We start from the raw sequence: 83,814 nt of genomic DNA on the forward strand, positions 1-83,814 counted from the left end.
GCGAGCCCTTCGGCGCCATCGTCGGCGACTACCACTTCGACCAGAGCCCGCCCGACGTGGAACTGCTCGGCGAGATGGCCAAGATCGCAGCCGCCGCGCATGCGCCCTTCATCACCGGCGCGAGCCCGCACCTGATGCAGATGGAATCGTGGCAGGAACTGGCCAACCCGCGCGACCTCACGAAGATCTTCCTCACGCCCGAATACGCCGGCTGGCGCTCGCTGCGCGAATCGGACGACTCGCGCTACCTCGGCATGTGCATGCCGCGCTTCCTGGCGCGCACGCCGTACGGCGCCAAGACCAATCCGGTGGAGGACTTCGACTTCGAGGAAGACGTGGCTGGCGCCGACCACAGCCATTACGCCTGGGCCAACGCGGCCTATGCGATGGCCACCAACATCAACCGCTCGTACAAGATGTACGGCTGGGGCTCGCGCATCCGCGGCATCGAGTCGGGCGGCGCGGTGGAAGGCCTGCCGCTGCACACCTTCCCGAGCGACGATGGCGGTGTCGACCAGAAGTGCCCGACCGAGATCGCCATCAGCGACCGGCGCGAGGCCGAGCTGTCGAAGGCCGGCCTGCTCTCGCTGATCCATCGCAAGAACTCGGACTTCGCGGCCTTCATCGGCGCGCAGTCGCTGCAGAAGCCCTTCGAGTACGACGACCCCGATGCCACCGCCAACGCCAACCTGGCCGCGCGCCTGCCCTACCTGTTCGCCTGCAACCGTTTCGCGCACTACCTCAAGTGCATCGTGCGCGACAAGATCGGCAGCTTCAAGGAACGCAGCGACATGGAGAAGTGGCTCAACAAGTGGATCACCAACTATGTCGACGGCGACCCGTCGACCTCGTCCGAAGAGACCAAGGCGCGCAAGCCCCTGGCCGCGGCCGAAGTGATCGTGGAGGAGGTGGAAGGCAATCCGGGCTACTACAGCTCGAAGTTCTTCCTGCGCCCGCACTACCAGCTGGAGGGGCTCACCGTGTCCCTGCGACTGGTGTCGAAACTGCCCTCCGCGAAAGGTGCGTGACAACGCTGCAAGGTGTTTGAGAACAGGGAGGCGAACTCGTTCTCTCAGCAGCTACTGGCAACTATCGAATCGATTGCCGATGGCGACGAAAGCAAGCAAGCCCGTTATCTATCCACTCTCAACTGAAAGGTGAGCATCATGGCCGTAGACATGTTTATCAAGATAGGCGCGATCGAAGGCGAATCCGTCGATGCCAAGCACAAGAAGGAAATCGACGTCCTGGCCTGGAACTGGGGCCTCTCGCAAAGCGGCACCACGCACGTGGGCACCGGCGGCGGCGCCGGCAAGGTGAACATCCAGGACCTGTCCTTCACGAAGTACACCGACTCCGCCTCGCATGCGCTGATCCTTGCCTGCTGCAAGGGCACGCACTACGACGAAGCCGTCCTGGTCGTGCGCAAGGCCGGCGACAACCCGCTGGAATACATCACCATCACCATGAGCGACCTGATCGTGACCAGCGTCAGCACCGGCGGCAGCGGCGGCGAGGACCGGCTGACGGAGAACATCACGCTCAACTTCGCCAAGGTGAAATACGAATACGACCCGCAGGCCAAGGAAGGCGCGGGCAAGGGCAAGAAGACGGCGGCGTGGAATATCGCGGAGAACACGCCGTTCGGTTGATGGGTTGCGGGCTGGTCCGCTCTCGGCAGCCTTCGGGCGCAGGAGCGGACAGCGGAAGACAAGAAGCAGAAGTCGCGAAAGGGCTTCTGCTTTTTTTTATTGCGGCGCGCCGATGACTTCTGCGACGCCGCCTACGGCAGCATCTGCGTCACGTCGTCATCCGCATGCGCCCACAGCGCCAGCGCGGTGTAGTTGTCATAGCCGGGCTTGGCGCGGCTCCTGACCTGCGCATCGAGTTGCTCGATCCATTGGCTTGGATTGCGCGAAGCTTGCAGCGTCTCGTTCAGGCACGCATCGCCCAGCGGTTCCCAGATGCCGTCAGAGCACAGCAGGATCACGTCGCCCACAGCCAGCGGCACGGGGCGCGAGATGCCAATCTCGGGCGCCGGTTCGATGGCGCCGAGGGCCGACAGCAACATGTTGCGTTGCGGATGCAGCCGCGCGCCTTCGTCGTCGAGCATGCCGCCGGCCACCATCTGCTGGACCAGGCTGTGATCGAGGGAACGGGTCAGCACCGCGCCGCCGCGGAACAGGTAGGCGCGGCTGTCGCCGCAGTGGGCCATGGCCACCGTGTTCTCGTGCAGGTCGATGGCCGCGAGGACCACGGTGGAGCGCATCGCCGACAGCTTGCCGCCCTCGGCCTGGCGCGCCACCACGTCGAGGTTGGCGCGCTCGATGACGTTGCGCAGCAGGTCGGCGTCGAGGCCCGGGCGCTCGGCGAAGGTGGCCAGCACGCTGCTGCGCACGACGGTGGCGGCCACGTCGCCGCCACCGTGGCCACCGGCGCCATCGGCGACGACGCAGACCACGTAGCGGTCGTCGTTCCAGTGGCCGTAGGTGTCCTCGTTGTACGAACGCCCGCCCTGCTTGGACAAGGTCACGATTTCTATCTCCACCCGGCTCTCCTCTTTGTCGTTGTCGCCTCGTGGCTGTCGTGGATGCTCGCCTTCGATCTATTGGCGGCCCGCTTTCAGGCGCGCCATCTGCTCGTCGTAGGCCTGCACGAAGGCCTTGCCGAACAGGCTGTGGAAGTCGTCCTCGGCCTCGGCCGCGATGCCGCCGTACAGCGCGACGAATTCATCCCAAAGCCTGGCCTTGCGATTGCTGAAGAAGGCGTCGAAGGCGGACTTGGAGACGATCTTGCTTTCCAGCTCCGCCGGCGTGAAGCGCGCGAGCACATGCGCGAGCGCGGCACGCATGCCGACCATCACGCCGAACTCGTGGGCACGCAGGTCGTCGTAGGCGTCGCGCATCGCTTCCTCGGGGCTCATGAAGCCGCGCACGCCCTTGCCCAGCAAGTGGGCCAGCGCAACCTCTGCCGTGGGCGAGAACTTGAGCGGATTGTTGGCCTGCGCCGCGATCATCGTGACCTCGGCCTGCACGCCGCGCTTGACCTCCTGGCGGGCATGCAACAGTTGCAAGGTGCCTTCGGCGGCCGTCCGCAGCAGCGCGCCGATGCGCTCCATGAGCTCGGGCGTGAGCGCGGTGGGCATCTGGTGGTTGCTGTTGACGCCGCGCAGGAAGGCGGCGAAGAGGAGGTCGTCGGAAGCGGGTGCGGCGGCGGGCCCTGCTGCGGCAACCGGCGCAGTGGGTGCGGGCGCTGCGCGCGGAGTCGCTGCGAGCGGTGGTGCGACGGGCGGGGTGCGCGGTGGCGCGACTGGCTGGGCCGCCGGCGCTGCGGGTGGCGGACCCGGCATCAGGTTGGCGAAGGGATCGTCGTCGGCATCGGCCGGAAGCTTCCGCCCCGACGGACTCGTGGCAGGCTCGTCGATCAGGTCGCCGAACAGGGGTGTCGGCACCGTGGGATTTGCGCCGAGGTCGTCCATCAGTGAGCCGCCACCGCTGGCTCCGCCGGGAGGGACGACACCCTTGGGCGGCGTATAGCCGAACTGGCCGATGGGCACGTGGTCGCTGCGCGGCGCGGCGACCGGCTTGGGCGTGGCTTGCAGGGCGGCGAGCGGGTCGGCGTTCGACGTCATGCCTGGCTGCAGCAGCGGCGCGCCAAGCGGGCTCTCTCCGAACGGGTCGCTGCCGGGGCCGTTGCCGCCGAGGCCGCCGAACAGGTCATCGATGTTGCTGGCCGGGCCGGGCATCAGGCCGAGGTCGGAGAGGTCCTGGTTCGCGCTGCCGGCGGGGGGTGGCGAAGCGCCCGAACCGAGCAGGTCGGCGAAGGGATCGTCGATCGACGAGGCTGCCGCGGCCTTGCCGGCGGGGTGCGCCATCGGGTCCGGGAACAGGAATGGGTCGGCGGGTGCGCGGGGAGACGGCCCCGCTGCCTTGGACGCCGGCGCGGCAACCGGCGGCGGCGCGGGGGAGCCGAGCCCGGCAAGCAGGTCCGCGAACGGGTCGTCGTCGGGAGACCGCGGGCTGCCGGCGGCTGCCGGAACGGGCGCGGGTGCTGCCACACCGCTCCCCACGCCCTGCACCGAGAGTTCGAAGCCGCCCACGACCAGCCGGTCCCCCGCCGCCAGCGCCGCCTCGCGCCCGGCGCCGAGCGGGTGGCCGTTGTGCTGCAGCGGATTGCTGCCGCGATCGAGGATGAAGAACTGGCCGCCGCGGCACTCCACCTGCGCATGCACGCGGGACACCGTGCGGTCGGGGTCGTCGAGCACCAGCGTGTTGGTCGGCGCGCGCCCGATGGTGCCGCCGGCCGGCCCGAACTGCGCCGACAGGGGCTGCCCCGCCGGCGCACCGCGATGACTGACGACCACCACATTGATCACGGCTTGTGCCTCCTAGTTGACGTCATGTTCACTACTGCAAGCCCGGCTTTGCGCCGGACCACCACAACCATGCGGACACCGCGCCGAAGATCAGCGCGATGAGGAACCAGGTGCGGCTCGCCGGACCGAGTTTGAAGCCCTCGCGGGAGAAGCGCCAGAGGGCGGCCAGCAAAAAGACGGCGCCCAGCAGGGGGAGGATGTAGTGGGTGGCCATGCAGGTCAGGCACCCATGGCGTTCAACCAGCGCTCCTGGCGCCACGCGGGGGCTGCGGTGTTGAAAAGCGGGGTGCCGGGTTGAAGGAGGCAGAGATATTGCGCGGCCGCAATGCGCTGGCGCTGGAAGCCGGTTTTCAGGATCGAGAGGCAATGCGCGGGCGATGGCGGCCGGCCCATGAAGTAGCGCGTACCGGCTGCGAAGCGATGCGCGTTGGCTTGCCACCATGCGCCGATTTTTTCCGGATCGGGCGACGGCAGGCCGAAGTCTTCGTCCATGGCGACATCGTCGTTGGCGGGGTCGTCATCTGGGCCTGCGCCGGCGTCTTCCACCGTCTTGCGCTCCAGGTCGGACAGCGCAAGATCGAGTCCCGTGACGAGGCTGAACGACTCGCCCGCCAGGCGCGAGAGTTTCGCGTCGCTCATCTGATTGATCAACCAAGGCACATAGTGATGGTCGCCGCTCACACCCATGCTGCGGACGAGCAGGCGAATGTTCTCCGGGTCTTGCGACAGCACCTTGAGAAGGGCATGCGACTCGGGCAACGCGCCGAACTTGAGTGCGAGGTTCAGTGCGCGTCCGCGCAAGGGCCCGGGTTCCTCAGCGAAGCGGCGAAGACGGGCCAAAGCCGCACCTCGATCGCCCAGCAAGACTGCCGCACGCGCTGCCTCGAAAGCGCAACGGGGATCCTCGTCATTCAGCGCGGTCGTGCAAGCCGGCAGGCCATCGACCAAGCCCCGATCGGCGATCAAGCGCAGCGCTCGGACGCGCAGGTCGGCATCGGCGTCATTCAGCGCATCCATGGCGATGCGCCCCGGATCGACCTGGTGCATCGAACAGGCGGCGAGCCCCACCTGTCGGCGGAATGCATGCGGCGATTCGAGCAACGCCTTGGTGATGCCGCGCAGACTGGAGGCGGAAACCCAACCGAAGGCGGAGAGCAGGCCGCCGTGATGACCTCCCTCCGCGGCTTCGACAAGTGCAAGCAATCGCTCTACACCGACTGCATCCCGGTCTTCGATAGCACGAACCGCGGCGGTAAAGATCTCTCCAAGGCCCGGACTCGCGAGCGCGGCGGTAGCCAACGTCGATCCGTATTGGCCACCGACTGCGACCCCATCAAGGTGTGCCGCCAGACGATCGTCCAGTCGGCGCAGTTGGAGCAGCTTGACGTGCGGGGCTGATACTAGGAAAGACCGGGTGTTGCGAAGCGTCGCTGCCTGTTCGACATGCTGCTGCACGACAACGGGAACTGGCGGGCGAATGGCAAGCATGTCAAGCCAGCGGATCGGGCCTGTTGACGGGTGTGCGCATCGGCATGCTTGCCATCAGACTATCTGGTTCCAGACGCCATCGCGAAGCACGAAGACATCCTTTGGGCCCAGCGAGTAAAGCCCCGTGGGCGTTCGGACCAAGTGCAAGCATGTCGCTGGCCGCCGATCATCCACGAATGCGTCATCAGGCACGAGTTGGTTATTTCGCAGCGTGAGGATCTCGAAGTCGGTCACGCAGTAGATCCGACCTCCGGATTCAGCGACATCCTGCAAGGTGTCCCGCCGATTCGTTTCGATCAGGCTCCATTGATCTTCTCGGCCCACCATGAAGACGCCCTTGTCACCCGCTATATAGACAATGCCGTTCGATGCGCAGCACACTGCATTGAGATTTGTGGACGTTGGCGAGTCGATGACACGCCAGTCCCACCCAGTCCTTCGCCAGACTTCGCCGCGCCATCCGACGGCGTAGAGGTCCTCCCCCCCGAAGCCATCCATATCCTCGAAACCAACAATCATCTTCGGCGCCCCGCTTTCAATGACCGGGCCGATATGGGTCCACTGGCCCGGTCCCTCACGCTCAAGCACCTTGCGCCCCATGCCGACTGCAAATGTGCGTCGCTCGATCGTCCGCAGCGCTCTCAACGATGCGCCCGGCTTGGGAATCTTGCCCTTCAGGGGTATCGCAGTTCCCGCGTCCAATTCCCAGTAGTCGCCTGCGGGAGATATCGCGATTACAACTGTGGAACCGTCATCAACGCGCGTCGTTGCCATCGCAATCGCAGTCCACGGATACGCGCCCTTGTACCTGTCCCATTGCTTCTCCGCGGCAGGCTGATAGGTGATGAAAGTCGAATTCGAACGATCCTCTTGCGCAAGGCGGTCCCCCTCCTTCGCGCAATACAGTGTGCTCAGATCCTGGGCGGCGCCAGAAAGAAACGTCGAACCTTCGTGATTCATGTCGCGGCCTTAAATTGCGGGTGGTGGGCTGGCATGGTCTAGCCAAAGAGGTCGTCCAACTCACCTTCCATGTCCTCATCGCCGCCCTGGGCGCTTGACGAATGCTTATGCGTAACCTTGGTCTTTTTCGGATCGACAGGGCTCTTGAACGAATTGTTGAGTTGATGCTCGATACAGTCCTTGTCGCACTCTGTTGTGGCCTCGATGGACATCGCGCAGATGGCGTTGTATTCGCCGAGGTTGCATTTATCCAAATGCTTCAAGTCGTGCAGTTCCGCCGCGTAGTCGAGTGCGGCGTGTGCCTTGCCATGCGTGCCGACATGTTGGCTGGGGCCCTCCAGACATGCGCATAGCGCTGTGTTGTGGTCGTATCCCTTCATGTAGTTCCCGCTCGCGTTCTTGAAATTCGCTTTCGGCGGAATGTGGTGCGGTGTCTGGCCGGGACAGCATCCCCCTTTTCCATCCTTCTCCGCGTTGTAGGGGCGCAAGAAGCAACGCATCGCTTCCACGCAGGGAGAGCTCGAGGCTTCGGCAACTGCGACCGCCGTCATTTTGTCCGTCGGCTTGCCGGGCGTAGCCTTGATCAGTGCATCATGCTTGGCCACGCTCGCATCCCGCTTGGCCGGGTTCTTCTTCACCTCCTTGCGCAGCTCGCCCACCGTTTTGTTCAACGCGCCGGGACATGCGTCCTTTTCATCAACGTCCTTGCAAGCCTCCTTGGCATTCTTCACAGCCGGACCACAGGCGTGATCGCTGTCCTTTGCGAATGCGGCCTTGTCAATGTAGGGCCAGGTGGGTGAATTACCTGGCAATGATGCATGGTTATGAGTTGTGATGTCTCCCATCCGGACCACGTTCTCCCCCTCGACCTGCACGTCCATGGACCAGGCGTTGAAGTAAACCTTGCCCATATTCTTGCTGGTCACCACACCCTTTTTCGGCGCACTGCCAGCCTCGTCGCCCATGCTCTTCGAGAAGTAGCTCTTGTTCTTGAGCATCACCTCCTTGCCTGAGATCTGTACCGACGTCGAGCCCGACGTGGTGTCCGACGCCATGCCGGTGTTCGGGTACGGGATGGGCACGCCCGGCGGTGTCGCTGGCGTCAGCGGCGGGGTGAAGCAGACATCCGGAAAAGCGCAGATCGACTTACCATCGGCGGCCTTGCATGACACCTCCATGTTGTTGGCATAGACCTCGTTGCTCATACGTTCCCTCGAAGCTGCAACGCAACCGCTGCGCGCTGGCCGCCGTCATTGGCCCAATGCGCCAGCACGTTCGGCCCCAAGGTGTACCCCTTGCTGCACGCGGCTTGCGCTGTCGCGACGACGGCCACGCCGGAGGCGGCGCCTGCCTCCCCGGTGCATTCGGCGGGGTGCCAGATGTCGAATTCTTCCTTGCGCTGTCGCATCGTCCGGGACAGGGCCAGGGCCGCCTCCTTGAAGTAGTAGTGCTCGCCGGAGAGGTCGGCAATACGAAAGTCCATGTCGTGCACCTGGCAGCCGGCCTCCTTCAGGGAGGCCTTGATTGCCTGGGCCAGCCCGTCCGCGCGCAGGGGCTCGCCGCTGTCGATGTGAGCGGCTTCGCGGCCGAAGCCGATACCCGTGCAGACCAACTCTCCGGCGCGCAGGTGAGGTCGCCCGACCAGCAAGGCGCCCGCCGCCTCGCCGGGCATGAAGCCGTTGGAGTTGCGCGGGGACAGCAGCCGATCTTCCTTTTGATAGTGGCTCAAGGTAGGCCACGACAGCAGACTATCCGTTGCGGCCACGAGCACACGAGTGACCTGGACTTCGGCCATCAGCGCCCGCGCCAGCGCCAGCGCGACCGCCACGCCCACGCGCCCGTGCGCGACGACGGCCGACTGCGCCGAGAACACGACGCCCAGCTCCGTCTGGATCTGCAGGAAGAGCCGATCATCCAGGCCCGCCGCGCGGCCGGGCCGCTCCTGCTCGGCAACGCAGAGCAGCAGGGGCAGCTTGCCCCATTCGTCCCTCGGCACATCCTGCAGCGCCTCTTCGATCGACATCGCCGCCATCTTCGCGAGCTTGGTCAACCCGCGCCACGGTTGCTCCAACTGGACCTGATGCGCCATGATCCATTCGCCCCCGATGTCGATGAAGCGGGTTTCGGTCGGATTGGTGACCTTCGCGCGAAACGCTGCGCAACTGGCGTCCGCCGTCAATCCGACAGAGGTAACGAGTCCTGTGCTCCGTATCGCGATGTGGTGAGCGGTGTTCATGCTTCCACCGCCTTCGGCTCAGGCTTGTCCATCGGCACCATGACCACCGGGATCGGAAAGTTCACCCGGTCACGCTGCTGCCACCACTCCTTGCCCTTTTTCCCCACCAGGATCTGCGCGATCTCGAACATGTTCTTCTTCAAAGGCCTTGCAATACGCCACGTGAGGCTGAAGCGCTGCTCGTCGGGTTCGATCACGACGGTGTCCAGCATGGCCGTGTAGTCTTCTCGCTCGCCGTGCTTCGGGAACACCGTCACGGGCGCCACCAGGTGCGGGATGGTGAATCGCGTCAGGCCCTCCGGCGTCAGGTTGGCCAGCAGCACATCGACCGGCCCGTTCTTGAAATGTTCGAGCGGCACCTGCTGGTCCTCAGGCGCGGCCTGGTAATAGCGTTCGTCGAAGTCGGGCGGCAGGAAGGGAAAGTGCTTCTCCAGCCATTCGTCGTCGTACGTGCCTGCAAAGGCTGAACGCGGCTGCCAGCCGCGGCCTACGGGGCCGAAGGCCATCGGCTTGTAGTTGCCGCCCGGGTCGCGCACGCCCTGGCCGATCTCTTCGGTCGCTGGCAAAGGTCGCCCCTCGACCCAATCGACCTTGATGTGCTTGTGGAAGCCCCGGCCGGCCGGGTTGGCCATGAAGGCAGCATGCTCGCACGGGTCCTCATGCAGCAGGTCGGTGCCACCGAACGCCACGTCGTACGAGATGGGTTGCTTCAGGAAGACGCCCGGTGGCGATGCGGTCGCGTTCGCCACACCGCACTCCCAATGCCGTGGGCCGACCACCGCGAGCGCCTTGCTCCAGTTGCCCACGCGCAGGCCGGCTTCCACCCGCGTCGTGGGGCGGCCGTTCGGCGCATAGGCGCTGCCCAGCAACAGGATGTCGCAGCGCGGCTTGCGCGGCGCGAAGTCCACTTCGTAGACCGGCGCCGACAGGCCGGGCTCGCCGGTGAAGGTGTCGGCCATGACCAGCGGGAGTTGCGCTTCATGCAGCGCGAAGTGGCCGGCCGGTTCGTCGGCCAACGGAAAGCGGAAGGTCCCCTTGATGACCACCACCAGCAACTCGCGCCCGCTCGGCTCCAGGCCCATGTTGTAGGCGGCGACCATGCGAGTGGCATTGATGAGTTCCATGTTGCTGCTTCGCTCCGATGCCCGCTCAGTTCAGTTGCACCGATCCACCCTTGACCCGGTTGACCCCCGTGGAGTGGCTGGCCACGTAGCTCCCCTGGATCAGCACCTTGCCCGCCTTGGTCAGCGTCACGCTGGCCTTGCCGCAGCGCAGCACCAGTTGCTCCTTGGCGCTGACGATCATGCGTTCGCCGTTCACATCCACCTCGACCTGCGCGGGCGCTTCGGCGAGCGGCCAGCCTTCGGATTGGCGCAGCACGCCCATCACGATGGGCCGGCTGGCATCGCCGCCTTCGAACATCAGCGCCACCTGCTGGCCGATGTGCGCACCATGCAGGTCCACCACCGTCCGTGCGCGCACGGCGGCGCTGCCGGGCTGGCCGGCGAAGAGGACCAGCGGCGTGCCGCCCTCGTCGGCGATGGCGATCAGCTCGCCGGTGACGACCGATGGCAGGCTTTCGCTGGCGCGCTGCAAAGCGGATCGCCCGGCCAGCAGTTGCTGCAGTTCCGGCTCCGGCGGCGCCAGCAGCGCCTCGGTGTCCTTGGCCAGCATCGCGTCGATCGACTGTCGTTTGCTCATGGTGTTCCTCGTCGCTTGGCTTCAGTTCTGGAGAATCTTCGAGCCCTTCACTATCACGTCGCTGCTGGCCTTGATGTTGATCTTTCCGGACCCGTCGATCGTGATGTCCTTGCCCTTGATGGTGATGGTGCCGTCCTTCTTCATCGTGATGCTGGCGCTCCCCGTGGTGATGGAGATGGAGTCGCCAGCCGTGATGGTGAGGTTCTTGCCGACCGACAGCGCATCGTCCTTGCCGACGCTGGTGGTGCGGCCGTCGGCGACGCTGCGCGACTCGTCCTTGCCCACCGTGGTCGACATGGCGCCGCCGACGCTGGTGCTCTGGTCCGCTCCCACGTTGACGGTCTGCGCGGCGCCGATGGTCACGGCCTGCGCGGCGCCGATGGTGATCTCCTGCGCGGCGCCCACAGTGATGGTCTCGTTGGCGCCCACGGTGTGCGTGCGCTGCACCGCGACCGTCGCCGTCTCGCTCGCCCCCACGGTGATGCTGCGGTTCGCGCCGATCGTGATCGTCTCGTTCGCGCCCACCTTCTCCGTGCGGTTCACGCCGATCGTGATGTCCTCGTTGAGGTCCACCTGCTCCTTGCGGTTCTGGTGGATCGTGATGGTCTCGTTCTTGTCCACCGTCTCCGTCCGCATGCCGTGCACGGTGATGGTCTCGTTGTTGTCCACCGTCTCGGTGCGGTCGTGCTTGATGTGCGAGGCCTCGTCGTGGTCGATGGTCTTGGTGCGGTCGTGGCCGACCCAGTGCGTCTCGTCGTTCTCGACCTCGATGTCCTGGTTCTTCTCGGCATGCAGGTAGACCTGCTCGCTGCCCTTCTTGTCATCGAAGCGGAACTCGTTGCAGTTGGCCGCGCTGCCCTTGGGGGTGGAGCGGGTTCTGAAGCCGCTCTGAGTGTGGGAATCGAAGGGCTTGGGCTGGTCGTCGTTGTAGACGCGGCCGATGATGATGGGGCGATCCGGGTCGCCGTTCAGGAAGTCGACGATCACCTCCTGCCCGATGCGCGGGATGAAGTAGCCACCCCAGCCCTTGCCGGCCCAGGGCTGCGACACGCGCACCCAGCAGGTGGATTTCTCGTTGCTCTCGTCGTAGCGGTCCCAGTGGAAGTGCACTTTCACGCGGCCGAAGTCGTCGGCATGGATCTCGTCGCCGGTGGGGCCGACCACGATGGCACTTTGCGGGCCGGGCATCACCACGCGCGGCGTGAGGCGCGGGGGACGAAACGGCGTGTCGGCCGGCAGCGCGGTGAGCAGGAAGGCGCTGTTGCCGCGCATCGGCGCGATCAGGTCGGGGTGGCCTCGAATCAGGTCGTGCAGCGCTGCTTCCCACCTGGCATTGATGGGGTCGTCGTCCAGCAGTTCGAACACCACGTGGCCCAGGCGTTGCACGTTGCCGTCGTTCTCGCGCATGCCTTCGTAGCCCGGATGCGTGACGACGAAGGTGCAGGCGGCGCACAGGTAGTCGGTGTCCGGGTCGCCCATCGGGTGGCCGTGGAAGGTGAAGTTCATGCCGGCGGCGATGTCGGGCCAGCGCGTGAAGGCCCAGTTCACGCGGCGGCGCGCGGCCAGCTCTTCCATGCGCACCTTGCCTGCATCGTCGGTGTCGTCGTTGCGGAAGAAGCCGCCGGGAAATTCGAAGGCCTCGAGGTCGGCCAGCTCGTGCGTGTCGGGGTCGCCCTTGGTGGCCTTGAGCTGCTTCTTGACGGCCTTGAAGTCGCTGTCGCGCGCGTCGTACTTGCCGGTGTCGAGCCGGCGTGAATCGACCCAGTGGCTGACCTCGTTGAAGCGCACCTCGCTGGCGCCGAAGGGGATGTAGTTGAGCGTGTCGATCACCGGCAGCTTCTTGTGCGCGACGTCGCTGGCGTCGGCCAGGTACATGGTGCCGGGCGCATCGTGCGCATCGAACCAGTAGTAGATGCCTTCGTCCTCCAGCAGGCGCGACAGGTAGTCGTAGTCGCTCTCCTGGTGCTGCACGCTGTAGCGCAGCGGATTGTGCGTGCCGATGACCTTGTCCGACTTGACCTTCTTGAAGCGCTTGATGGGGCTGTCCTCGAAGGTTGCGTCGAGGATGTCCAGCACCGCCTTGTCCTGGATGATGCGCGAATTGAGGCGCTTGGTCAGCAGCCAGAACCAGGAGCGCAGCGTGAAGCGGTATTCGAAGTAGCGGCCCACGCTGCCCTTGCGCATGAAGCGCACCGCATGGCCCTGGCAATGCCGCTCGTGCTTGCCGCCGTCCTTGTCGAGGAACTCGATCACCACGTCGAAGGCATGGCCCAGGATGTCCTTGGCGTCGATCTTCTCGTTGGTCGACAGCACGGTGAGTTCGTAGTGCGAGGGCCGCGACAGCGACTCCTGGCCGACGATGGTCCAGAACATCAGGTCGGCGTTGGCCGGCGAATCGCTCTTGATGAGGAACTGGAGGTCAGTCGCCATGGCGTTGCTTTCCATGCTGGAGTGCCATCAGGACGAATGAGCCGGCGCGGTTTCGCATGATGTGTGTGCTGCTCAGTTGGGGGCGGCTGCGGGCGCCTTGCGCGCCGAGACCACGAAGCCCTCGACGGGCTGGTCCGCCTCGATGCGCAGGTGCGCCGGCTCCACACCGCCGACGACGAGTCCGGCTGCGATCAGCACCTCGTGCAGGTAGCCGGCACGATGGCTGTAGCGGCCGTGCGGGTTGAGGCGGAAGTCCTGTGCTTCCGCTGCGGGGATCGATTCGACCGTGAAGACCAGCCAGCCGTCCGGCCGCAGCGCACGCGCGGCAGCACGCGTCACGGCGCCCAGGTCACCGAAGTAGCAGAGCGTGTCGGCGGACGCGATGAGGTCCAGGGACCCGGCGGCCTCGCCCTCGATGAAGGCGGTGAGTTCGGCCTTGTGAAGCGCGTCGTAGACCTGTCGCGGCTCGGCCCGTGCCAGCATGCGGGCCGAGAGGTCGACGCCGACCAGGCGCCGCGCATAGGGCGCGAGCAGCGGACCGCACAGGCCGGTGCCGCAACCGGCATCGAGCACGTCCAGCGCGCCCCGGGGCTCGCCGAGCAAGGGCGACAGGGCCTGCGCGATGAGTTGCGGCGCGCGGTAACTGAGCTTGGCCAGCTTGGCATCGAAGCTGTCGGCGAAGCCGTCGAACACGAGTTCCACATACGAGTCGGTGGCGCGCTCCGGCACGGCCTGGCCGGAGCAGCCTGCCAGGTGATGAACGGCCTCCGGGTTGCCGGGCTCGTCCTTGAGCCAGTCGCGGTACACCTGCGCCGCATCGTCGAATCTGCCGAGCATATAGTAGGCCATTCCAAGCGCCTGCCGCGTCCTGCCGTAGAGCGGCTTCATCTCCAGCGCCTTGCTCAGCGCTTGCAGCGCCTCCTGGCTGCGCAGCAGGTTCTGCAGCAGGACGCCCAGGTTGGTGTGCGCGTCGATGTACTTCGGGTCGAGTTCGATGGCGCGCCGGTAGGCGGCCTCGGAGTCTTCCACTCGGCCCTGCGCGCGCCGCAGCACGCCGAGGTTGTTGTGGATGTCGGCACGGTCCGGGCCGAGCCGCACGGCCTCCTCGTAGGCTGCCGCTGCCTCGTCGAGGTGGCCGGTCTCGAGCAGTACGTTGCCGAGGTTGTTGTGCCAGTCGGGTACGCCTGCGTTCAACGCGAGCGAGCGGCGGATCAAGGCCAGCGCCTGTTCGCTGCGGCCGCGCTGGTGCAGCAGGACGCCCATGAAGTGCAAGGCATCCGCATTGTCGGGCGCCACCGCGAGGATGCGGCCGTAGACCTTCTCCGCATCGTCGAGCCCGTTGGCGCGGTGCATGGCGACGGCCAGCTTCAGGGCATCGTCCAGGCTCACCTGCTTCGCGGGCTGGTAGCCCAGCGGGAGCCGCGGGGCCTCCCGGACCGGGTTGCGACCGATGTGCTTCTGCCGGGTCTTCATGGCTTGCTGCACGCCGCCCAATCGTTGCCGTAGTCGGCGACGGCGCCCATCTTGACCGAGCCGCAATAGAGCGACACGGCCGCCCACGCGTAGCTGTCGGCGTTGTTCAGCGTCTGCGACAGGTTCAGGCCTGCATAGGTGCCCTCGTGCGCGTAGGCTTCGTCGTCGGTATTGAAGTACTTGTGGGTGGCCTCGTGGATGATGATCCGGGCATAGCTGATCGGCGTGTAGTTCTTGAGCCTGTCCAGCGAGACATGGATCTCGCCGTGGCGGTAGCCGCCGATCGTGTTGTCGTGCCACTTGTAGCTGGTCGCGCGCCAGGTGGTGTCGTCGATCGTTGCCTTCTGCGCGCTGACGGAGGCCTCCGTGCTTTGGTCGGCATTGGCCGGGTTGAAGACCCTTCCGGCCTTGATGTCGCGCCGGCTGGAGTCGATGTCGACCAGGTAGATGCCGGTGTTGAGATGGAAGCTCAGGCTCAGCATCTTCTGCCGGATCTTCTCCAGCACCCAGCGCCGGTCCTTCTCGACGATGGCCTTCAGCCCGATGCCCTTGTTGACCACGTTGCTCTTGAGGTTCAGGTCTGTGGCCTCGCCCGCACGCAGGTGGAAATGCGTGGCCAGCACCTGCTGCATCAGGGTGGACTCCTTGCTTCGCAGCATCAGGATGCCGGCGAATTCGTCGTTCACCTTGCGCATGATGGTGGCCGCCTTGGCTGCCCCCGCCGTGGCCGCGTTCTTCATCGCATCGGTCGGGTAGTTGGTGGCCGTCGGGTACTTCTTGTAGCCGAGCACCAGTTTCGAGGACATCACTTCCATATGGTCGGTGAAGCCGCGCCGCGAGTCTGCCGGGACGTGCGCGCCGACGAGATTGCGCACGCCGACTTCGGCGTTGCGCAGCAGGGTGGTGGGCTTGGTGAATCCAGCAGTCATTGCGAATTCCTTTCTTTCAAGTCTGGTCAAGCCAGCAAGGCGGGATCGACGAACACGGCGGCCCCAGTTGGACCGGCCCGCACGTTGCCTGTCCACTTGCCTGTCTTCACGCTGGGCCCTCCGCGCAGCGGGGACGGAAATTCCGGGCAATGGACGCAATAGGCCGTGTGCAGGCGCCAGTCGCCCGGGCCAAAGCGTCGCAGGACCACGTTGACGTGCTTCATCCACACGGCCGTCACCGACAGGTACGCGAGCAGGTCGGACATGGTCGGAAAACGCAGCTTGTAGTCCTGGCGGTAGCTGCTGCGCGTGTAGGGCGCGGCATGGTCCGACTCTTCCATGATCTCGAGGATGCGCTTCTTGTCACCCCATGTATCGGTGCTGCCGGGCGGGCCCACGCGCCGCTGGCCGATGAAGTCCTCGATCGCTTGCACCGCATCGGCCTGAACCAGCGGCACCGCGTTCTTGGCGCGGTTGAAACTGACGCCGGTCAGCTTGTGCGGGCCTGCAACGACCATGTCGATGTAGTCGTAAGGGGTCCACGTCAGCCCGCTCTTCGAACTGGTCTCGGCTTGCGTATAGGCCAGCAGCGGCGCAGCCTTGGCACGCGCCAGGCTGATGGCTGCGTGCTCGACCTCGGGCGACAGGAACGCACCCACCGAATCGGCCGGCGCATAGGTGATCTTGCCCTGCTCCTTTTTCGACAACGCCTCCTTGGTGCGAAACTTCTGCACCGCATCGCGCACGCCGTCTTCGTCGTCGGGCTGGTCGGGCGTGCGCCCCGTGACCAGTCGCATCAACTGGCTCTCCCAGCCTGTCTGGTAGCCATGCCGGGTGATCGAATGGGTGGGATTGCCCTTCGCTGTCTCCAGCTTCACCTGCGCCTTGTGGTGCGGCAGGGCCGCAGCCTTGTCGCGAAACAGATTGCTGATCGCGAGACGCTCGGATGTGGACAAGCGGTCGAGTACGTCACCCATGATCGATCACCTCGTATTTCATTTGAGGACCCTTGTCGCGAATTTCAGCCGAAGGCATAGCTGAAATTGCCGTCGGCCACGCCCACGTGCACGCGCTCGATGGCCTTGCCTTCCATCATCCGGTTCAGGAACTCGCGGCTGATATCGGGCAGCATGGTGTTGGTGAGGATGGCGTCGATCATCCGGCCGCCCGATTCGCTTTCGGTGCAGCGGCTCACCACCAGCTTCACCACGTCGTCGCCGTATTCGAAGGGGATCTGGTAGCGCGCTTCCACGCGCTTCTTGATGCGCTTGAGTTGCAGCTCGACGATCTTGCCGAGCATCTCGTCGCTGAGCGGGTAATACGGGATGGTCACCAGCCGTCCCAGCAGCGCAGGCGGGAAGATCTTCAGCAGCGGATCGCGCAGCGCCTTCGCCATGCCCTCGGGATCGGGCATCAGCTCAGGGTCCTTGCACATGCTGGCGATCAGGTCGGTGCCGGCGTTGGTGGTGAGGATGATGAGCGTGTTCTTGAAGTCGATGCTGCGGCCTTCGCCATCTTCCATGAAGCCCTTGTCGAAGACCTGGAAGAAGAGCTCGTGCACGTCGGAGTGCGCCTTCTCCACTTCGTCGAGCAGCACCACGCTGTAGGGGCGGCGCCGCACCGCCTCGGTCAGCACGCCGCCTTCGCCGTAGCCGACGTAGCCGGGCGGCGCGCCCTTGAGCGAGCTGACGGTGTGCGCCTCCTGGTACTCGCTCATGTTGATGACGATCATGTTCTGCTCGCCGCCGTAGAGCGACTCGGCCAGCGCGATGGCGGTCTCGGTCTTGCCGACGCCGGAGGTGCCCGCGAGCATGAACACGCCGATGGGCTTGCTGGGGTTGTCGAGGCCGGCACGCGAGGTCTGGATGCGCTTGGAGATCATCTCCATCGCATGATCCTGGCCGATCACGCGCTGGGCCAGCAACTGGGGCAGCTTGAGCACGGTCTCGAGTTCGTTGCGCTGCATGCGGCCGACGGGGATGCCGGTCCAGTCGGCGACCACGGATGACACTGCCTGCGCGTCGACAGAGGGCAGGATCAGCGGCGTCTCGCCCTGCACTGCCGCGATCTTTCCCTGCAGCTCGTGCAGTTCCTTCAACAGCGCCTCGCGGTCTTCACTCCCTCTCCCGCTCGCGGGAGAGGGTTGGGGTGAGGGTGCGGCGGTGGATGGCGTGCTGGCAGTCGATGCGCCGCCGCCCTCACCCCCGCCCTCTCCCGCCTGCGGGAGAGGGAGTGAAGAGGAAGAATCCACCGGCTTGTTCCCGGCGCGCAGCTTGCCGCGCAGGTCGAGCAGCTTGTCGACCAGGCCCTTCTCTTCCTTCCAGCGCGCGTTGAGTTTTTCCAGTTCGCCCTTGGCCTCGGTCAACAGGCCTTGCGCCGTCGCCGAACGCTTGGTCACGTCGATGCCGATGGCGGCTTCGCGTTCGATGATCTCGCTCTCCACCGTCAGCGCCTCGATGCGCCGCGTGCAGTCTTCCACCTCGGGCGGCATCGCATGCTGCGACACCGCCACGCGCGCACACGCCGTATCCAGCAGGCTGACCGCCTTGTCCGGCAATTGGCGCGCAGGGATGTAGCGATGCGACAGCTTCACTGCCGCCTCGATGGCTTCATCGAGCAACTGCACGCGATGGTGCTTCTCCAGCACACTGGCCACGCCGCGCAGCATCAGGATGGCCTTGATCTCATCGGGCTCCGGCACCTGCACCACCTGGAAGCGCCGCGTCAGCGCCGGGTCCTTCTCGATGTACTTCTTGTACTCGGCCCAGGTCGTCGCGCCGATGGTGCGCAGGTTGCCGCGCGCCAGTGCCGGCTTCAGCAGGTTGGCCGCGTCGCCCGTGCCCGCCGCGCCGCCCGCGCCGACCAGCGTGTGGATCTCGTCGATGAACAGGATGATCGGCGTCGGCGATGCCTGCACCTCGTCGATCACCTGGCGCAGGCGTTGCTCGAACTCGCCCTTCATGCTCGCACCGGCCTGCAGCAGGCCGATGTCCAGCGTCAGCAGCTTCACGTCCTTCAACTGCGGCGGCACGTCGCCGCGGGCCAGCCGCTGCGCGAAGCCTTCCACCACCGCCGTCTTGCCGACGCCCGCCTCACCCGTCAGGAGCGGGTTGTTCTGGCGGCGTCGCATCAGGATGTCGACGATCTGGCGGATTTCCTCGTCCCGCCCGGTCACCGGATCCATCTCTCCCTTCTTCGCTTTCTCCGTGAGGTCGACAGCAAACTTCTTCAGCGCATCGCCCTTGCCCATCGCGGCAGGGGCCATCGCGCCGGAATCCTCACCGGGGGCGCCGCTGCCCATGCCGGTGCCATCCTGCGCGCGCATCTTCGATTCGGGCGAGGGGTCGCAGATCTTGACGAAGTTGTCGGCCAGATCCTCGACCTTGATCTTCTCGAACTGCTTCGACAAGCCGAACAAGGGGTTGCGCAGGCTCTGCGTCTTGAGCATGCCGACCAGCAGGTAGCCGGTGCGCACCTGCGCCTCGCCGAATTGCAGCGTGGCATAGGTCCAGGCGCGCTCGATGGCGTTCTCGATGTGCGGGGAGAAGTCGCTGATGGCGGTGGCGCCGCGCGGCAAACGGTCGAGTGCGGCTGTCATGTCCTTGGAGATGGCCGAGATGTCCAGCGCGTAATGCTGGATCACGCGGTGCAGGTCGGAGTCCTGGGCTTGCAACAGTTGCGCGAACCAATGCTCCAGCTCGACGTACGGATTCCCGCGCATCTTGCAGAACACCGTCGCGCCCTCGATGGCCTTGTAGCAAAGCGTGTTGAGCTTGCCGAACAAGGCGGTGCGGCTGATTTCACTCATGGTGTGCTCCGTATCGAGTCATGACGAATGGCGCCATGGGTTATTGAAGAACGACCGCGCGGGCCGTCTGTGCATCGCCGTCGATTCGCACGTCCGCCGCATCGCGCTCGCGCGGCAAGCGGCCGAGCCAGGAGACCCAGCCCAGCCGCGGTGCATTGCCCTTGTGCCGCCCGAGTCGCGTGGCGGGCACCTCTTCCTTGCGCAGGATCAACTGCGCGTCCCAGTAAAGCTCGTTGCCCAGCAACTGTTGCATCCAGCGCAGCAACTCGGGCCGCGCCGCCCCACCTGGCAGGAAGCCGAGATAGCGGTTCAGCGACAGTGGCCCCACATGCAGGCGCACGCGGTGCTGCCGGTCCCACGCGCGCTGGCCGAGCATCGCGCCCATGCCCATCGTGCGCGAGGCGCCGCCGCGGCCGAGCCGCGTCAGTTCCTCCGTGGGCAGGCGCATCCAGTGGCCCACCCACGGCTCCAGCCGGATCGGCACGCCGAAGTAGCTGCACAACACGCGCTCCACGCCCTCGGCGCTGTGCACCTTGCGCGTGAGCCAGCCCGAGAAATGCAGGCGCGCGTCGTCATTGATCTCGTCGCGTTGCTGGCGCGTGGCGGTGCCGATGCCGACCAACGCGCCCACGCGCTGGCGAAACTTGTCCTCGCCCGGCCGGTCCAGCCAGACCGCCGGGCGGGACTCCGCCCAAGCCCGATAGAAGTACAGCGAGAAGCGATGCAGGAAGGTGTCGAGGAAGGCCAGCCAGGTCGGGTCGGCATGGTTGTTGGTGCGTTCGCGGATGAAGTCGCTCAGGTGCACCGGCAACGGCCCGTTGGGACCGAGGTAGCCGAAGAACTGCTGGCGCACGCGCGGGGGGTAATGCGCCGTGGCGGGCTCGAAGCGGCTCAGGCTGGCGGGCGCGAAGGACAGCGAGGGCTCCTGCCCGACGCGCACCGCTTCGGCGCTGGGCAGCAACGCATGGCCCCAGCGCGGCTTGGGCGCGGCCAGCGCCTCCAGTCGCCGCATCACCGCGAAAAAGTCGTAGGCCCACGGTTGGCCCGACATCGCATGCAGCCGCTCGCCGACCGTTTCGCGATGCGCCGACGCCGCCGGCAGCGCTGCTAGAGGATCTGGCGTGTCCCGCACATCGGCCTCCATCGCATGGTCTCGCCGCGCCCCTGCACGCTCAGCACCGTCTCGACGAAATGGTTGACCTCCACATGCCGCGCGAGGAAGTGCGACAGCACCGCGCCGAACAGGAAGGCGCTGTGGCCGTGAAAGGCCGTGCGGTCCACTTCGAGCGTGACCTCCAGCCCGCGTCCGAAGGCGATAGGCCCCGCCAGCGGCAGGCGTCGCGCCACCGGTTTGGAGCGCACGGACAACAGCCCGCGCACCTGGCCCTGCCGCACGTCGTCGGCATGCACCGCGTAGAGCATCAGCATCTCGCGCAGGGCTGCTGCGCCTTGCTGCGGCGTGCTGTCGGACAGCGACAGGTAGTTGAGCGCGAGGTGGTCGACCACGCGCCAGCCCAGTCCCTGGCTCACCACCGGCGACACCGGCCGCGACGGCCCGCGCACGATGCGCACGCGCTGCACCGGGAACGAGTCGATGCAGTCGAAGTCGTTGTCGCGGCCAAGCGGCATCAGGAGCGGCAGGTCGCGGTTGGTCACCAGCGCCGTCACCGCCAGTTGCCGCATCGTGCCGGCGAACGGCGCCTGCTGCGGGTCGACGATCTGCATGTAGACCTCGGAGCCGATGTGGCTGCTGCGATGGCCCTCGGTGCGTTGGCGCACCGACTGCATGCGCGGCTCGCGCGTCGTCGTGTAGTAGGCCGGATGCGCCTGGCGCGCGCCATGGAAGGCGGCGTAGAAGGGCTTGAAGGGCTGCTCCGGCGCCTCGTCCGCGCCGGGCGTGCCGTGGCCGACCACATCGGTCACGGTGTGCACCTCGAAGTCCTGCGGCCGCGTGCGATCGGGCAGCAGGTGGAACTGGCTCACGCCCTCGTTCACCGCCACGCGGTCGAGCCGCTTGCTGAACAGGTTGACCACGGGCACGCAGTTCAGTTGCACGTTGTCCGCGCTCACCAGGCGCTCCAGCGCCGCATCGCCGCGCGTGAACAGCACCACGATCTCCACGTCGGGCACCGTGATCGTCGCCAGCGCCTCGCGCAGGCCGGTGAAGCGCACGAACTGGAAGCGCTGTGGAAACGCGAAGTACTCCTGCACCAGCCGATGGCCGGAGAAGCCGGTGGCGGTGACCGGCAGCAGCGCCTCGTCGTCACCGAAGCCGACCGGCTCCACCACGCTGCCCGGCAGCCTGCGGATGGCGCTGGCCGCCGCGCCGGTGGGCAGGCCGTTGGCACCCAGTGGCTGCACCAGCACGCCCGCCGGCTTGCCGAGCAGGCACTCGTGCAGTTGCCAGGCCACGTCATCGGCGCCGCCCAGGTGAATCAGCAGTTCGTCGAGCGGAATCTGGTTGAAGTTGAGGCTGGCCGTCGCATGCAGCGCGATGCGCAGGCCGCCGCGGATGTCGCGCGCTTGCGGATGCTGGGCCAGCGGCAGGTCGGGCGCATAGGTGAAGTACTGGGCGCGCTTCACCTCGATGGGCCACACGCGCAACGCGCGTGCGGTGCGGAATTCGCAATGCGTGTTCTGCCCTGCCGCCTGCCGTGCGCGCAGGCCGCTGCCGCGAGGCAAGGTGGGGCCGACGGCCAGGGCCGCGTCGTCCGGGTCGACCGCCATCTGCACCACCGCCATCGAGGGCGTCGGCGCCATGAACTGCGGATACACGATGTCGAGCAGATGCCCGGTGAAGCGGGGGTACTCGGCATCGAGCTTGAGGCCCACGCGGGCGGAAAGAAAGGCAGTGGCCTCGATGAGCCGCTCGACGTAGGGGTCGGCCACTTCCTGCCCGTCGAAGCCGAGCCGGCGCGCGATCTTGGGAAAGGCCTGTGCGAACTCGGCGGAGCTTTCGCGGAAGTACCGAAGCTCCTGCTCGTACAAGCTCAACAGCCGCGGGTCCATTGCTTACCGCCTGAACGTCATGGTGCCGAGATGTCCTCGATCTCGAAGCGCCCTTCTTCCAGGTCGATCCGGCTTCGCATCAGGAACTCCAGCGGCACGGGCTGCGCCCAGAGCATGCCCCTGATCTTGAGGCCGATGCGGTTGTGGGATTCAAGGACCGAGCCTTCCATGACGAGTTCCACTTCGAGTGTGCGGGGCAGGATGCGCGGCTCGAATTGCAGGATCGCGTTCTTCAAAGCCTGTTCCATGCTGACACGCTGCACAGAGGACGTGAACTGGCCGGACAGCATAGGCAATCCGTAATTCAGCACCGAGCGTGCCGCGTTGGGATAGCGCTTGTCGTCGTATGCGAGGCCGAGCGCGGTGGCATTGAACAGCCACGACAGGTCGCGCAGCACCGCCTGGCGCAATGCCTGCCGCGTGAGGGTGCGCTTGTCGTCGCTCTCGCGCTTCTCGGTCGGTGCGTCGTCGATGAGGCGGTCGAGCAGCGAGGGCTGCAGGCGTTCCTGGGCGATCTGCTGCTCAGTCGCCACCGCCATCCCCCGGGGCTTGCGCCGCTTCGGTGCCGGACGCGATCGTCGCGGACGCCTCGCCGAAGACGATCTCGCGCACGTCCATCAACGCATGGTCGCCCGCATCGCTGCTCAGCATGCGCTGCCCGAGCCCGGCCCACACTTCGGGCTGCAGTTCGCTCCACTCGGTCTTGCGCGCGAGCAGCAGTTCGCCATCGGTGCTTTTCTCGGTGCCCTGGTAGCGCGTGGGTATCAGCGCGAGCGATTCGCCGCCGTTCTCGAACAGCAGGTTGGCCGGCAGCCACACGCAATCGCGCAGGTCCACCGGCTCTTCGATACGCACCGCGGCGAGCCGTGCGAAAGGCACCCAGTAGTACTTGCCGTTGACGAAGGCTTCGAGCACCGGGCCGATGCGCATGTCCGCATCGGCCAGCCATTCGAAGGGCGCGCCGTCGATGGTTCCGCCGACCGCGGGCGCGGCATCGAAGGCTCGCTCGCGCAACTGCCCGGCAAGCTCCATCTCGCCGGCGCCTCGCCGCAACAGCGACTCGATCAGCAGCGCCAGCCACTCGTCCGGCTGGCCGAACACCATCGGCGTCTTCGTGCCGGCAAAGACGTTCGCGCGCAGGCCTTCGCATCGGATGGCGTCGCCGTAGACCTGCTTCATCGGTATTGCAAGGGCGTCGAGTTCGGCGGCCACGGTGAGCTGGTTCAACGCACGCTCCCACTTGCCGAGCACGCACAGCAACTGGGCCATGAACACACGCAGCTTGCTGTCGGCCGGCTTGGCCTTGATCTCGTCGGTGAGGGCCTTGAGCGCACCGGCCGGGTCGTTGGCCAGGAGGAGTTCCGCGGAGCGAGTCATGTCTTTCCTTTCGATGGAATTCAGGAGTTGGTGAGCACGCAGGTGCGGACTGCGCCGCGCAGGCCGGTCTTGGTCTGCGATGCGGAGCGGATCTCCAGCTTGCGGTAGTTGAAGTAGATGATTTCTCTGGGCAGCCGGGGGCTGCCGCCGGTGACGAAGGCCTGGGTGTCGATGCGCGCCTCGCTGAGCACGAACTCCAGCATCGGCTGCAGTTCCACCGAGCCGTCGCCGCTGGCCTTGAACACCGAGATGGTCGCGGTGATGTCGGTGGCCTGGTTCTTCAGCAGGCTGGCGATGGAGGCCGTGGCCGCATCGCAGTCGCGCGCCACGATGAACATGCTGGCGCGCACCTGGCCCTTGCTCGAACCCGGCGGCGTGACGACGTGGGCATACGAGTAATAGCCGCCGATGGGCAGTCGATTCTTGCCGTCCTCGAACTTGCGCAGGCCGTCGCCCTCGATCACGGCGCCCTTGCTTTCGAGCAGCATGTGGTAGTCGATGGTGGTGTCGCCGGCCATGGTGTCGAGCAGCCGCAGCGCCTCGTCGGGGTCGAGTTTTCCGTCCATGTTGAAGCTCATCGCGTTCTCCTCGTGTCGTGTGTCGTGTGTCGTGTTACCTGGACGCCGGGGCTTCGCCTGGCCATCGAACCATCGCGGCATACACCTGCCGCTCCTTGAGTGATTGCGGCAGGCCGCGCACGCGCACTTCGGGCAGCGCGGCTTCTGCCTCCTGGCCGCGCAGGCCGAACATGCGCGGCACGCTCCATGGCGCGGCGGGGCTGGCCAGCACCAGCAGGCGCGCGCCGCCGTCGAGCGGCGGCAGCTCGAAGCGCTTGGCGGCCGGGGCCTGCGGGGTGCCGCGTTCGAAGCGGTTGGTCTCGCTGCTTTCCTCGGGGAAGACGGCTTGCGTGGCGCCGCGACCATCGAGCGCCACGATCACCAGGTCGAGCGACTGGCCGCTGGTGTTGCGCACGGCCAGCGACGCGCGCTCGGCGCCGGCCGGGGGCGGCAGCTTGGCCTCGGCCTCGCGTGCAGGGGCGCTGCGTACGAGGCGTTCGCCATCGCGGATCTCGACCAGCGCATCGAAGCCATCGAGTTGTCCGTCGCCGGCCAGCGCGTTCAGTTGCAGCAGCCACTTGAGCTGCGCCAGGCCTTGCAGGCGTTGCCGCAGCGCAGCCGCATCGGGCAGCGTGGCATCGGGCATGGTGGCGGTCGTGCCGAGCGCGGGCGACAGCAACTCCAGGCGATGGCCTCCTGCGCCGAGGTCGGTCCAGCGCACGTCGGCATCGCCATCGCGCACGGTGCGCAACGCGGTCGGCCATTGCAGGCTCATGCCGGCCGGCAGGGGCTTGTCGGCACGCACGCGCAAGGCGACGGACTCGGGCGCGTCCACCGGCGTGACGGCCCAGAAGGTTGCGCCGGCCAATCCGGCCAGCACGGGCGGCACGTCGAGGCGGGCACTGCCCAAGGCGATCTCCGAGAGTTCCGATGGCGCGACGCGCACGGTGCCGTCCGCCAGCGTGGCCAGCACGCGCACCGGCTGGCGGGGGTCCAGCCCGTCGAGCCGCCCGACCGCCAGCGTCAGCTTGTCGCCCACGCGCTGCGCGTTCCACACCGGCCGCGTCGACAAGGGCTGCAGGCTGTTGGCGAACAGGGGCAGGTCGAGGTTGCCCTCGGCCACGGGGGACGGCAGTTCGCGCTCCGGAAAGCGCGCCTCCAGTTCCTCGATGACGGGCGGATAAAGGGCCAGCACGCCGTTGTAGAGCTCGCGCCAGGTCGCGGGCTTGCGCTGCAAGGCCTCCGCCACGGCCCAGGTCAGCAGGCCTTGCGGACGGCCGTTGCGGTCCTTGCGCGGCAGCCGGAGTTCCGGCGTGACCTGGTGGCTTTCCGAGGCGAAGAAAGCGACGTAGCGGGCGCGGGCGACGTGGTTCACGGGCGGAGCGCCGGACGGGGCTACAGCACTTGCCGCATCGCCACGGACCAGCCGGTCGACCTGGATGCCACGGAAGCGCACCTGGTCGTCGGCCGGTTGCGCTGCGTCCGCCACCGTCTTCGCGCTGCGCGTGAGCGAGGCCGCCGAGCAGGTGTCGAACACCGACCACACGAACACGTTGCGCGCGAGGAAGGCGCCGATCCAGGCGTCGAACTCCACGTCCCGCACGCCCCCGGGCAAGGCCCTGTCGACGCCGACCTGGCCGCGCACGTCGCGCGCGAGGAAGTTCTCGGCCAGGCCGTCGGGCTCCTGGTAGGCCTTGGTCGCATCGCGCAGGCGCGTGCCGTGACCGGAGAAGTAGAGCAGCACGAAATCGCCGCTCCTCGAGCGCTCCAGCAGGCGGCCCAGCGCCTCGTGGATGCGCTGCGCATCGGGCAGGCCCGCGCCCTCGACGCCGTCGGCCAGCACGGTGATGTCGGGCGCGGCAAAGCCCTGCTTCAGCAGCACCTCGCGCATCAGCGCCACGTCATTGCGCGGCGCCTGCAGCCACAAGGCCTGCGGCTGGTTGACCAGTTCCGACACGCCCACCAGCAAGGCCCGTTGCGCACTCCACACCGGCAGGGCCGCGGCGACCAGCAACGCGCCCAGGAGCCAGCGTGACAGGCGCGACGTCATCAGCGCACCTCCTGCCCTTCGGCCACGCGCACGGACTGCACCAGCGGAGAGCCCTGCAGGGCGGCGAGCGCGCCGAGCGGGTCCGCGGCATGCAACTGCCATGCGCCCGTCACGTCCGGCCCGCCCACCACTTCGACGGCGGCGGCGCGCATCGCACGCCCGGCCTCGTCCAGCGTGACGCCGGCCTTCCACAGCACGACCAGGTTGGCCGCGGCAGGCTCGGCGGGCGCCGTCGCCACCGAGCGGAAGCGCACCTCCTCGTCTGCCACCGGCGGGTTGAACAGGCCCATGTTCTGCACCACGAAGGCCAGCGCGAGCAAGGCAAAGGCCGGGCGCACCCAGCGGTCGGCGCCGAACCATTGGCGCAACCGCGCCCATCCGGTCTCGTCGGCCTGCGGCGTCGAGGGCGACGCCGATCGGGCGGGCGTAGCCAGGGCCTGCGCCGGGTTGTCCTGCCCGGTCGCGCCCAGCTTCCCGGCCGCATCGCGGTAAAGCGCCTGGTAGTCGGCGCGCGGATCGTCGTCGCCGAGCGGCGTGCCCGAGAGCACAGAGAACACGCCTGCCACGGTGCGCAAGGCGATGCGGCCGGGCGCGGCGTCGATGGCCGGCGCCTGCTGTGTGGCCCATTCGTCATGCACTGCGCGGATCGCGGCCAGCCGCGTGGCCGACAACTCGCCTTGCACGCGGGCGCAGAGTTGCGGCGCCGAAGTGAGCATGACCGGGTTCCAGGCCTGCACCATGCCGAACAGCGGCTCGAAGGGCTCGTCCCCGGGCTCCAGCAGCACGTCGAAGGCAGACGCCCAGTCGGCCTCGCCGGCCGCCATCCAGCCCTGCCAGCGATCGCCGCCGACGCACTTGTCGAGCAGCACGCCGAGCAGCCGCCCTTCGTGCACGATGCTGAGCAGGCGTCCCGGCGCCCAGCGCGCCGGGAAGGCGCGTTGGGCCACGGCTTCGCGGCGGCGCGCCAGTTCGGTGAGGGGCAGCAGCAGGTCTTCGGCGAGACGTGGCGGCGGCGCGGGTGGCGTGGCCGCCTTGGCACCGTTCGGCGGCGCGATGGCCTGCGCATCGGCGGTGCCGGCCTGCGGCAGATCGCGCTCGAAGGCGCCGCGAATGAGGCTGAGCGGGGGCCAGAGTTCGGTATGCGTCACGGGGAGGTGTCCTGAATTGGGTATGTCTTCAGGCATAAGACGCTTCAGCACCGAGGATTTCGAAGACCTTGAGGATCACGCCCATGTTGTCCGGCTCGACGGCGATGCCCAGGGTCTGCGTGAGCCATCGGCCCAGCGTGGTCTTCGCATAGTCGGCCGGCAGCGCCTCGCGCTTGTGCACGAGCCCCAGCCGGCCCGCGCGGTAGTGGTAGGAGGCGATCGAATGGCGCGACGCCACGCCAGACAGTGGGTTCTCGCGGCCGAAGCCCTCGCACAGCAGGATGCGCTCCGGCGCCGGCAGCGAAGCGATGAAGGCGCGCGCCGCCGCCTGCACGGCCGGGCCACTCAGCCCGTGCTCGGCGAGCACGTCGAAGCCGCTCGCGTCGCTGCTGCTGCTGCCGAGCTGGTCTTCGAGCTGTGCCTCCGACACCTGGTCGCCGATCGACCGCCTGCGCCGAAAGCTGCTGGCGCGCGTGCAGTCGATGAGGTAGCGGCGGAAGTAGGCGCACAGCGCGAACGCGCTCGACGGGGCGCTGTGGTTGTCATCGCCGCTGCGGCCACTGCGGCCGCTCTCGCCGGTCTCCTCGGCCTCGTCCGGGTCGGCATCGAGCCGCAGCACCTTCACGTAGATGAACTGCGCCACCAGTTCCTGCCGACCTTCGCCGAGCACATGCAGCTCCGGCGGATTGCAGCCCGCCAGCGCCCCGCCGACGATGCCGTACATGCAGGCCATCTCCTTCGGCCCGAGCGCATGCCGGCGACGCCACAGGCGCACCAGTTCGACGCTTTGCTCGGAGGAGAGGGTTTCCTGCATGAGGAGGCGGTCAACGACACGCGACTTCAGTCATCGACGCACTGGCCTTCGACGGGCACCAGGCATTGCGGCAGGTCCGCGCCAGCCGCACCGCCGCGCGTGCGGATCGTCGAACTCGAGGCCGCCGCCACGGCCTGGCCGCGCGGCAGCAGGATCCAGAGCTGGCCGCGCTCCTTCATGCGGCGCGCGTTCGTTGCGGCCTGCGTGCCGTTGCCGAAGAAATAGTCGGCCCGTACCGCGCCGCGGATCGCGCCGCCGGTGTCCTGCGCGATCGTCAGCCGCTGCATCGGTTCGCCGGTGCCGGGCGTGCGCGTCGACACGAACACCGGGTAGCCCAGCGGCGTGCTGCGCGGATCGACCGCGATGGACCGGCCGGCTTGCAAGGGCACGCCGAAGGCTCCCACCGGGCCGCTCGCGCCGCCGGCCGATTCCTTGAAGAACACGTAGCTCGGGTCCTTGATGCCGGAGCCGATGACCGGCCCCGACGCAGTGCGCCCCGGCACGATGACCGCGCCGCTCTGCTCCGGCCGCGCCAGCGTGAAGCCGCGCACGCGGATGCCGGCGGTGTTGTCGCCGACGTCGTCATCGTCGTTGTCGAGTTCCAGCTCGACCGCGCCGCCGCGCGTGCGCACCTTGCTCGCGGGCTGGCCGTTCTTGTTCTGCGCCAGCGTGGGGCGGAAGGGCTGGCCGTTCTGCTCCGCATAGGCCACGCGGACGATCTCGCCATTGGGCAGGCGGATGCGGCCGGAACCCTGGATCTGCATCTCGTACAAGGCGGTGGCGCTGCTGACGAAGGCCAGCACCTTGGCGTTGGGCGCGCCGCGCGTCTCGATCTCCTCGCGCGTGAAGTACGGCAGCAGGGCCCTACCCTGCGCGCGCAGGCGCACCTTGCGGTCGAGCGTGTCGCGGGTGATCGTCGACAGGTCGAGCGAATAGAGGCCCGGCGAGCCAAGGTCGCGCGTGTTGAATGCGCCCGTCTGGATCGTCACGTCGCGGCCCTGCACCCGCGCCGCGACGGTGGCGTTGCCGGGCGGCAGCTTGCGCGCATCGAGGAACAGCATGTCCTCCGGCGTGCCGTACACCGGGTAGATGTTGGGCGGCGAATAGTTGCGGCTGCCGGTGATCTCGGGCTCGAAGTAGCCGGTCACCACGCCGTCGGGGCGGCGGTCGTCGTCGCGGATCTGGTAGACGGTGAACTCGCGCTCGTAGAAACCGCGGATGGCCGCACTGTTCTTCGGGTCGATGGAGCGGGTGCGATCGCAGATGTCCTTCCACTGCGCGCCGCGACCGGTCAGAACCTTGCAGCTGCCCAGGAAGGCTGGCCAGCCCTCGGAGAAATCGTCGCGGCCCCAGCCCGGCAGCGCGTCGTAGCCGACCGCGGTGTAGGTGGCGAGCTGGGTGGAGAAGGTGCGCGCCTGCCCGGCCACGCTCGCGCCCGAGGCGGCGCCGGAAATGGTCGGGCGCGTGCCCGCGTCGGTCGCAACGGTGGAGGTCGGCGCAGGACCGATGTTGAAGGTGCTGCCTGTGGCCGGCGTGGTGCTGGCCGGTGCGGCGGGCGCGGGGGCAGTCGATGCCGCGCCGGTGCCGGTCGCCGGCGGCGGGGAGGCGCAACCCGCGAGCCAGGTCACAGCGAAGGCAACGGCGCCGAAGGCCATGCGGCGCAGGACGATGGGCCGGGTCGGCGGTGACAGGTTTTTCATTGGAACCTCCTTGCTGCAGATGGAGCGGCGGCCCGGGCTTCGGTGCTGCGCGGGCCGACGCTCTGCAGACGATTACTTCTCGGTGATTTGGAAAAGCCCGACGCCATAGACGTCGTTGCAGGTGGTGTTCGGCGGCGGACAGATCGGATGGCCGAGCAAGGGTGGCGGTCCATTGCCGCGCGCCGCTTCCAGCGCGGCGAGCACCGTCAGCGGGAACTTGGGAAAAACACCGTCGTTCTGGATGCCGGTGCCGCTGAAGTCGCGCTCGTGCTGGCTCACCAGCACCGCGAAATGATCGATGCCGGCCGGCCCGCCCGCATCCATGGGCCACGACGCACGCGGCAGCGTGATGGGGCTGCCGGCCGAGACCTTGTTGTACTTGTCGAGCAGGTTCGGGAACAGCTGGTACATGCCGCCGTCGGTCGACAGCAGGAAGACGTAGGCGTAGCCGTCGCGCCTGCTGCGCACGTCGAAGGACAGCTTGTCCTTGCCGATGAGGACATCGGCCTTCTTCGGCGTGGCCGTCACCTCGAAGCCGGGCGCGGCGCCGCCGGCCAGCGATTGCAGGGACTCCAGCGGCGTGGTCGGTGGAGGGGGCGGGGGCGGTGGTGGCGGTGGGGGCGGCGGGGGTTCCGGCGTCACGCTCGCGGTGCCACCCGGCGGGGGTGCGGCGGCGATCTTGCCGGCCTCGCCGGCGTTGTCGCCCGCGCCTTGCTGCGACCACCACCAACCGCCCGCACCGAGCGCCGCCAACCCGATCACCGATGCGGCGGCGATCGCCTTGCCCCTGCCGCTCGAAGGCGCGGCCGTTGCAGACGCGGGCATCGGCGCGGGCGTGGTGCCCAGCGGCACCGGCCGGCTCACGGGCGCCGGCGGCGTCGACGGCGCCCCCGACTGCCAGCCCGCCGACGGCATGACCGTCTGCGCGCCGTCCAGTCCCAGCATCGCGCGCAACTCGGCCATCGACTGCGGCCGGTGTTCCGGCCGAACGGCCAGTCCGGCGTCGATGCTCGACAGCAACTGCACGCTGTAGCGCTGGCGCAGCGTCTCGTTGTTGACCAGCGGCACATAGCTGTCGGACAGCAGTCGAGCCACTGAGGGCGGCGGCGCGCGGCCGGTCACCGCGACGTGCATCACGCCGGCCAGCGCGTACACGTCGGTCCATGCGCCCTGCGTCATGTCGGGCACCTCGGCGTACTGCTCGATCGGCGCATAGCCGGGCTTCAGGATCACGGTGATGGCATGCGTCATGTCGGAGATGACGCGGCGCGCGGCGCCGAAGTCCAGCACCACCGGCTGGCCCGAGCCTTCTAGCAGCATGATGTTGTCGGGCGCGATGTCGCGGTGGAAGCAGTGGGCGTTGTGCATCACGGCCAGCGCCTGCGTCACGCCGTCGACGATCCGCAGCAGCCAGGCCTCGTCGACGCCGCCGGGCGAGTCGCGCAGCGCCTGGCGCAGCGTGTCGCCGCGATAGAGCGGCATCACCATGTAGGCGGTGCCGCGGTCGCGCAGGTAGTCGATGACCTTGAGCAGCGACGGATGGTCGAACTTGGCCAGCAGCCGGGCTTCTTCCAGGAACTTGCTCATGCCTTCGTCGAAGGTCTCGCGCTGCCGCTCCGACTGCGGCGCCACGCTTCCGTCGAGCTGTCGCGTGGACAGTTGCATCGGCAGGTATTCCTTGATCGCAGCCACGCGTTCGAGCTTGTGGTCCCACACCTCGTAGACCGCGCCGAAGCCACCCTGGCCGATGAGGCGCTTGATCTCGAAGTCGGCGATGCGCGCGCCGGCCGGGAGCACGCCGGCGTCTTGCGCAGCGGGTGGGGCGTGTGCGCGATCGACAGGAGGAACGGTGGTCACGTTCTTGTCGATCGGCGGCGCCGCGGCGGGCGGCGCGACGACGGTCACATCCTGCGGGGTGCTGGTGCTCAACTGCGGGCCGGTCACGACCTGCGTGCGGTCGTCCGCATCGTCGTTGGGGCGCAGCGTCTCGTCGCTCATGGCGCTTGTTCCGTTGCGCTGCTGGCTACGCGTGTCGCATTCAGCGCGGGCCGAGGTGCATGCAGCGCGGATCGGGGTGCATGTCGGGGCGCGGGCCGAGGCCATCGGGTATCTCCCTCCGCGAATGTCCCCCGGCCTTCGGCCTCCTCCTTTATTTCGCTGCGGGAGACACCCGATGCCCTCGGCCCAGGACACGCCACGTCGTGCCGGCCGAACAACCGCGGCGCGTCTGGGTCACGTCGATGGCGTGCTCTGCGCAGCGAAACAAAGGAGGAGCTGCGGGAGCCGGCAGCCGCACGCTGACGGCGGGGGACATTCGCGGAGCAGAGTACGCCGTCGGCGTGATCTCGCCGCAGCCCGACGCTCTTGATTGGCAATCGAAGACGCAAGCAGATGCACCGGCTCATCAGGCTGCCTCCGCTTCAAAACCGAACAGCGCATCGAAGCGCTCCCCCACCGGCAGCCCGCTCACGACCATCGGCAGCACCTCATAGGCATCCGGGTCGCTGCACCAGCTCGACTGCCCGGAGCGCGGCACGTGCACCGGCTGCGCCGATTCCGACACGGGCACCTCGGTGCCGAACAGGCGCGTCAGCGCGGCATCGAAGCCGGCCGCATCGAGGTCCTTTTCAAGACCCTCGAGCGCAGCCTGCGCCGCCAGGGTCCACCACTTGCGCATCCGCGCGCTGGCCTCGTCCTCGGAGAGGCCGGCCAGGGCGTCGAGTTCCGTCGCGATCGTGAAGGGGAAGTACCTGCCGACGCTGTCCACGGACGGCATCAGCACCCCGATCCACGCGCGCTCGCTGGCGATGTCCTGGCCCAGCAGGAAGAACCACAGCGGCCCTTCGAGATAGCGCTCGACCCAGTCGGCCTCATGCCGTTCGCGCAGCTTCATCAGGCCTTGCTGCAGCCAGTCGTCCCAGCGCGCGCGAAAGGCATCGGGCCAGCGCCGATGCGCGAAGTCGCCGATGCCCGGCAGCTTGCCGAACCAGCCGGGCACGGCGACATCGGCAACGTCGGTCACAGGCCCTCCGGGCATTGGAACTCGCGCAGCTCCTTCAGGCGGATCGGATGCTGCACGCTGTTGGTCGTCACCTCGAAGCGCGCGGTGCGCGCGCCGATCTGGAAGGTGATGAAGAATTTCTCCGGCGCATCGCCCGCCGAGAGCTGCCCGTCATCGAGCGCGCGGAACAGCGCCCACGGCCCGTCCACCGCCATGCCCGAGGGGCCGCTGGCCGAGGGCGGGCTGATCTCGATGCGCACCGTGTTGCTGCCCTTCGGACCCGGCCACTGGATCGCCATCGGCACCACCGGGCCATGCGCGTACTTGACCAGCTGGCCGTCCACGTCGAGCGTGAACTGCGTGATGCTGGCGTCCATTTCCACCGGCTTGAAGTCCAGCCGCATCGACGGTCCCTTGCCGCCGGCGCGGAAGAAGATGTCGCGGATGCGCGCCGCCCGCTCGAACTGCGCCAGCGACGCCGCGCTCACCGCCGGACGCTCGGCCACCGGCTTGTAGCGCCAGGGCTTGGTGCTGGTGTCGACGATGGCCAGGAGCCGCTTCTGGAAGAAGTCGTCCATCAGCCCGCCGGGCCCGAAGAACGTGCCGAAGTCGTCGGGCAGCACGTCGCGCTTGCTGGCCTGCACGAAGGGGTAGCGCCCCGCGATGGCGCGCACGCAGAAGTCGGTGACAGGCTTCAGGTCCTGCGCGAGGTTGCCGATCTCGGCGGCGCGCGCCTGCACCGCGCCCGACTGGCTCAGGTTCTCGACCATCGATCGCACTGGCTCCGGCAGGCGCGCGGCCGGCGCCTTGATGGCAGCCACCGCGTCGCCGGGCGGCGGCGCGGTGCGGTTCTTGACCGCCGCGTCCACGCTGGTGAGGTAGGTGTAGACGTCGCCGAACATCTTCACCGCATCGTCGATGGGTGCGGGCCCGCCGGGGGTCGCAGGCAGCACGAACTTGCGCAGCGTGTCGAAGTGGTCATCGACGATGCTCTCGATGCGCTTGCCCGGCGCCACCTGCTGCTGCTTGGGATCGCCGCCGAACAGGTCTTCCAGGCCCTTGCGCGTGTTGCGCACGGTCTCGGTGGCCTTGCTCACCACGTCCTTGCCGGCGTCGGGCGGGATCAGCGTGGTTTCCTTCACCACCGCGCCCAGGAACAGCGCCAGCGGCGAGGGCTTGTTCGACAGGATGCGTGCCGTCTCGATGTTCTTGTCGAGCCCGCTGCCGCGCACCACGCGCACGTCGGCCAGCAGCGCGTCCCACACCTTGTTGTATTCCTCCAGGTAGAGGCGGCGCACGCGGTCGGTCAGGGCGCCCAGCCCGGCCACGTCGCGCGCCAGGTCCGCGCTGCTGCGGTCCAGGCCCAGGACCCAGGGGTCTTCCTTCGCGAGCAGCGCGGTCTGCACCGTCACCTCCTGCTGGAAGCGCTTGTGATAGCCGTCGTAGGTGAACATGCCCGGCACGCCTTCGGTCAGCGGCTTGCCGCTGATGCGCTCCAGCACCAGTGGACCCGAGGGGCCGGCGGCGTTGGCCGGGCTGAAGTCCGGGATGTCCTTGGTGATGCGCTGCCGCTTGAGCCGGCTGAACACGCGCTGCTCCAGCGGATAGCTCGCGAGCAGGGCGCGCACGTTGCGCACCAGGTTGTCGTCCATCTTCAGCGGCGAGCGCGGCGGGCCTTGCGCGATGAGCACGTCGAGCTGGTCCTCCAGGAGCTTCCGCTGGTCCTCGGGCACGCCGCGGTCGATGTTGCGGCTCCAGTCGAGCGTGATCCAGGCCTTGAGCGCATCGGGATCGAAGCGATCGGCCTGGTGCAGCATCAGGTAGGTCTTGAGCGCCTCGTAGGTGTATTCGAGGTTGTCCTTCTGCGCGGTGCGAAGCTGGTCCTCGATGCGCTTGGCCAGTTGCGGCAGGAACACCTCGTTGAGCGCGCGCTGGTGCGCCAGCATGGCCGCCGCATCGAGCTTGTCGCCCTGGTAGAGGCCCAGGCCCATCGACAGCGGCGCATTGCCATTGCCGTTGTCCGGCGTCTCCCAGATGTTGCGCAGGCCCTGCAGCACGGGCGCCACCTCGATCAGGTTCTGCACGCGCGAGGGCACGGCGGCCAGCGTCTTCTTCGCAGGGTCGATTCGCGCGTCGACCGACTTCAGGTACTCCAGGTTGCGCCAGCTGCTGTAGCCCCATGCCGCCAGCAGCGCCAGCGTGACCAGCGTCATGGCCGACACGGCCGCCAGCCGGACCGTGTTGCGGCGGCGCTCCAGCTTCACGTCGGCGCCGGCCAGGCGCTGCTCGGGGAACACGACCTGCTTCAGCAGCGCGGTGAGGAAGTAGCTACGGCCACTGCTCTTCTGCGGCGGCAGCATCGCGCGCTCGATCCCGAAGCTGCGGGCCAGGCTGCCCATCACGCGGTCGATCGGGCTGCCCTCCTGCGTGCCGCTGGTGAAGTACACGCCACGCACCCAGGGCGGCTGCGCAAAGCGCGAGCCGGTGAAGACCTGGTCCAGCAAATCCTGCAGCAGCGGGCCGACCGATGCGAACTGCGCCGGGAAGCCGAAGATCGCGGCGCGCTTGGTGCCATCGGTCTCCTGCTGCATGCGGTCGATGAGGCCGTTGTTGACCCGGTCGTGCAGCAGGCCGAACTCGCGCTGGAAATACGCGCCGACACCGTGCTCGGCCAACTGCGCCCCTTCGTCCGGCGGCAGCGTGAAGCCGAACACCTGCGCACGCTGCTCCTTGCCCAGGTCGGCGAAGTATTCGGTGAAGCCGTACAGCAGGTCGCTCTTGGTCACCAGCACATACACCGGCAGCCGCGTGGTGAGCTTGCCGTCGAGCTCCAGCAGGCGCGCACGGATCGATGCAGCCAGCGTGCTGCGGGCCTCGGTGTCCTGGCTCAGCAGGTCCTGCACGCTCACGGTGAGGAACACGCCGTTCAGCGGCCGGCGCGGGCGCACCTTCTTCAGCAGGCCGAGGAAGCCTTCCCATGCGCTCTTGTCCTCGGTCTGGTGGCTGTCCTGCGTGGTGTAGCGCCCGGCCGTGTCGATGAGCACGGCCTCGTCGGTGAACCACCAGTCGCAATTGCGCGTGCCGCCCACGCCCTTGATCGCGCCCGGCCCGAACTTGTCGGCCAGCGGAAACGACAGCCCCGAGTTGACCAGCGCCGTCGTCTTGCCCGCGCCCGGCGCGCCGATGAACACGTACCAGGGCAGGTCGTAGAGATAGCTGCCGCCCGAGAGCGAGAGCCAGTCGCGCAGGCCCGGCTTCCTGCCGGCCGCGTGCAGGCGCATCTGCTTGAGCGTGGCCACCGCATCGCTGAAGCGGGTGTCGAGGATCTTCTGCTCGGCGCTGCCGGGCGCGGCCGTGGCGGCGACGGGCGCCTGCATCAGGCCTTCGGTGAGCACCTTGCTCGCACTGCGCGCGCGCCAGCGCCGCAGCAGCGCGCGCAGCAGCACGATGAACACGATGACGCCGATGGTCACCCAGCGCCACAGCTCGCTCTCCAGCGGCGCCAGCGCACCGATGCGCACCAGCGGCCCCACCCACCAGATCAGCACCCCGACGATGACCAGCGCCAGGACCGTGAGCAGCAAAGGATGAAAGATCCAGCCGAAGATCTTCTTCATGGCTTCACCTCCGCCTTCACTGCGCTCGGGTTCGGGGTGAGCAGCACGATCTCCACGCGCCGGTTGCGGGCGCGATTGGCGGGCGAGTCATTGGGTGCGACGGGTTCCGCATCGGCCTTGCCGTCGGAGCGCATGCGGGCCGGATCGACCTGCGCCTCCAGTGCGGCCTTGACCGCATCGGCACGCGCGGCCGACAGGTGCCAGTTGCTCGGAAAGCGCAGCGAGCGGATCGGCTGGTTGTCGGAGTGGCCGGTGATGAGCACGTCGCCCTTGACCTCCGCCAGCGCATCGCCGATGCGCTTCAGCACCGGCAGCGACTGCGGCATCGGATCGGCGCTGCCGGAGCCGAAGAAGGAATCGCCGCGCAGGCGCACGGTGCTGCGGTCGGCCTCGTCGGTCACGGTGACCAGCCCCTGCTTGACCTCCGGCTCCAGGAACTTCGCCAGCCGCGGCGCCTTCGCCAGGATGGCCGGCGGCGCGATCTGCACGTTGGGCACGCGCAGCGAGGACACGGCCGCATAGGTGCTGTCCGAGCGGTTGTTCAGCGAGATGCGCAGGCCGAACCACACCAGCGCCAGCAGCAGCGCGAACGCCGCCCCGAACACCCACAGCGGCAATGCATGGCGCAGCTTGGTCGTGCCCGCGCCCTGCCCGCGCCAGTGCGGCGACAGGTCCGCTTCCAGCGGCGGCCGGTCTTTCCGGATGAGTTCCGCGAGGCGCTGCCGCACCGTGTCGAGTTGCGCGCGGCCGTTCTCGATGACGCGGTAGCGGCCCTCGAAGCCGAGGCCCAGCGTGCAGTAGATGAGTTCCAGCAACTGGCGATGCTTGGGCACGTCCTGTGCGAGCTTGGCCAGCAGCTGGAACACCTTCTCGCCGCCGACCGCCTCGTTGTGGAACTGGATCAGCAGGCCCTGCTTGTTCCACCCGGCCTGCGCGCCCCACGGCGTGTTGGCCACGGCTTCGTCGAGCGACGTGCACAGGACGTAGCGCGCGGCCAGCACCGCTTCGTTGGACACGCCCGCGCGCCGCGCCGTCGCGTCGAACTGGTTCACCGCCTCGGCCGTCGAGGCCCGCAGCGCCGGCACGTTGGGCGCATGCACCAGCGTGCGCAGCCGCGCCATCAGCGCCAGCAGCTTGCCGGCCGCGGAGACCAGCGGATTGAGCAGCGCGAGTTCGCCGATGTCGACCGCCGGCGCATCCCCGCCCCCGCCGCCCGGCGGTGGTGGCGGCGACTGCCCCGGCATGCGCGGCTTCGGCTTGATGACCGTGCGCTCGGACTCAAACGCGGCAAACGGATCCGGGGTGCTCATGGAATGGTCTCCCGCTAGCTGCGTATCGCCCAGAACGCCATGTCCAGGCCGGGAAAGTCGCCGGCGATGTGCATCGCGACACCCCCCGACTTTTCCAGCTGCCGCCACAGGTCGCTGTTGCGCGTTTCCAGCTCGAAATAGTTGGCGCCCGTGTGGAACGGAATCTGCCTTGGCGCCACCGGCATCGGCAGCAGCGCCACGCCCGGCAGCGCCAGCGTGACCAGGTCGCGGATGCGCTCGACCGGGCCTATCTTCACCTGCTGCGGGAAGCGCGCGCGCAAGGCTTCGCTCGGCATGTTCGACAGCACCGCCAGCACGAAGGTCGCGTTGCGCTGCAGTTCCACGTCCGGGATCATCGCCACCTGCACGCCCCGCCCGCGGTCGTGCAGGTCGATGCGGATGGCCGACTGCTCCAGCACCATCGACAGGCTGCGCCGCAGGTCGTCCATCACCGGCCGGAAGCTGGTCGCCAAGTCGTCATGGATGTACGGCCCGAAGCGCGCCACGCGGCGCGAGTCCCTGAACGTGGCCAGGTCGCCGGCCAGCGCGAGCGCCTGCTCGAAGAAGTGCTGCGGATGCAGCATCGCGCTGCGGGCCAGGTGCGCGAACAGCGGCTCGTTGCGATTCACGGTCTGCAGCAGCAGGAAGTCCGCGATCTCCGACACGCCGCCGGAGCCGCCCTGCGTCATGCGGCCGGCCAGCGCCTCGCCGCGCTGGCGCAGCAGGCCCAGCAACTCGTCGAGCCACGAGCGCACCACCGCATGACCGGCCACGTCGAGCAGCGGCGGGACCAGCGCGCGGTCGATCTGGACCTGGTTGTCGACGCGGCGCTCGACCACGCGCGCGACGTTGATCGTGGTCCAGGCATCGGTGGTGTCGCTCGCGCGCATGAGGCGCGTGTGCAGCGCGCCGAGCTGCACGGTGGCCGTGCGGTCGCCGGAGGTATTGGAGTCGGGCACGTCGACCTCCAGCACGCGATGCCGCACCAGGTCCTCGTAGCCTTCCGCATCGGCCTCGCGCGCGCCCGAGCGGCGCAATGGCAAGGCCAGCACCACCGCCTCCTCGCGCATCGTCGGCGCGATGTCGATGGGTTCGGGCAGCGGGTCGATGGCCGGCATGTCGAACACGGTGCCGTCGCCGAAGACACCCACCGCGCGCACGAGCGCGAGCTTGCCGAGCGTCAGCGCGGCCGCGTCGATCTCCAGTTCCGCGAACCCCCAGGCGTAGGGCGTGGTGGTGCGCAGCAGCAGGTGCCGGGCATGGTCTGCGTGGCGCTCGCTCTGCTGAAGGTGCTGGGGCTGCAACAGCATCCCCTCGCTCCAAACCACTTTTGTTCGCCAGCTCATCCGCGCTCCGTCACCGGCAGGGGTTGCCAGAAGTTGGCAGTGTCGGATGCTTGGGCGGGGCGGAAAATCTGGCTAACGGCTTAGCGGGTCGGGGTCGGTCTAGTGCGAAGGCACTAGCGGGAAAGCCCGCTTTTCGCGGGCGCGGACGGCGGGCTCGGGCCTTGGTGTGCGGGTCGACCGGCGCGAACGCGCAAACAGAAAGGGCCTTGCGCGAATGGGGCGAAGAGAACGGGCTTGCCATCGCAGGCGACCAAGGCAAGGATGTGGGCTGACCAGGAACGCAGCGCACGGCATCGACTCTCATCACGATGAACGCCACACATCACCCCAGAGGCCTGCCACGGCGCGCCCTGTCCGCCGCGATCGTCGCCCTGCCCGCCCTGTGGCTCGGCGCCCGCGCGCAGGCGCCGGCCGCCCGGCGCGCGACGCCCGCGCAGACCGAAGGCCCGTTCTACCCGGTGGCCCTGCCGGCCGATTCGGACAACGACCTGCTGCACAACGGCACGCTGACCTATGCCGCCGCCAAACCGACCTGGGTCGATGGCAGCGTTACCGACCTCGACGGCCGGCCGCTTGCAGGCGCGCTGGTGGAGATCTGGCAGTGCGACGAACACGGCCACTACCACCATCCCGGCGACGGCGACCGCGCCGACCGTGCGTTCCAGGGCTTCGGCAAGGTCGCCGTAGATGCACAGGGCCGCTATCGCTTCCGCACGATCCGCCCGGTGGCCTATTCCGGCCGCACGCCGCACATCCATGTGAAGGTCAAGCTCGGCGCGCGCGAGTTGCTGACCACGCAGCTCTACGTCGCGGGCGCGCCGGGCAACGCGCGGGACTTCCTGTGGAGCCGCTTGTCAGAAGACGCTCGCGCGGCAGTTACCGTGCCTTTCGAGCGTGCGGCCGATGGCTGGAAGGCAAGCTTTCCGATCTACGTCGCGGCCTGATACGCCTTCGCAATCAAACGCATAACTGCGTTGGACCGCCTTGCCGTGCTACGGCACTGTCTGCGGCGCTCCGCCTTGTTCTGCGCTTGATTGCAAAGCCGTATGACGTCGCCTGTCCGCACCAAGTCGTTTGCATCGCCGCGAGCAACAGGGTCGACGCCGCCGAGTGCGGTTGTACCTTGCGCGCGGCGGTTGAATGGCGCACGCTCCCGCCATGAAACGACGCTTGGGCCCTCATGGATGAGACGCCGGAAACCCGCTACGCCAAGAGCGGGGACTTTCACATCGCCTACCAGGTCGTCGGCAACGGCCCGTTCGACCTGGTCTTCATCCCGGGCTTCATCTCCAGCGTCGAATACTGCTGGGAAGACCCGCGCATCGCGCACTTCTACCGGCGACTCGCTTCGTTCGCGCGCCTCATCCTGTTCGACAAGCGCGGCACGGGCATGTCGGACCCGGTGCCCGTCGAGCAGTTGCCTTCCCTGGAGCAACGCATGGACGACGTGCGGGCCGTGATGGACGCCGCCGGGTCGAAGCGCGCCGCACTGGTCGGCGTGTCGGAGGGCGGGCCGCTGAGCCTGCTGTTCGGCGCCACCCACCCCGACCGCGTGTCCGCCATGGTCATCATCGGCACCTTCGCGCGCGTGGCCTGGGCGCCCGACTACCCCTTCGGCGTGCAGGCCGATCTATGGCACGGCCTGCTCAAGCGGATGGCGGAAGGATGGGGCAAGGGCGTCCTGCTGTCCGCCTTCGCACCCTCGCTCAAGAACGATGCCGGGGCGCGCCACTCATGGGCACGCCTGCAGCGCAGGGCCTCCAGCCCCGGTGCGGCGGTGGCGGTGATGCGCATGGCCTACGAGATCGACACCCGTTCGATCCTGTCCGCTGTGCGCTTGCCGACATTGATCCTGCATCGGCGCGAGGACCTGCTGGTGTCGGTCGAGCATGCACGCTACCTTGCGCGCGAGATACCGGGCGCCAAGTACGTGGAGCTCCCCGGCACCGATCATTTCTTCTGGACCGGCGACGCCGATGCCTACCTCGACGAGGTCGAGGAGTTCCTCACCGGTGAGCGGCACGCGGGCGAGACCGACCGCGTGCTCGCGACCATCCTCTTCGCCGACATCGTCGGCTCGACCGAGCGCGCCGCCGAACTGGGAGACGCGCGCTGGCACGCATTGCTCGACAGCTACTACAGCGTGGCCCGCCGACAACTGGTGCGCTTCCGGGGTCGCGAGATCGACACCGCGGGCGATGGCCTGTTCGCCGCGTTCGACGGACCGGCGCGTGCGATCCGCTGCGCGGCGGCCATCGGCAGCGGCGCGCGGCTGCTGGGGCTCGACATTCGCGTGGGCGCCCACACGGGCGAATGCGAAGTGATGGGCGACAAGATCGGCGGCATCGCGGTGCACATCGGCGCGCGCGTGGCCGCGCAGGCGGGGCCGGGCGAAGTGATGGTGTCGAGCACGGTGAAGGACCTGGTGGCCGGCTCCGGCATGGCATTCCAGGACCGCGGCAGCCACGCGTTGAAGGGCGTGCCGGGGGAGTGGCACCTTTACTGCTTCATGCCGACGCAGGCGTAGCTGCTACGCCGTGCAGGCGCGTCATCCGCTACGGACAAAGGCCATCAGGCGGGTGAGGTCGCCCGCATCGGCCGTTCGCAAGGCGTTCAGGTAGGCGTGACGGACCTCTCCGTCAGCCACGAGGTTGGCGCCATGGCTCCAGGAAAAGCGATGACCGCCTGCTTCGCTCAACAGGCTGTCTGTCGTCAACGCTAGCCCATAGGGTCACAACAATCCAAATATTGTTAGCCTGAATAGAAACGGTTTCGCCTCAATTGATCCCTCATGGGCGAACACAGCCTCAGGAAGAAGGCCCAGGCAACCGATAGCCCAACTACCGCTCGTGCCGCAACGAAAGCAGCACGACATCCTGATCGGAGTGGGCATAGAGCATCACGTGGCGATCCAGCACCAATTCGCGCAGACTTGGCATGCCCAGTTCGCGGGCAAGTTGCCTTGCCTGCCCGGCTTGAAACTGCCCCCAGCCCGATCGGGCGTCGAGGAATCGGGCCGGCCGCCCACTGTTGGGGGCGAATGAAATCAGGCTGCGCGCCTTCACGATCCCCGCTTGCAACTTGCGAAAACGCGCCGACGCCGAATCGACATCCTGCTGCTCCATGAAGTCCTTGGCGACGCGCAGGCATTCCACGAAGTTCGGGACCGCCCGAACCCTTGCGTTGACGGGAATGCTCACGGGGCGGGGCGAATACCGAGCGCCTGGTCCAGTTCCGCGTCGGGAACGAACTCCCCGGCCAGCGCCTGTCGCAATCCAGCGACGGCATCTTCGGCCAATACGAGACTGGCGTGCTCCGCTTCGAGAGCGTGGTAGTAGTCCAGTCGGCGCGCATCGATCAGGGCGACGTAGCTCGCCCCGTTCTTGGTCAGCACCTTCTCCGAGCCTCCGCCCACCACGTCTTCGGCCAACTCGGTGAGACGGGCCCGGGCCTCGCTGATGGGGACAATGTCCGATGCTCGCAAAGTCATTTGCCAGAACTCATTAAGGTTTACGTTAATGAACGTCTAGCAACTGCGTCCGTCGCACGCAATCGCAATCCAACGCAGCGATGCGTTTGCAGGCGATGTCGTATCAGCCGCCGGCGCGATGAACGTAGTCCTGGTACGCCGGCAGCGCGATCGCCGCCAGGATGCCGATGCCCGCGGCGCCAAGGACCAGCACCACGCCCCAGAAGGACCAGCGCTTCTGCACGCGATTGAAATGTTCGAGGCTGTCCCAGCGCTTGTTTCGCCACGCCATCTCCCGGCCCTTGAAGCCGAGATAGAAGCCCATGATGAAACCGACGTACGGCACCAGCGCCAGCAGGCCGATCCACGTCTTGTTGGAGATCGCCCAGATCCAGTTGAGCAGGAATGCGCCCCAACTCCAGCCCTTGACGCCTTCCGGCACCACGATCTGGCTGCCGCCGCCCGAGTTGTTCTCGAAGTCCGGCGCGAGGTCCAGATCTGCGCGTGGCGCTGCGTAGGGGTTGTCCATGGGTCACCTTGTCATGAAGGATCTGAAATTGTCATGTGAAAGTATCCGGAAAACCGTGACAAGCCTCCCTTCGGGAAGGCTCCCGCGTTGCGCAACCGCTACGTGGAGGCCAGCCAGAGCATGCCGACGCCCAGGCCGATGAAGCATGCGGACACCAGCAGGAACCACCACCAGAGCAAGGTGGGCCGGGCCAGGGTGGCCGGCCTGGTTCTCTCGCGAACCACCGCCAGCGCGCCGAGCAACAGTGCGACGAGCACGCCCAGCAGGAAGGCCCAGGGGAGCCATTCCTGCGGCATCAACCGTGCGGCGAGAACGCCGAGCATGACGCATCCGGCAAATGCGTAGCCTCGGTAACGGTTGGCCGTCACTTCGAGGCTCCAGGGACGAGCGATACCGCGATTGACACTGCCGACTTTCCTTCCTGCGCCTTGATGGGGGGTGAGCCCAGCAATGTACCCGCCGCGAACGGGCTCGACCCAGCCCGCGGCGCGGAACTTTCCACGATCGGTGTGCCCGTGATGGCATAAGGACTAGAAGGCGGCGTCGACCCCGGCTCAACGCTCCATCAAGACCTGCAACATGCGCTGCGGGTTGGACAGGAAGTCGCGCGTCACCTGGAAGTGCTCCGCGTCTTCGTACGCGATCCTTGATATCCCTTCATTGCTGCATTGGTAGATGCACGCGTCCGGATAGGCCATCAGGATCGGCGAGTGGGTGGCGATGATGAACTGGGAGTTGTCCAGGACCAGGTCATGCATGCGGGACAGCACGGCCAGTTGCCTTTGCGGCGACAACGCTGCTTCGGGCTCGTCGAGGATGTACAGGCCCTGGCCGCCAAATCGTTGCGTCATGAGCGCCAGGAAGGATTCGCCATGCGACTGTTCGTGCAATGAACGGCCTCCATAGGAATCGACGATGGGCGGACCGGCCATGGGGTCTTCGTCGAGCCTCTCGATCTCCGTGGCCACGTTGAAAAAGCTCTCCGCGCGCAGGAAGTAGCCGTCCCGCGGCCGACGAATCCCCTTGGCGAGCCGCAGGTATTCATGCAGCACCGAATGCGACCGGCGCGTGCCGAAGTTGAAGTTGCGCGTGCCGCCTTCGGCATTGAAGCCCAGCGAGACCGCGATCGCCTCCAGCAGCGTCGACTTCCCGGAACCGTTCTCACCGATGAAGTACGTCATCCGCGGATGCAGGTCGATCTGCTCCAGCGAGCGTATGGCCGGCAGCGAGAACGGATAGCGGTCGAACGAATCGACCTTGTCCCGCCTGAGCGTGATACGGCCGACGTACTGGGAGGAAATCAAGTCAGTCTTCAACCAGGCTTGCAGGCGCCGTCGAATGCCAGGGATACCGCGGAACCGGCTTTGCCGGGCCGCTGGTATCGCCCCCTCGAGGGGGTAGCGCCGCAGGCGCTTCGGGGATGGGCCTTTCTTTACGCAAACACATCCGACACATACCGCCCATGCTCGTGCTCCATGCGATCGGCCCAGGCGTTGGCCGTGGCGTCGTCGCACTTGGTCGCGCGCTGGTACATCTTCAGGAAGGTCTCCCGCACCGCCGGCGCCATGCGCTTGCCGTCGCCGCAGACGTAGAACTGCGCGCCCTCGGTGAACAGGTTGCCGATCTCGATGCGGTCTTGCCACACGCGGTGCTGCACGAACATCACCTCGCCTTCGGGCTTGGCGGAGAACGCCGGCCGCATCTCCACCACGCCCGCACCCTCCCACTTGGCGAACTGGTCGCGGTAGAGATAGTCGACATCCGGGTCGTCGACGCCGAAGAACAGCAGCGCCCGGCCCACCTCGCGGCCGGCGGCCTTCTGCGCAGCGCGCTCCTGCAGGAAACCACGGAATGGCGCGACGCCGGTGCCGGCGCAGACCATCACGACGGGGGTGCGCGGGTCCGTCGGCGGATGGAAGCCCGACTGCGATGGCCGCACCGCCACCGAGAGCCGGTCGCCCGCCTGCAGCCGCGCAAGGTATGAAGAAGCGACGCCTTCGAAGCGGCCATGCCCCGACATCGCCGGCACGTCCAGCACGGCGATGGTCAGGCTGGCCTCCGCCTCGTTGGCCAGCGGCGACGAGGAGATCGAATACTGGCGCGGCCGCAGCGTCGGCAGCATGCCCAGGAAGCGCGCAAAGCCGATGTCGCAGGACTGGGCGCGTTCCAGCAGTTCCAGCAGGCTCACGCGCTTTTCCAGCACCTCTGTTTCATAGACATCCTCGGCCGCGAGCCGCTCCAGCTCCTTGCGCTCCGGCGGGCACGGCGTGGCTTCCGCAAGCTGTGCAACCTGCGCGCGGGTGACCGGCTGGGCCAGCTCCACGTAACCCGACAGCACTTCGTAAGCAGCCACCGGGTAGTCGCCCGGCAGCGACGCGGCTGCGCCTGCCTGCCGGTGGATGACGATCTGCGTGTCGCTGGCCAGGCCGAAGCGCTTGAGCGCGCGCGCGACGATGGCCTCGGGGTTGCGCGGCAGCACGGACAGGTAGTCGCCGGCCTTGTAGCGCATGCCCTCGGGCAGCGCGATCTGCAGGTGGCGCTTGGAGCGCGCGCCCGCATGGGCGATGTTCACCAGTTCGCGGTTCTCGACGATCACGCCCTGCTCGAGTTCGTGCAGTTGCAGCGCGCGCTCGCGTCCGGACGTAAGCACCTCCACGTCGAAGGTGGGCGTCGAGGCCTTCTCGGCGACGGCGCGGCCCAGGGCCTTGCCGACGTCGGCCCAGAGGGTCTCGTACCAGCTGTCGAAGGCGCCGAAGAAGTCGCCGCCCGCATCGGTCTCGCCGCGCGGACGCAGCTCCTTGCCGCCGGCCGCGGCAAAGGCTGCGTCGAGGCGCTTGGGGATGGCTTGATAGGTGCGCGCCCACTGGCGGTTTCCGCAGCCGAACACCGCGAAGCGCAGGCCGGCAAGCTCGCCCGCGCCGCGCGCCTCGAGCCAGGAGAGAAACTGCTTCGCGTTGTCCGGCGCCTGGCCCTCGTAGGAGGCGGAGACGACGATGACGGTCATGCCCGCGGCCAGCGTGTCCGCGTAGTCGTCCATCGGGGCCACGGTGGCGGCATAGCCCTGGCGCGGCGCGTCGGTGGCAATGCGCCGCGCGAACATCTCGCAGGATCCGGTGTTGCTGCCGTAGAGCACGACCAGGCGCGGCGCGTCGTCCTGCAACTGGACTTCCTCGGCCTGCTCGTTGACCAGGGCCTGCTTGACGCTCGGGATGGCGCTGCGCACCGCGAAGCCACCGGTGCCGCGGCGGCGCGCACGCATCAGCAGGTTGTGCGGCTTGATGGTGAGCGTCTCGGAGACTACGAGCTGGTACGAAGGGTCGTCGAGCACGATGTCGAAGCGCTGCAGCATCATCGAGACGACCATCTGCGCCTCCTGCATCGCGAAGGCCCTGCCGATGCAGGCGCGCACGCCGTTGCCAAAGGGCTTCCAGGCGTTCGGCGGCAGCTTCTCGGCCTCGCTGGGCTCGAAGCGCTCGGGCCGGAACTCCTCGGCGTCGTCGCCCCAGACCGCCGGATCGCGGTGCAGCGACGGCGCCAGCACCAGCGCCGTGTCCTGGGCGCTGAGCGGGTACTTGCCGCCGATCATGGTGTCCTGAATCGGCTTGACCGAGAACGCGGGCGCGGTGGGCCACAGGCGCAGCGACTCCATGAGGATCTGCTCGATGTAGCGCAGCTTCGCCAGGTCCTCGACGCGCGGCAGGTTGTCGCCGAGCACCTCGTCGACGATGGCCTGCGCCTTCAGCATCACGCGCGGGTTGGTCATCAGCAACTGGCAGGTGAAGGACAGCAGCCCGCTGGTGGTCTCGTGGCCGGCGATCAGGAAGGTGACCAGCTGGAAGCGGATGTTCTCGTCGGACAGCTTCTCGCCCGTGACCGGATCGACGCCGTTCATCATGACGTTGAGCAGGTCCTTCTTCTCCAGGCCCTTGGGGTCGGCGCGCCGCTCGATGATGAGTTGGCCGGCGATGCGGGCCAGCAGCTTCTGGTCCGCCTCGTAGCGGCGCCGCGTGCCGACCATCAGGTCGGAGACGACGCCGGGCCGCCGGCCGCGCTGCCCCGCCTCTTCGAGCGCGGAGCCCATCGCCGCGACGAAGGGATGCATCTCGTTCTGGTAGAAGCTGTTGAAGCGCACGTCGAACGCGCACAGCGCGATGGTGTCGAGCGCGAGGCGGGTCATGTTGTCCGTCACGTCGATGACGCCCGACGGCCCGAAGCGCTCCCACTTCACGAACATCTGGTCGGCGATGTCCACCATGCGGTCGAACATCGAGCGCACCCCGATCGGGCCGAAGGCCGGCATCAGCAACCGATGCGCCTTGGCCCAGTTGGGCTCGCTGTTGTAGGCGGTGAAGAGGCCGTCGCCGGCGAAGTCGCGGATGTGCTTGAGCGGCCCGCTGATGCGCTTCACGAAGCGGGACTCGTCGCAGAGCTCATCCACCAGTGCCTGCGAGCTGACGACATGCACGTCCTTGCCCGCCAGGGTGAGCTTGTAGATGCCGCCGTATTCCCGGGCCAGTCGCATCATGCTCTGGATGGGCGCCTTGGAGTCGAGTTCGCCGATGTTGCCCAGCAAGAGCTTCATCGGCGGTTGCGGAACGACGGATTGGCCAGGGCGCTTGCTCTTCATTGAAAGTCTCCGTGGATGTGAGCGGGGCCAAATCATGCACCAACGGGGACGTGCCGGGTGTCTCAGGCGGGCGTGACGCGCATGCCTGGAAGTTCCGCGTTGCTGCGCTCGCGCAGCCAGAGCACCAACCCGCACACGAACACCACGAGTTGCGTGCCGATCAGCAACGAGAAGCCCGCGAAGAAGCCGGACCCCGCCGTCGCGCCCGCGCCGCTGGACATCGCGCTGATCACGCCGCCCATGAGCGCCGGCATGAACCCGGCCACCAGGCTGCCGGTGCCGTTCACGACGCCGAAGGCGCTGGCCACATGCTCGGGCCGCGCGCAGTATTGCACCGTGCTGGGAATCGCCGGGCTCATCAGGCCCCAGCAGAAGTTGGCCGCGATCAGGCTGTAGGCTGCGGTGTAGGGGTCGTGCACGTTGATCGCGAGCAGCACCGACAGCGCCACGCCCGCGCTCGCCGCCATGAAGATGAACGGAACGTGCCGGCGCTCGATCCTGTCGATGACCACCCCGCCGAGCAGCACCGCGAGCACCGTCGCATATTGCGGCAGCGAGGCCAGCCAGCCCATCTCCTTGAGCGAGAAGCCGCGCGCCTCCTTCAGGTAGGTCGGCAGCCAGTTGCTGCTGCCCCAGAGGTAGGCCAGCGCCGCCGCCGTCAGCACGGTGATGAGGACGAGGTAGCGGGTGTGCAACGCGCCCTTCACGATCTCGCCGACCTGGGTGAGTGCCGCGCCAATCGATTCGGGTTTCTTCAGTGCCGCGTAGCTCGCCGGCATGTGCAGGAATGCCAGCACGAGCGGAATGCCGACCGCGATGTTGATCAGGCCAAGCACATAGAAGGACGTCTCCCAGTGGTAGCTCGCGAGCAGGTAGCCGATGAACGGATAGCCGATCGCCAGGCCGAGCCCGGTGCCCATGTTGACCAAGGAATTCGGCTTGCCGTTCTCGCGGCTTTCGAAGTGGGCCTTGATGTACGACGAAGCCAGCGAGAACAGCGGGCCTTCGGACACGCCCAGCAGGATGCGCGAAGCCAGCACCAGCCCGTAGCCGTCGAACCATGGCGTCATGAAGGTGACGACGCCCCAGAGGACGAGCCCATACATCAGGCTCTTGCGCACGCCGAACAGCGCCGCGCAGAACGGCGTCAGCACGAAGGCCGACACGCCGTAGCCGGCCATGAAGGCGGTGGCCAGCAGGCCCTGCCTCACCCGGTCCGCCCGCTCGATGCCGATGTGCGCCAGGAAGCCTGGATCGGTGATCAGCACCGCGATGTTGATCCGGTCGATGTAGGAAATGGCGACGATCACGAACAGCGTGATGACGCCATACCAGCGGTATGTCTTGGCTTGCATGGACGTGGTCCTTTGAATGGAGACTAGAAGGCGACGCGCATCCCGGCTTCGCCGCCGGTCGACGCGTGGTTTGGCGAAGTCGAGGCACCGGCCAAAGCCTGGCTGGCGCCGTCGCTGTTGGTCAGCCGTGCCACGGTGGCGTAGACGGCGGTGCGCTTCGAGAAGTTGTAGGCGTAGCCGAGCGCGAGCTTGGATGAGGTCGGGTCCGGCACGTTGCCCACCGGCTGCCGCACGTAGCGCGCATACGAGGCCTTGATCTCGCCGGGGCCCACCGGCAGGATGAAGCCGACCAGCGCGCCCTTGCCGTCGACGGCACCCAGCGACTCGACGTAGTACTCGCCCATGACGCGCAAGCCCAGCAGTTGCTCGAAGGTCCAGGAGGCGCCCAGGTTCGAGACGCGCAGGTCGCCCGTCGCGTAGGTCGTGAGGCCCGTGGCAATGGACACATGGAAAGGCCCGGACTGGTAGCCCAGCCGGACGCCGCCGTACCTGCCGTCGTTCTGGTTGGGCACCGGGATGGCGCCGGGCGTCGCGGGGGGCAGCGTCGAGTTCGAGATGTTCTCGCCCATCGCGTACATCACGCTGCCGTAGAAGCCGCCGAGGTTCGGCGGGAGGAAATAGCCGACGCTGTTCGACGCGCGGGTGCCAGTGGGCGCCGTCAACCCGCCCAGGCCCGAGAAGTAGAGCTGGTTCGCACCGATGCCGCTGCCGGTGCCGAAGGGGTCGAAGATCGCCGTGTTCCAGAAGGTCGGCGTGTAGTCGCGGCCCAACCGCAGCTCGCCCCAGCTGCTGCTGGTGAGGCTGACCGTCGAGCGGCGGTTGAAGGTCAGCGTGCCCAGGCCGGCGGTGCCGTTCAGCTGGTTGTTGGTGTTGCCCGGGAAGCCGGTGCCCGTATCGTTCTGCAGCCCTTCCTCCAGCCAGAAGCCTGCCGACAGCCCGCCGCCGAGGTCTTCGTTGCCGCGAAAACCCAGCCGGCTGAACGAGTTGGCACTGTTCGTCAGCTGCCACTTGCTCGTGGAAGCCGGGCCCGATCCGGTGGTGTAGGTGACAGCCGCATCGACCACGCCGAACAGCGTCACGCTCGATTGCGCGCAAACGACGGACGTGACAAGGCATGCGGCCGCAGCCACAGAAATTCTCTTCATGGGTTCTTTCAGTCTTCGGGAGTTCGCGCCGGCGTCAGATGTCGAGGACCAATGGCCCGCGCTGGCATCGCGACACGCAGATCATCATGGTCTTGTTGGCCGCGCGTTCGGCCTTGGTGAGGATGCCGTCGTGGTGGTCGACCTCGCCCGACAGCACCTTGGTCTCGCAGGCGCCGCACACGCCTTCCTTGCAGCTGTGGTCGGGGTTGAGGCCGGCGTCGATCAGGCTGTCGAGGATCGACTTGCCCGGCGGCACCTCGACGCTCTTCTTGCTCTTCGCGCACTCGACCACGTAGCTTTGCGTGGCGCTCGGCGTCTCCACGTGCACGGCGGCGAAGCGTTCGATGTGGGCGTTGGCGTAGCCGAGCTTCTCGCAGGTCTTCTCGAAGTTGTCGAGCATCGGCGTGGGGCCGCAGCAGTAGAAGTGGCTGTCGGCGCCCTTGTCGGCCAGCAGCGCGGCGAGGTCGGGCGGCGCGCCCTTTTCCTCGTCGAAGTGCCAGGTCAGCTTGACGGACTTCTCCGCCGCGAGCGCCGCGATCGATTCGCAGAACGCCGCTTCTTTCCGGGCCCGCGCGCAGTAGATGAGCTCCACCGGGCGGCCGGTCGCGACCAGGCGCTGCAGCATGCACCAGATCGGCGTCACGCCGATGCCGCCGGACACGAGCACCGATCGCCCCGCGTCCTCCTGTAGCTTGAAGTTGTTGCGCGGCACCGAGATCGGCAGCGTCATGCCCACGCGCAGTTGCTGGTGCACGTAGCGCGAGCCGCCGCGGCTCTTGCGGTCGTTGAGCACGCCGACGACATAGCGCTGGCGGTCGGTCGACGGGTTGCACAACGAATAGCTGCGTACCAGTCCGTTGGGCAGGTGCAGGTCGATGTGCGAGCCGGCCTCGAAGGCGGGGAAGTCCACCTCCGGCGCAGCCGGGCGGAACTCGACACTGACGATGCCGTCTGCCTCGTAGCGCATCGTGTGCACCAGTGCGTTCAGCGTGGGGGATGACATGGCGGAAGACCTCTCTACGGTTCGCGAGCGTGGCGTCAGGCCGTGGCCAGGGCCGGTTCGGCGGCTTGCAACTGTTGCGTGGCCAGGCCGCGCAGGTGGCGGCGCAGGCGCACGACGCCCAGGTCGTGCTGGTAGAGCTGCTCGTGCTGGTTGGCATCGGGCTCCATGTTCTCGATCAGCACGCGGTCCTGCTCGAGCACGTGCCAGTGGCGCGCCTCGAGGCGGTTCTTGTAGAGGAAGCGCCAGGTGTCGCGCTGCCAGCCGGCGGGCAGCTTGCGCACGCGCCAATGGAAGGCGCACGAGAGCGTCGGCGAGATCGGCGTGTAGCTGCCGACGATGATGAAGTTGCCGCCAGGCCCGCCGGTCTTCGGATACGGGATCTCCAGGCGCATCCAGTGCGTGCCGGTGTCGGCCCATTCGGTCCAGTCGAAGTTGACGTTGCGCTGGCCTTCCTTCTCGAACACGAAGCCGGTGTCGGTCGCGCGGATGCCGAACTTGGCCGTCGAATCGCCCTCGGCCATGGAGTGCGACTGCTTGTGCAGGAAGGTGCCGTGCATCGGGTCCATCACGTTGTCGAGCACATAGCGGTAGTCGCCCTTCCACTCGGCATAGCAGAGGAAGCCGGAGTACTCGGCGTCGTCGGTGAGCTGCTCGGGCAGCACCAGCGGCGGCGGCGTGTCGACCGACTCCTTCGAGTTGTAGAGCCACACCGCGCCAGCCTTTTCTTCCACGTGGAAGAAGCGCGTGGCCTGCGCACCTTCGAGCTTGCAGCCGGGGCTGCCGGGCACGCGCGTGACGACGCCGTCGCAGCGCACTTCGACGCCGTGGTACGGGCACGAGAGGCGGTCGCCGAGGATCACGCCCTGCGACAGCGGCGCACCGCGGTGCGGGCAGCGGTCTTCCAGCGCATGCAGCTTGCCGCTGTGGTCGCGCCAGAAGGCGAACTTGCGGCCGAGCCGGCGCAGCGAGACGGGCGACTCCTTGATGAAGCCCGACGGGCAGATGGGGTACCAGAGGTCTTTCAGGCCGATCTCGAGCAGCTGGTCGACCGGGTTGTCGTGGGGGGTGGTCATGGTGTAGTTCCTCTCAGGCGCCGAGCAGGGCGATTTCTTCGCGGTAGATGGCTTCGGTCCACTGCTTGCCGCTGGGGCTCGCGAGGCCGCTGTCGTTGAGTCGCTCGACCAGGCCGGGCAGGTCGTGCACACCTGCGGCAAAGGCACGCTCGATCGCGTCGCCCAGCAGGTCTTCGTAGGTGGTGGGGGCGCGGGTGCGCGCCTGGTGGGGATCGAGATAACGGTCAGTCATGGTTCGCTCCGTGGGGGTGTGAATTCGATGGACTTGCATGTCTTGTCTCCTGTGTGGGGTTATTCGGCGACGATGTTTCGCGACTTGACGATCCCGGCCCATACGGCCGTTTCCTCGCGCATCGCCTTGGCGAACTCGGCCGGCTTCATGGTGGCTTCGGTCATGCCCTGGGCCTTCAGGCGCTCGGCCACGTCGGGCTGGGCAAGGATGTCGGCGGCGTCCTTTGCGAGTTGCTCGACCACGGCGGGCGGGGTGCCTGCCGGTGCGAGCAGTCCATACCAGGACGTCACGTTGACGCCCTGGATGCCCTGCTCGGCGAGCGTCGGGATCTCCGGCGCCACCGGGCTGCGTTTCGCCTCGGTCACGCCCAGCGCCACCAGCTTGCCGCTCTTGATGAAGGGCAGCGTGGCCGGCAGGTTGCTGAACATCAGCGGCACGACACCGCCGAGCACGTCGTTGAGCGCAGGGCCCGTGCCCTTGTACGGCACATGCAGCAAGTCGACGCCGGCCTGCTGCTTGAACAGCTCGCCCGCGAGGTGCAGGCCGCTGCCGACGCCGGGCGACGCGTACGACAGGGTGCCGGGCTTGGCCTTGGCCAGCGCCACCAGTTCCTTCGCGCTCTTGATGCCGGACGCGGGCGATGCCACCAGCACGTTCGGCGCCTTGGCCAGCATGGTGATGGGCGCGAAGTCCTTCTCGATGTTGAACGGGAAGTTCGGCATCAGCGTCGGGTTGATCGTGAGGTTGCCGGCCGGCACCACGAGCAGCGTGTGGCCATCGGCCTTGGCGCGCTTGACTTTCTCGATGCCGATGTTGCCGGCAGCACCGGCGAGGTTTTCGACCACGACCGGCTGGCCGTGGCGCTTGGCGAGGCCGTCGGACAGGATGCGGGCCAGCGTATCGACAGGGCCGCCGGGCGGGAACGGCGAGACGATGGTGAAGCGATCGGAGGCGAGCTGCTTCTGCGCGTCGGTCTGCGCGTGGGCGGGCGCCACTGCGGCGAAGGCGACCAGCGTGGTCGCGAGGACCTTGAGTGTCGAGTTGCGTTGCATGGTCGCGTCCCTCATTTCTTTTCCGTGAGGAACTTGCCTTGCGGGCCGTCGACGTTCTTCTGGCGGCGCGTGTTGCCATCGAGGCCGCCGTCGACCGCCCATTCGGCGAACACGGTCGGGCCCGGCTCGAACTCGCGCGGCTGCCAGTCGGCCGTCAGCTGGTCTTCGTCGGCGTAGTACTCGATGAGTCCGCCGGCCGGGTTCTTGAAGTACCAGAAGTAGGCCGAGGACACCGGATGGCGGCCCGGGCCGAGCTGCGTTTCCCAGCCGCTGCGCGAGAAGTGCAGGCCGCCGCCGAACACCTCGTGGATGTCGCGCACGGTGAAGGCAACATGGTTCAGGCCGCGCTTGCCCGAAGGCAACTGCAGCAGGAACAGGTCGTGGTGGCCGCCGTCCGGCGCGCAGCGCATGAAGGCGCCGCGGTTCGGGTAGCTGTCCGACGAGACGAAGCCGAAGTTGTCGCGATAGAAGGCGCTGGTCGCCAGCACGTCGGTCACGAAGAACACGACGTGGCCGACTTCGATCGGCGTGGCGCGTTCGTAGATCGGCGCGGGCTGGTTGATGCGGGCCTTGCGGTTCCAGGTGTTCATCTCGCCGCAGTCGACGTCGACGGCGCGCTTGCGGGTGACCTGCAGGCGCACGGCGAGGCCGTTGGGGTCGATGCAGCCGATGCGGCGCGCGCCGTCGACGCTGGCGTCGAAGAAGCCGGGCTGCTTCGCGATGGCTGCGGCATAGCGGTCGAGGTCGGCATCGCTTTCGACGCCCCACACCACTTCGCGCAACGTCGGGCCTTCCTCCATCGCGGGCGGCAGTCCGGGCTTGTCCAACGCCGCGACGACGACGCGGCAACCATTGAGGCACTCGAAGCCGAGTTCATCGGCGGCTTCCGACTTGAGCGCCAGGCCCCAGTCGCCGAAGAAGCGCTTGCAGGTCGGCAGGTCGTCCGACACGTAGGTGATCTGGTCGATTCCAAGAACGCTCATTTCAGTTGCTCCAGGCGCGGTGAGTCACGCCGGCCCAAGGGAGCGGCTCGTCGTTCGTGCCCCAGTACATGCTCTTCTGCTCCATGTACTGGAAGATGCCTTCGCGGCCCTTCTCGCGGCCGAGGCCGCTGTCGCGCCAGCCGCCGAAGGGCGTCGACACCGAGAACTGCTTGTAGGTGTTGACCCAGACCGTGCCGGCCTGCACCGCGCGGCCGATCCGCCATGCGCGCTTGAAGTCGCGGCTCCACACGCCGGCGGCCAGCGCGTAGATGCTGTCGTTGGCCTGCTTTATCAACGCTTCCTCGCTGTCGAAGGGCATCGCGACGAGTACCGGGCCGAAGATCTCCTCCTGGGCCGTGCGTGCGCTGTTGGTCAGGCCTTCGAGGATGGTGGGCGTGTAGAAGTAGCCCTTGTCGCGGCCATCGCCGTGCGGGCGCACGCCACCCGTGCGGATGTGGGCGCCTTCGGAGACGCCGAGCGCCACGTAGCGCTCGATGCCTTCGCGATGCTTCGCGGTGATCAGCGGGCCCATCTGGGTCTGCTCCGACGCCGGGTCGCCGACGCGCAACGCGTTCGCGCCTTCGGCGAGCCGCGTGAGGAACTCGTCGTAGATCGAACGCGCGACGAAGAGACGCGAGCCCGCGATGCAGGATTCGCCCGAGGAGCTGAAGATCCCGTAGAGCACGCCGCTCACCGCGTGGTCGAGGTCGGCGTCTTCGAGGACCATCGTGGCCGACTTGCCGCCGAGTTCCAGCGACACCGGCATCATTTTGTCGGCCGCGATGTGCGCGATGTGCTTGCCCGTCGTGGTGCCGCCGGTGAAGGACACGCGCTTGACCAGCGGATGCTTCGTGATCGCATCGCCGATCACCGAGCCCTTGCCCGGCAGCACGCTGACGATGCCCTTGGGAACGCCGGCTTCCTCGCAGATGCGTGCGAGTTCGAGCGCCATCAGCGGCGTGACTTCGGCAGGCTTGACGACGACCGCGTTGCCGGCCGCCAGAGCGGGCGCCAGCTTCTGCGCCTCGCTGGCGATCGGCGAGTTCCACGGCGTGATCGCGGCGACCACGCCCATCGGCTCGTGCACGCTCATCGTGACGAAGGGGCCGCGCGACGGGGTGATGGTCTCTTCCAGCGTCTCCAGTGCAGCGGCGAAGAACTGGAAGGTGCCGGCCGCGCTGGCCACCAGGGCGCGCGTTTCGTTGATGGGCTTGCCGTTGTCCAGGCGCTGTTTCTGCGCCAGCGTTTCGCCCTGCTCGCGGATCAGATGCGCAACACGATGCAACACCGCGGCGCGCTCGTGCGGCAGCTTCTGCGCCCAGCCGCTCGTGAGGAAGGCGTGGTGTGCGCGCGTGATGGCTTCGTCGACGTCGGCCAGGCTCACGGCATTCAGGCGCGCAATCGGCTCGGCCGTGGCCGGATAGAGGCTCTCGTAGGCATCGCCGCCACCCAGGCGCCATTCGCCTGCGATGTTGACGGGAAGGAGTTCGGAAGAAAACATCGTGGTGTCCAGGTGGTTCAGATCGCCATGTGCGCGACGCGGTTGCGCATCGCGCGCACCGCGCTGTAGACGGTGAGTGCGGAGGTCTTGGGGTTGGCCGCCAGCGCCTTGTTGCGCATGGTCAGTTCGAAGCTGCCGAAGGCGCCTTCGGCCTCGACGACATGGACGTTCTCCGTGACGGCCGGGTCGGCGATCAGGCGCACGCGGGTGAGGTCCAGGCCCAGGCCGGCCAGCGACACGGTGGCCGCGACGTTGGCGTTCTTCGGATAGAGCGATGCGGCCTCGCGGGCGCTGCCTTCGAAGATGATCGTTTCCAGCGCCAGCGTGGCGAGGTTGCGGCCCTGCTCGGCCGGCGTGCCGGTCCAGGCGTGCGGCGGCTTGCGGCCGGTGTAGCGCACGGCATCGAGGCCGCCGGCGCGTGCCGCCGCCAGTGCGTCGATGGCGCCGATCGCGCCGGCGATCAGCTGCACTTGCGTATGGCCTTCGCAGGCTGCACGTTCCAGTTGTTCCGCCAAACCGATGGCCGACAGCGCGCCCACCGATGCCACGATGCATGGCAGGCCGCGCTTCAGGGCCGGCAGCACATGCGCCTCGATGGCGGCATGACCCGCGGCCTCGACCACCAGGTCGATGCCGGTCGTGGGCACGCTCGTCACCACCTCGGCGTTCGACCCCAGGCTGGCGAGCGCGGCACGGGCAGCCGCCAGGCCGAACTCAGGCACGACGATGGCCACCACTTCCAGGGTCGCATCGCCCTTCAGCAGTTCGAGCATCGAGGTGCCGATGGCACCGCAGCCGATGAGTGCAACGCGCATCATGGCCGTGCGCTCACTTGCCCGCCACCGCAGCCGTGCCGAGGGCCGGAATCTGCGTGATGGTGTTGGTCGGCGGGCCCGCGAAGGTGGTCTTGAAGCCGCCGATGGAGAGCATGTCGATCTCCAGCAGGAAAGGACCCGGCGTGGCAACCGCCGCAGCCAGTTGGCCCGGCAGGTCGTCGAGGTTCTTCACGCGTGCATGCGGCAGCGCGAGCGACCTGCACAGCAGCTCATAGTCGGGCGTGTGCAGTTCGGCATAGCAGCGGCGCCCGCCGTATTGCGCGTCCTGGATGTTCTTGATGACGCCGTAGCTCTTGTCGTTCATCAGCACGATCACCATGTCCGCCTGCTCCTGCACCATGCAGGCCAGTTCGCCCAGGTTCAGGATGAAGCCGCCGTCGCCGGCCAGGCAGAAGGTCTTGCGGCCCGATTGCGTCTCGGTCGCGCCGATGGCCGCGCCGATGGCCATCGGCATGCCCTGGCCGATGCCGCCGCCCGTGGCATGCACGCCCGCGCTCGGCTCGAACACACGCAACTCGCGGTTGCCCCAGGTGCTGTTCGACACGGTCACGTCACGCACCCAGTTGAAGTTGCGGCCGGCGATGGCCTGGATCTGCTTCACCAGTTCGGCGTACGGGCCGAGTCCGTCGCGCAGCGTTGCAACGGCTTGGACGTGTGCGGCGCGAAGGTCCTTCAGCAGCGCGGGATCGGCCTTGTAGTTCGCGGCTTCGAGGCGGTCGGCCAGGCCGTTCAGGGCCAGCGCGGAATCGCCGCAGACAAAGGCTTCGGTCGAATAGCCGCGGCCTTCGGCAGCGGCATCCGCATCGATGCGGTACAGCGGACGCGGCAGCTTCAGCTCGTACTTCAGCGTCTCGTTGCCGCGCAGGCGCGAGCCGACCACGAGCATTGCGTCGCAGGTCTGGTAGAGCGCCTCGATGGGCTTCTGGATGTTGTAGGCGCCCAGCGATCCGGCGTCGTCCTCGGGCACCGTGCCCCGGCCTTGCGTGGTCGTGACCACGCCGAAGCCCAGCTTCTGCAGGCGCTTGATCGCGGCACCGGCATGGCGTGCACCGCCGCCGACCCACAGCATCGGACGCCGGGCATTCGCGAGGCTCGCGGCCAGCGCATCGAGCCCGGCAGCGGAGGGCACGGCCGCATCGATGGGCAGCGGCGACAGGTCGGCCGGCATCGTCGTGAGGGCCGACTGGATGTCGATCGGGATCTCCACGCTGACCGGGCCGGTCGGGGCGGTCAGCGCGACCTGCACTGCGCGCTTCAAGGTGCCGAGCACCGTCTCCACGCTGCGCACGCGGAAGGCGGCCTTCGACACCGCCTTGAGCATCGTGAGCTGGTCCGGTGCCTCGTGGATGTATGACATGCCCTTGTCGAGATAGGGCGTCTCGATCTGGCCGGTGATGTGCAGCAGCGGCGCGCCGGCGGTCAATGCCTCGACCATGCTGCCGGCGATGTTGCCCGCCGCCGGGCCGGTGCTGGTGATGCACACGCCCAGGCTCGCGGTGGAGCGCGCATAGGCGTCGGCCATGTTGCCCGCGCCGGCCTCGCCCCGCGCCGAGATGAACCGGATCGCGCCGCGCTGCGCGAACGCATCGAGGATCGGCATGTTGTGGATCGAGATCACACCGAACGCAGCCTTGACGCCGCATTGTTCGAGGAAGGCGGCGACGACTGCGCCGACGGTGACATTGGTCTGCATATCAGGACTCCAAAAAAACAAAGTCAAACGCACACGCCAGGGAACCAGCGCACGCCAATCGAGAAACACCGTGGAACCGGCTTTGCCGGGCCACCGGTGTTGCCCCCTCGAGGGGGTACTCGGCGACACGAAGTGCGCCGATACGGGGGTGGGTCAATTCAGGCATGACGGGAATGACCTCCAGAGATATCGAGATGGCTGCCCGTTGTGTAGGAAGACAGCGGCGTTGCAAGGAAAAGAATCGCGCGGGCGGCTTCGATCGGAAGCCCCAGGCGACCCAGCGGAATGTGTTTGTCGTGCGCAAGCTGGTGGCTCCATGCGGCCCAGTCGAGCGACTTGTCCTCGCGCGCATCGAAGCGGCGGCGCCATTGGCCGGACTCGATGAGCCCGATCAGGATGCCGTTGACGCGCACGCCTTGCGGCGCGAATTCGGTGGCCAGCGAGCGCACCAGGTTGAGCAGGCCGGCGCGCGCCGCGGAGGTGGCGACCATGTGCGGCTCCGGCTGGCGTGCGAGCAGCGAGTTGGCGCAGACGATGGCTGCATCGCCCAGCACCGCGGCTTGCGCCGCGAGTTGCGGCAGGAAGGCGCGCGTCGGGTTGATGACAGAGAAGAACTTCAGGTGCAGCTCCTCGGTCCAGGCCTTGTCGTCGGTGTCGGCAAAGGTGGAGACGCGGCCCTGGCCGGCGTTGTTGACGAGGATCGAGGCGGGGCCGAGTTCGGCTTCGCACTGGGCCGCGAAGCTGCGCACCGCATCGCCGTCGAGCACGTCGCAGGTGCGGGCAAACAGCCTGGCCTGCGGCCGCGCTGCGCGCAGGCCGGCCACGGCACTGTCGAGCCGTTCGGCATTGCGCCCGCACAGCGCGACCGCGGCGCCGCAGTCGAGCAGCAACTCGACCGTTGCAAGGCCAATGCCGGACGAGCCGCCCGTCACCACGGCCACGCGGCCGGCGAGCGCATGCGGCGAGAAGAAGCTGGAGGAGATGAGCGGCGAAGTCATGTTGCGAAGGTTCGGAATGAGTTCAGGCACGCTCGCCGCCGCGCAGCGGAACGACCTTGCTGGCGGACGCCGGCGAATAGTTCAGCAAGCCGGAGATGTCGTCGGCGGTGCTGCGCACGCGCTGCACCATCTCGTCGATGCGGCTTTCGTCGATGTGGTCGGAGGTGATCGTTGCGCCCAGTGCCGCGACGATGTGGCCGCTGTGGTCGCGAACGGGTGCGGCCACGCTGGAGATGTTGGCCTCGAAGAAGCCCTCGCCCAGCACATAGCCGCGTTGGCGGTCGCCTTGCACCATGTCGAAGAGTTCGTTCACCGTCTTCGGCGTGTTCGGCGAGAAGACTTCGAGCTTGTCTTCCGGGTACAGCGCGCGCAGTTGCGGCAGCGTCAGGTCTTCCAGCAGGATGCGGCCGAGCACCGTGGCATGCGCGGGCAAGCGCGTGCCGACCGAGACCTGGCTGAGGAAGGGCGAAGGCGGCGCCACCTTCGCCACGTAGACGATGAAGCGGCCGTCGCGCACCACCAGGTTGCAGGGCGTGCGCAGGTCGTCCGACAGGCGTTGCAGCAAGGGCGTGCCGAGTTGCGTGAGTTCCAGCGAGGCCAGGTATTCGAAGCCCAGGCGCAGCACCGCCAGGCCGAGGCGATAGTCGCGCCCGCCATCGGCCTTCTCGACGAAGCCCATGTTCTCCAGCGTCGTGAGAAGGCGGAACACGGTGGAGCGCGGCAGGTCGAAGCGGCGCGAGAGTTCGGGCGCGGAGAGCGTTCGGTTCTCGCGGCTGAATTCGCAGAGCACGCGCAGGCCGCGTTCGAGCGCGGGCACGTTGTAGCGGTCCGAGCCTTCGTCCATTGATTCGTTGGTGGTCATGTCGCTTCCTTCCTGTGGTTGTTGTTCATGCGGCGAGCACGTCGCGCAGCAGCGCGGCGACGGCTTGCGGTTGTTCGACATAGCTGGCGTGGCCGGCGCCGGCGATGAGTTCGAGCGGCACGCCGCATTGGTCGGCGACTTCGGCGCAGGACTGCGGCGTGGTGACGACATCGAGCGCACCGCAGGCCACGCGCACCGGCATCGCGGGCGGCAGGTCGGCCAGCAGGTCGCCGCCGCACAGCAGTTCGACGGCCTGGCTGTAGCCGGAAACGTTGAGGCGCGCCATGTTCCAGCGCACCCACTGGCGGGCCTGTTCGCTGGCGCCGCTGGACAGGAGCCGGGCTGCACTCTGCGCGGCCATGCCGGCGATGCCGACCTGGGCGAGCGTGTCGAGGCGCTGCGTGCGGACCCGCTGGCTTGCGTCAGCCCGCGAAGGTGCGCCGTAGCCGGTGGCCGGGCTGATCAGCACGAGGCCTCGGATGCGCGAGGCCAGTGGTGAACCAGGACGCGCAGCGCAGGCCGCGGTGAGCGCGCCGAGCGAATGGCCGACGAGCACGAAGGACTCCAGGCCGAGCGCATCGACGAGCGCGTGAAGCCGGTCCGCATAGTCGGCCGCCGAGGGCGCCGCTGCGGCGACGGGCGTCGATTCACCGTAGCCCGGTGCATCCCATGCAATCACGCGCGCTGCGCCTTCCAGCAGCAATGCAGTGTCGAGCCACGATGCCGAACCCGATCCGATGCCATGCAGGCAGACGACGGCCGCACCGCTGCCGCATTCGCGCACGGAGACAAGGGTGTCGCCGCGCACCGGCACGTTGCGCACCGGAAAACGCGCATCGAGCCGCGCCAGTTCCGAGGGCGTGAGCGCGGGGGTCTGCATGACAGCGGCGTCGTTCATCGCGGGCCTCTTCAGCGCTTGATCTTCGCGAGCGGGTGGTCGGCCGGATAGGTCGGCGTGACCGGCTTCTGCGCGCCGAGCATCACGCACATCAGCGCGTCTTCGTCACCGATGTTGATCTCTTCGCGGTACACGCCGGGCGGCACCGAGATCAGGTCGCGGTCGGTCATGATGGTCTCGAAGCGCTCGCCGTCCTTCTCGATGACGACTTTGAGCTTGCCGCGGATCAGGAAGAACACTTCCTCCACGTCGGTGTGGATGTGCGGCGGGCCTTCGTGGCCGGCGGGAATCACCATGGTGGAGAAGGTGAAGTTCTCGGCCGGGACGGTGTTGACGTCCTTGGCGACGCCGGTGCCGCCGGTGCCGACGTAGCGCATCTGCGCGCGGCGGAACTTGGGATCGAAGTCAGCCTGGAACTTCAGCGCGTCCCAGTCGTACTTGCGGGTCGAGTAGCGCGCGATGCGGGTGTTCATCCACGCTTCGAGGCTGCTGCCTTCGGGCTGCGCCAGCGTGCTGTCGCTGGCCACTTTCTTCTGTTCGGACATATCGCTCATCGAAAACTCCTTGGTCGAAAATTCAATCAATCAAATCAATTCATCACGAAGCCGCCGTTGACGGCCAGCAACTGGCCGGTCACGAAGCGCGACAGGCCCGAGAGGGAAAACAGCACCGCGCCGCAGACGTCGACGGCCTGCTGCTCGCGCGGGATGGCCCGGCCTTCGAGGTACTTCTGGTGGCGCGCCATCGGCACGTATTCGGTGGCCTCGACCAGCGTGAGGCCGGGTGCCACGGCGTTGACGGTGATCCCGTCGGCGCCCCATTCGCGGGCCAGCGATCGCGTCATCGAGATGACCGCGCCCTTGCTCGATGCATAGGCCAGCAGGTTCGGCGCGCCCCACAGCGCGGTGTCGGAGGCCAGGTTGACGATGGAGCCGCGGCCGGTGGCGGCCAGCGCCGGCTGGCAGGCGCGGCTCATGAGCCAGGTGCCGCGCACGTTGACGTCCATCACGCGGTCCCACATGTCGATCTCGAGTGCGTGCGCATCGCGGCCGCCGGAGTTGGTGATGGCGGCGTTGTTGACCAGGCCGTCCAGGCCGCCGAGCGCCTGCATTGCGGCTGCCGCGCAGGCTTCGATCGATTGCGGGTCGCACAGGTCGACGGCAAGGCCGTGTGCTGTGAAGCCGGCGTCGCGCATCGCCTGCGCTTCGGCTTGCGCAAGGTCCGCGAGGATGTCGGCCAGCACCACGCTGGCACCGGCCTTGGCGATGCACTTGGCAAAAGCGAGGCCCAGGCCGCGGGCGGCGCCCGTCACCAGCACGCGACGCCCGGCCAGCAGGTTGGCGGGCAACTCGTCCAGCAGGGTCTGGAGGCTGTCGAGGTCGGGAACGGCTTTGATGTCGGTCATGGTGTGCTGGTGTTCTGGCGTGGGCGTTGATGCGGGTCGAGGCCGTTCAGTCGGCCTGGATGCCCAGGTCCTTGATGACCTTGCCGAAGCGTTCGAAGTCGGCCGCGTTGGTCTTCGCGAGCGTCTCCGGCGGGCCGCCCAGCGGTGTCGCGCCGAGCGTCTCCATGCGCGACACCACGTCGGGCATCTTCAGGATCTCGTTGAAGTGCGCGTTCAGCGTCTTCACGACATCGGCCGGCATGCCCTTCGGCCCGAACAGGCCGTGCCATGCGCTGACCTGCACGCCCTTGTAGCCAAGCTCCTCGAAGGTCGGGACGTTGGGCGCGAGCGGCGAACGCTTGCTGTCGGCCACGGCCAGCGGCACCATCTTCGCGCCCGGCAGGTAGGGCGCCACCGGGCCCAGCGTGATGTAGGTGAGGGGCACATGGCCGCCCAGCACGTCGTTCACGGCCGGCGCGACGCCGCGGTAGGGCACATGGCGCAGGTCGATGCCGGCCGCCTTGTTCACGAGTTCGCCGAGGATGTGCATCGGCGAGCCGCTGCCCGGGCTCGCATAGGACAGCGATTGGGTCCTGGCTGCGGTCGCCACGTCCTTGAAGGTCTTCATGCCCGCGCCGGAACCGGCGACCAGGAACAGCGGCAGCGTTCCCGTCTCGATGATCGGCGTGAAGCCGTTCAGCACGTCATAGCCGCCCACGCCGTTGGTCTTCAGGACCAGCTGCGCGATCGAGAAGGTGCTGGGCGCCAGCAGCAGCGTGTAGCCGTCCGCGGGCGCCTTGGCCACCCAGGCGCTGCCGATGACGCCGCTGGCGCCGGGGCGGTTGTCGACCACCACGGGCTGGCCGATGCGGCTGGACAGCTTCTCCCCGAACAGCCGCGCCAGCGCATCGGTGTCGCCGCCGGCCGGGTAGGCCACGACCAGCGTGATGGGCTTGGACGGATAACCCTGGGCCAGGGCCGGGGCGGCGGCGCAGGCCGCGACGGCGGACAGTGCGAGCGCGAGGACCTGGCGACGGGATTGCTTCATCATGGTTGGCGACCTGGGCGAAAGGGGTACGAAACTGGGGCCGATTTGCAGAGATCCGGGGCCTTGAGCGGGGGGCGGGATCTCCTTGATCTGCTACTTTGACGTTTCACTAATGAAACCGTGTTTTATTAGTGAACCGATGGAGCGAAGTTTAGGGATTGCATGGCGGGCACGCACACGGGAAAACCCTTTGTTTTCGGCTTCCTTGTAAGCAAAAAAGGTGTAGGACAGCCGGGAAGCCCAAGACGACGGGCAACTGGTGGGGAGGTCGAGACCCCTTCTTTTGCGAACCGTTCAAGCTCGTCTTTTGAGGATGGGATCAAGTCGCCAGAGGCTTCCAGCGTGGACGCGCATGCCGCGACCGGCAACGGCGAGTCGGCCGTCAAGGACCCGATCGACGAGATCGCAACGGCCCGAAAGCAACGCCTGGCCGCGTCGTCGCGAGTCGAGGACAGCGGCGAGCGGCGCGGGGCGCCGGCAAGTGCATCGATGCGAATGCGACCGTCAGGGCGCTTTCATATCAATGCGGTGCTTCCGGTCAGGTCTTGCGCGGCACGACCTGGCCGCTTTCCTGCAGCAGTTGCATGTCGAGGATCTCGATACGCCCATAGCGCAACGCGATGGCGCCGCGCTTCACCAGCACCTGGAGCTCCTTGTTGAGCGTGGGCCTGCTGATCCCCAGCATCATGGCCAGCGTGTCCTGCGAGGCGGTTATCACGCTGCGCTCCTCGATGCTGTCCGTCACGTCGCCGTGGGCCAGCAGGACCAAGCGCCGCACGATCCTTTCCAGCGTGCTTTGCAGCGCAGAGTCGCCCATCAGCCCATACGCCAGGCGCAATCGCGTCGCCACCTGCACGGCGATCGCATGGCTGAAGACGGGACGCTGCATCAGCTGGCCGAACTTGTCCGCGCTGACGGCCAGCACATCGGTATCCCCTACGGCAATCGCCGTGTGCGCGCGCGGCGCGCCTTCAAGCACTGCGACCTCGCCGATCCAGTTGCCGGGCTCGATGATGGTCAGGATCGCCTCGTTGCCGTCGGGGTGAAGGATGCTCAGCTTGATCAGCCCGCTCGCCACGCCGAAGAACGCCCCCGTGGGTGCCATGGCGGTGTCGCCCTGCCGGAACAGGAATTCGCCCGCAGCCAGGTGCCTCGGACTGGCGGCAGCCAGCAGCGCCTCGGCCTCCTCCTCGGGCAGGGCCTTGAACCACGGGTTTTCGTCGAAGACGTTCATGAGGGGTGCGCGTGACAGGGCGCCGGCAGAGTTTGCATCATCGCGCCGAATCGGCGTTCAAGTGTCGCGCGACATGCGCGGCTCGCAGCGCCATGGAAAACTGATACGCACGATCCGCCTCGATCTGCATCTGTTCTTTTGCCGGCAGGCACGCGATATTCAAAGCATGTCAATCCTTCCCCGTTCCGTTCGTGCCGTCCTGTGGAGCTTCATCGGGCTCGGTGGCCGTCGCGCCGATGCCGATGCGCGCACCGAGGACGTCGGCATCCTGAGCCTGGTCTGCATCGCGCTGGTGCTGGTCCTGCTGCTGGTCGGCGGCCTGATCGCGGTTGCCCGGTTCGCCGCGACGGCGTAGCGTGCGCGGAGGGCTCGCACATCGCGATCCCTCCGCGCAGCATCCGGGCGAGACGGGCACAGTTGGTGCTGGTAGATGCCTGCCTGCCGCTACCGCCCACGAAAGACCCCATGCCCGCCAAACCCATCGGCTCCGTCCTGATCGCCAACCGCTCCGAGATCGCCATCCGCGTGATGCGCGCCGCGGCTGAAATGAACATGCGCACTGTCGCGATCTATTCGCGCGAGGACCGGCTGGCGCTGCACCGCTTCAAGGCGGACGAAAGCTACCTGGTGGGCGAAGGCAAGAAGCCGCTGGCCGCCTACCTCGACATCGCCGACATCCTCGGCGTGGCGCGCGCCGCGAAGGTCGACGCGATCCATCCCGGCTACGGTTTCCTGTCGGAGAACCCGGACTTCGCGCAGGCCGTGCTCGATGCCGGCATCGAATGGATCGGGCCGCGCCCGGACGTGATGCGCACCCTCGGCAACAAGGTCGCCGCCCGCAACGCCGCCGTGGCCGCCGGCGTGCCGGTGATGCCGGCCACCTTGCCGCTACCGCTCGACCTGGCGGAATGCAAGCGCATGGCCGCCGAGGTCGGCTATCCCGTGATGCTGAAGGCCAGCTGGGGCGGCGGCGGTCGCGGCATGCGGGCGATCCAGGGCGAGGGCGAGCTCGAAGGCGCGCTGGCGGCGGCCCGTCGCGAGGCGCTGGCCGCGTTCGGCAACGACGAGGTCTATTTCGAGAAGCTGGTGCAGCGGGCTCGCCACGTCGAGGTGCAGATCCTCGGCGACACGCATCGCAACGTGGTGCACCTTTTCGAGCGCGACTGCACCGTTCAGCGGCGCAACCAGAAGGTGGTCGAGCGGGCGCCCGCGCCCTACCTGGACGAGACGACGCGCCAGGGCCTGTGCGACAGCGCGCTCAAGCTGATGCGCGCGGTCGACTACACGCACGCCGGCACCGTCGAGTTCCTGATGGACGCCGACACCGGCAAGTTCTATTTCATCGAGGTGAATCCGCGCATCCAGGTCGAGCACACGGTGACCGAGCTCATCACCGGCATCGACATCGTGAAGGCGCAGATCCGCATCAGCCAGGGCGGCCGCATCGGCCTGCGCGAGGACGAGACCGCCGCCGACGGCAGCGTGACGGCGCGCGCCACCGGCGTGCCGCCGCAGGCGGAGATCAGGCTCAACGGCCATGCGCTGCAATGCCGCATCACCACCGAGGACCCGGAGAACGGCTTCCTGCCCGACTACGGCCGCCTGAGCGCCTACCGCAGCGCGGCCGGCTTCGGCATCCGGCTCGACGCCGGCACGGCGTACGGCGGCGCGGTCATCACGCCGTACTACGACTCGCTGCTGGTGAAGGTCACGGCCTGGGCGCCCACGGCGAGGGAGACCATCCAGCGCATGGACCGCGCGCTGCGCGAGTTCCGCATCCGCGGCGTCGCGTCGAACCTGCAGTTCCTCGAGAACGTCATCAACCATCCGGACTTTGCCGCCGGCACGGTGACCACGCGCTTCATCGACACCACGCCCGAGTTGCTCGAGTTCACCAAGCGCCGCGACCGCGCCAGCAAGCTGCTCGGCTTCATCGCCGACGTGACGGTCAACGGCCATCCGGAGATGAAGGGGCGCAAGCTGCCCGACCTGCCGTTCATCAAGCCGATCCTGCCGAAGGTCGACCTCGCGACGCCGATTCCGCCCGGCTCGCGCGACCGACTGAAAGCACTCGGCGCCAAGGGCTTCGCGCAATGGATGCTGGACAGCAAGCCGGTGTTGATGACCGACACGACGCTGCGCGACGCCCACCAGTCGCTGTTCGCCACGCGCATGCGCACCGCCGACATGCTGCCGATCGCGCCCTTCTATGCGCGCGAGTTGCCGCAGTTGCTGTCGCTCGAATGCTGGGGCGGCGCGACCTTCGACGTGGCGATGCGCTTCTTGAAGGAAGACCCGTGGCAGCGCCTCGCGCAGCTGCGCGAGGCTGTTCCCAACATCCTGTTCCAGATGCTGTTGCGCGGCGCCAATGGCGTCGGCTACACGAGCTACGCCGACAACGTCGTGCGCTTCTTCGTCAAGCAGGCGGCCAGTTCCGGCGTCGACCTGTTCCGCGTGTTCGATGCGCTCAACTGGGTCGAGAACATGCGTGTGTCCATCGATGCGGTGCTCGAATCCGGCGCGCTGTGCGAGGGCGCGATCTGCTACAGCGGCGACCTGTTCGACCCCTCGCGGCCCAAGTACAGCCTGGCCTACTACACCGGCATCGCACGCGAGCTGCAGAAGGCCGGCGTCCACATCCTGGCCATCAAGGACATGGCGGGCATCTGCCGGCCGCGCGCGGTCGCGGCGCTGGTCAAGGCGCTCAAGGAAGAGACCGGGCTGCCGGTGCACTTCCACACGCACGACACCAGCGGCATCGCGTCGGCCTCGGTGCTGGCCGCGGTGGAGGCCGGCTGCGACGCGGTCGATGGCGCGCTCGACGCGATGAGCGGCCTCACCTCGCAACCCAACCTGTCGAGCATGGCCGCCGCGCTGGCGCACAGCGATCGCGACCCGGGCCTGTCGCAGCACGCGCTGCATGCGGCATCGAGCTACTTCGAAGGCGTGCGGCGCTTCTACGCACCCTTCGAAAGCGACATCCGCGCCGGCACCGCCGACGTGTATCGCCACGAGATGCCCGGCGGCCAGTACACCAACCTGCGCGAGCAGGCGCGCTCGCTGGGCCTCGAGCATCGCTGGACCGAGGTGTCGCAGGCGTACGCCGACGTGAACCGGCTGTTCGGCGACATCGTGAAGGTCACGCCCACCTCCAAGGTGGTCGGCGACATGGCGCTGATGATGGTCGCCAATGACCTCACGCCGGCCGACGTCGAGAGCCCGACGCACGAGATCTCCTTTCCCGAATCGGTGGTGTCGCTGTTCAAGGGCGAGCTCGGCTTTCCGCCCGACGGCTTTCCACCCGCACTGTCGCGCAAGGTGCTGAAGCTGGCCGAAGGCGTGGCGCCGCCCGTGGCCTACCGCCCCGGCGACGAGTTGCCGCCGGTCGACCTGGAAGCCGCACGCGCGCAGGCGGAGGCCGACGCCGGCATGCCGCTCGACGATTGCCAGCTCGCCAGTGCGCTGATGTACCCGAAGGTGGCGCGGGACTTCCACCAGCACCTGCAGTTGCACAGCGACACCTCGGTGCTGCCGACGCCGACCTTCTTCTACGGCCTGCGGCTGCAGGACGAAGTGGCGCTGGAGATCGATCCCGGCAAGACCTTGCTGGTGAGCCTGCAGGGCATGCACGACGACGAGGCCGCCGGCGCGGTCAAGGTCCAGTTCGAACTCAACGGACAGTCCCGCACCGTGCAGGTGGCCAAGGCCGGTGCCGCCAACGCGGCGCTCAAGCGCGAGGTGGCGGCGCCGGGCAATCCGCGCCATGTCGGCGCGCCGATGCCGGGGGCCATCGTCACCGTGCCGGTGCAGGCCGGGCAGGCGATCCAGGCCGGCGCCACGCTGGTCTCGCTGGAGGCGATGAAGATGGAAACGCACATCGTGGCAGAGCGTGATGGCGTGATCGAGCGGGTGCTGGTGAAGCCGGGGGACCGGGTGCAGGCGAAGGACCTGCTCCTGGAATGGAAGGCCTGAGTCGTCGGTTCGCGCCGGGATTCAGCCGCCTAAATCCACCCGATTGTTAAAAAGCGAACAGTCTTGCCGGGCGCAAATAGTCATCATCGGTACTTTCTATAACAGCCAAGCCCAATGTCTTCCCCCTCCGCAGCCAGATTGGCGCCGGGGAACGGATCGACCAGGGCCTGCAAACCGACATGACCTCACGCCCCTGGCTCGACTCCTACGGGACGATCCCGACCGAGATCGATCCCGACATCCATCCTTCGATCACCGCGCTGGCCGAGGCCGCGATGACGCGGTACGGCGGCAAGACCGCGTTCGTCAGTTCCGGCCAGAGACACAGCTATACCGAGATCGACGCGATCTCGCGCAACTTCTGCGCCTACCTGCAAAGCATGGGCGTGCGCAAGGGCGACCGCGTGGGCGTGATGTTGCCCAACGTCGTGGCCTTTCCCGTGGCCATGCTGGGGATCATGCGCGCCGGGGCGGTGCAGGTGAACATCAATCCGCTTTGCACGGCAAGCGAACTCCAGCACCAGCTCAATGACTCGGGCAGCAAGTGCATCGTGGTGTTCGGCGATGCGCTGGCCACGCTGGCCGAAGTCGTCGCCACCACGCGGGTGCGCCATGTGATCGTGGCCGGCCGGCCGTCCACGGGTGACGCGCTGGGCTGGGACGCCCGCGTGCCCGATGGCATCGAAGGCGCCGTCGGCCTGCCCGCCGCGCTGCGCATCGGCTCGCTGCTGCCGAGGCATCCGGTGCAACTGGGCGGCGACGACCTGCTGTTCCTGCAATATGCCGGCGGCACCACCGGCGAGTCGAAGGGCGCCGCCCTCACGCACCGCAACCTGGTCGCCAACACCGAGCAGCTCAAGGCCTTCCTGCCGCAAGCCACGCGCGAATGCGAGGAAGTCGTGGTGACCGCGCTTCCGCTGTCCCACATCTTCGGCCTCATGGTGAGCCTGCTCACCAACTTCTCGATCGGCGCGGAGAACTGGCTGGTGCGCAATCCGCACGACATGAATGCCCTGGTCGACACGCTGAAGCTTGCGCGGCCGACCGTCTTCGTGGGTGGCAACACGCTCTATGCCGGGCTGACGCAACATCCCGGCCTGGCCGAGGTCGACTGGTCGCGGCTGCGCCTGTCCGGCGCCGGCGGCGCGCCGGTCGACGCCGCGATGTCGGCGCGTTGGCAGGCGATCACCGGCTCTTTCATCCGCGAAGGCTATGGCATGGCGGAAACCTCGCCGGTGCTGTCGATCAACCCGCCCTCGATCGAGGCGTTCAGCGGCCACACGGGGCTGCCCCTGCCTTCCACCGACATCAAGCTGCTCGACGACGACGGCCAGGAAGTGCCCTTCGGCGAACCGGGCGAAGTCTCCGCGAAAGGCCCGCAGGTGATGCGCGGCTATTGGCAGCAGCCCGAGGCCAACGCCGCTGCGTTCACCGAAGACGGCTACTTCCGCACCGGCGACATCGGCCGGTTCGACAAGCACGGCTTTCTCCAGGTCGTGGGCCGCAAGGAGGACGTGGGCCGCCCGCAACCGCGTTGCGCCGCCTTGGCACCGGCCTGACAGGGCGCCTGCCTTCGCCCGGGAAGGCGCCCCACGAGTCCCTTCGGGGGGCCCGTCCAGGGCGTCGCTAACTCACCGGTCCGCGCCGGTCGATCTTGCGGCTGAGCACGATCGAGGTCTGCGTCTGCTTGACGCCTTCAATCTGGCCGAGCAGGTCGAGCAGCGCATCCAGTTGCTCGGGCGTGCCGCAGCGCAGCAGCACCATGTAGTCGAACTGGCCGCTGACCGCCCAGACCTCTTCCACCTCGGGCAGGCGTTCAAGCGCCCGCATCACCGCCGACGCGCCCTTCGCATTGACGCTCAAGCCGCAGAAGGCGCGCACTGCCGCCTGCTCCAGCCGCTGGCCCAGCCGCACGCCGAAGCCCGCGACGATGCCTTCGCGCTCCAGCCGCGCGATGCGCGCCACCACCGTGGTCCGCGCGACCTTGAGCTTGCGCGCCAGGTTGGCGGCCGGCTCGCGCGCATTGGCCTGGAGCAGCGCCAGCAGGTGATGGTCGAGGTCGTCGAGTCGTGAATCCATGGGTCGGCCCTGAAGCATTGGCGCCCGATTGTGGCGTCGCCAGCATCGCGAACGGGTGAACCGGAATCGACATGACCAAGCCGCTCGTCGAATCGACGAAGCAGGCCGCGCTTTCGACGTTTTACGCTCTGGCATCTGCCAGCACCCGCTTCCAGAATTCCTCCATCGGGCACGGTGCCTGAAGGAGAACGACATGACCAGGAAGCTGCACGACATCCACAAGGTCCTGGTGCTCGGCGCGGGCAAGGTCGGCGGCACGGTGGCCGACATGATCGCGCAGCACCATCGGCTGCCGGTGACGCTCGCCGATGTGAAGCCCGGCGCGGGCCAGGACAACGATGCGCTGGTGCGCCGCATCGCGCTGGACGTGGAGAGCGTCGAGGCGCTGCACGCGGCGCTGTCGGCGCACCAGGCCGTGATCAACTGCCTGCCCTTCTACCTCGCGCAACGCGTGGCGACGGCCGCGGCGCAGTGCGGCGTGCATTACTTCGACCTGACCGAGGACGTCATGGCGACCCGGGCCATCCGCGAGCTCTCGCGCGATGCCACCGCCTTGCTGATGCCGCAATGCGGACTGGCGCCCGGCGTGATCGGCATGCTCGGCGGCGAACTCGCGCGCCACTTCGACGCGCTCTACGACCTGCGGCTGCGCGTGGGCGCGCTCACCCGCAACGCCACCAACAGCCTGCGCTACAACTTCACCTGGAGCATCGACGGCGTCATCAACGAGTACTGCAACCCGTGCGATGCCATCGTCAACGGCCAGCGCGTCTCGGTGCAAGCGATGGAAGGCCACGAGACCTTCACGCTCGACGCGGAAGCCTTCGAGGCCTTCAACACCTCGGGCGGGCTCGGCACCCTGTGCGAGACGCTCCAGGGCAAGGTGCGCAATCTCGACTACAAGACCATCCGCTACCCCGGCCACCGCGACGCGATGGACTTCCTGCTGCACGACCTGCGCCTGATCGAGCGGCGCGACCTGCTGCGGCAGGTGCTGGAGCATGCGGTGCCGCACAGCCGCGAGGACGTGGTGATCCTGTTCGCATCGGCATCGGGCCTGCGCGACGGCCGCTTCGAGCAGGAGACGCGCGTGTGCCGCGTGTTCGGCTCGCCACTGCGCGGCAAGGAGCGCACGGCCATCGAGCTGACGACCGCGGCGGGCGTGGTGGGCGTGTTCGAATTGCTGCTGCAGGGCAAGCTTCCGGCGCAGGGCTTCGTGGGGCAGGAGCAGGTGCCGCTCGCGCAGTTTCTCGCGACCAAGGTCGGGCACTATTACGAGGGGTTGGGCGGCAAGGGCATGGGCGCATCCCCACGGAGCCCGCGGGCCCGGGCCGAACCCGTGCACGCCTGAACGCATCCATCGAGGAAAAGCAAATGAGTGAACTGTTGTCCGTATTGCAGCGCTGCGGCATTGCGCCCGGCGATATCCAGGGAGGCACGCTGGCCGTGCGCTCGCCAGTCGACGGGGCCGAATTGGCCCGACTGCGCGAGACCTCGCCAGACGAGGTGGAGGCCATCATCGCCAGGTCGAAGGCCGCCTTCCTGCAGTGGCGCCTGGTGCCCGCGCCGGTGCGTGGCGAGCTGGTGCGCCTGTGGGGCGAGGAACTGCGCCAGGCCAGGCGGGACATCGGCTGGGTCGTGTCCATCGAGGTCGGCAAGATCATCGAGGAGGGCCTCGGCGAGGTGCAGGAAGGCGTGGATATCTGCGAGTTCGCGCTGGGGCTGTCGCGACAGTTGCATGGCAGGACCATCGTGTCCGAACGGCCGGGCCACCGCATCATGGAGCAGTACCACCCGCTCGGCCCGGTGGCGATCATCACCGCGTTCAACTTCCCGAGCGCCGTGTTCGCGTGGAATGCCGCGCTGGCGCTGGTGTGCGGCGATCCGGTGATCTTCAAGCCGTCGGAGAAGGCAGGACTGTCGGGCCTGGCGACGTTCAAGGCGCTGGAGCGCGCCATCGCGCGTTTCGGCGACCGGGCGCCGCCCGGGCTGGCGCAGATCGTGATCGGCGGAGCGCCGCTGGCGGAAATGCTCGTGGACAGCCCGGCGATTCCGCTCGTCTCGGCGACCGGCTCCACGCGAATGGGCCGCATCGTCGGGCCGAAGGTGGCGAGCCGCTTCGGCCGGCGCATCCTGGAACTGGGCGGCAACAACGCGATGGTCGTCACGCCCGCGGCGGATCTCGACATGGCGCTGCGAGCGATTCTCTTCAGCGCGGTGGGCACCTGCGGCCAGCGCTGCACCTCGTTGCGGCGGCTGATCGTGCATCGCTCGGTGAAGGATGCGTTGCTGGAGAAGTTGTTGAACGTCTACGCGGCGCTGCGCATCGGCAATCCGCTGGCGGCCGGCACGCTGGTCGGGCCGCTGATCGACGCGCGGGCCTTCGACGCCTTGCAGGACGCGATGGCCGCTGCGAAGGCGCAAGGCGGCAAGGTGCTCGCGGGCGGCGAGCGCGTGCTGGCGGAGGAATTCCCGAACGGCTGGTACGTGCGCCCCGCCATCGTCGATATGCCCGCGCAGACCCCGATCGTGCGCCACGAGACCTTCGGCCCACTGCTCTACGTGCTCGCGTATGACGACTTCGACGAGGCCATCGCAATCCACAACGACGTGCCGCAGGGTCTCTCGTCCTGCATCTTCTCGAACGACATGCGCGAGGTCGAGACCTTCATCTCCGCAGCCGGCTCCGACTGCGGCATGGCCAACGTGAACATCGGGCCGAGCGGCGCGGAAATCGGCGGCGCATTCGGCGGCGAGAAGGAGACCGGCGGCGACCGCGAGAGCGGCTCCGATGCGTGGAAGCAGTACATGCGCCGCACGACCAACACCATCAATTTCTCCAGGGAGCTGCCACTGGCGCAGGGCATTTCGTTTTCCGCATGAAAAACACAGTTGCCATCCTTGGCGCCGGCATCGTGGGCGTGTCCTGCGCGCTCGAATTGCAGCGGCGCGGCTTCGATGTCACGTTGCTCGACCGCAGCGCGCCGGGCCGCGAGACCTCCCACGGCAACGCCGGCGTGCTCGCGAGCAGTTCGCTCGTGCCCTTCAACAACCCGGGGCTCTGGGCTTCCTTGCCCAAGCTGCTGAAGAACACCTCGGCCAGCTTCCGCTATGACCCGCTGTTCATGGCGCGGAACCTGCCCTGGGCGCTGGGCTTTCTGTCGCGGGCGCGGGCGAGTGTCTTCGAGGAAACCGCGACGGCGCTCGACGCCCTGATCCGGCTCTCGGGCGACGCGCATCGGCGGCTGCTGGTGGAGGCCGGTGTCGCACATCGTTTGCGAGACACCGGATGGATGTTCCTCTATCGCACCGAGGAAGCGTTTGCCGCCGGCCGCCGGTCACGCGAGACCTACGACAGGTTCGGCGTTGCCACGCAGGCGCTCGATGCGCGCGAACTGTCGGAACTCGAGCCGCACCTGAAGCCGATTTTTCCGCGCGCGTTGTGGATCAAGGATGCGGCGTCGGTGGACAGCCCGGGCCGGGTGGTCGAGGCTTATGCCCAACTGTTCCGCGCACGCGGCGGCCGCATCCGCCAGGCCCTTGTCGAACGGATCGAACGGTCGCAAGCCGAGGCGTGGCGCGTTGCCGAGGAAGACGGCACGGTGCATGAGGTCGCGCGCGTGGTGCTTGCACTCGGGCCGTGGACCCGCGAGTTCGCGAAGAAGACACTCGGCCTGAGCGTGCCGATGGCCTTCGAGCGCGGCTATCACATGCACTATGACGCCGCGGGCGGCGCATCCCTGCGGCGGCCGATCTACGACACCGGCGGCGGCTATGTGCTGTCGCCGATGGCGCAGGGGCTGCGTCTTACCACTGGCGTGCAACTGGCGGCACGCGATGCGCCCCGCAACTTCGTGCAACTCGATCTGGCCGAGCGCGCGGCAAGGGAGGCGTTTCCGCTCGATCAGCGGCTCGAAGCGGATCCCTGGATGGGCAGCAGGCCGACGTTGCCCGACAGCCGGCCGATCATCGGCGAATGCCCGGGGCATGCAGGCCTGTGGCTCGCGTTCGGGCACCAGCACATCGGCTTCAGCACCGGGCCGGGCACGGCGGCGCTGCTGGGCGCCATGATGGCGGGCGAGGCCTGCGCCTTCGATCCGGCGCCATTTCGCGCCTCGCGCTTCTTGTGAACTTTGGTTCTCGCGCGCCGGCCCGAAGCGCCTATTGGCTTCAAAAAGTCGGGATTGTGCGCATCAATCGGGGGCCGGACGCGCCTTCGGCCGGTACAAAATCGGGCCCGCGACCCTGACACCCAAGCGAGCCGGAACCCGTCCACCGAGCCACCCATGACGATCGTCTACGAGTCAGCCCGAGATACGCGCCACTACCAGGAGCGCTTCCAGCTCACCTGCCTGGCGCCCGAGCCGCTGGTGCGGCCCGGCGAGCGCGGCCTGTTCGTGCGCCGTCCGCGCGGCGACCGGGGCGGCGCCTCACCGGATTCGCGCTACGAAGCGGCGCTGGGCCGCTGGGGACTCATCCCGTTGTTCTCCAGCACGGCGGACTATCCCGCCACCTTCGAGGCGGCCGCCGAGTCGGCGGCCGGCGAGCGCGACTTCCTGCAGCCCTGGAAGCGCGGCCACCGCTGCATCGTGCTGGCCGACGCGCTGTATCGGCGCGGCGAGCAGGACCAGCGCATCGTGCGCGTGACGCGCGCCGACGGCGAGCCGCTCGCGCTGGCCGGGCTCTGGAATGGCTGGCGCGCGCCAGACGGCCAATGCGTGGAGAGCTTCGCGCTGCTCACGTTGCCCTCGGAGGAGCATGCCGGCGGACGCCGCGCAGTGTTCCTGCGCGAGGGTTGGCTCGATGACTGGCTGCACTGCCCGGTGGAAGAAGCGGCCGCCTGCCTGCGGCCCTACGACCTCGGCAAGCTGCTGCGCACGCCCGTCGAAAGCTACCCCGTGCGCCAGGCCTCGTAGCCCCTCCGGCCGCCCTCCCCGGGCCGCTTCATGCCGGGGAATTCCCTCGAACGAAAATGACGCGTTCAAGAAACCCGACACCATGACCGACGAAACAACCCAAGCACCCCGGCCGCCGCTGCCCGACCATCTCTCCATCGACACGCGCAGTCCGCACCATGTGCCTGCCGTGTTCGAGCACGACATCGGCGTGCGCTTCAACGACAAGGACCGGCTCGACGTGGAGGAATACTGCGTCAGCGAAGGGTGGATCAAGGTCCCCGCCGGCCGCGCGCTCGACCGCAAGGGCAAGCCGCTGCTGATCAAGTTGAAGGGGCGGGTGGAGGTTTATTACAAGTAGCAAGCGGGCACCTGCACACAGGAACCGCAGACTGCCCGAGCCCTCATTTCGATGAAGCCAGCGCCACCGCGTCGGCGCCCGCCGCGTACCGCAGCTGACCGGACTCATCGTTCGCGGCGCGCCATACCGCTTCAGCTACATCGCCTTCCATCGTCACCGCAGCCGGCTGCGCGAACGCGGCAAAGACCTGCTGTGCGAAGGGCGCATAGGCTTCTGGAATCAAGCCCTCCATGCGCGCGCCGCCGTTGCTCGCGAAGCGCGTTGTCGGCGCATAGCCCGGCTCCACCAGTTTCACGCGGACGCCGAACGCTTCAAGCTCGAAAGCCAGCGACGCGGTGAAGCCTTCGACGGCCGTCTTGCTCGCGGTGTAGACGGCGACCAAAGGCATCGGCGCCAGCGTCGCGCTGGAGGTCACGTTCACCACCACCCCCGAGCGGCGCGCACGGAACTGCGGCAGCACCGCCTGCGTCATCGCCATCGTGCCGAAGGTGTTGGTGTCGAACAGCTCGCGCGTCGTCGCCATCGGCGTGGCCTCGAAGGCGCCGAGCAGGCCGATACCCGCGTTATTGACCAGCACGTCGATGGGGCCGGCTGCTTCGATCGCGTCGGCGAGGCTTTCGGGCTTCGTCACGTCGAGGGCCAGCACGCGGAGCCTGCTGGATCGGGGCAGGATGTCTTCGTTGGGTGTTCGCATGGTGGCGACGACGTTCCAGCCCTGCGCGTGGAAGTGGCGCGCGATCTCCAGGCCATAGCCCGACGAGCACCCGGTGATGAGTGCGGTTTTCATGGTGATTTGCTTGGTGGTTGTGTTCATGGCCTCAACGATATCGGGCGTGCGTTGGACTATCTACAATGCAAAGTCCAGATTTCATTTGCAATCGTCCAACTGATGAACGACCCGCTGTCCGAAGTCATTGCGCTTCTCCAGCCCCGTGCCGTGTTCTCCAAGCGCATCAGCGGCGCCGGTCGCTGGGGCGTGCGCTACTCCGACTTCGGCCAGCCCAGCTTCTGTGCGGTGCTTTCGGGTAGTTGCAGGCTCGCGGTCGATGGCGAGGAAGCAGTCGCGCTCGCAGCGGGCGACTTCGTGTTGCTGCCGGCGACGCCGGGCTTCGTGCTGTCGGGCTTCGAGCCGGTGACGCCGGTGCATATCGATCCGAAAGCGACGGCTGCATCCACCGGCGAGGTGCGCCACGGCACGCGGGGCGGGCAACCCGACGCGCGTCTGCTCGGCGGCTACTTCGTCTTCGATTCACCCGACGCGGCCTTGCTCGTGTCGCTGCTGCCGACGCTGGTGCATGTGCGCGGCGTCGAGCGGCTGTCGGTGCTGGTGCGGCTGGTCGGCGAGGAATCCAGCGAACGCCGGTCCGGCCGCGAACTGGTGCTCACGCGGCTCGTGGAACTGCTGCTCATCGAGGCGCTGCGCTCCAGCTCGGGCGAAGACGCGCCGCCCGGCTTGCTGCGCGGCCTGGCCGATGCGCGGCTGGCGCAGGCGATGCGGCAGATGCACGGCGATCCTGGGCGTCCCTGGACCATGGCCCAGCTTGCGAAGAAGGCCGCGCTGTCACGCTCGGCGTTCTTCGATCGATTCACGCGCGCCGTGGGCTTGCCGCCGATGGAGTACCTGCTGGCCTGGCGCATGGCCATCGCGAAGGATCTTCTGCGGCGCAACGACGTCGGGATCGCGGAGGTTGCGGAGCGTGTGGGGTATGGGTCGGCGAGCACCTTCAGTACCGCGTTCAGCCGGCATGTGGGATTGCCGCCGGGGCGTTACGCGCGCGGGGGGTGATGTGCCGCGTGTGGCGATGCGATCGCCAATGGCCTGGCGACTGCTGCACTGCGATCCCGGCTGAGTGCCGAAGTCGGCTGTTGGTGCCGGAACGTTATGAATGTTGAACAGGCCGCTGTTTCAAAGCTGGAACGCCGTGACGACATGTACGTCAGCACTCCCCGCGATTACGTCATGGCGCTGGGTGGTGAGTTGAAGCTGGTGGCCTCGTTCCCGGATGGCGACATTCAGGTCCACCCGTTTGTACTGGCGCACTGACAGATCAGCAACACGCAGCGGTTTCCGTGAGCCTGCACCTCGCGGACCTCGCCGCTCTGCAGCCGGTTCACCGAACCGACGCGGCTTGCATCAGTAAGGCGCAGCGCTTATGCAGTGCCCCTGCAACGCGGATATTCCGAACACCCCCAGAAGTCCTTCCCGGCGTTGGCGCCCTTCTTCGCGGTCCGGCGGAGCATCGGCTGCCTGCACTTCGGGCACGCGGGTGCGTGCATCGCGGGGGCTTGCGTTTCGACGGCTGGAATCGGTGCGTATGTCGATGCGGCCGGACTTGGCCTGACCTGCGGTGTCGCCGCTGGCGCCGCGGCAGGTTGCCTGGATACCTTGGCTTGACGCAGCATTTCCTGCAGCCTGGGTCCGTCGATCAAACGGATATTGCGCCCCATGGCGAATTCCTGCGCTTCGGCCGTGAACCGCCCGGAGGTCACGACGAATCCGCCGGCCGCCCCGCTCGCGGCCATCACGCCGTAGAGCTCGCGCACGACAGGCACCGACACCTTGAACGCACGCCATTGCTTGCATTGCACGAGGTACTTCTCGCCACCCTTGCGCAACACCAGGTCGACGCCGCCATCGGGTCCGGGACCGTCGTTCTCCAGCACGCCGTATCCCTGCAAGCGAAAGCCTTCCCCGACGAGCTTCTCGAAGTCGCGCCAGGTCATGCCATCCAGGCTGTCTGCTGCCTCTGACCGCGTGACGTTGTCGACAAGCTTGCGGCGGGTATGGCGGCGCCACGCGGAAACCGCGGCGCCAATCACGCAGAGGGCGGGGACCAGGTGCTGAAAAATGCGTGCGAGCATGGGCCAGACCGAGCCAACCACGACACCGGCCAGGTCGCCGGGCTTTGCCACCGCAAACGAAGGTGGCGTCGCCGCGCTGTGCAGCAGTACGAAGCTGGCCAGAGCAAGCGCCAGCCCCACGTACCAGGGCAGGAGTGAGACGAGGTCGATGAAGTCTTCGGCAGGGCTGGATTTCTTGCGGCGCGGCATGCAAAAACGAGGTTGAAATTGTTACGCAACTGTAACCGGACGACCCGATCGCGCCGCGTTCCGGACGGACCTCAGGAGACGGGGACCCTGAACCAGTCCGCCACGCTAGCCAGGGAGTCGCCGACGGATCGCTCGATGAATCAAGGCGCCGCACCCCTCAACGCCCCCACCTGCTCTGCATACCCGTTCTCGATGCGCAGCAGTCGCGCCTGCCTGGCCGCCTCGTTGACCCACTGCGCCGTGAGCGCGTTCTGCAGGGCCAGCTGATAGGCCAGCCTTGCTGCGGGCAGCAATGACGTGTTGTCGGCCGCCACGAAGCCGGCCAGGTCGTGCAGCGACTTCAACGTGGCGCGCTCGCCGTCGCCCGCCGGGCCCTTGGCCTTGCCATAGCTGACGAGGAAGGCCTGCACCTTGCGCTGGAACTCCGGCGGATAGGCGCGCCGCACCACGATCTGCGCATGCGGGATCAGGTCGGACTGCCACACTGCATGCAGGCGCTGCGCCTCGGCCGGGAACTGCTGGGTGAAGCGCTCGAAGTCAGCGGTGTTGTTGGTCGCGACGTCGGCGTCGCCGTTGGCCACTGCGAGCGCCGTGGCCTGGTGCGTGCCGACCACCTCGCTGCGAAAGCGCGTCTCCATCGCAATGTGGTTGGGCAGGAACAACTGCAGTTGGGGCACGATGAAGCCCGACACCGACCGGCTCTCGCCGCGCGCCAGGCGCCAGCGGCCGGGGTCGTCGAGGACCTCCTTCAGGCTCGTCGGCGCGCTGTCCTTGCGCGTGAGCAGCGTTGCGCGGTAGCCCGGCAGGCCGTCGTGGCGCGTCACTTGCGCGACGACCGTCATGCGCCGCTGCGTGACGGTGTCCAGCGCCATCTTGCCGGACAGGAAGGCCATGTCGACTTCGTCGCGCTCGATGGCGCGCTCGAGCGCTTCGTACGACGTGACGGAGAGCACCGCCACCGGCCTTCCAAGCGCACGACTCAGGTCGGCCAGCAGCGGTTCCCAGTCGTTGCGCGACTCGAAGGCGCCGCCGAGGGGCAGAATGCCGAAGCGCACCGGCGCCGTGGGGCTGGCCGCGACTTGTCCGGTCGCGGGCCGCGCCATCATGAGCAGCCCGACGAGCCAGACGGCCATTGCAAAGGCAGCGACCAGCTTCAGCCAATCGACCCGACGCTGCGCGACCGCGGGGCCATTGGAGCGAACGAATGAAAGCTGCATCTATCTTCGGGTCGGGTCCGGTAGTCAAATGAGAAGCGCCGGGTCCACAATTAAATACCAACTTGTGACGATTTTGACTACTTGACACTGCAATGCTGTGACACCCGACGCTACGGCCCCCTCTCCCCCGCCGGCCTTCCCTGCCCGTGCGCTGCGGACGCTCACCCACTTCTCGCTGGCGCAGCAGCTGGTGCTGCTCGCCCTGCTGCCGGCCATCGTGGCCACGCTGGGCGCCATCGCGGTGCTGACCCGGCAGCACCTGGGCAGTGTCACCAACCTGATGCGGGCCAACGGCCAGACGGTGGCCCTGCAAGTGGCGGCCATGGCGCAGACACCGCTGGCGCGCATGGACCGGCGCGCGCTGCTGCGCGCAGCGCAGTCGGGCAGCGCACAGCCACAGGTGCAGCGCGTGCAGATCTGGACCCATGACGGCGAGATCGTGGCCGACGCCGAGAGCCTCGAGTCCGGCAAGGCGGAAGGGCTGCAAGTGGTGGCCGCGGTGGTCAGCGACGAGGGCAGTCCCATCGGCAAGGTGATGGTGGAGATCAGCCTCGACGCAGTGCAGAAGGCCAAGAACAACGTCTGGCTCAACGTGTTCGGGGTGCTGGCGGCCAGCCTGATCGGCGTGGGGCTGGCAGCCTGGTGGGCAGCGCGGCGCATCAGTGCGCCGATCCGCGAGCTGGGCGAGGCGGTGGACCGCCTGGGCGCCGGGAAGGATGCCAGCGTGCAGATCACCGGCACTACCGAGGTGCGTCGCCTGCAGCACGGCTTCAACCAGGCCGCGCGCGCCCTCGGCGAAAGCCAGCGGCTTCTGCAAAGCCGCATCGCCCAGGCCACGGCCGAGCTGGAAAGCAAGAACCAGCAGCTCGAGGTCGCGAGCCAGGCCAAGACCCGGCTGCTGGCTGCCGCGAGCCATGACCTGCGCCAGCCCCTGCATGCGCTGACGCTGTTCTCCGACGGGCTCTCCAACGGCGAGACCGACCCGCTCAAGCTGCAGCGCATCGGCCACATCCGCGAGTGCGTCGATTCGCTGGACCGGCTGTTCTCTGAACTGCTGAACCTGTCGCAGCTCGACGCCGGGGTGCTGCAGCCGCAATGGATCGACTTCCCGCTGGACCGCCTGTTCGACGAGATCAGCCGCAACTTCCGCGCCGTGGCCGAGCAGCAGAACCTGCGCCTGGTGGTGCGCAAGACCGACCTGTGGGTGCGCTGCGACTACGTGATGCTGTCGCGCATCCTGAACAACCTGGTGTCGAACTCGCTGCGCCACACCAACGAAGGCGGCGTGCTGATCGGCGCGCGGCGGCGCGGCAAGGGCGTGCGCATCGACGTGTACGACACAGGCATCGGCATTGCGGTGCAGCACCAGAAGCGGGTGTTCGAGGAGTTCTTCCAGATCGGTCCGGCACGCAGCACCGGTGCGCGCGGCATGGGCCTGGGGCTATCCACGGTGCAGCGCCTGGCGAACCTGCTCAACACGCGCGTGGAACTCAGCTCGGTGCCCCGGTGCGGCACCGTCGTGCGCGTGATGATCCGCGCCGCGGTGCCGGCCGAGGCGGCGCCGGTGCTGCAGAACGGCAGCGCCAGCCCCGAGGGCGAGGCCAGCCTGGCCGGCGTGCGGGTGCTGGTGATCGACGACGAGCGCACCATCCTCGAAGGCCTGCAGGTGGTGCTGTCGAACTGGGGCGCCGTCGTGATGGCGGCGCAAAGCCGCGAGGAAGCGCTGGCGCTGGCCGACCACTGGGACCGCCCGCCGGACGCGGTGGTGAGCGACCTGCTGCTGCGCGAGGGCGACAACGGGTTGGACGTGCTGGCGGCGCTGGAGCGGCATCCGCGCGGCATCGGCGCGGCCACGGCCCGCCTGCTGGTGACCGGCGAGACCAAGCCGGACCGGCTGCGCGAAGTGGCCAGCGCGGGCGTCGCGGTGCTCTACAAGCCGGTGTCGCCGCGCGTGCTGCGGCAAGCCATCGCAGCGCAGCTCGCGGCCTTGGGCGAGAAGGTGTGAAGCGTCGGCGCAGGGCTTTCCATTCGGGATAGACCGTTCGGCCGATCTGTCGCCATGCCGCTGCGGCATCCTCCCGCAGGGGCTTGCAGACATAACTCGTCTGCCTTATCGCGCAACCGGCGTGCGCTCCTTACATTGGTTCAACTACCACTGCTGTGCAGTCCATGTTCCCCACACCCTTTGTCGCCGCCGGTCGCAAGGTATGGCTCGCGCCGTGCCTGGCGCTGCTGTGGGCGATGCTGTGGGCGACGCCGGTGCGCGCCGTGGGCATCACGGTGCTGCAGGCCGACGACCTGCCGGCGCATGTGGAGTTCGTGCGGCAATTGAAGGACTCGCAGGATCCGAACGGCAGTTTCGCGCTGGTGCGCGTGGGCGCGCAGGGCACCGCGGCGGGGGCGCCGAATGCGACCACCGAGCTGGCGGGTGCGGAGGACGATCGTGTTGGCGGCGGCGTGCGCACCCGAGGCGCGCGAGCCAACGCCTCTGGCGCCGCCACCCTGCCGGCCTCGATCACCATCGCGGTCGGCCCCGACGCCGCCAAGGCCGCGCTGGAGCGGCCCGGCACCGAGCCGCTGATGCTCGCGATGCTGAGCCGCCTCGACTATGAAAGCCTCAAGAACCATCCCGCGCTGCGCCGCGTCGACCGCCGCGTCGGCGTGCTGCTGCGCGACCCGGCCATGGCCGATGCGATCGCGCTGGTGGACGCCGTGCTGCCGCGCAAGCGCCGGCTGGGCATGGTCGTCACGGATGAATCGGAACCGCTGTTGCAGGAAGTGCGGCGCGCCGCGCCGGGCTGGGACTTGCAGGTGGAATACGCTGCCGATCCGCGCTCGCTCGCCCGTGCGCTCAAGGCGCTGATGCCCAGGAGCGATGCGCTGCTGGTGCTGCCCGACCTGATCGGCGACGACCAGGCGGCCACGCTTGCCGTGCTGCGCGCCGCCGCCACCGCGGGCGTGCCGGTGTTCGGCGCGAGCGACGGGCTG

72 protein-coding genes (1 of these 72 cut by a window edge) are annotated in these 83,814 nt (G+C 67.7%); 16 read left to right on the top strand and 56 right to left on the bottom strand.

Annotated features, from left to right (window positions below; all coding sequences use genetic code 11):
* Positions 1-1,028, top strand: partial view of a type VI secretion system contractile sheath large subunit gene (gene tssC / locus HB681_RS27770; protein WP_213958106.1) — the 3' portion only. The gene continues 469 nt to the left of window position 1, outside the view; 1,028 of the gene's 1,497 nt are visible here — the last part of the coding sequence; its start codon lies beyond the left edge, outside the window; its stop codon occupies positions 1,026-1,028.
* Between the two features lie 138 nt (positions 1,029-1,166).
* Positions 1,167-1,652, top strand: coding sequence for a type VI secretion system tube protein Hcp (locus HB681_RS27775; protein WP_213958107.1), 486 nt, complete (start codon positions 1,167-1,169; stop codon positions 1,650-1,652).
* Positions 1,653-1,783: 131 nt separating this feature from the next.
* Here the strand turns inward: HB681_RS27775 and HB681_RS27780 are convergent, their stop codons facing one another.
* From HB681_RS27780 to tssK, 28 genes are all read right to left on the bottom strand, one after another.
* The gene (locus HB681_RS27780) at positions 1,784-2,548 is read right to left on the bottom strand and encodes a protein phosphatase 2C domain-containing protein (RefSeq protein ID WP_213958108.1); all 765 of its coding nucleotides are present in this window, start codon (positions 2,546-2,548) and stop codon (positions 1,784-1,786) included.
* A gap of 57 nt (positions 2,549-2,605) precedes the next feature.
* Positions 2,606-4,375: a type VI secretion system-associated FHA domain protein TagH gene (gene tagH, locus HB681_RS27785; protein WP_213958109.1), complete on the bottom strand. Its 1,770-nt coding sequence runs from the start codon at positions 4,373-4,375 to the stop codon at positions 2,606-2,608.
* A gap of 31 nt (positions 4,376-4,406) precedes the next feature.
* Entirely contained in the window at positions 4,407-4,589 is a 183-nt protein-coding gene (locus HB681_RS27790) for a hypothetical protein (protein ID WP_213958110.1), read from the bottom strand.
* 5 nt (positions 4,590-4,594) lie between these two features.
* Entirely contained in the window at positions 4,595-5,863 is a 1,269-nt protein-coding gene (locus HB681_RS27795) for a TIGR02270 family protein (RefSeq protein WP_213958111.1), read from the bottom strand.
* 54 nt (positions 5,864-5,917) lie between these two features.
* A complete protein-coding gene (locus HB681_RS27800) occupies positions 5,918-6,823 on the bottom strand; it encodes a hypothetical protein (protein ID WP_213958112.1) in 906 nt (301 codons plus the stop codon).
* 38 nt (positions 6,824-6,861) lie between these two features.
* A complete protein-coding gene (locus tag HB681_RS27805) occupies positions 6,862-8,028 on the bottom strand; it encodes a PAAR-like domain-containing protein (RefSeq protein ID WP_213958113.1) in 1,167 nt (388 codons plus the stop codon).
* Complete coding sequence (locus tag HB681_RS27810; protein WP_213958114.1) at positions 8,025-9,059, bottom strand: hypothetical protein; 1,035 nt, start codon at positions 9,057-9,059, stop codon at positions 8,025-8,027. The genes HB681_RS27805 and HB681_RS27810 overlap by 4 nt, the downstream gene beginning before the upstream one ends.
* Positions 9,056-10,183, bottom strand: a complete 1,128-nt coding sequence (locus HB681_RS27815) for a DUF2169 domain-containing protein (RefSeq protein ID WP_213958115.1) — start codon at positions 10,181-10,183, stop codon at positions 9,056-9,058. The genes HB681_RS27810 and HB681_RS27815 overlap by 4 nt, the downstream gene beginning before the upstream one ends.
* Before the next feature lie 25 nt (positions 10,184-10,208).
* Entirely contained in the window at positions 10,209-10,760 is a 552-nt protein-coding gene (locus HB681_RS27820) for a DUF6484 domain-containing protein (protein WP_256735129.1), read from the bottom strand.
* A gap of 21 nt (positions 10,761-10,781) precedes the next feature.
* A complete protein-coding gene (tssI, locus tag HB681_RS27825; RefSeq protein WP_256735130.1) occupies positions 10,782-13,190 on the bottom strand; it encodes a type VI secretion system tip protein TssI/VgrG in 2,409 nt (802 codons plus the stop codon).
* A gap of 72 nt (positions 13,191-13,262) precedes the next feature.
* Positions 13,263-14,663: a tetratricopeptide repeat protein gene (locus tag HB681_RS27830; protein WP_213958116.1), complete on the bottom strand. Its 1,401-nt coding sequence runs from the start codon at positions 14,661-14,663 to the stop codon at positions 13,263-13,265.
* Entirely contained in the window at positions 14,660-15,592 is a 933-nt protein-coding gene (locus HB681_RS27835; RefSeq protein WP_213958117.1) for a hypothetical protein, read from the bottom strand. Before HB681_RS27835 ends, HB681_RS27830 begins: the two co-directional genes overlap by 4 nt.
* A gap of 26 nt (positions 15,593-15,618) precedes the next feature.
* A complete protein-coding gene (locus HB681_RS27840; protein ID WP_213958118.1) occupies positions 15,619-16,569 on the bottom strand; it encodes a hypothetical protein in 951 nt (316 codons plus the stop codon).
* Between the two features lie 44 nt (positions 16,570-16,613).
* Positions 16,614-19,400 carry a type VI secretion system ATPase TssH gene (tssH, locus tag HB681_RS27845; RefSeq protein ID WP_213958119.1) on the bottom strand — a complete coding sequence of 929 codons (2,787 nt, stop codon included), beginning with the start codon at positions 19,398-19,400 and terminating at the stop codon, positions 16,614-16,616.
* A gap of 40 nt (positions 19,401-19,440) precedes the next feature.
* Positions 19,441-20,532, bottom strand: a complete 1,092-nt coding sequence (tssG, locus tag HB681_RS27850; RefSeq protein ID WP_345944765.1) for a type VI secretion system baseplate subunit TssG — start codon at positions 20,530-20,532, stop codon at positions 19,441-19,443.
* A complete protein-coding gene (tssF, locus tag HB681_RS27855) occupies positions 20,508-22,409 on the bottom strand; it encodes a type VI secretion system baseplate subunit TssF (RefSeq protein WP_213958121.1) in 1,902 nt (633 codons plus the stop codon). The genes tssG and tssF overlap by 25 nt, the downstream gene beginning before the upstream one ends.
* Before the next feature lie 17 nt (positions 22,410-22,426).
* On the bottom strand, positions 22,427-22,948 hold the full coding sequence (tssE, locus tag HB681_RS27860) for a type VI secretion system baseplate subunit TssE (protein ID WP_213958122.1): 522 nt from the start codon (positions 22,946-22,948) through the stop codon (positions 22,427-22,429).
* On the bottom strand, positions 22,932-23,786 hold the full coding sequence (locus tag HB681_RS27865) for a type VI secretion system accessory protein TagJ (RefSeq protein ID WP_213958123.1): 855 nt from the start codon (positions 23,784-23,786) through the stop codon (positions 22,932-22,934). The genes tssE and HB681_RS27865 overlap by 17 nt, the downstream gene beginning before the upstream one ends.
* A gap of 20 nt (positions 23,787-23,806) precedes the next feature.
* Positions 23,807-24,364, bottom strand: coding sequence for a type VI secretion system tube protein Hcp (locus tag HB681_RS27870; protein ID WP_213958124.1), 558 nt, complete (start codon positions 24,362-24,364; stop codon positions 23,807-23,809).
* 34 nt (positions 24,365-24,398) lie between these two features.
* Positions 24,399-26,393, bottom strand: coding sequence for a caspase family protein (locus HB681_RS27875; RefSeq protein WP_213958125.1), 1,995 nt, complete (start codon positions 26,391-26,393; stop codon positions 24,399-24,401).
* Positions 26,393-27,541: a hypothetical protein gene (locus HB681_RS27880; RefSeq protein ID WP_345944766.1), complete on the bottom strand. Its 1,149-nt coding sequence runs from the start codon at positions 27,539-27,541 to the stop codon at positions 26,393-26,395. The genes HB681_RS27875 and HB681_RS27880 overlap by 1 nt, the downstream gene beginning before the upstream one ends.
* 28 nt (positions 27,542-27,569) lie before the next feature.
* Positions 27,570-28,355 (bottom strand): hypothetical protein, encoded by a 786-nt coding sequence (locus HB681_RS27885; RefSeq protein WP_213958127.1) that lies wholly within the window; start codon positions 28,353-28,355, stop codon positions 27,570-27,572.
* Positions 28,356-28,381: 26 nt separating this feature from the next.
* Positions 28,382-30,055, bottom strand: coding sequence for an MltA domain-containing protein (locus HB681_RS27890; protein WP_256735131.1), 1,674 nt, complete (start codon positions 30,053-30,055; stop codon positions 28,382-28,384).
* 72 nt (positions 30,056-30,127) lie between these two features.
* On the bottom strand, positions 30,128-32,053 hold the full coding sequence (locus tag HB681_RS27895) for a serine/threonine-protein kinase (protein WP_213958128.1): 1,926 nt from the start codon (positions 32,051-32,053) through the stop codon (positions 30,128-30,130).
* A gap of 406 nt (positions 32,054-32,459) precedes the next feature.
* The gene (tagF, locus tag HB681_RS27900) at positions 32,460-33,077 is read right to left on the bottom strand and encodes a type VI secretion system-associated protein TagF (RefSeq protein WP_345944767.1); all 618 of its coding nucleotides are present in this window, start codon (positions 33,075-33,077) and stop codon (positions 32,460-32,462) included.
* Positions 33,074-36,673, bottom strand: a complete 3,600-nt coding sequence (gene tssM, locus HB681_RS27905) for a type VI secretion system membrane subunit TssM (RefSeq protein ID WP_213958130.1) — start codon at positions 36,671-36,673, stop codon at positions 33,074-33,076. The genes tagF and tssM overlap by 4 nt, the downstream gene beginning before the upstream one ends.
* Positions 36,670-37,983, bottom strand: coding sequence for a DotU family type VI secretion system protein (locus HB681_RS27910; protein ID WP_213958131.1), 1,314 nt, complete (start codon positions 37,981-37,983; stop codon positions 36,670-36,672). The genes tssM and HB681_RS27910 overlap by 4 nt, the downstream gene beginning before the upstream one ends.
* A gap of 14 nt (positions 37,984-37,997) precedes the next feature.
* A complete protein-coding gene (gene tssK, locus HB681_RS27915) occupies positions 37,998-39,329 on the bottom strand; it encodes a type VI secretion system baseplate subunit TssK (protein WP_213958132.1) in 1,332 nt (443 codons plus the stop codon).
* A gap of 308 nt (positions 39,330-39,637) precedes the next feature.
* Here tssK and HB681_RS27920 point away from each other — a divergent pair, with 308 nt between their 5' ends.
* Positions 39,638-40,273 (top strand): protocatechuate 3,4-dioxygenase, encoded by a 636-nt coding sequence (locus HB681_RS27920; RefSeq protein ID WP_213958133.1) that lies wholly within the window; start codon positions 39,638-39,640, stop codon positions 40,271-40,273.
* 236 nt (positions 40,274-40,509) lie between these two features.
* Positions 40,510-41,856 (top strand): adenylate/guanylate cyclase domain-containing protein, encoded by a 1,347-nt coding sequence (locus HB681_RS27925; RefSeq protein WP_213958134.1) that lies wholly within the window; start codon positions 40,510-40,512, stop codon positions 41,854-41,856.
* A gap of 21 nt (positions 41,857-41,877) precedes the next feature.
* On the opposite strand, the gene HB681_RS27930 is transcribed toward HB681_RS27925, so the two are convergent.
* The 24 genes from HB681_RS27930 to HB681_RS28045 form a co-directional block, all read right to left on the bottom strand.
* Positions 41,878-42,027 (bottom strand): hypothetical protein, encoded by a 150-nt coding sequence (locus HB681_RS27930; protein ID WP_213958135.1) that lies wholly within the window; start codon positions 42,025-42,027, stop codon positions 41,878-41,880.
* 142 nt (positions 42,028-42,169) lie between these two features.
* Positions 42,170-42,529 (bottom strand): hypothetical protein, encoded by a 360-nt coding sequence (locus tag HB681_RS27935; RefSeq protein WP_213958136.1) that lies wholly within the window; start codon positions 42,527-42,529, stop codon positions 42,170-42,172.
* On the bottom strand, positions 42,526-42,819 hold the full coding sequence (locus tag HB681_RS27940; RefSeq protein WP_213958137.1) for a type II toxin-antitoxin system Phd/YefM family antitoxin: 294 nt from the start codon (positions 42,817-42,819) through the stop codon (positions 42,526-42,528). The genes HB681_RS27935 and HB681_RS27940 overlap by 4 nt, the downstream gene beginning before the upstream one ends.
* Before the next feature lie 103 nt (positions 42,820-42,922).
* Positions 42,923-43,327, bottom strand: coding sequence for a hypothetical protein (locus tag HB681_RS27945; RefSeq protein ID WP_213958138.1), 405 nt, complete (start codon positions 43,325-43,327; stop codon positions 42,923-42,925).
* Between the two features lie 98 nt (positions 43,328-43,425).
* Positions 43,426-43,650: a hypothetical protein gene (locus HB681_RS27950; RefSeq protein ID WP_213958139.1), complete on the bottom strand. Its 225-nt coding sequence runs from the start codon at positions 43,648-43,650 to the stop codon at positions 43,426-43,428.
* Positions 43,651-43,881: 231 nt separating this feature from the next.
* The gene (locus HB681_RS27955; RefSeq protein WP_213958140.1) at positions 43,882-44,631 is read right to left on the bottom strand and encodes an AAA family ATPase; all 750 of its coding nucleotides are present in this window, start codon (positions 44,629-44,631) and stop codon (positions 43,882-43,884) included.
* A 128-nt stretch (positions 44,632-44,759) separates the two neighbouring features.
* Entirely contained in the window at positions 44,760-47,954 is a 3,195-nt protein-coding gene (locus HB681_RS27960; RefSeq protein WP_213958141.1) for a cytochrome P450, read from the bottom strand.
* Positions 47,955-48,016: 62 nt separating this feature from the next.
* A complete protein-coding gene (locus tag HB681_RS27965; RefSeq protein ID WP_213958142.1) occupies positions 48,017-49,309 on the bottom strand; it encodes an MFS transporter in 1,293 nt (430 codons plus the stop codon).
* Positions 49,310-49,332: 23 nt separating this feature from the next.
* Entirely contained in the window at positions 49,333-50,454 is a 1,122-nt protein-coding gene (locus HB681_RS27970) for a porin (RefSeq protein ID WP_213958143.1), read from the bottom strand.
* 34 nt (positions 50,455-50,488) lie between these two features.
* Positions 50,489-51,457: a PDR/VanB family oxidoreductase gene (locus HB681_RS27975; RefSeq protein ID WP_213958144.1), complete on the bottom strand. Its 969-nt coding sequence runs from the start codon at positions 51,455-51,457 to the stop codon at positions 50,489-50,491.
* Between the two features lie 35 nt (positions 51,458-51,492).
* Entirely contained in the window at positions 51,493-52,530 is a 1,038-nt protein-coding gene (locus HB681_RS27980; protein ID WP_213958145.1) for an aromatic ring-hydroxylating dioxygenase subunit alpha, read from the bottom strand.
* Between the two features lie 13 nt (positions 52,531-52,543).
* Complete coding sequence (locus HB681_RS27985) at positions 52,544-52,762, bottom strand: recombinase-like helix-turn-helix domain-containing protein (RefSeq protein ID WP_213958146.1); 219 nt, start codon at positions 52,760-52,762, stop codon at positions 52,544-52,546.
* 59 nt (positions 52,763-52,821) lie between these two features.
* Positions 52,822-53,814, bottom strand: a complete 993-nt coding sequence (locus HB681_RS27990) for a tripartite tricarboxylate transporter substrate binding protein (protein ID WP_213958147.1) — start codon at positions 53,812-53,814, stop codon at positions 52,822-52,824.
* Positions 53,815-53,825: 11 nt separating this feature from the next.
* Positions 53,826-54,797, bottom strand: a complete 972-nt coding sequence (locus HB681_RS27995; protein WP_213958148.1) for a VOC family protein — start codon at positions 54,795-54,797, stop codon at positions 53,826-53,828.
* 1 nt (position 54,798) lies between these two features.
* The gene (locus tag HB681_RS28000; RefSeq protein ID WP_213958149.1) at positions 54,799-56,298 is read right to left on the bottom strand and encodes an aldehyde dehydrogenase; all 1,500 of its coding nucleotides are present in this window, start codon (positions 56,296-56,298) and stop codon (positions 54,799-54,801) included.
* Positions 56,299-56,315: 17 nt separating this feature from the next.
* Positions 56,316-57,116, bottom strand: a complete 801-nt coding sequence (locus tag HB681_RS28005; protein WP_213958150.1) for an aspartate dehydrogenase — start codon at positions 57,114-57,116, stop codon at positions 56,316-56,318.
* Positions 57,117-57,126: 10 nt separating this feature from the next.
* Positions 57,127-58,827, bottom strand: a complete 1,701-nt coding sequence (locus HB681_RS28010) for a thiamine pyrophosphate-binding protein (protein WP_213958151.1) — start codon at positions 58,825-58,827, stop codon at positions 57,127-57,129.
* A gap of 158 nt (positions 58,828-58,985) precedes the next feature.
* Entirely contained in the window at positions 58,986-59,825 is an 840-nt protein-coding gene (locus tag HB681_RS28015) for an SDR family oxidoreductase (RefSeq protein ID WP_213958152.1), read from the bottom strand.
* 22 nt (positions 59,826-59,847) lie between these two features.
* Complete coding sequence (locus tag HB681_RS28020; RefSeq protein ID WP_213958153.1) at positions 59,848-60,687, bottom strand: IclR family transcriptional regulator; 840 nt, start codon at positions 60,685-60,687, stop codon at positions 59,848-59,850.
* A gap of 25 nt (positions 60,688-60,712) precedes the next feature.
* Positions 60,713-61,585, bottom strand: a complete 873-nt coding sequence (locus HB681_RS28025; protein ID WP_213958154.1) for an alpha/beta hydrolase — start codon at positions 61,583-61,585, stop codon at positions 60,713-60,715.
* 11 nt (positions 61,586-61,596) lie between these two features.
* Positions 61,597-62,139: a cupin domain-containing protein gene (locus tag HB681_RS28030; RefSeq protein WP_213958155.1), complete on the bottom strand. Its 543-nt coding sequence runs from the start codon at positions 62,137-62,139 to the stop codon at positions 61,597-61,599.
* A gap of 35 nt (positions 62,140-62,174) precedes the next feature.
* Positions 62,175-62,990 carry an SDR family oxidoreductase gene (locus HB681_RS28035; RefSeq protein ID WP_213958156.1) on the bottom strand — a complete coding sequence of 272 codons (816 nt, stop codon included), beginning with the start codon at positions 62,988-62,990 and terminating at the stop codon, positions 62,175-62,177.
* Between the two features lie 46 nt (positions 62,991-63,036).
* On the bottom strand, positions 63,037-64,017 hold the full coding sequence (locus tag HB681_RS28040) for a tripartite tricarboxylate transporter substrate binding protein (protein WP_213958177.1): 981 nt from the start codon (positions 64,015-64,017) through the stop codon (positions 63,037-63,039).
* A gap of 538 nt (positions 64,018-64,555) precedes the next feature.
* Positions 64,556-65,251: a Crp/Fnr family transcriptional regulator gene (locus tag HB681_RS28045; protein ID WP_213958157.1), complete on the bottom strand. Its 696-nt coding sequence runs from the start codon at positions 65,249-65,251 to the stop codon at positions 64,556-64,558.
* A 61-nt stretch (positions 65,252-65,312) separates the two neighbouring features.
* On the opposite strand from HB681_RS28045, the gene HB681_RS28050 reads away from it, so the two are divergent.
* The 3 genes from HB681_RS28050 to HB681_RS28060 all read left to right on the top strand — a co-directional run bounded on the left by HB681_RS28050 (position 65,313) and on the right by HB681_RS28060 (position 70,782).
* On the top strand, positions 65,313-65,606 hold the full coding sequence (locus HB681_RS28050) for a DUF2970 domain-containing protein (RefSeq protein ID WP_345944768.1): 294 nt from the start codon (positions 65,313-65,315) through the stop codon (positions 65,604-65,606).
* Positions 65,607-65,716: 110 nt separating this feature from the next.
* Positions 65,717-69,223 (top strand): pyruvate carboxylase, encoded by a 3,507-nt coding sequence (locus tag HB681_RS28055; RefSeq protein ID WP_213958158.1) that lies wholly within the window; start codon positions 65,717-65,719, stop codon positions 69,221-69,223.
* A gap of 179 nt (positions 69,224-69,402) precedes the next feature.
* Positions 69,403-70,782: an AMP-binding protein gene (locus HB681_RS28060; protein WP_213958159.1), complete on the top strand. Its 1,380-nt coding sequence runs from the start codon at positions 69,403-69,405 to the stop codon at positions 70,780-70,782.
* 67 nt (positions 70,783-70,849) lie between these two features.
* Here the strand turns inward: HB681_RS28060 and HB681_RS28065 are convergent, their stop codons facing one another.
* On the bottom strand, positions 70,850-71,302 hold the full coding sequence (locus HB681_RS28065) for an Lrp/AsnC family transcriptional regulator (protein ID WP_213958160.1): 453 nt from the start codon (positions 71,300-71,302) through the stop codon (positions 70,850-70,852).
* Between the two features lie 193 nt (positions 71,303-71,495).
* Between HB681_RS28065 and HB681_RS28070 the strand changes: the two genes are divergently transcribed.
* From HB681_RS28070 to HB681_RS28090, 5 genes are all read left to right on the top strand, one after another.
* The gene (locus HB681_RS28070) at positions 71,496-72,653 is read left to right on the top strand and encodes a saccharopine dehydrogenase C-terminal domain-containing protein (RefSeq protein ID WP_213958161.1); all 1,158 of its coding nucleotides are present in this window, start codon (positions 71,496-71,498) and stop codon (positions 72,651-72,653) included.
* 23 nt (positions 72,654-72,676) lie between these two features.
* Positions 72,677-74,185, top strand: a complete 1,509-nt coding sequence (locus HB681_RS28075; RefSeq protein WP_213958162.1) for an aldehyde dehydrogenase family protein — start codon at positions 72,677-72,679, stop codon at positions 74,183-74,185.
* Positions 74,182-75,432, top strand: a complete 1,251-nt coding sequence (locus HB681_RS28080; RefSeq protein ID WP_213958163.1) for an FAD-dependent oxidoreductase — start codon at positions 74,182-74,184, stop codon at positions 75,430-75,432. Before HB681_RS28075 ends, HB681_RS28080 begins: the two co-directional genes overlap by 4 nt.
* Before the next feature lie 156 nt (positions 75,433-75,588).
* Complete coding sequence (locus tag HB681_RS28085) at positions 75,589-76,218, top strand: SOS response-associated peptidase family protein (protein WP_213958164.1); 630 nt, start codon at positions 75,589-75,591, stop codon at positions 76,216-76,218.
* Positions 76,219-76,300: 82 nt separating this feature from the next.
* Positions 76,301-76,558, top strand: a complete 258-nt coding sequence (locus HB681_RS28090; RefSeq protein WP_213958165.1) for a DUF3297 family protein — start codon at positions 76,301-76,303, stop codon at positions 76,556-76,558.
* Between the two features lie 43 nt (positions 76,559-76,601).
* Here HB681_RS28090 and HB681_RS28095 read toward each other — a convergent pair whose 3' ends face one another.
* On the bottom strand, positions 76,602-77,345 hold the full coding sequence (locus HB681_RS28095) for an SDR family oxidoreductase (RefSeq protein WP_213958166.1): 744 nt from the start codon (positions 77,343-77,345) through the stop codon (positions 76,602-76,604).
* 102 nt (positions 77,346-77,447) lie between these two features.
* Between HB681_RS28095 and HB681_RS28100 the strand changes: the two genes are divergently transcribed.
* Together HB681_RS28100 and HB681_RS28105 are read left to right on the top strand one after the other, a co-directional pair.
* Positions 77,448-78,344 carry an AraC family transcriptional regulator gene (locus tag HB681_RS28100; RefSeq protein WP_213958167.1) on the top strand — a complete coding sequence of 299 codons (897 nt, stop codon included), beginning with the start codon at positions 77,448-77,450 and terminating at the stop codon, positions 78,342-78,344.
* 96 nt (positions 78,345-78,440) lie between these two features.
* Entirely contained in the window at positions 78,441-78,602 is a 162-nt protein-coding gene (locus tag HB681_RS28105) for a hypothetical protein (RefSeq protein ID WP_256735132.1), read from the top strand.
* A 107-nt stretch (positions 78,603-78,709) separates the two neighbouring features.
* Here HB681_RS28105 and HB681_RS28110 read toward each other — a convergent pair whose 3' ends face one another.
* Both HB681_RS28110 and phnD read right to left on the bottom strand, forming a co-directional pair.
* Positions 78,710-79,609, bottom strand: a complete 900-nt coding sequence (locus HB681_RS28110) for a restriction endonuclease (protein ID WP_213958168.1) — start codon at positions 79,607-79,609, stop codon at positions 78,710-78,712.
* 140 nt (positions 79,610-79,749) lie between these two features.
* Positions 79,750-80,826, bottom strand: coding sequence for a phosphate/phosphite/phosphonate ABC transporter substrate-binding protein (gene phnD, locus HB681_RS28115; RefSeq protein ID WP_256735133.1), 1,077 nt, complete (start codon positions 80,824-80,826; stop codon positions 79,750-79,752).
* Between the two features lie 97 nt (positions 80,827-80,923).
* Here phnD and HB681_RS28120 point away from each other — a divergent pair, with 97 nt between their 5' ends.
* Complete coding sequence (locus HB681_RS28120) at positions 80,924-82,831, top strand: hybrid sensor histidine kinase/response regulator (RefSeq protein ID WP_345944769.1); 1,908 nt, start codon at positions 80,924-80,926, stop codon at positions 82,829-82,831.
* A gap of 164 nt (positions 82,832-82,995) precedes the next feature.
* Positions 82,996-83,814: ABC transporter substrate-binding protein (locus HB681_RS28125; protein WP_213958169.1), on the top strand; the 819-nt coding region annotated here is incomplete at its 3' end.

The sequence above is a fragment of the Variovorax sp. dw_954 genome (assembly GCF_018449755.1).
GTDB lineage: Bacteria > Pseudomonadota > Gammaproteobacteria > Burkholderiales > Burkholderiaceae_C > Variovorax.

Coding starts and splice junctions, on each gene's coding strand:
- HB681_RS27775 (WP_213958107.1), top strand. CDS start 1,167: ATGGCCGTAGACATGTTTATCAAGATAGGCGCGATCGAAGGCGAATCC.
- HB681_RS27790 (WP_213958110.1), bottom strand. CDS start 4,589: ATGGCCACCCACTACATCCTCCCCCTGCTGGGCGCCGTCTTTTTGCTG.
- HB681_RS27795 (WP_213958111.1), bottom strand. CDS start 5,863: ATGCTTGCCATTCGCCCGCCAGTTCCCGTTGTCGTGCAGCAGCATGTC.
- HB681_RS27800 (WP_213958112.1), bottom strand. CDS start 6,823: ATGAATCACGAAGGTTCGACGTTTCTTTCTGGCGCCGCCCAGGATCTG.
- HB681_RS27805 (WP_213958113.1), bottom strand. CDS start 8,028: ATGAGCAACGAGGTCTATGCCAACAACATGGAGGTGTCATGCAAGGCC.
- HB681_RS27810 (WP_213958114.1), bottom strand. CDS start 9,059: ATGAACACCGCTCACCACATCGCGATACGGAGCACAGGACTCGTTACC.
- HB681_RS27815 (WP_213958115.1), bottom strand. CDS start 10,183: ATGGAACTCATCAATGCCACTCGCATGGTCGCCGCCTACAACATGGGC.
- HB681_RS27820 (WP_256735129.1), bottom strand. CDS start 10,760: ATGAGCAAACGACAGTCGATCGACGCGATGCTGGCCAAGGACACCGAG.
- tssI (WP_256735130.1), bottom strand. CDS start 13,190: ATGGCGACTGACCTCCAGTTCCTCATCAAGAGCGATTCGCCGGCCAAC.
- HB681_RS27830 (WP_213958116.1), bottom strand. CDS start 14,663: ATGAAGACCCGGCAGAAGCACATCGGTCGCAACCCGGTCCGGGAGGCC.
- HB681_RS27835 (WP_213958117.1), bottom strand. CDS start 15,592: ATGACTGCTGGATTCACCAAGCCCACCACCCTGCTGCGCAACGCCGAA.
- HB681_RS27840 (WP_213958118.1), bottom strand. CDS start 16,569: ATGGGTGACGTACTCGACCGCTTGTCCACATCCGAGCGTCTCGCGATC.
- tssH (WP_213958119.1), bottom strand. CDS start 19,400: ATGAGTGAAATCAGCCGCACCGCCTTGTTCGGCAAGCTCAACACGCTT.
- tssF (WP_213958121.1), bottom strand. CDS start 22,409: ATGGACCCGCGGCTGTTGAGCTTGTACGAGCAGGAGCTTCGGTACTTC.
- tssE (WP_213958122.1), bottom strand. CDS start 22,948: ATGGCGGTGGCGACTGAGCAGCAGATCGCCCAGGAACGCCTGCAGCCC.
- HB681_RS27865 (WP_213958123.1), bottom strand. CDS start 23,786: ATGACTCGCTCCGCGGAACTCCTCCTGGCCAACGACCCGGCCGGTGCG.
- HB681_RS27870 (WP_213958124.1), bottom strand. CDS start 24,364: ATGAGCTTCAACATGGACGGAAAACTCGACCCCGACGAGGCGCTGCGG.
- HB681_RS27875 (WP_213958125.1), bottom strand. CDS start 26,393: ATGACGTCGCGCCTGTCACGCTGGCTCCTGGGCGCGTTGCTGGTCGCC.
- HB681_RS27885 (WP_213958127.1), bottom strand. CDS start 28,355: ATGCAGGAAACCCTCTCCTCCGAGCAAAGCGTCGAACTGGTGCGCCTG.
- HB681_RS27890 (WP_256735131.1), bottom strand. CDS start 30,055: ATGAAAAACCTGTCACCGCCGACCCGGCCCATCGTCCTGCGCCGCATG.
- HB681_RS27895 (WP_213958128.1), bottom strand. CDS start 32,053: ATGAGCGACGAGACGCTGCGCCCCAACGACGATGCGGACGACCGCACG.
- tssM (WP_213958130.1), bottom strand. CDS start 36,673: ATGAAGAAGATCTTCGGCTGGATCTTTCATCCTTTGCTGCTCACGGTC.
- HB681_RS27910 (WP_213958131.1), bottom strand. CDS start 37,983: ATGAGCACCCCGGATCCGTTTGCCGCGTTTGAGTCCGAGCGCACGGTC.
- tssK (WP_213958132.1), bottom strand. CDS start 39,329: ATGAGCTGGCGAACAAAAGTGGTTTGGAGCGAGGGGATGCTGTTGCAG.
- HB681_RS27920 (WP_213958133.1), top strand. CDS start 39,638: ATGAACGCCACACATCACCCCAGAGGCCTGCCACGGCGCGCCCTGTCC.
- HB681_RS27925 (WP_213958134.1), top strand. CDS start 40,510: ATGGATGAGACGCCGGAAACCCGCTACGCCAAGAGCGGGGACTTTCAC.
- HB681_RS27940 (WP_213958137.1), bottom strand. CDS start 42,819: ATGACTTTGCGAGCATCGGACATTGTCCCCATCAGCGAGGCCCGGGCC.
- HB681_RS27945 (WP_213958138.1), bottom strand. CDS start 43,327: ATGGACAACCCCTACGCAGCGCCACGCGCAGATCTGGACCTCGCGCCG.
- HB681_RS27950 (WP_213958139.1), bottom strand. CDS start 43,650: ATGCTCGGCGTTCTCGCCGCACGGTTGATGCCGCAGGAATGGCTCCCC.
- HB681_RS27960 (WP_213958141.1), bottom strand. CDS start 47,954: ATGAAGAGCAAGCGCCCTGGCCAATCCGTCGTTCCGCAACCGCCGATG.
- HB681_RS27965 (WP_213958142.1), bottom strand. CDS start 49,309: ATGCAAGCCAAGACATACCGCTGGTATGGCGTCATCACGCTGTTCGTG.
- HB681_RS27970 (WP_213958143.1), bottom strand. CDS start 50,454: ATGAAGAGAATTTCTGTGGCTGCGGCCGCATGCCTTGTCACGTCCGTC.
- HB681_RS27975 (WP_213958144.1), bottom strand. CDS start 51,457: ATGTCATCCCCCACGCTGAACGCACTGGTGCACACGATGCGCTACGAG.
- HB681_RS27980 (WP_213958145.1), bottom strand. CDS start 52,530: ATGACCACCCCCCACGACAACCCGGTCGACCAGCTGCTCGAGATCGGC.
- HB681_RS27985 (WP_213958146.1), bottom strand. CDS start 52,762: ATGACTGACCGTTATCTCGATCCCCACCAGGCGCGCACCCGCGCCCCC.
- HB681_RS27990 (WP_213958147.1), bottom strand. CDS start 53,814: ATGCAACGCAACTCGACACTCAAGGTCCTCGCGACCACGCTGGTCGCC.
- HB681_RS27995 (WP_213958148.1), bottom strand. CDS start 54,797: ATGAGCGTTCTTGGAATCGACCAGATCACCTACGTGTCGGACGACCTG.
- HB681_RS28000 (WP_213958149.1), bottom strand. CDS start 56,298: ATGTTTTCTTCCGAACTCCTTCCCGTCAACATCGCAGGCGAATGGCGC.
- HB681_RS28005 (WP_213958150.1), bottom strand. CDS start 57,116: ATGATGCGCGTTGCACTCATCGGCTGCGGTGCCATCGGCACCTCGATG.
- HB681_RS28010 (WP_213958151.1), bottom strand. CDS start 58,827: ATGCAGACCAATGTCACCGTCGGCGCAGTCGTCGCCGCCTTCCTCGAA.
- HB681_RS28015 (WP_213958152.1), bottom strand. CDS start 59,825: ATGACTTCGCCGCTCATCTCCTCCAGCTTCTTCTCGCCGCATGCGCTC.
- HB681_RS28020 (WP_213958153.1), bottom strand. CDS start 60,687: ATGACCACCAACGAATCAATGGACGAAGGCTCGGACCGCTACAACGTG.
- HB681_RS28025 (WP_213958154.1), bottom strand. CDS start 61,585: ATGAACGACGCCGCTGTCATGCAGACCCCCGCGCTCACGCCCTCGGAA.
- HB681_RS28030 (WP_213958155.1), bottom strand. CDS start 62,139: ATGAGCGATATGTCCGAACAGAAGAAAGTGGCCAGCGACAGCACGCTG.
- HB681_RS28035 (WP_213958156.1), bottom strand. CDS start 62,990: ATGACCGACATCAAAGCCGTTCCCGACCTCGACAGCCTCCAGACCCTG.
- HB681_RS28040 (WP_213958177.1), bottom strand. CDS start 64,017: ATGAAGCAATCCCGTCGCCAGGTCCTCGCGCTCGCACTGTCCGCCGTC.
- HB681_RS28045 (WP_213958157.1), bottom strand. CDS start 65,251: ATGAACGTCTTCGACGAAAACCCGTGGTTCAAGGCCCTGCCCGAGGAG.
- HB681_RS28055 (WP_213958158.1), top strand. CDS start 65,717: ATGCCCGCCAAACCCATCGGCTCCGTCCTGATCGCCAACCGCTCCGAG.
- HB681_RS28060 (WP_213958159.1), top strand. CDS start 69,403: ATGACCTCACGCCCCTGGCTCGACTCCTACGGGACGATCCCGACCGAG.
- HB681_RS28065 (WP_213958160.1), bottom strand. CDS start 71,302: ATGGATTCACGACTCGACGACCTCGACCATCACCTGCTGGCGCTGCTC.
- HB681_RS28070 (WP_213958161.1), top strand. CDS start 71,496: ATGACCAGGAAGCTGCACGACATCCACAAGGTCCTGGTGCTCGGCGCG.
- HB681_RS28075 (WP_213958162.1), top strand. CDS start 72,677: ATGAGTGAACTGTTGTCCGTATTGCAGCGCTGCGGCATTGCGCCCGGC.
- HB681_RS28080 (WP_213958163.1), top strand. CDS start 74,182: ATGAAAAACACAGTTGCCATCCTTGGCGCCGGCATCGTGGGCGTGTCC.
- HB681_RS28085 (WP_213958164.1), top strand. CDS start 75,589: ATGACGATCGTCTACGAGTCAGCCCGAGATACGCGCCACTACCAGGAG.
- HB681_RS28090 (WP_213958165.1), top strand. CDS start 76,301: ATGACCGACGAAACAACCCAAGCACCCCGGCCGCCGCTGCCCGACCAT.
- HB681_RS28095 (WP_213958166.1), bottom strand. CDS start 77,345: ATGAAAACCGCACTCATCACCGGGTGCTCGTCGGGCTATGGCCTGGAG.
- HB681_RS28100 (WP_213958167.1), top strand. CDS start 77,448: ATGAACGACCCGCTGTCCGAAGTCATTGCGCTTCTCCAGCCCCGTGCC.
- HB681_RS28105 (WP_256735132.1), top strand. CDS start 78,441: ATGAATGTTGAACAGGCCGCTGTTTCAAAGCTGGAACGCCGTGACGAC.
- HB681_RS28110 (WP_213958168.1), bottom strand. CDS start 79,609: ATGCCGCGCCGCAAGAAATCCAGCCCTGCCGAAGACTTCATCGACCTC.
- phnD (WP_256735133.1), bottom strand. CDS start 80,826: ATGCAGCTTTCATTCGTTCGCTCCAATGGCCCCGCGGTCGCGCAGCGT.